The sequence below is a fragment of the Diplocloster modestus genome (genome assembly GCF_019042245.1).
Lineage (GTDB): Bacteria > Bacillota > Clostridia > Lachnospirales > Lachnospiraceae > Diplocloster > Diplocloster modestus.
This window is the reverse complement of sequence record NZ_JAHQCX010000006.1, coordinates 1-115,343: the sequence shown is the minus strand read 5'-3', so window position 1 is coordinate 115,343 and position 115,343 is coordinate 1. Positions and strand designations below refer to the sequence as shown.

At 48.6% G+C, this 115,343-nt stretch carries 98 protein-coding genes, 2 tRNA genes and 1 riboswitch (1 of these 101 running past the window's edge); of the genes, 87 read left to right on the top strand and 13 right to left on the bottom strand.

The genetic code is table 11. The features are described 5' to 3' along the window. Nucleotides 1-116: the 5' end (the start) of a 2-hydroxyacid dehydrogenase gene (locus tag KTH90_RS10855; RefSeq protein WP_238726789.1), read on the bottom strand. The gene continues 826 nt to the left of window position 1, outside the view; the window shows 116 of its 942 coding nt (coding positions 1-116); it begins with the start codon at nt 114-116; the stop codon falls past the left edge of the window. 648 nt (nt 117-764) lie between these two features. Here KTH90_RS10855 and KTH90_RS10850 point away from each other — a divergent pair. Together KTH90_RS10850 and KTH90_RS10845 are read left to right on the top strand one after the other, a co-directional pair. Beyond that, nucleotides 765-1,817, top strand: a complete 1,053-nt coding sequence (locus KTH90_RS10850; protein WP_158352425.1) for a metallophosphoesterase family protein — start codon at nt 765-767, stop codon at nt 1,815-1,817. Beyond that, nucleotides 1,802-3,355: an ATP-binding protein gene (locus KTH90_RS10845; RefSeq protein WP_158352424.1), complete on the top strand. Its 1,554-nt coding sequence runs from the start codon at nt 1,802-1,804 to the stop codon at nt 3,353-3,355. The genes KTH90_RS10850 and KTH90_RS10845 overlap by 16 nt, the downstream gene beginning before the upstream one ends. 104 nt (nt 3,356-3,459) lie before the next feature. Here the strand turns inward: KTH90_RS10845 and KTH90_RS10840 are convergent, their stop codons facing one another. From KTH90_RS10840 to murC, 4 genes are all read right to left on the bottom strand, one after another. Next, nucleotides 3,460-4,632 carry a ribose-phosphate pyrophosphokinase gene (locus KTH90_RS10840; RefSeq protein ID WP_158352423.1) on the bottom strand — a complete coding sequence of 391 codons (1,173 nt, stop codon included), beginning with the start codon at nt 4,630-4,632 and terminating at the stop codon, nt 3,460-3,462. Further along, nucleotides 4,632-5,624 carry an ATP-binding protein gene (locus tag KTH90_RS10835; RefSeq protein ID WP_238726788.1) on the bottom strand — a complete coding sequence of 331 codons (993 nt, stop codon included), beginning with the start codon at nt 5,622-5,624 and terminating at the stop codon, nt 4,632-4,634. Before KTH90_RS10835 ends, KTH90_RS10840 begins: the two co-directional genes overlap by 1 nt. Before the next feature lie 24 nt (nt 5,625-5,648). Next, a complete protein-coding gene (locus tag KTH90_RS10830) occupies nt 5,649-6,755 on the bottom strand; it encodes a DnaD domain protein (RefSeq protein WP_238726787.1) in 1,107 nt (368 codons plus the stop codon). Between the two features lie 433 nt (nt 6,756-7,188). Further along, on the bottom strand, nt 7,189-8,568 hold the full coding sequence (gene murC / locus KTH90_RS10825; RefSeq protein WP_238726786.1) for a UDP-N-acetylmuramate--L-alanine ligase: 1,380 nt from the start codon (nt 8,566-8,568) through the stop codon (nt 7,189-7,191). Nucleotides 8,569-9,111: 543 nt separating this feature from the next. Between murC and KTH90_RS10820 the strand changes: the two genes are divergently transcribed. The 7 genes from KTH90_RS10820 to KTH90_RS10790 all read left to right on the top strand — a co-directional run bounded on the left by KTH90_RS10820 (nt 9,112) and on the right by KTH90_RS10790 (nt 20,241). Then, nucleotides 9,112-10,383 carry a glucose-1-phosphate adenylyltransferase gene (locus KTH90_RS10820; protein WP_158352419.1) on the top strand — a complete coding sequence of 424 codons (1,272 nt, stop codon included), beginning with the start codon at nt 9,112-9,114 and terminating at the stop codon, nt 10,381-10,383. Next, the gene (glgD, locus tag KTH90_RS10815) at nt 10,383-11,501 is read left to right on the top strand and encodes a glucose-1-phosphate adenylyltransferase subunit GlgD (RefSeq protein WP_158346096.1); all 1,119 of its coding nucleotides are present in this window, start codon (nt 10,383-10,385) and stop codon (nt 11,499-11,501) included. Before KTH90_RS10820 ends, glgD begins: the two co-directional genes overlap by 1 nt. A gap of 63 nt (nt 11,502-11,564) precedes the next feature. Beyond that, entirely contained in the window at nt 11,565-11,849 is a 285-nt protein-coding gene (gene spoVG / locus KTH90_RS10810; protein ID WP_158352418.1) for a septation regulator SpoVG, read from the top strand. 224 nt (nt 11,850-12,073) lie between these two features. Then, nucleotides 12,074-14,602 (top strand): vWA domain-containing protein, encoded by a 2,529-nt coding sequence (locus KTH90_RS10805; protein ID WP_238726785.1) that lies wholly within the window; start codon nt 12,074-12,076, stop codon nt 14,600-14,602. Between the two features lie 379 nt (nt 14,603-14,981). Next, nucleotides 14,982-15,554, top strand: coding sequence for an aminoacyl-tRNA hydrolase (pth, locus tag KTH90_RS10800; RefSeq protein WP_238726784.1), 573 nt, complete (start codon nt 14,982-14,984; stop codon nt 15,552-15,554). Between the two features lie 11 nt (nt 15,555-15,565). Continuing rightward, nucleotides 15,566-19,078, top strand: coding sequence for a transcription-repair coupling factor (mfd, locus tag KTH90_RS10795; protein WP_238726783.1), 3,513 nt, complete (start codon nt 15,566-15,568; stop codon nt 19,076-19,078). Between the two features lie 131 nt (nt 19,079-19,209). Then, nucleotides 19,210-20,241, top strand: a complete 1,032-nt coding sequence (locus KTH90_RS10790; protein ID WP_158352414.1) for a peptidylprolyl isomerase — start codon at nt 19,210-19,212, stop codon at nt 20,239-20,241. 179 nt (nt 20,242-20,420) lie between these two features. Here KTH90_RS10790 and KTH90_RS10785 read toward each other — a convergent pair whose 3' ends face one another. Then, complete coding sequence (locus KTH90_RS10785) at nt 20,421-20,825, bottom strand: PH domain-containing protein (RefSeq protein WP_158352413.1); 405 nt, start codon at nt 20,823-20,825, stop codon at nt 20,421-20,423. A 230-nt stretch (nt 20,826-21,055) separates the two neighbouring features. Between KTH90_RS10785 and spoVT the strand changes: the two genes are divergently transcribed. After that, nucleotides 21,056-21,604: a stage V sporulation protein T gene (gene spoVT, locus KTH90_RS10780; RefSeq protein ID WP_158352412.1), complete on the top strand. Its 549-nt coding sequence runs from the start codon at nt 21,056-21,058 to the stop codon at nt 21,602-21,604. A 10-nt stretch (nt 21,605-21,614) separates the two neighbouring features. Beyond that, a complete protein-coding gene (locus KTH90_RS10775; protein ID WP_158352411.1) occupies nt 21,615-21,824 on the top strand; it encodes a hypothetical protein in 210 nt (69 codons plus the stop codon). Here KTH90_RS10775 and KTH90_RS10770 read toward each other — a convergent pair. Together KTH90_RS10770 and KTH90_RS10765 are read right to left on the bottom strand one after the other, a co-directional pair. Next, a complete protein-coding gene (locus KTH90_RS10770) occupies nt 21,781-22,398 on the bottom strand; it encodes a M15 family metallopeptidase (RefSeq protein WP_238726782.1) in 618 nt (205 codons plus the stop codon). The genes KTH90_RS10775 and KTH90_RS10770 overlap by 44 nt on opposite strands. 144 nt (nt 22,399-22,542) lie before the next feature. Next, nucleotides 22,543-23,994, bottom strand: coding sequence for a nicotinate phosphoribosyltransferase (locus KTH90_RS10765; RefSeq protein ID WP_158352409.1), 1,452 nt, complete (start codon nt 23,992-23,994; stop codon nt 22,543-22,545). Nucleotides 23,995-24,468: 474 nt separating this feature from the next. Here KTH90_RS10765 and KTH90_RS10760 point away from each other — a divergent pair, with 474 nt between their 5' ends. The 20 genes from KTH90_RS10760 to KTH90_RS10665 all read left to right on the top strand — a co-directional run bounded on the left by KTH90_RS10760 (nt 24,469) and on the right by KTH90_RS10665 (nt 47,182). After that, entirely contained in the window at nt 24,469-25,302 is an 834-nt protein-coding gene (locus tag KTH90_RS10760) for a cation diffusion facilitator family transporter (RefSeq protein WP_238726781.1), read from the top strand. Nucleotides 25,303-26,116: 814 nt separating this feature from the next. After that, nucleotides 26,117-26,899, top strand: coding sequence for an SDR family NAD(P)-dependent oxidoreductase (locus tag KTH90_RS10755; RefSeq protein WP_238726780.1), 783 nt, complete (start codon nt 26,117-26,119; stop codon nt 26,897-26,899). Between the two features lie 43 nt (nt 26,900-26,942). Beyond that, nucleotides 26,943-28,439 (top strand): sugar ABC transporter ATP-binding protein, encoded by a 1,497-nt coding sequence (locus KTH90_RS10750; RefSeq protein WP_238726779.1) that lies wholly within the window; start codon nt 26,943-26,945, stop codon nt 28,437-28,439. Nucleotides 28,440-28,465: 26 nt separating this feature from the next. Next, complete coding sequence (locus KTH90_RS10745; protein ID WP_158352404.1) at nt 28,466-29,452, top strand: ABC transporter permease; 987 nt, start codon at nt 28,466-28,468, stop codon at nt 29,450-29,452. Beyond that, nucleotides 29,449-30,450 (top strand): ABC transporter permease, encoded by a 1,002-nt coding sequence (locus KTH90_RS10740; RefSeq protein WP_158352403.1) that lies wholly within the window; start codon nt 29,449-29,451, stop codon nt 30,448-30,450. Before KTH90_RS10745 ends, KTH90_RS10740 begins: the two co-directional genes overlap by 4 nt. Before the next feature lie 152 nt (nt 30,451-30,602). Further along, a complete protein-coding gene (locus KTH90_RS10735) occupies nt 30,603-31,703 on the top strand; it encodes an autoinducer 2 ABC transporter substrate-binding protein (protein ID WP_238726778.1) in 1,101 nt (366 codons plus the stop codon). 51 nt (nt 31,704-31,754) lie between these two features. Then, the gene (locus KTH90_RS10730) at nt 31,755-32,780 is read left to right on the top strand and encodes a Gfo/Idh/MocA family protein (RefSeq protein WP_158352401.1); all 1,026 of its coding nucleotides are present in this window, start codon (nt 31,755-31,757) and stop codon (nt 32,778-32,780) included. A gap of 27 nt (nt 32,781-32,807) precedes the next feature. Further along, nucleotides 32,808-33,584 carry an SDR family NAD(P)-dependent oxidoreductase gene (locus KTH90_RS10725; protein WP_158352400.1) on the top strand — a complete coding sequence of 259 codons (777 nt, stop codon included), beginning with the start codon at nt 32,808-32,810 and terminating at the stop codon, nt 33,582-33,584. 17 nt (nt 33,585-33,601) lie between these two features. After that, nucleotides 33,602-34,369, top strand: coding sequence for an SDR family NAD(P)-dependent oxidoreductase (locus tag KTH90_RS10720; RefSeq protein WP_158352399.1), 768 nt, complete (start codon nt 33,602-33,604; stop codon nt 34,367-34,369). Between the two features lie 265 nt (nt 34,370-34,634). Further along, entirely contained in the window at nt 34,635-35,507 is an 873-nt protein-coding gene (ispE, locus tag KTH90_RS10715; protein ID WP_158352398.1) for a 4-(cytidine 5'-diphospho)-2-C-methyl-D-erythritol kinase, read from the top strand. 3 nt (nt 35,508-35,510) lie between these two features. Further along, nucleotides 35,511-36,179, top strand: a complete 669-nt coding sequence (locus KTH90_RS10710; protein WP_158352397.1) for a GntR family transcriptional regulator — start codon at nt 35,511-35,513, stop codon at nt 36,177-36,179. 142 nt (nt 36,180-36,321) lie between these two features. Next, nucleotides 36,322-37,839: a spore germination protein gene (locus KTH90_RS10705; RefSeq protein ID WP_158352396.1), complete on the top strand. Its 1,518-nt coding sequence runs from the start codon at nt 36,322-36,324 to the stop codon at nt 37,837-37,839. 8 nt (nt 37,840-37,847) lie between these two features. Next, nucleotides 37,848-38,948, top strand: coding sequence for a GerAB/ArcD/ProY family transporter (locus KTH90_RS10700; protein ID WP_158352395.1), 1,101 nt, complete (start codon nt 37,848-37,850; stop codon nt 38,946-38,948). Next, nucleotides 38,945-40,015 carry a Ger(x)C family spore germination protein gene (locus KTH90_RS10695; protein WP_158352394.1) on the top strand — a complete coding sequence of 357 codons (1,071 nt, stop codon included), beginning with the start codon at nt 38,945-38,947 and terminating at the stop codon, nt 40,013-40,015. Before KTH90_RS10700 ends, KTH90_RS10695 begins: the two co-directional genes overlap by 4 nt. A 225-nt stretch (nt 40,016-40,240) precedes the next feature. Next, a complete protein-coding gene (gene spoIIR / locus KTH90_RS10690) occupies nt 40,241-40,864 on the top strand; it encodes a stage II sporulation protein R (RefSeq protein ID WP_238726777.1) in 624 nt (207 codons plus the stop codon). 348 nt (nt 40,865-41,212) lie between these two features. Beyond that, the gene (locus KTH90_RS10685; RefSeq protein ID WP_158352392.1) at nt 41,213-42,217 is read left to right on the top strand and encodes a PD-(D/E)XK nuclease family transposase; all 1,005 of its coding nucleotides are present in this window, start codon (nt 41,213-41,215) and stop codon (nt 42,215-42,217) included. Between the two features lie 256 nt (nt 42,218-42,473). Then, nucleotides 42,474-43,685, top strand: a complete 1,212-nt coding sequence (locus tag KTH90_RS10680; RefSeq protein WP_158352391.1) for an ABC transporter ATP-binding protein — start codon at nt 42,474-42,476, stop codon at nt 43,683-43,685. Nucleotide 43,686: 1 nt separating this feature from the next. After that, entirely contained in the window at nt 43,687-44,550 is an 864-nt protein-coding gene (locus KTH90_RS10675) for an ABC transporter permease (protein WP_158352390.1), read from the top strand. A 14-nt stretch (nt 44,551-44,564) separates the two neighbouring features. After that, entirely contained in the window at nt 44,565-46,133 is a 1,569-nt protein-coding gene (locus KTH90_RS10670) for a GldG family protein (protein WP_158352389.1), read from the top strand. Then, the gene (locus KTH90_RS10665) at nt 46,130-47,182 is read left to right on the top strand and encodes a DUF4340 domain-containing protein (RefSeq protein ID WP_238726776.1); all 1,053 of its coding nucleotides are present in this window, start codon (nt 46,130-46,132) and stop codon (nt 47,180-47,182) included. Before KTH90_RS10670 ends, KTH90_RS10665 begins: the two co-directional genes overlap by 4 nt. Before the next feature lie 114 nt (nt 47,183-47,296). Here the strand turns inward: KTH90_RS10665 and KTH90_RS10660 are convergent, their stop codons facing one another. After that, nucleotides 47,297-48,187 carry a helix-turn-helix domain-containing protein gene (locus KTH90_RS10660; RefSeq protein ID WP_158352387.1) on the bottom strand — a complete coding sequence of 297 codons (891 nt, stop codon included), beginning with the start codon at nt 48,185-48,187 and terminating at the stop codon, nt 47,297-47,299. 199 nt (nt 48,188-48,386) lie between these two features. Between KTH90_RS10660 and KTH90_RS10655 the strand changes: the two genes are divergently transcribed. The 3 genes from KTH90_RS10655 (at nt 48,387) to galE (ending at nt 51,539) form a co-directional block, all read left to right on the top strand. Next, a complete protein-coding gene (locus KTH90_RS10655; RefSeq protein WP_158352386.1) occupies nt 48,387-49,310 on the top strand; it encodes a nucleotidyltransferase family protein in 924 nt (307 codons plus the stop codon). 3 nt (nt 49,311-49,313) lie between these two features. Continuing rightward, entirely contained in the window at nt 49,314-50,429 is a 1,116-nt protein-coding gene (locus KTH90_RS10650) for a phosphotransferase enzyme family protein (RefSeq protein WP_158352385.1), read from the top strand. A gap of 99 nt (nt 50,430-50,528) precedes the next feature. Continuing rightward, a complete protein-coding gene (gene galE / locus KTH90_RS10645; RefSeq protein WP_158352384.1) occupies nt 50,529-51,539 on the top strand; it encodes a UDP-glucose 4-epimerase GalE in 1,011 nt (336 codons plus the stop codon). A gap of 682 nt (nt 51,540-52,221) precedes the next feature. On the opposite strand, the gene KTH90_RS10640 is transcribed toward galE, so the two are convergent. Beyond that, nucleotides 52,222-53,055 carry a helix-turn-helix transcriptional regulator gene (locus KTH90_RS10640; protein ID WP_158352383.1) on the bottom strand — a complete coding sequence of 278 codons (834 nt, stop codon included), beginning with the start codon at nt 53,053-53,055 and terminating at the stop codon, nt 52,222-52,224. Nucleotides 53,056-53,146: 91 nt separating this feature from the next. On the opposite strand from KTH90_RS10640, the gene KTH90_RS25100 reads away from it, so the two are divergent. From KTH90_RS25100 to KTH90_RS10595, 9 genes are all read left to right on the top strand, one after another. Next, a complete protein-coding gene (locus KTH90_RS25100; protein WP_158352382.1) occupies nt 53,147-54,700 on the top strand; it encodes an LPXTG cell wall anchor domain-containing protein in 1,554 nt (517 codons plus the stop codon). Nucleotides 54,701-55,390: 690 nt separating this feature from the next. Then, nucleotides 55,391-56,893: a sugar ABC transporter ATP-binding protein gene (locus tag KTH90_RS10630; RefSeq protein ID WP_158352381.1), complete on the top strand. Its 1,503-nt coding sequence runs from the start codon at nt 55,391-55,393 to the stop codon at nt 56,891-56,893. 20 nt (nt 56,894-56,913) lie between these two features. Beyond that, nucleotides 56,914-57,879, top strand: a complete 966-nt coding sequence (locus KTH90_RS10625; protein WP_158352380.1) for an ABC transporter permease — start codon at nt 56,914-56,916, stop codon at nt 57,877-57,879. Nucleotides 57,880-57,949: 70 nt separating this feature from the next. Further along, nucleotides 57,950-58,990: an ABC transporter substrate-binding protein gene (locus KTH90_RS10620; RefSeq protein WP_158352379.1), complete on the top strand. Its 1,041-nt coding sequence runs from the start codon at nt 57,950-57,952 to the stop codon at nt 58,988-58,990. Nucleotides 58,991-59,268: 278 nt separating this feature from the next. Next, nucleotides 59,269-60,279 (top strand): LacI family DNA-binding transcriptional regulator, encoded by a 1,011-nt coding sequence (locus KTH90_RS10615; RefSeq protein WP_158352378.1) that lies wholly within the window; start codon nt 59,269-59,271, stop codon nt 60,277-60,279. Between the two features lie 167 nt (nt 60,280-60,446). Continuing rightward, nucleotides 60,447-60,821, top strand: coding sequence for a sensory rhodopsin transducer (locus KTH90_RS10610; protein ID WP_158352377.1), 375 nt, complete (start codon nt 60,447-60,449; stop codon nt 60,819-60,821). Nucleotides 60,822-60,852: 31 nt separating this feature from the next. Further along, nucleotides 60,853-62,022 carry a M24 family metallopeptidase gene (locus KTH90_RS10605; protein WP_158352376.1) on the top strand — a complete coding sequence of 390 codons (1,170 nt, stop codon included), beginning with the start codon at nt 60,853-60,855 and terminating at the stop codon, nt 62,020-62,022. A 282-nt stretch (nt 62,023-62,304) separates the two neighbouring features. Then, nucleotides 62,305-63,318, top strand: a complete 1,014-nt coding sequence (locus KTH90_RS10600; RefSeq protein WP_158352375.1) for a LacI family DNA-binding transcriptional regulator — start codon at nt 62,305-62,307, stop codon at nt 63,316-63,318. Between the two features lie 204 nt (nt 63,319-63,522). Next, nucleotides 63,523-63,909, top strand: coding sequence for a hypothetical protein (locus tag KTH90_RS10595; protein WP_158352374.1), 387 nt, complete (start codon nt 63,523-63,525; stop codon nt 63,907-63,909). An 80-nt stretch (nt 63,910-63,989) separates the two neighbouring features. On the opposite strand, the gene KTH90_RS10590 is transcribed toward KTH90_RS10595, so the two are convergent. Then, on the bottom strand, nt 63,990-65,135 hold the full coding sequence (locus KTH90_RS10590) for an ROK family transcriptional regulator (RefSeq protein ID WP_158352373.1): 1,146 nt from the start codon (nt 65,133-65,135) through the stop codon (nt 63,990-63,992). 335 nt (nt 65,136-65,470) lie between these two features. Between KTH90_RS10590 and KTH90_RS10585 the strand changes: the two genes are divergently transcribed. The 15 genes from KTH90_RS10585 to KTH90_RS10515 all read left to right on the top strand — a co-directional run bounded on the left by KTH90_RS10585 (nt 65,471) and on the right by KTH90_RS10515 (nt 84,745). Continuing rightward, nucleotides 65,471-66,307: an alpha/beta hydrolase gene (locus KTH90_RS10585; RefSeq protein WP_238726775.1), complete on the top strand. Its 837-nt coding sequence runs from the start codon at nt 65,471-65,473 to the stop codon at nt 66,305-66,307. Further along, nucleotides 66,304-67,329 carry a zinc-dependent alcohol dehydrogenase family protein gene (locus tag KTH90_RS10580; protein ID WP_238726774.1) on the top strand — a complete coding sequence of 342 codons (1,026 nt, stop codon included), beginning with the start codon at nt 66,304-66,306 and terminating at the stop codon, nt 67,327-67,329. Before KTH90_RS10585 ends, KTH90_RS10580 begins: the two co-directional genes overlap by 4 nt. A gap of 62 nt (nt 67,330-67,391) precedes the next feature. Next, nucleotides 67,392-68,438, top strand: coding sequence for a sugar ABC transporter substrate-binding protein (locus KTH90_RS10575; protein WP_238726773.1), 1,047 nt, complete (start codon nt 67,392-67,394; stop codon nt 68,436-68,438). Between the two features lie 92 nt (nt 68,439-68,530). Then, nucleotides 68,531-70,015, top strand: coding sequence for a sugar ABC transporter ATP-binding protein (locus KTH90_RS10570; RefSeq protein WP_238726772.1), 1,485 nt, complete (start codon nt 68,531-68,533; stop codon nt 70,013-70,015). Between the two features lie 16 nt (nt 70,016-70,031). Then, nucleotides 70,032-70,985: an ABC transporter permease gene (locus KTH90_RS10565; RefSeq protein WP_158352368.1), complete on the top strand. Its 954-nt coding sequence runs from the start codon at nt 70,032-70,034 to the stop codon at nt 70,983-70,985. 161 nt (nt 70,986-71,146) lie between these two features. Next, nucleotides 71,147-71,932: a phosphoribosylformimino-5-aminoimidazole carboxamide ribotide isomerase gene (gene hisA / locus KTH90_RS10560; protein ID WP_158352367.1), complete on the top strand. Its 786-nt coding sequence runs from the start codon at nt 71,147-71,149 to the stop codon at nt 71,930-71,932. A 214-nt stretch (nt 71,933-72,146) separates the two neighbouring features. Continuing rightward, nucleotides 72,147-73,478 carry a D-alanyl-D-alanine carboxypeptidase family protein gene (locus KTH90_RS10555; RefSeq protein ID WP_158352366.1) on the top strand — a complete coding sequence of 444 codons (1,332 nt, stop codon included), beginning with the start codon at nt 72,147-72,149 and terminating at the stop codon, nt 73,476-73,478. A gap of 172 nt (nt 73,479-73,650) precedes the next feature. Next, the gene (hpf, locus tag KTH90_RS10550; RefSeq protein WP_158346295.1) at nt 73,651-74,181 is read left to right on the top strand and encodes a ribosome hibernation-promoting factor, HPF/YfiA family; all 531 of its coding nucleotides are present in this window, start codon (nt 73,651-73,653) and stop codon (nt 74,179-74,181) included. 196 nt (nt 74,182-74,377) lie between these two features. Next, entirely contained in the window at nt 74,378-76,117 is a 1,740-nt protein-coding gene (locus KTH90_RS10545) for a thioester domain-containing protein (RefSeq protein WP_238726771.1), read from the top strand. Between the two features lie 287 nt (nt 76,118-76,404). Further along, a complete protein-coding gene (gene secA, locus KTH90_RS10540) occupies nt 76,405-78,972 on the top strand; it encodes a preprotein translocase subunit SecA (RefSeq protein ID WP_158352364.1) in 2,568 nt (855 codons plus the stop codon). Between the two features lie 45 nt (nt 78,973-79,017). Beyond that, a protein-coding gene (gene prfB / locus KTH90_RS10535; RefSeq protein WP_408626287.1) for a peptide chain release factor 2 occupies nt 79,018-80,143 on the top strand; the annotation gives its coding sequence in 2 pieces (ribosomal slippage) (nt 79,018-79,080 and nt 79,082-80,143; 1,125 coding nt in all). Nucleotides 80,144-80,577: 434 nt separating this feature from the next. Then, nucleotides 80,578-81,021 (top strand): ACT domain-containing protein, encoded by a 444-nt coding sequence (locus tag KTH90_RS10530; RefSeq protein WP_158352362.1) that lies wholly within the window; start codon nt 80,578-80,580, stop codon nt 81,019-81,021. A 4-nt stretch (nt 81,022-81,025) separates the two neighbouring features. Continuing rightward, on the top strand, nt 81,026-82,249 hold the full coding sequence (locus KTH90_RS10525; RefSeq protein ID WP_238726770.1) for a homoserine dehydrogenase: 1,224 nt from the start codon (nt 81,026-81,028) through the stop codon (nt 82,247-82,249). 45 nt (nt 82,250-82,294) lie between these two features. After that, nucleotides 82,295-83,500: a cofactor-independent phosphoglycerate mutase gene (locus KTH90_RS10520; protein WP_238726769.1), complete on the top strand. Its 1,206-nt coding sequence runs from the start codon at nt 82,295-82,297 to the stop codon at nt 83,498-83,500. A 36-nt stretch (nt 83,501-83,536) separates the two neighbouring features. Beyond that, a complete protein-coding gene (locus KTH90_RS10515) occupies nt 83,537-84,745 on the top strand; it encodes an aspartate kinase (RefSeq protein ID WP_158352359.1) in 1,209 nt (402 codons plus the stop codon). Between the two features lie 149 nt (nt 84,746-84,894). On the opposite strand, the gene KTH90_RS10510 is transcribed toward KTH90_RS10515, so the two are convergent. After that, complete coding sequence (locus KTH90_RS10510; RefSeq protein WP_238726768.1) at nt 84,895-85,680, bottom strand: DUF975 family protein; 786 nt, start codon at nt 85,678-85,680, stop codon at nt 84,895-84,897. A 56-nt stretch (nt 85,681-85,736) separates the two neighbouring features. Next, entirely contained in the window at nt 85,737-86,234 is a 498-nt protein-coding gene (locus KTH90_RS10505; RefSeq protein WP_158352357.1) for a hypothetical protein, read from the bottom strand. Between the two features lie 145 nt (nt 86,235-86,379). Between KTH90_RS10505 and KTH90_RS10500 the strand changes: the two genes are divergently transcribed. From KTH90_RS10500 to KTH90_RS10360, 29 genes are all read left to right on the top strand, one after another. Then, nucleotides 86,380-88,524 (top strand): Tex family protein, encoded by a 2,145-nt coding sequence (locus tag KTH90_RS10500; RefSeq protein WP_238726767.1) that lies wholly within the window; start codon nt 86,380-86,382, stop codon nt 88,522-88,524. Between the two features lie 156 nt (nt 88,525-88,680). After that, a riboswitch (FMN riboswitch) is annotated at nt 88,681-88,841 on the top strand. 284 nt (nt 88,842-89,125) lie between these two features. Beyond that, entirely contained in the window at nt 89,126-89,755 is a 630-nt protein-coding gene (locus tag KTH90_RS10495; RefSeq protein WP_158352355.1) for an ECF transporter S component, read from the top strand. 94 nt (nt 89,756-89,849) lie between these two features. Next, nucleotides 89,850-90,320, top strand: a complete 471-nt coding sequence (locus KTH90_RS10490) for an acyl-CoA thioesterase (protein ID WP_158352354.1) — start codon at nt 89,850-89,852, stop codon at nt 90,318-90,320. 216 nt (nt 90,321-90,536) lie between these two features. Then, nucleotides 90,537-91,256 (top strand): ABC transporter ATP-binding protein, encoded by a 720-nt coding sequence (locus KTH90_RS10485; protein WP_158352353.1) that lies wholly within the window; start codon nt 90,537-90,539, stop codon nt 91,254-91,256. Then, entirely contained in the window at nt 91,240-92,814 is a 1,575-nt protein-coding gene (locus tag KTH90_RS10480; protein WP_238726766.1) for an efflux RND transporter periplasmic adaptor subunit, read from the top strand. The genes KTH90_RS10485 and KTH90_RS10480 overlap by 17 nt, the downstream gene beginning before the upstream one ends. A gap of 19 nt (nt 92,815-92,833) precedes the next feature. Next, entirely contained in the window at nt 92,834-94,060 is a 1,227-nt protein-coding gene (locus tag KTH90_RS10475) for an ABC transporter permease (protein WP_158352351.1), read from the top strand. A gap of 624 nt (nt 94,061-94,684) precedes the next feature. Continuing rightward, entirely contained in the window at nt 94,685-95,836 is a 1,152-nt protein-coding gene (locus KTH90_RS10470) for a CdaR family transcriptional regulator (RefSeq protein WP_158352350.1), read from the top strand. Between the two features lie 98 nt (nt 95,837-95,934). Then, nucleotides 95,935-96,846 (top strand): Fic family protein, encoded by a 912-nt coding sequence (locus tag KTH90_RS10465; protein ID WP_158352349.1) that lies wholly within the window; start codon nt 95,935-95,937, stop codon nt 96,844-96,846. Nucleotides 96,847-96,985: 139 nt separating this feature from the next. Further along, nucleotides 96,986-98,125, top strand: coding sequence for a glycerate kinase family protein (locus tag KTH90_RS10460; protein ID WP_158352348.1), 1,140 nt, complete (start codon nt 96,986-96,988; stop codon nt 98,123-98,125). Between the two features lie 198 nt (nt 98,126-98,323). Continuing rightward, nucleotides 98,324-99,217 (top strand): NAD(P)-dependent oxidoreductase, encoded by an 894-nt coding sequence (locus KTH90_RS10455; RefSeq protein ID WP_158352347.1) that lies wholly within the window; start codon nt 98,324-98,326, stop codon nt 99,215-99,217. A gap of 25 nt (nt 99,218-99,242) precedes the next feature. Continuing rightward, nucleotides 99,243-100,208, top strand: coding sequence for a D-2-hydroxyacid dehydrogenase (locus KTH90_RS10450; RefSeq protein ID WP_158352346.1), 966 nt, complete (start codon nt 99,243-99,245; stop codon nt 100,206-100,208). A gap of 37 nt (nt 100,209-100,245) precedes the next feature. Then, a complete protein-coding gene (locus KTH90_RS10445; RefSeq protein ID WP_158352345.1) occupies nt 100,246-101,292 on the top strand; it encodes an Ldh family oxidoreductase in 1,047 nt (348 codons plus the stop codon). Between the two features lie 56 nt (nt 101,293-101,348). After that, nucleotides 101,349-102,350 carry a beta/alpha barrel domain-containing protein gene (locus KTH90_RS10440; RefSeq protein ID WP_158352344.1) on the top strand — a complete coding sequence of 334 codons (1,002 nt, stop codon included), beginning with the start codon at nt 101,349-101,351 and terminating at the stop codon, nt 102,348-102,350. A gap of 175 nt (nt 102,351-102,525) precedes the next feature. Further along, nucleotides 102,526-104,166, top strand: a complete 1,641-nt coding sequence (locus KTH90_RS10435; RefSeq protein ID WP_158352343.1) for an extracellular solute-binding protein — start codon at nt 102,526-102,528, stop codon at nt 104,164-104,166. Between the two features lie 106 nt (nt 104,167-104,272). Next, nucleotides 104,273-105,394, top strand: coding sequence for an ADP-ribosylglycohydrolase family protein (locus KTH90_RS10430; protein WP_158352342.1), 1,122 nt, complete (start codon nt 104,273-104,275; stop codon nt 105,392-105,394). Nucleotides 105,395-105,459: 65 nt separating this feature from the next. Next, nucleotides 105,460-106,401, top strand: a complete 942-nt coding sequence (locus tag KTH90_RS10425) for an ABC transporter permease (protein ID WP_158352341.1) — start codon at nt 105,460-105,462, stop codon at nt 106,399-106,401. A 24-nt stretch (nt 106,402-106,425) separates the two neighbouring features. Continuing rightward, a complete protein-coding gene (locus tag KTH90_RS10420; protein ID WP_158352340.1) occupies nt 106,426-107,316 on the top strand; it encodes a carbohydrate ABC transporter permease in 891 nt (296 codons plus the stop codon). Further along, nucleotides 107,313-108,227 (top strand): sugar phosphate isomerase/epimerase family protein, encoded by a 915-nt coding sequence (locus tag KTH90_RS10415; protein ID WP_158352339.1) that lies wholly within the window; start codon nt 107,313-107,315, stop codon nt 108,225-108,227. The genes KTH90_RS10420 and KTH90_RS10415 overlap by 4 nt, the downstream gene beginning before the upstream one ends. 141 nt (nt 108,228-108,368) lie before the next feature. Next, the gene (locus KTH90_RS10410) at nt 108,369-109,055 is read left to right on the top strand and encodes a GntR family transcriptional regulator (protein WP_238726765.1); all 687 of its coding nucleotides are present in this window, start codon (nt 108,369-108,371) and stop codon (nt 109,053-109,055) included. Nucleotides 109,056-109,400: 345 nt separating this feature from the next. Continuing rightward, nucleotides 109,401-109,919, top strand: coding sequence for a YcxB family protein (locus tag KTH90_RS10405; protein WP_158352337.1), 519 nt, complete (start codon nt 109,401-109,403; stop codon nt 109,917-109,919). A 2-nt stretch (nt 109,920-109,921) separates the two neighbouring features. Next, nucleotides 109,922-110,356 carry a tRNA (adenosine(37)-N6)-threonylcarbamoyltransferase complex ATPase subunit type 1 TsaE gene (gene tsaE / locus KTH90_RS10400; protein WP_158352336.1) on the top strand — a complete coding sequence of 145 codons (435 nt, stop codon included), beginning with the start codon at nt 109,922-109,924 and terminating at the stop codon, nt 110,354-110,356. Further along, nucleotides 110,353-111,066, top strand: a complete 714-nt coding sequence (gene tsaB, locus KTH90_RS10395) for a tRNA (adenosine(37)-N6)-threonylcarbamoyltransferase complex dimerization subunit type 1 TsaB (protein WP_158352335.1) — start codon at nt 110,353-110,355, stop codon at nt 111,064-111,066. Before tsaE ends, tsaB begins: the two co-directional genes overlap by 4 nt. Continuing rightward, nucleotides 111,060-111,497: a ribosomal protein S18-alanine N-acetyltransferase gene (rimI, locus tag KTH90_RS10390; RefSeq protein ID WP_158352334.1), complete on the top strand. Its 438-nt coding sequence runs from the start codon at nt 111,060-111,062 to the stop codon at nt 111,495-111,497. The genes tsaB and rimI overlap by 7 nt, the downstream gene beginning before the upstream one ends. 93 nt (nt 111,498-111,590) lie before the next feature. Beyond that, nucleotides 111,591-111,839: a hypothetical protein gene (locus tag KTH90_RS10385; protein ID WP_158352333.1), complete on the top strand. Its 249-nt coding sequence runs from the start codon at nt 111,591-111,593 to the stop codon at nt 111,837-111,839. A gap of 60 nt (nt 111,840-111,899) precedes the next feature. Next, nucleotides 111,900-112,814, top strand: a complete 915-nt coding sequence (locus KTH90_RS10380; RefSeq protein ID WP_158352332.1) for a ribonuclease Z — start codon at nt 111,900-111,902, stop codon at nt 112,812-112,814. Beyond that, complete coding sequence (gene tsaD / locus KTH90_RS10375; protein WP_158352331.1) at nt 112,811-113,842, top strand: tRNA (adenosine(37)-N6)-threonylcarbamoyltransferase complex transferase subunit TsaD; 1,032 nt, start codon at nt 112,811-112,813, stop codon at nt 113,840-113,842. Before KTH90_RS10380 ends, tsaD begins: the two co-directional genes overlap by 4 nt. Then, nucleotides 113,839-114,540 carry a 2-C-methyl-D-erythritol 4-phosphate cytidylyltransferase gene (gene ispD, locus KTH90_RS10370; RefSeq protein ID WP_238726764.1) on the top strand — a complete coding sequence of 234 codons (702 nt, stop codon included), beginning with the start codon at nt 113,839-113,841 and terminating at the stop codon, nt 114,538-114,540. Before tsaD ends, ispD begins: the two co-directional genes overlap by 4 nt. A 352-nt stretch (nt 114,541-114,892) precedes the next feature. Further along, nucleotides 114,893-114,978: transfer RNA gene (locus tag KTH90_RS10365), tRNA-Ser, on the top strand. Between the two features lie 66 nt (nt 114,979-115,044). After that, nucleotides 115,045-115,134 (top strand) — tRNA-Ser (locus tag KTH90_RS10360). The last annotated feature ends 209 nt before the right edge of the window (nt 115,135-115,343 follow it).

Sequence of the window (115,343 nt, the reverse complement as noted above, 5' to 3'; positions counted from 1 at the left end):
TCCGTAATTCTTGTATCATAATAAATAATTTCAGCCTGATCGCCCAAAGCCTCCTGCGCCATATGCAACAACAAATCCTGATCCACTCCCAATGGTTCTGCAATAACAATCTTCATAATCTGTGTCCTTTCTACTACAATATATTTATGGTTAATATCCCTTACAGCCAGTAATGGACGTAAGGGGACATGTCCATTTGATTATCTGTTTTTTACCATTTCAATTGGCTGCATGTATATTGATACATCCTGAAGCTGGCACTTTTTATTTTATCACTGAAGTTAGTAAATGGATAGACCAGTCTGTATATTTTCTAGGGTGGTATTCAGGGACAATTGATTTATACGGAAGTTGCGGGGATTTTTAAATAATTTTACTGGGTAGGGACATAGAGGGCAAATGCGGAAGGAACCAAGTATAGAAGGAGGCTTTACAGAAGGGATAATAGTGAAAAGACAATACAAAACGAGAAAGGTGGAATGAAGAAAACACAAAAGAACAAATGTTTGAAAGAAAAGTGCTGGATGTGCTATAATAGTGAAACATAATAGAGCATATAATCCTATTATTAAAAGGGGAGTGTAATTTGATATTCACGTTCCCCACGGTCCTAAATGCGTAATACACACACGAATGGAGAACGGTTGAGCAATAAAGTAGTTCCTCCTTTCCGTGTGTGCGGAAATGAGCACTTAAGGGACACTTGAACAAAAAAAGTCACCCATAGCTGAATGAGCGGAAGATATTCAGAATTGGAGGAAATTATGAAATTTATCCATATAGCAGATGTGCATCTCGGTGCGGAACCGGATAGCGGACATCCCTGGGCAGCGCGCAGAGGCAGAGAGATCTGGGACAGTTTCCGGTCGGTGATCCGTCGGGCCAGGGTAGAGCAGACCGATCTGTTGCTGATCGCCGGAGACCTGTTCCACCGCCAGCCGTTGAAGCGGGAGTTAAAAGAAGTGGATTCCCTGATGGCAGGTCTGGCCAGAACAAAAGTAGTTATGATTGCCGGAAATCATGACTACATCCGAAACGATTCTTATTATCGAAATTTTGAGTGGAGTCCGAACGTGACCTTTCTCAGGCATGAAGAAATGGAAAGCGTTTACTTTCCGGAGCTGCACACGGAAGTTTATGGATTCAGCTATCACAGCCAGGAGATCCGGGAAAACCGTTATGATGAAATCAAACCACAAAAAACGGATCGAATCAATATTCTTCTGGCACATGGCGGGGATGACAATCATATACCGATCCGCAAGGATCTTCCTTCGGTCAGCGGATTTGATTATATAGCGCTGGGGCATATCCACAAGCCAGGGATGCTGGCATCAGGCCGGATGGCTTATGCCGGGGCGCTGGAGCCGATCGATATGAATGATACCGGGCCGCATGGTTATATTTCAGGAGAGATTACAAACGGACAGCCGCAGATAACCTTCGTCCGCGCAGCGAGCCGGGAATATATACATAAGGAATGCCGGATAACTCCGGAGGATACCTTTGAAACCGTACGCGCCGGAATCGAACATTATATAGATGAAAACAGCAGAAATAATATTTATAAAATCATAATCCGGGGACAAAGGGATCCGGACATCTTCCTGGATCCGGAAGAGCTTCAGTCGCTGGGGAATATTATCCGGGTAGAAGATGAGACAGAGCCCAATCTGGACTATGAGAAGCTTGAGCGGGAACATGGAGATGACCTGGTGGGCCGCTATATCCGGCGATTCCGGAAACTGCCGGATTCCCAGGTGAACAGGGATGCGCTCTATTACGGTATACAGGCACTGTTATGCGGACAGAGGTAGAGGATATTATGGTCATACAGGAACTGGAATTAAAAAATTTTGGAAAATTTCATGACAGACAGATACAGCTGTCCGAGGGCTTGAATCTGATCTATGGGGAAAATGAGGCGGGTAAAACGACGGTCCACACTTTTATCCGCGGAATGCTGTTTGGTATGGAGAAGCAGCGGGGAAGAGCTAGTGCAGCGGACACTTATCGAATCTATGAGCCGTGGGAAAATCCCGTTTATTATGCGGGCAGGATGCGGTTCGTCTGTGGGGGCAAGGTGTTCCGGCTGACACGCAGTTTTGCCAGAATTGGTAAAAAAACAGAGCTTGTCTGTGAAACCGATGGAGAAGAGCTGTCGGTGGAGCAGGGGGACCTGCAGATGCTGCTGGATGGAGTGACGGAAAGTATCTACCGCAATACCCTGTATATCGGACAGCAAAGAGCGGGCACGGAGGAATCCCTGGCCCAGGCGTTGGGAAATTATATGGCCAGCTATGAGGAGACCGGCGATACCGCACTGGATGTCTCTGGGGCGGCAAAATGTCTGAAAGAAAACAGAAAAGAACTGAACGCACGAAAAAAGACACTTCAGCTGGAATGGGAAAAACAGAGGCAGAGCCTGGAACTGAAAGGGGAACTTCTGGAAGAAGAAATTCGGCAGAAGGAAGAGAAACAAAAACAACTGTCTGAAGAAATCGAGCGGGCCGCAGCAGCCATTGACACGAATCACGTTTGCGCTCCTGCCGAAGAGACCACTTCCGACGCAGAACATCAAATAAGCAGGATAGTTCCAATCCTGATCCTGGGCGGGCTGCTGGGAGTCCTATTTTTCCCCTGGATGATTGCCAGAATCGGATCAGCCCTGATAATCGCGGGGGCCATTACACTGCGGTTGACAGCCAGGAGTAAAAATATAAATGATCCGAATAAAGCGGAAACGGTAGATGAGTCCCTCCGATGGAAGAAAAAAGAGTGGTCCTGCCAGCAGCTTTCGGAAGAGATCCACGAACTGGAACTGAAGAGGGAAGCCTTTGTCCTGGAACAGGCAGAAGAAAACCAGACACTAGCCCAGATCAGGCGCCTGGATGACCAGCTGGCTGCGGTCGATCTGGCCGAGACCACGATCCGTCAAATCGCGGAAGAGATCCATGCGGGAATGGGCAGTAAACTGGAACGCACGGTTTCCATGATTTTCTCCCAGATGACCGGCCATAAATACAACCGTATCCACCTGGACGAAAAACTAAAGCTGAGAATCCATACATCTGAACAGGTACTGACACCGGAACAGGTCAGCCGCGGCACCATGGAACAGCTGTATTTCGCGCTGCGGATGGCGGTAGGCGGGCTGTTCTGCAAAGATTCCCCGATGCCGGTCCTGCTGGATGACGCGTTTGCCTATTATGACCAAACAAGACTGGAGCAGACACTGCGATGGCTCTCCACCTGTCCGAATCAGGTACTTTTATTTACCTGCCATACGAGAGAACAGGAGATTCTGGATAGATGGGGAATTCCCTACCATAAGGTTCTGCTGACGGACAGTTAGGTTTCTATTCACAGATATCTAATGGAAATTTGGTCTGCCAGGGGCCGGAGAAGGCCGGAGCCTAACCGCTTCCGGCCTTTCTCCGGCCCCTTAAAATCCAATATCTATTTATTTCTATATCTCGCCAGTAGTTTCTGTATCCTGTCATTCGGATTCAACAGTCCGCTGATCGAGGAATCATGATTCAGCGTATCAATAATCAGAGCAATATACTTGCTCATATCGCAGCTGATATAGTAAGGTCTGGACAGCAGTTCCGGCGGCTGATAGACGACATTGGTAGTCAGAACCCGGTCGAAGACACCCTGTTCATAGGCTTTGTCGAATTTTGCCATGCCGTTGGTAAACAGGCCGAAGGTAGAGCACATAAAGATTCTTCTGGCTTTTCTGGCCTTTAATTCCGCGGCTACCTCCAGCATACTTTCTCCGGAGGAGATCATATCGTCGATGATGATCATGTCCTTTCCTTCCACATCCGCGCCCAGGAATTCGTGGGCTACGATAGGGTTCCGGCCGTCCACCACCTTTGTATAATCACGTCGCTTATAGAACATACCCATATCCAGGCCGAGTACGTTGGCCATATAAACAGCGCGGCTCATTCCGCCTTCGTCCGGGCTGATCACCATCATGTGGGAAGCGTCGATATTCAGGTCCGGTTCATTGCGAAGCAGAGCTTTGATGAACTGGTATACGGGCTGGACCGTATCAAAGCCGTGAAGCGGGATGGCGTTCTGCACCCTGGGGTCATGGGCATCAAAGGTAATGATGTTATCTACACCCATGGAAACCAGTTCCTGCAGGCCCAGCGCGCAGTCCAGGGACTCCCGGCCGGTACGGCGGTGCTGCCGGCTTTCGTACAAGAACGGCATGATTACGGTGATTCTTCTGGCTTTCCCGCCTACCGCGGAGATCACCCGCTTCAGGTCCTGATAGTGGTCATCCGGGGACATCCGGTTCTGGTGTCCGCACAGGGAATAGGAAAGGCTGTAGTTGCATACGTCAACCATAATGTACAAGTCATAACCGCGGACGGATTCCATAAGGGCTCCCTTGGCCTCACCGGTTCCAAAACGAGGTACTCTGGCACCTACGATATAGCTGTCCTTTTCATAATTGCGGAAATAGATCGTTTCCTTGTGTTCGTGTTCTCTTTCACGGCGCCACTTGACCAGGTAGTCGTTGATTTTCTCCCCCAGAGCCTTACAACTGTCCAGAGGGATAATACCAAGGGTTCCTACCGGAACGGTCTCGAAAATTTGATCGTCGCTTGTCATTACAGATTTCCTCCTAATTTCTTTTTTATTCTTATATCTTCACCAACCAGCTTCAGCATGGTGTAGTTGCTAGTAATTCTGGAAAATGTCCGCTCACTGTAAGTATGGACGAAAATTTCCAATGGCAGATTCGTCGATATGATGACGGATTTCTTCCTGGCAATGCGCTCCTGGACACATAAAAACAACTGGGAGGAGGTAAAGGAATTGGTAAGCTCCGTACCCAGATCGTCGATGATCAGAAGATCGCAGTCAAAGATGTACTGATACATATTCTCTTCCGAACTATTATTGCCGGAAAAGGTATTTTTAGCAAAGATGTCAAATAATTGAAATGCGGTCAGATAGATGACGGAATGTGCGGTATCGATCAGTTCTTTTGCGATACAGTTAGACAAAAAAGTCTTCCCGACTCCGGTATCGCCGTAGAAGAAAAGATTGCGATGTTTTGTATCAAATGTTTTTACAAAATCCAGGCATTCCATGGCGGCGCTTTTTGCGGTCTCCAGAGCCGTTCTGCCGGTAGCCGGATCTTTCATCCGGTTATCATAGAATTCATAGGTAAAATGGGAAAAATTTTCTGACTGCAATATTTCTTTCAGATTGGATTGAGTATAAAGCATATCAATGACTGCCTGTTTAAAGCAATGACACTTGGCATTACCGATATAACCAGTGTCCTGACAGTCGGGGCAGTCATAGGAAGGCTCCATATAATCGGCAGGAAATCCAGCTTGGGTCATGAGAGCCAGCCGCTTTTTTGACAATGCGGCTATTTTGACTTTCAGGGTATCCAGCGCATTCGGGTCTCCAGAGAGCATCTTACGCGCCTGCTCCACACTTAAGTTTGATATGGACGCATCCAGTTCTTTTACCTGGGGAAGCGTCTCGTACACCTCTTTGATGCGGGCATCCTGCAGGTGACGGTTGTGCAGCTGTTTTCGGTTGTATTCCCGGATAATGGTATCGTACTGTGAATTTGTCAGTGCCAAAACGGCGCCTCCTTTGTTGGAATTCTATCTGGTATGTAATAGCTGTTTTTCCAACTGCTCATAGTCATAACTGCGCTGGTGAAAGTTGTTGAACTTGTTTGTTTCCGGCGTTGTTTTCGCCCGGGTGGTCTTACGGGTATCCTTTGTTTTCTCGTGTTCCTCATCAAGAGTACGGAGATCGGACAGATGACGGATGTTGTTGGATTTCCATTTCTTCAGAATGGAGTCCGCGTATTCAAAACTGGGCTGATGGATCGAACTGATCGTCCGGTTGCAGGCTTCCAGAATAATATCCAGAGAAAAGGCATACTCTTCCAGCCACTTGCGGATATAGACAGCTTCCGGCTCAGCAGGGGCACGCCCCTTGATACCGAAGGCTTTCATCACGGTATAATAGTTCCGGTTATATGCCGCGGAAGCTTCCTTGGCCTGCTGAATCGTGGAAATATGCGCATCCGACCACGCCAGCGCTACGGTTTTCATATAACGGAAACTTTTACTTCCCTTGGAAATACAGTACTCGATCAGATACTCGATCAATTCCGCGGAAAAATGCAGTTCATCCTGGAAAAACAGGATATATGTCACTTCGGAAGGGCTTAAGGGTTTGCCCAGATATTGTTCCGCAATAAAAATCAACTGGCGGATCTCTTCTTTCTGAAGGAAGGCTTCCAGCTGTCCGGTTGAATAGGAAGGCAGTTCCGTGTTTTCCTGTCTGGGCGCATCCTGCCGTGGTGCTGCCTGCGCGGCCATAACAGGTGCCTGCCCTTTGGATTCAGCAGACGTCGTGACGCTCACCTGTTCCCTGGCAAGCTCTACTTCTTGCAGATCCTTGGTGATACAGATACTTTTGAGGGACTTGTCCTCCCCGTATTCCAATTGTAGTAAATTCAGCTTTTCCCAGTATTTCAACGCACGTTTGACATCTTTTTCCGTATGATTGAACTTGTCCGCAATGGAGGAAATCGATACTTCCGGAGTCTTCGCGGCAGAGGTGGAAAGACAACGCAGCAGGTAAAGGTATACCTTCACAAACTCACCGTTTGCTTCCGGCATATATTTGTCGATAAAATGGTTGGAGACCATCGTGGAGTCGGGATTGTTCTTGGAGTATAGATGGATACTTCCCATGTAGTTCACCTGCGCCTTTCATGAAATATGCAACGCAGATCGTAAGCTGCGTTACATTCTTACAATTGCATTATAGCATAATCGCTTGCAATCATGCCGCCCAAAAAGGCAGTCACGCGATCCGCACATTGGAAGCGCTGCGGCACGGCTATAATGTCTGACGCCATTATAGCATAGGTTTCAAATCTTGCAAACAGCAATTTTCTTAAGTTCAATGGGGTTAAAGTTAAGGCAATTTAATGTGGATAATGTGGATAATGTGGATAAATAAGCACGTAAATTGTTTGACAATTCTGTACAACCGCTGTCAGTGAGCAGTAAGACGACTTTTGTCGAATTTCATAATTTGTTTATGTTAACAGAGTAATCCACAAAAAAATCCACACATCTATCGGGGTCTTTCTGTTGATAAATGTGTGGATAATGTGGATAACTATTGTCCAAGCAGATGTTCCCCAATGCGGAACACGTCTCCGGCGCCCATAGTTATCAACAAATCTCCGTGCATACAATTTTCTAATAAAAAATTTTCAATTTCATCAAAGGATGGGAAATACTGGGCATTGACATTCAGCATTCTTAACTCTGATAATAAATCTGAGGAGCTTACACCAATCGTGTTTTTTTCTCTGGCTGCGTAGATATCAGCCAGCACCACATAATCAGCTGCGGACAGGGCCTGGGCGAATTCCTTTAAGAAGGCCTGGGTTCTGGTATAAGTGTGGGGCTGGAACACACACCAGATACGATTATGCGGATAATTTCCGGCAGCCGACAAAGTGGCGGCGATCTCCGTGGGATGATGGGCATAGTCATCCAGAATGGTAACCCCGGCGACTTCTCCTTTATACTCGAAACGGCGGTCCGTGCCGGAGAAGGACAATAGCCCCTGCTGCACGATATTAGGCGGTATCTGAAGGCTTTCGGCCAGCGCTATGGCGGCCAGCGCGTTGGAAATATTGTGGATGCCGGGAACCATCAGCTGTATGCGGCTTTTGAAAACGCCGTCTTTATACAGGTCAAAGGAACCGTGTGCCAATTCATCAAAAGCGGCATTGCGATAGGAATAAGTACAATCAGAAGAGGAACCATAAGTAATGACCTGACAGGCAAGCCCATCTGTGATCTCCCTGAAGCGTTCGATCTCCCCATTGATGATCAGGGTACCGTCGTTCGGAAGCCGTCTGGCAAATTCCCGGAAAGAGCTGCGGATATCTTCCAGATCTTTAAAGAAATCCAGATGATCTGCTTCTATATTTAATATTAGGCTGATAGTAGGATAGAAATGCAGAAAACTGTTGGTATATTCACAGGCCTCCGTAATAAAAGTGTCCGAGTTCCCTACCCGGATATTTCCGCCGATGGATCTTAAGATCCCCCCGACAGAGATGGTTGGGTCCTTTTCTGCTGCCAGCAGAATCTGGCTGATCATGGATGTGGTGGTAGTCTTGCCGTGTGTACCGGATACCGCGATGGCTGTGCGGTAATTCCGCATCATCTGCCCCAGCAGTTCGGCCCGGCTCAACATGGGAAGCTGAAGCTCTAACGCCCGGTTATATTCCGGATTGTCGGAATGGATCGCCGCGGTATAAACAACCAGATCCGGAATGTCATCCAGATTGGAGGCTCTCTGTCCGTAATAGATCCTGGCGCCCAGGGAATCCAGTTTTTCTGTAAGTTCGGATTTCTTTGCGTCGGACCCTGAGATGGGAAAGCCTTCTTTTAATAATATCTCAGCCAGACCGCTCATGCTGATACCGCCGATTCCAATGAAATGTACATGGATCGGACTTTCAAAATTAATTTTATACATAATTACACTTCCTATTAAATATAATGTATTGTTTAAAACCAAATCTATACACTTTATTCCCCGCGGGATCCACACTCCACGCCGGGGAAGGCGCCTTGGCGCCGGGATGATGATGGATTTTGCCGTAAACAAATATCTATGGCCATTATATCTCATAAGTATATAAAAATACAAACAATTTTAAAAAAGAGAGGACAAGCTGTAATAATGTATACCCAAAGGGCCATCCCAACAATACATGCCCTGCGGGCGGGCAGTTGACACTGCACGATAATGTATACCCAAAGGGCATCCCATTAATACATGCCCTACGGGCGGGCGTGCAGTTGACACTGCACGATAATGTATAAAAATATGACAAAATTTTACAAAATTTGTGCAAAATGATGTCAAAAAAATTATGGAGTCATTTATTATATGCAAAAATATCGGCTGTTGTGTTAAAAAGCAATGAAAATAATATATGTTTTTTGTAAATTTTGTTCACGGTTTAATGATTTTATGATATAATGTATAAAATAAATTACAGCGAGGAGTGATTGCATGATAAAAAAAGAAATGATTGCGATGCTGCTGGCCGGAGGACAGGGGAGCCGTCTGGGAGTTCTAACTCAGAAAGTGGCCAAGCCGGCGGTAGCTTTCGGAGGAAAATATAGAATTATTGATTTTCCACTAAGCAACTGTATCAATTCCGGAATTGATACGGTTGGTGTCCTGACTCAGTATCAGCCGCTGCGTTTGAATACGCACATCGGTATCGGAATTCCCTGGGATCTAGACCGAAATATCGGTGGAGTGACCGTCCTGCCTCCTTATGAAAAGAGTACAAGCAGTGAATGGTATACTGGGACAGCCAACGCGATTTATCAGAATCTGGATTACATGGAAACCTATAATCCGGAGTATGTACTGATTCTTTCCGGTGATCACATTTACAAGATGGACTACGAGGTGATGCTGGACTTCCACAAAGAAAACAATGCGGATATAACGATCGCAGCTATGCCGGTTCCGATGGAAGAAGCCAGCCGTTTCGGCATCGTTATCACCGATGAGAACAGCAAGATCCAGGAATTTGAGGAAAAGCCGGAGAAACCCAGAAGTAATCTGGCCAGCATGGGTATCTACATATTCAGCTGGAAGATTTTGAAAAATGCGCTGCTGGCCATGTCCGACCAGCCGAGCTGTGATTTTGGAAAGCATATCATTCCTTACTGCCATGAGAACGGCAACCGTCTGTTTGCCTATGAGTATAACGGTTACTGGAAGGATGTCGGGACACTGGGCTCCTATTGGGAAGCCAACATGGAACTGATCGACATTATTCCGGAATTTAACCTTTACGAAGAATTCTGGAAGATTTACACAAAGAGTGATGTGATCCCTCCGCAGTATGTGTCGTCAGATGCCAGAATCGAGCGCAGCATTATCGGCAACGGCGCGGATATCTATGGAGAGGTGATTAATTCTGTTATAAGTCCGGGTGTTATCATTGGAAAGGGAAGCGTGGTCAGGGATTCTATTATCATGAAGAATACCAGGATCGGTGAAAATGTTATGATTGACAAAGCGATCATTGCCGAAAATGTGGAAATCGATCATGATGTTCAGCTGGGGATCGGTGAGGATGTGCCGAACAAGACGGAGCCCAAGATCTACTCTTTCGGTCTTGTGACCATTGGAGAGAATACTTATATTCCTTCCGGAGTGAAGGTTGGAAAGAATACCGCGATCGCAGGAATCACCAAACCGGACGACTATCCGGATGGTGTGCTGGAAAGCGGCGAGACGTTGACGAAGGCAGGTGATATGTGATGAGGGCGATAGGAATCATTTTAGCAGGTGGAAATAATAACCGGATGAGAGAACTGTCCAAAAAACGGGCGATCGCAGCCATGCCTGTGGCCGGAAGCTTCCGAAGCATTGATTTTGCGCTGAGCAACATGTCCAATTCCCATATCCAGAAAGTGGCTGTGCTGACCCAGTATAACGCCAAATCTTTGAACGAGCATTTAAGTTCTTCCAAATGGTGGGATTTCGGAAGAAAGCAGGGAGGCTTGTTTGTATTTACCCCTACCATCACGGCGGACAACAGCTGGTGGTATCGTGGAACCGCGGACGCTATCTATCAGAATCTGGATTTCCTGAAGAAGAGCCATGAACCCTATGTGGTAATCGCTTCCGGAGACGGTATCTATAAACTGGACTACAATGAGGTGCTGGAATACCATATAGCAAAGAAAGCCGATATCACAGTGGTATGCAAAGAAGTGCCCAGTTACGAGGACACCACCCGGTTTGGCGTAGTGAAGATGAATGAAGATTACCGGATCGAAGAGTTTGAGGAGAAACCCATGGTTTCCCAGTCAAATACCATCTCCACCGGTGTCTATGTGATACGCAGGCGCCAGCTGATCGAACTGATCGAGAAATGTGCCCAGGAAGACCGTCATGACTTTGTCAAAGACATTCTGATCCGGTATAAGAATCTGAAGCGGATCTACGGATTCAAGATCAAAGAATACTGGAGCAATATATCCACAGTGGAGGCCTATTATAAGACCAACATGGATTTCCTGAAACCGGAAGTCAGAGATTATTTCTTCCATCAGTATCCGGACATTTATTCCAGGGTGGAGGATCTGCCGCCCGCCAAATACAACGCAGGAGCCAACGTACGAAACAGCCTGGTGTCCAGCGGGTCGATCATCAACGGGACAGTGGAGAATTCAGTTCTGTTTAAGAAAGTATTTGTCGGCAACAACTGTGTGGTAAAGAACTCGATCATACTGAACGATGTCTATCTTGGAGATAACACCCACATTGAAAACTGCATTGTAGAGAGCCGGGATACCATCCGTGCCAATTCCTATTATTGCGGAGAAGACGGGGTCAAGGTAGTTGTCGAAAAGAATGAAAGATATGTAATTTGATAAGGAGTATAAATTAGCTAACTTAAACACAAAAGAGAAGACGTAGGAAAGGGGCAAACGTACATGGAAATTACGGATGTAAGGGTAAGAAAAGTAGCGAAAGAAGGTAAAATGAAGGCAGTTGTATCAATCACGATCGATGAGGAATTTGTAGTACACGACATCAAAGTAATCGAAGGTGATAAAGGGCTGTTTATCGCGATGCCAAGCAGAAAGTCCGCGGACGGCGAGTACCGGGACATCGCCCATCCGATCAATTCCCAGACAAGAGAGCGGATCCAGCAGATGATTCTCGAAAAATATGAGGATGCGCTGTTGAACGCACCCGAGGAGGTTTCAGAGCTGTAGCGGGGAGCCGTAAGCTCTGGTGATGTGAAGAGCCACTAAAAAAGAACATTCCCGAAGGCGTCAGGAGTTTTTACACCTGACTGTCTCGGGGGAATGTTCTTTTTTATAGCTATGAATTCTTTCGCCAATACCCTCAAAGAATAATCATCACAAGTGGGAAAACCTTTGAATATAATATGGTGTATCATATTCTTGATATGATTTATATGAAAGGAGTTTTCTAAATGCCGATAAAATTCGACAGTATACCCTGTCCATTCCAGGGACCAGGCAAAGAAAATCCCGCTTTTATCGGCGGATATGATCTGATCCGTCCCACCGATAACCCGACAGACCCGGATTACTGGATTACGTCAGGTACAACAGAGGTATACGATGCGGCATATGACAATGGTGCAGGCGGTATGATCCGATTTGAAGACCGCCTTCAAATATCAAAAGGAGCCGTGGGAGGATGCGAAGCTGCAGTGACGCTTGATGTAAAAGCAAAACCTCTCGTGTTTTCCTATTATCCGCCGCATTCTTTGGATGTAATATTCGTTCTTGACGTTACGTCCAGTATGATGAGCGGAAGCAGCCGCAAGATGGTTCTGGCGAAAAGAGCGTTGATACAGACAATCAATATGCTTTGGCAATCAAATAAAGACACTGCTGTAACCATTGTCCCCTATGCGCGCGATGCGTTTGTACCGCTTCCAGGGGGAGGCTTGGCCTATAATTATCTGGGGACCTTTTTCACATGGAGAAGGAGTACCACGACCGGCCATATGATAGGACAAATTCTGGGATACCGTAATAATGCGTATGTAAACACAACAGATATCCCCACGTATATGGAACAGTCCGCTCCTATGGCTGAAAATATACAGCAAAGCCTGTATAATTTCTATAACTATTACAAAATCCAATATTCCGATATTTACAATTCCGACGGTTCTGCAAAGCCAGATACTATTTTGCAGAACTATCTGAATACGATATACGCATCAGATCCGTCAAAATACACCGGAAACTTTATAGAAGCAGTAGCATCAGGCACACCGCTGACATCCGCACAGCTTCCGTATAGCATGAATGATACGGGATATGAAAATAACACCATTCTGGACAATTTGATCTGGGCGATCCCCTATGGCGAAGATACCAACACGGAAGCAGGATTGAAAGAATCGTACACCCTTCTGCACACACCGGGTTTTGCGCAGTCGGATGATATTTATCGCCGGGCAGTGATTCTCATTACAGACGGCCAGGCTAACCGCTCCATCAATCCGGAGTATGCGGGCACCTACGCCGTGCAAACGAGTGTGAACGATGATTTTGTGCCGGATATACCGGGCGGTCTGTGGAAATATTTCCTGTACCTTCAACAGACGGTGCCAACACTGATCGGGGAAATTAACAACCGGTCAGCGACAAATGAGGAACTGATTATAGCAATGCAGCGCGCGTATGAAATAGGCCGGCGCATTAAAGATCCTTCCGACGGTAACGCTTCCCTGTTTGTACTGGGAATTGAGATAGATGCCCAAACACCAGGCCCATACACCCGGCAGGATGTGATTGATATCATGAGTACCATTGCCTCTACCGGAACGTATTTACGGCAGGCTGTTGAGCAGGGGGCGCCAAGCCCCATTATTGAGGAACTGGAACGGATTATACAATTTATGCTGGTAGTTTCCGGAGGAATAAGCGCTACCATACACGATGTTATCAACACCGCGCTGTTTGAATATGTCCCCGATTCTATTCGGATAACAGGAGAACAGGACGGCATAAAACTGAAATCCGTCAATGAACCGGAGATTACCGACCCCGCTGATCCAGGCTACACTGCTTATGTAAAACCCGCGCTCTTGCCGGATGTAGGGAATGCCAATGTATCAAACGGTGTTATTACGGTGGTTCTCGGACAAATCCCTTTTCCGCCAATGTCCCCGGAGAGCGAGATAATCCTGCACCTTAGTTATCAGATTAGAAATAAAGGGGCAGCTCACGGCGATCATCTGCATACCGACAACGATGGGGAAACCTATGTAAGCTTTATCGAGCCGAATCACCTGACTGCTTCCACACCGGATTTAAGCTATGACAACGAGCCGCGCACACTGTTCTTCCCCACGCCGATCGTGGCCTGTGATTCTGATTTTACCGTGGAAAAATTTGTGGGTGCTTCGCCTGACAATATTATTTTTAAGACAACACAGATTTCGGTGTGCCAGCAGGCGTATTATCGTGTGGTGGTTACTAATTATACAGATGCCCCGCTTGTATTCCCGTTGCTGTATGATTCCCATGGAGCGCGGACGATAGAACAGGCCGTGGCGGATGCCGGACGCCGGATACTGGCACAAAACTTTACCGTAGCCGCCAGGGATTCGCTGGAATTCACATTCCAATACCCGATCACCTGTGAAGATACCTCAATCAGTGATTTTGCTGTTCTGGAGACAGAAGGCAGAAGGCTGTATGATCAAGCAGGCGTTCTTGTGCAGGAGGGGTTTGGGTCTTATACTGTACAGTATCTGGATCATTGTACCGGGTGCAGGATTCATCCGGATAAACTAGTAGAACCTGTTTCCCTTTGTGCAGATATTTCCGTGATATCCGAAATCATACAGATTCCATGTTACTGTTTTTTATGTGCCCGTCCTGAGCGTTTGTCCTTATGCGACGGACAAAATATAATCAAGATTTATTACACGCCTTGTCAGCCCAAAGGCTGTAAAAAATGCTGCTGTATGAAATGATGCCATACCAGGTGCGGTGATCTTTGCGGAGCTGATGCCTGTAAGGTATCCAGCCAGGAAACAGCCGGGATAGTCCCGGCTGTTTTTTGTTTCATAGGAAAGTGCTCCTATGAAATAAAAAACGCTCCGCGGGATCGCACTGCGGCGGAAAGGAAGATGCCGCTTACGCGGCCCGCCGCAGGCGGAGAGTTTCGCAAGCGAAACTCTTTTTTAAGCTCTGGTGTCCGGACTGCCGGAAGCGCCTGCCCTACAGACAGCTGTCTCCTTCGGGGATGGCGCCTCTCTTTGGAAAAAGCGCGTGACAAATGAAGCCTGGTTCGGTAGAATAAGGGTTAGGATTTCCGTGTAAGATAAGTATAAAGATAAGGAAGTGTACAGAATGTATGTGATAGTAGGCTTGGGTAACCCTACGTTAAAATACGCAAAGACCAGACACAATGTGGGGTTTGATGCGGTGGATCTGTTGGGAAAGAGGAACCATATTGCCATAAATAAGAGGAAGTTTAAGGGGCTGATCGGTCAGGGGAAGATCTGCGGGGAGCAGGTGGTGCTGGTGAAGCCCCAGACCTTTATGAACTTAAGCGGGGAATGTGTGCGGGAGGTTATGGATTTTTATAAGGGGAAGCCGGAGAACGGGCTGGTGGTGCTGTATGATGATATTTATATACAGCCGGGGGAACTGCGGATCAGGCAGAAAGGAAGCGCGGGCGGGCATAATGGGATGAAGAATATTATTGCGCATCTGAAAACCCAGGATTTTGTGAGAATCAGGATCGGGGTCGGGGAGAAGCCGGAAGGTATGGATTTGGCGGATTATGTGCTGCAGAGGTTTCCAAAAGCCGAGCGGGCGGAGGTGGATGACGCGCTGCTGCGCTCGGTAAAGGCGATTGAGGAAATTCTTTCGAATAATGTAGAAGCAGCCATGAATAAATATAACCAGAGGAAAAATTAGAGGTGTAGGTCGTGCAGACTTTTTTGGATCCCTTCCTTCAATTGAAGGAGTTTGAGGACATTAAATATAAACTGAAGAAGAATCGGGGGATTTTGCAGATTTCGGGCTGTATCGATTCCCAGAAGGAACATCTGATCTATGGATTGTCCCGGGATCTGGCAAACCGGGTGATTATCACCTACAGTGATCAGAAGGCGAAGGAAATCTACGAGGATTACCGGTTCTTTGATCGGAATGTCCTGCTGTATCCGGCCAGGGATTTGATGTTCTATCAGGCGGATATCCACAGTAATCTGCTGGTCAAGCAGCGGATGGAAGTGATCCAGGCGCTGCTGACCCAGCCGGATGTGACGGTGGTTACGACGGTGGATGCCTGTATGGAACATGTGCTGCCTCTGAAGGCGTTCGAGGAGCAGGTGATTCGTATTCAGGATACGGGGAAGCTTGACCTGGATGAACTGAAAGTCCGTCTGGTGAGTCTGGGATATGAGCGGACGGCGCAGGTGGAGGGCAGCGGACAGTTTGCCGTACGGGGTGGGATTATTGATATATTTCCGCTGACAGAGGAAACACCGCTCAGAATCGAGTTGTGGGACGATGAAGTGGATTCGATCCGCAGTTTTGACGTAGAAAGCCAGAGGTCCATTGAGAATTTGCCAGAGGTGCGGATTTATCCGGCTACCGAGCTGATTCTGACGGAGGAACGAAAAGCCGGAGGGCTTAGGGCTATCGAGAAGGACAGTAAAAAGTATGAGGCTGCCCTTCGCAAGCAGATGAAGACCGAGGAGGCGCACCGTATTCATACTGCGCTTCAGACACTGCGGGAAGAGCTGGATAATGTAAATGGAAATACGGGGGTGGACAGTTATATCCGATATTTTTATGAGGATACGGTCTGCTTCCTGGAATATTTTGACGCCTCGAAGACGCTGTTCTGCCTGGATGAGCCGGCCCGGCTGGCGGAGAAGGGCGGCGCGGTGGAATTCGAATTCCAGGAGAGCATGATGACCCGCCTGGAAAAGGGCTATGTGCTGCCGGGACAGGTTCATGTACTGCTGCGTTTTGAGGAATTTCTGGCAAAGATTCATGGACGGAACAGCGTGGCTTTCTGTATGCTGGATCAGAAAGTGGAGCAGTTTAAATTCAGTCAGAAATCTTATTTTGAGGTCAAGTCGGTCAATCCTTACAATAACAGCTTCGAACTGCTGATCAAAGATCTGAAGCAGTGGAAGAAGAGCGGCTATCGGGTGTGCCTGATGGCTGCGTCCAGAACGAGGGCCAGAAGGCTGGCCGAGGATTTCCGGGAGTATGATATCAACAGTTTTTATACGGAAGACCTGGACCGTCCGATCGCTCCGGGCGAAGTTATGGTGGTCTATGGACAGGTGCACCGGGGATATGAGTATCCGCTGATCAAGTTTGTGGTGATCTCGGAAACTGACATTTTTGGAAAAGAAAAGCGGAAAAAGAAAAAGCATACGACCTATGAGGGACAGAAGATCCAGAGCTTCTCTGATCTGAGTGTCGGGGATTATGTCGTACATGAAAATCACGGGCTGGGCATCTACCGGGGAATCGAAAAGGTAGAAGTGGACCGGGTGGAAAAGGATTATATCAAGATCGAGTATGCATCCGGGGGGAACCTGTACATCCTGGCCACGCAGCTGGATCTGATCCAGAAATATGCCGGCGCCGATGCGAAGAAGCCGAAGCTAAATAAGCTGGGAACCCAGGAGTGGAGCAAGACCAAAACCCGGGTACGGGGGGCGGTACGGGAGATCGCGAAGGATCTGGTGGAGCTCTATGCAGCCCGCCAGGAAAAGGAAGGTTACTGCTATGGACAGGATACGGTCTGGCAGAAGGAATTCGAGGAAATGTTTCCGTTTGAGGAGACGGAGGACCAGCTGCTGGCTATCGAGTCGACCAAGCGGGATATGGAAAGCAAAAAGATCATGGACCGTCTGATCTGCGGGGATGTGGGCTACGGAAAAACGGAGATCGCCTTAAGGGCGGCATTTAAAGCGGTACAGGAAGGAAAACAGGTGGTATATCTGGTGCCCACCACGATTCTGGCACAGCAGCACTACGCTACTTTTACCCAGCGGATGAAGGATTTCCCAGTTAGGGTGGATCTCATGTCCCGGTTTCGGACGCCTGCCCAGCAGAAGAATACGATTCAGGATCTGAAAAAGGGATTTGTGGACATCGTGATCGGCACCCACCGGGTATTGTCCGCAGATCTTGAGTTTAAAGATCTGGGGCTTCTGATCGTGGATGAAGAGCAGCGCTTCGGTGTGGCTCACAAGGAAAAGATTAAGAAACTGAAGGAAAATATCGACGTGCTGACCCTGACTGCCACGCCTATCCCTCGAACACTTCATATGAGCCTGATCGGGATACGTGATATGAGCGTGCTGGAAGAGCCTCCCATGGACCGGATACCGATCCAGACCTATGTAATGGAGTATAACGAGGAGATGGTCCGGGAGGCGATCAATCGGGAGCTGGCCAGAGGCGGCCAGGTATATTATGTATATAACCGGGTAAACACCATCGATGAGATTACCAACCAGGTGGCCGGTCTGGTGCCGGAGGCCAATGTAGCCTTTGCCCATGGCCAGATGAAGGAACACGAGCTGGAACGGATCATGTTTGATTTTATCAATGGGGAGATCGATGTCTTAGTGTCCACCACGATCATAGAAACCGGTCTGGACATTCCCAATGTAAATACGATGATCATTCACGATGCCGATAATATGGGGCTCTCCCAGCTCTATCAGCTGCGGGGACGGGTGGGGCGTTCTAACCGGACCGCCTACGCGTTCCTCATGTACCGGCGCAATAAGATGTTAAAAGAAGTGGCGGAGAAACGTCTCCACGCTATCCGTGAGTTCACGGAGCTGGGAAGCGGATTCAAGATCGCCATGCGGGACCTGGAGATCCGCGGCGCCGGCAACCTGCTGGGCGCAGAACAGCATGGTCACATGGAGGCTGTCGGATACGACCTTTACTGTAAAATGTTAAATGAGGCAGTGAAGCAGGTCAAAGGTACGCAGCCCGAGGAGAGTTATGACACAGCCATTGATTTGGATGTAGACGCATTCATTCCGCCGACCTACATCCGAAGTGAATTCCAGAAACTGGACATCTACAAACGGATCGCCGGCATCGAAAACAGCGAGGAATGTGAAGATATTCTGGAAGAGCTGATCGACCGTTTCGGCGAGCCGCCGAAGTCCGTACAGAATCTGCTGGAGATCGCCAGGCTGAAAGCCCTGGCCCGCAGTGTCTATGTGATAGATATCGCCCAGCGCGGAGACGAGATCCGATTTACCATGTACGAAAAGGCGCATGTGGATCCGGCCAGAATACCGGCGCTTCTGGAAAAAGAAAAGCAGTCATTAACGTTTAAGGTGGAGACGAATCCTTACTTCACCTACCGCAAAGTAAATTCCAGAAACGAGGACGTCTTTACGATCGTGAAAAAACTGTTAAATGAGATAAAGTCGTTGCTAAATTGAGAAAAACGGGCTATAATTAAAAACGGTTGTATGGATTTTTGCGGTGCCCTTAGCATCGCATAAACAAAGCAGTATCCCGTTTCCTGTAGGGGCGGGTGATAAGAGAAACTAATAGGTACTAGGAGGATATCATGAAATCTGGAAACAAAAGACTGGTTACGGTGATCTGCACATTCTGCGTTCTGGCGCTGGCACTGACCGGCTGCTCTGCAGGTGTGAAAGCGGACGCGACAGTAGCGACATTAAACGGACAGGAAATCAAACTGGGGGTTGCTAATTTTTATCTGAAATACCAGCAGGCCCAGATGGAGACCTATTATAAACAGTATATCGGTGAAGACATGTGGAATCAGTCCACCGGAGAAGAAGGTAAGACTTACGCATCTTCCACAAAAGAGGGTGCCATCGATACCATAGAAACAATGTATCTGCTCCAGGAGCATATGGGAGATTACAATGTTTCGTTAAGTGACGAGGAAATGAAGAAGATCAGTGACTCCTCTGCCGCTTTTCTGGAAGCCAATGACAAAAAGACGCTGAAAGCCATGAGTGCAACCCAGGAAACTGTGGAAGAGTTCATGAAGCTATATACGATTCAGAAGAAGATGTACGATCCCATGACCGCTGATGTGGATACGAATGTCAGTGATGAGGAAGCGGCCCAGAAGAAGATCAGCTACGTATTCTTCAATAAGACCAAAACCCAGGACGCGGAAGGCAATTCCGTTGACACTACAGATGAGCAGAAGGCACAGATTAAGAAGCAGGCAGAAGATGTTCTGGCGCAGGCCAAGGAATCCGGCGACTTTGATGCTGCTGCACAAGCAGTAGAGAAAACGGTCAATACCGGTACCTATGGTTCTGACGATACGCTCTATGACGATCTGATAAAAGAGGCGGCTGATAAGCTTGGCGAAGGTCAGTTCGCGGATTTGATCGAGACGGACACAGGATATTATCTGGTGCGTCTGGACAGCAAGTTCGACCAGGAAGCTACGGATACAAAAAAGGATTCCATCGTCAGCCAGAGAAAATCGGAAGCTTACAGCGCGAAGATACAGGAGTGGAAAGATGCTGCTGATTTCCAGGTGGATGATAAGGTTTGGGGTAAAGTGAATTTTGACCAGCCGCTGGAAGTGAAGATGGCTGATGCACAGCAGTAATCGAATTATATTGATCGTAATATCTGTTATATCTAATTTGAAAATAGAAAAACTATAAATCAGACCTCTGGACAGGAAGGGACAAACTTCCGGTTCAGAGGTTTTTTAAAACGCTACTTATTTAAAATAAAAGAATCAGAAGCATATACTCCTGATCCCTTTTAGCGATCGATTCATTCTCAAATGGATACTACAATATACGGATTTCTCCTTTTTAACTCCTGAATCAGCAATTCCTTATCCACCACAGCGATCATCATCTCCTGCCGGGTTCCGCGGATAACCAGCCTGTCCAGAGAAGCCGCGCTGGAAGCGATCGGATTATGTGTTTTCCTCACTTCTTTGATGGACGATATTTCCATACTGTCTTTAGAAAAACCGAAATACAGATAAATTTTATCGTCCCGGATTTCAACGCGGTTCCGGATCAGGATCGGCAAAAATATGAGATTCATAATAATAAGAACCAGCACAAGAACCAGCACGCTGTCCGGATCAACCAGCAGCTCATATAGTGTAAACGCATTGGCCGCGATCACAATGAGCCAAAACCAGATCGCTGTCTTTCCTTTTATCTTAATCATAGTCTACCTCATTTGAAGATCCCGTCTACGTCGTTCTTCTTCTCCATTATATACGAAAAACAGAATCTGTTCCACACCTTTTTTACTTTGAGCGATGTAAAAATATTCGATTTCATTCAACTAAAAGAAGAGTCGATTCGGAGAATAATTTCCCTCATTTTACAGATAATAGCATCATTGAAGATACAAGTTGAATAAATGATAAAAGTAAAATGGAGGAAAATGGCATTATGAAAGCGACCGGAATAGTAAGAAGAATAGATGAATTAGGGCGCGTGGTAATCCCTAAGGAAATTCGAAGAACACTCCGGATCCGTGAAGGTGACCCACTGGAAATCTTTACGGATCGTGAAGGTGAAATCATATTAAAGAAATATTCTCCCATAGGCGAGCTGAGCCTGTTCGCGAAACAGTATGCGGAGTCGCTGGCTCACACGACAGGACACACCGTATGCATCACGGACCGGGACATGATTATCGCGGTGGCCGGTGGTTCCAAAAAAGGTTTTATGGAACAGCCCATCAGTAAACAGCTGGAAAGTATGATTGACGAACGTGAAACCCTGCTGGCCAGCAAAGACAACCGGAAATGCATCAAGATCCTGGCGGAAGATCCTGAAGAGTATACGGCCCAGGTGGTCAGCCCCATAATCTGTGAGGGGGACGCCATAGGAGCCGTCATACTGTTCAGCAAGGATGCCAAAGTAAAAATGGGAGAAGTAGAACAAAAAGTAGCCATGTCGGCAGCAGGTTTCCTGGGCCGGCAGATGGAACAATAGGAGGTGCCACATGCTAAAAGGAGAACTGCCGATCGGATTTACCATGTCACTGGCCATGGATCTGGAAGCCATGAACTGCTATGCGTCGCTTCCGGAACAGAAGCAGGAAGAATTGATCAGTTACGTGAGTCAGCCTGGTGAAGGAGATGAACCAAAAAGGCGGATTGATCAGGTTATCAGCCAACTCCATCAGCATCAGCTGCCTGACAGTTTTCGCTGATAGAGGTTTTCAGATCATGATATTCTTCCAGGGTCAGATCAGTCTTGGTCAGATACATGGAAAGCGGCTTAGTCACATACCGGATATGCCACGGTTCCCAGGCGTATCCGGTTATTTTTTCTTTATGCCGCGGATAGCGCAGTATAAATCCATAGAGGGGAGCATAGCGTTTCAGCCATTTTCCCTCCTGGGTATCGGCAAAACCGTCCACAAGGTCAAGCCCGGACGCTTCACAGGATATATCCAAAGAGAGCCCGGTCTGGTGTTCGCTGCCCCCGGCCGGAGCGATATATTTACCAACATGCACCGGACCGGCTTCCCTCAGCCGATCCGCGACGATCTGCGCCTGTCTTTCATAGGAGCGGTAACCGGAGATGCCGTACAGCGTAATTCCGGCAGCAGCAGCCCGCCCAAACAAAGCTTCTGCGGCCTTCGCCGCCTCCTCGCGCATCCATCTTTTCGGATCGCCGGGGGGAGCATCAAAGGGAATGCGGACCTCTCTCAAATCCAGGGGAACATAATCTTCCGGAAGGCGGTTCGTCTTATTGACCAGGATATCGTAATTCTTATACAAAGGAATACCTCCTTCATGAGGATTTAAATTCATTATATGCGGAGGAAACCAGGAAAATACACGACGAAGGGACGGAGCAGTCTGCTGCGGTGCTGCCCGGGAAGAAGGGTATAAAAACGGGATGCTCACCGCATCCCGTTATTCTTAAGACTGGCTCATCTGCTCCAGAAGCTGGCTTTTTATTTCATACAGCCGGTTACTGAGATCCACATACACCTCGTGGGGGTTGATCAGACGCCGGGCTTCATCCCACAGGGTATCCAGCTCCCGCTGGCAATAGGTGCGGATGTCCATGACCTTCGGGGATTCGTAGATACACCGGCCGTCTTTGAATACCTGGGTCATCATCTCGCGCATTACATAGGTTCCGCCCTTTAATGTGGTTTTCTTCCAGGTTTCGATGGGATCGAAGATCTTCAGGTCCTGGGCGGGATCAAACTTGTCGTCCACCAGGGCGATCAGATCTGCTTTGATCTTGCCGCTGTCTTTCTCGTAGATCCGGTAGATGGTTTTGTTTCCGGGATTGGTAATCTTTTCTGTATTTTCAGATAATTTGATTTTTGGTATAAAGGTTCCGTCCTCCGCCTGAATGGCAGCCAGCTTATAGACGCCGCCGAAGGCTGGACAATCCTTGGAAGTGATCATGTTGGTACCGACACCCCAGGAGGTGATCTGGGCGCCCTGGGTTTTCAGGCTGTCGATCAGATACTCGTCCAGATCGCTGGATGCTGAGATTACGGCATCGGTGAACCCAGCGTCATCCAGCAGCTTACGGGCCTTCTTGGACATATAGGCCAGGTCGCCGCTGTCCAGGCGGATTCCGTAATTCTTTAACGGAATTCCGGCTTCGCGCATTTCCGTAAATACCCGGATCGCGTTGGGAACCCCGGATTTGATAGTGTCGTAGGTATCCACCAGAAGGGTGCAGGCATCCGGGTACATCTGGGCATATTTTTTGAATGCGGTATATTCATCGGGGAAACTCATGATCCAGCTGTGGGCATGGGTGCCCTTCACCGGCACATCAAACAGCTGGCCGGCCAGTACGTTGGAAGTACCGATGCAGCCGCCGATCATGGCAGCTCTGGCGCCGTAGATACCGGCATCCGGGCCCTGGGCGCGCCGCAGCCCGAATTCCATGATCCCATTTCCCTTGGCTGCATAGCAGACCCGGGAAGCCTTTGTGGCGATCAGGCTCTGATGATTGATAATCGTAAGGATCGCGGTCTCCACCAGCTGGGCTTCCATAATGGGGGCCACAACCTTGATCAGAGGCTCTCTGGGAAATACGACGGAACCCTCCGGAATGGCATAGATATCGCCGCTGAAACGGAAGGTACTCAGGTAGTCCAGAAAGTCCTCTTCGAAACTGCCCACGGAACGCAGATAATCGATATCTTCGGCGGAAAACGTCAGATTCCTGATATAATCGATCACTTGTTCCAGGCCTGCCGCAATGGCGTATCCGCCATTGGAAGGGTTTGTCCGATAAAAAGCGTCAAAGATTACTTTTTCATTGGCCTTGTTTTTGAAATACCCTTGCATCATTGTCAGTTCATAAAAATCTGTCAACAATGTCAAATTCATTGTACTCATATTTTCCTCCATGCGTGCGTTTTTCAGCACATACAGGTATGGGTGAACGCCTTTGGTTCAACCGTTCCTCCATGCGTGCGTTTTTCAGCACATACAGGTATGGGTGAACGCCTTTGGTTCCACCTTTTCCCCTTTTTTAGAACCTGTTTATTTTTGCTTTAGAGTACCACAGTTACCTGGAAATATCAAGTTTTGGGTTTTTATTTACAGCCAGCTTGGAGGGGACAGGCCCCTTTCTCCACATAGTTGCTTGAAACTTTAGCGTTACTGCCGAAAGATGCCAGTCCCCTCCCAGAGATATCTTAACAGTTATGGATGTATAGGAGTGCCTGTATGCCTTCAAACTGTTACTATTTCAGGCTGAAATTGTTATACTGTATAGTAATTTATTGGGGTGTGGATAAGGAATAAGCGGCACAGTCAGATTTATATTTTAGAATGAAGCCCATGAGTAGGAAAGGAGGCGCAAAATCGATGATAGAAGAATCACACGCGAAGAGCCGTGATCTTGCTGGCAAAAAGTCCGGGGTCATAGGAATCTTTGTAAATCTGATACTGGTAATGATAAAGGTGGTGGTCGGTGTGCTGAGTAACAGTGTGGCGATTACTGCAGGTGCTCTGAATAATCTTGCGGATTGCGCCTCGTCTTTTGTGGCATTTTTGGGCTTTTCGCTTTCGGCGAGGGAAAAAGATAAGAGACATCCATATGGACATGGACGGATGGAATATATATGTGGATTTGTCGTATCGCTGCTGATTTTATTTACCGGAATATCTGTCTTGATAGACGCGGTAAAACGGATGCGTAACCCGCAGCAAATTACGGTTACGGTTTTGACTGCCGTAGCGTTATGTATCGGTATCCTGGCCAAAATATGTATGGCATTGTATATGAAACGGCTGAATTGCAAAATCGATTCATCTGTCCTGAAAGCCATACGGATCGATAACCTGGCCGATGCTGTTGTGACTGCGGTCACATTGGCAGGTATTCTGGCGGCGCCCTATACTGACTTACCGGTTGACGGGATTTTAGGAATCGTCGTATCGGCTGCGATTCTGAAATCGGGAGCCGGATCTTTTGGGGATAATCTGGTTCTGCTGTTGGGTGAAGGCGCAGATCCGGCCACTGAGGAAGAAATTATGCAGATAGTTACAGAGTATATTCCGGCCAGATCTGTGGAGGAGATTTCCCTGCACGACTATGGTCCGGAAAACAGATTGGTCTATATTAAACTGAATTATTCCCAGACAGAGGAGAGCAGATGCGGTACCCAGACCCTGTCCAGCATTAAGCAGAAAATATAGCAGGAGCTGCAGATGGATGCTACCTTGTACTGGGATCTGTCTGAATTGGTAAGCGGATGAAGTGAGGGAAAACGGGAAGCCGGTAACTAAGCGGTGGGATGGTTTCTGTCTTGATTAAATTTTGACAGTTTATTTCGTATCGTTTGATTTTTGATCGTTTAGATAGTTTATTTCTAGTAGTTCAAATCTAACAGTCTATTTCTGATAGTCTATTTCTCACAGCTGATTTTCCAACAGCTAATATCATTAAGATATATTATCTTGCATAAAAAATAGTCAGCGTGGTTTTTTCTAGCGCTATATTTTTTAATAGAAACTGTGACTGGATAAAGTGCAATCTTATTTTAATTCATAAAAAGTTTGATACAAGACAGTCTGTGGAGACGATATTGATGGTTAAGATGAACAGAAGGGCGATTCTCTATTAGCTGACAAAATCTATTGTAAAAAGAATTTATATATATAAGTGAAATTGGGAAAATGGTTAAAACATCCCCTGTTTTTTGAAAATTTTGGAGTTAATGTATAATATAATTTACAAAATTTGTATATTTTGTACGTAAAAATAAAAAATAAATTACCAAAATTATACAGAAATAATTTATAAAATAATTTTAAAAAATGATTGACATGGTAAAAGTGATGGTATATCATTATTCTTGTAACAACAAGGGTTGGGAGCTAAATAAAACTATTTTATTAAGCGGCGGGAAAGCAGCCATGAAATGGATCAAAAGGCGGGCGCCTTATGATAAATGCAAGGAATGAAACAAAAGAAACCAGGAAAAGAAGTATTTACGAGGAGGTTGAAAAGATGACGATAGTAAATGAGTTATTCGATCTGACTGGAGAAGTAGCTCTGGTTACCGGTGCCAGCAAGGGCCTTGGGAAAATGTTCGCCAACACACTGGCCAAAGCAGGAGCAAAAGTATGTCTGTTTTCTTTCGAGAAAGACGACCTGCTGAGAACGGAACAGGAGATGAAGGAAGCCGGATATGACTGCATGAGCTTTTTGGGGGATATCACCCACGAGGATGAAGTACAGCAGTGCGTGGATGAGATTATCGCCCGTTACGGAAAGTTAGATATTCTGGTGAACAATGCCGGCATCGGCCGCTGTAATAAGACACCGGATAATACTTCCTTACAGGAATGGGAGCGGGTCATCGATATCAATGTGAACGGCAGCTTCATCTGCGCGAAAATCGCAGGGAAAGAAATGCTGAAGCGGAAAAAAGGGAAAATCATCAACATGTCTTCCATATCAGGAAAAGTAATCAACAAAGGGGTACACGGCGGTTCCTACGATGTCTCCAAGGCAGCCATCGACGGCCTGACCAAAGCGCTGGCCAGTGAATGGGCGCAATACAACATCAATGTGAATGCCATCGCTCCCGGCTACTTTATGACAGATCCCAACAAAGAATTCTTTAAGGCGGATCCCGGTTTTTATGATCTGGCGAAAGATCTGATCCCCGCAGGCCATATGGCGGAACCGGAGGAATTGGCCGGAACCCTTCTCTATCTGGCATCTAAGGCCTCTGCTTATGTACATGGCACGATTATTCAGGTGGACGGCGGTTATATGGTTTGGTAGGAGGAAACAGACCGGAATCTAAGGAAAGCAAGAGGTGAAGCGTGTGGCCGAAACGTTGTTAAAATTAACCGGCATTACGAAAGAATTCCCCGGTGTACTCGCTCTGAATAAAGTACAGCTGGACATAAAAGAGGCGGAGGTTCTGGCGCTGGTAGGCGAAAACGGGGCCGGGAAGTCCACTCTGATCAAAATATTGACAGGAGCCCTGGGGGGCTGGTCGGGTGAGATTCTGTGGAAAGGAAAACCGCTGAAAGTGAATCATCCGTGGGAAGCGCAGCAGGCGGGGATATCCACGATCTACCAGGAACTCACGCTGTGTCCGGATATCACGGTGGCGGAAAATGTGTTTCTGGGACGGGAACCGAAGAAACACGGCGCGATCGATTGGGCGAAGATGAACGCCATGACCGCAGAAGTGCTGGAAAAACTGGATGTCCATGTGGCACCCACGGAGAAAGTCGGCAGACTTACGGTGGCGACCCAGCAGCTGATTGAGATAGCGAGAGCTCTGACCATGAATGCGCAGCTGATCATCATGGATGAACCGACCTCTTCTCTCTCAGAGCATGAGGTTTCGACCCTGATGAGAATCGTCAAGGACCTGAAAGCAAACGGAATTTCAGTTTTGTACATATCACACAAGTTTAATGAGATATTTGAGATATCGGACCGGATCAGTGTGCTGCGTGACGGGGAATATATCGGATCGGTAAATACAGAGGATGCGAAGCTGGACGATGTTCTGGTGATGATGGTGGGACGTACCGTGAATATCCGTTTCAAAGAACGGACAAATAAGATCGGAGATGTTATCTTCGCGGTAGAGAATCTAACGACTGCCGGAGCGTTTGAAGACTTAAGCTTTGAACTCCATGAAGGAGAGATCCTGGGCGTGTCGGGGCTGGTCGGAGCCGGACGGACCGAGATGGCCAGGGCGATCTTCGGGATCGATAAATCAGATTCCGGAGCGATCACCATAGGCGGAAAGAAACTGCCCATGCCCCGTAGCCCGAAAGAGGCGCTGAAGCTGGGAATCGGCTTTTTGCCGGAGGACCGCAAGGAGGAAGGGCTTGTCCTTCTTATGAGTGTCCAGGAGAACAGTACTCTGACCGCATTGGCAAAGAACAGGCATAATACGGTGATCCACTCAAAACAGGAACGCAGCCTGGTGGAAGAGTATGTAAAGAAGCTGACGATCAAGACGCCGTCCATCGAACAGCTGACGAGGAACTTAAGCGGCGGCAACCAGCAGAAGGTGGTAATCGCGAAATGGCTGGCCAGCGAATCCAAAATCCTGATTTTCGACGAGCCCACCCGTGGAATTGACGTGGGGGCCAAGGCGGAGATCTATGATCTGATGAATGAGCTGGTAGCCCAGGGATACGGCATCATCATGATATCCTCCGAACTGCCGGAGGTGATCGGTATGAGTGACCGGATTCTGGTGATGCATGAGGGCAGGTCAGCAGGTATTTTCGAGAAAGATGCCGTGACGCCGGAAGAAATTATGAGTTATGCAACTGGGGCGGACAGAAATTAGGATGATGTGAAGGAGGCGTTGGTGTTGTGAAAAAAGAAGTTGCGGCCAAAACTCAAAGAAGTGCGGGGCAGTCGTTTAAGCGTGCGCTGATCAATACCCCGGAATTGACAATAGTGATCTTTATTTTTCTTATCTCCATATTTATTGGGATACAGTCGGATTCCTTTTTCAGTGGAACCAATTTATTAAATATATCCAAACAGATCGCGGTAAACGGGATTATCTCCGTAGGTATGATGTTAGCAATCATCGCGAAAGGCGTGGATCTGTCCGTAGGATCCATGGTGGGCCTGATCTGTGTCATAGCAGGGTCTTTTATCAAGATGGGCCTTCCGGCCTGGGCGGTATTGCTGATCTGTCTGGCGGCCGGAGCCGTCTGCGGCGGGATCAACGGGATCCTGATTGTCAGGCTGAAGGTCAAACCGATCATCGTGACCCTGGCTACCATGAACATTTTCCGCGGGATTACTTATGTCTATTCCGGTGGAAAATGGACAACCAACCTGCCGAAGGACTTTTTGTTCTTTGGAAACGGGGTGGTGCCGGCCTGTATCCTGGTGCTGGTGCTCATTTTGTTCACCATGATCATGAAATATACCCAGTTCGGCCGGCATGTCTACGCGATCGGCAGCAATGAGGATTCCGCGAAGCTGGCCGGTATCCGGGTGGACAAGACGAAAGTGATGGTTTTCATGGCTTCCGGGATCCTGACCGGACTGGCGGCAATGATATTTATCGGCCGTACCGGGGCGATCCAGCCCACAGCAGGTGCCGGGTATGAGATGGACGCCATCGGGGCCGCGGTATTGGGCGGGGTAAGCTTTCTGGGAGGAAAGGGTACTGTCTACGGTACAATTCTTGGCGCCATCCTGATGGGCCTGATCCTGAACGGCATGACACTGCTGAAAATTTCCGCCAATTATCAGGGACTGATTACCGGATTGATTATTATACTGGCGCTGTTGCTGGATACTGCGAGAGCGATCTATCAGGAAAGGGGAAAGGGACAATGAAAGCGTCGAAGAATACAAAAAAGGCCGGCATATTGAGCCGGATGGGATACGAGCTGGCTCTGGTCGCCTTTCTGCTGGTCTGGTTTCTCTTCATGGGAATCATGAAACCCAGCTTTCTCACTTTGAATAATATCGTGACGGTATTGACCCGGATCAGTGAGGTGGCGATTATAGCCGTGGGAATGACGGTGGTTATTATAGCCGGTGGATTCGACCTGTCTGTTGGGACGGTGATGGCCATCGTCCCGGTGGTGATCGGCATCTGTTATGGAAATGGGATCCCCTTCGGGCTTGCGGTGGTACTTGGCGTCCTGGCGGCAGTGGTCATCGGGATTATCAATGGGATTCTGATTGCGAAAGCCAGGTTTCAACCGATTATCGGGACGCTGGCGACCATGACGGCGTTGCGCAGCATTATATACGTGCTGACGGAAGGGAAACCGGTCAGTACATTTCCAAAAGGCTATGACCAGCTGGCCCATGGCAGTTTCCTGGGAATTCCGATCCCGATCCTGATCCTGATCGCGGTCATCGTTCTGTTCCAATGGATCATGAAATCAACCAAATACGGCAGATTCATCTACTCCACCGGCGGGAATCCGAAAGCGACGAACATCGCCGGAATCAGCGTGGACCGGATCACGATTCTTGTGTATGTGGTCAGCGCGGTGCTTTCAGCCCTGGCCGGCATCATTTTTTCATCCAGGCTGATTTCCGCCTCACCGGACGCGGGTACGAATACGGCGTTTGACGTGGTGACAGCGGTACTCATGGGCGGCACCAGCATCAACGGCGGGCAGGGAAATATTTTGGGAACCATGCTGGGTATCCTGATCCTTAATTTTATCATCAATGGTTTCAACCTGCTTGGTATCAATGCTTACTGGCAGATGATCTTTATGGGGGTAGTTCTGCTGCTGGCCATAGGATATGACGCGAAACGCAGAAGCGGTTTTGCAATTTCCAGCCTGTTCAGGCGAAAAAACAGTGACGCATGACAGATGCGGCTGGTTATGGGAGGTGGTTGCCTGAAGCTTGGATCGTCACTCGTTCACAACCAATCATAAGGATTAAAGGAGGAACGGTTGAACAAAATAATGTTCACCCATACCTATATGTGCTGAAAAACGCACAGAATGGAGGAAATTTAATGAAAAGAACAAAGTTAGTTACGATGATGGCCCTGGTATTAACACTGATTATGATGATTACAGGATGCGGCAGCAAAGCGGAAGAACCGGCTGCACAGCCTGCGGCAACCCCGGCTGCAGAGGACAAAGATACCTCTTCTGAAGAACCGAAAGCTTCCGATGATGCGCAGAAAAGCGCAGCCGACCGGGAACCCTATAAGATCGGTATCGTAGTAAAACAGATGGGAGCACCCTATTTTGATTATGCCGCAGAAGGAGCTAAAAAAGCGGCGAAAGATTACAACGCGGAGATTATCTCCTACACCGGGCCGTCCTCAGAGGATGTGAACCAGGAGATTACATTTATCGAAGACCTGATTACACAGGGCGCGGACGCGATCCTTGTATCCACAGCGGACAGCACCGCTATTATACCTACAATCAACAAAGCGATGGAGGCCGGTGTCGCCGTGTTTACCTTTGACATCGACTCGCCGGACAGCGACAGATTATTCTGCGTGACCGCCGGTAATTCGGAAGAGAGCGGCGCGGCTATCGGCGAGAGCCTGGTCAAACTGGTGGAAGAAAAAGGACAGGTGGCGCTGCTGACAGGCGGGCTGGGATCTGAGACATTGAACCGCCGGCTGGATGCGATCAAGGGTGTGCTGAGCAAGTATCCGGATATTGAGGTAGTGGCGACAGAAGCATGTGATGACAATTTTGAAAAATGCGTTTCCCAGGTGGAAAACCTGATTCAGACTTATCCCGACTTAAAAGCAGTAGCAGGCGTATCCTCTGTAAATCCTCCGGCAGCAGCCATGGCAATTCAATCCGCCAATAAGACAGGTCAGATCATGTCCATCGGTATCGGAATGCCTTCTCAGTGCTCAGAATATATTGATGCGGGCGTGATTCCGGAACTTACCCTTTGGGATCCCGGCGTTATGGGATACGACGCGGTAGCGGCAGCTGTGAATTATATGGATACCGGGAAACTCCCTCAGAATAATGAGGACTATGGTGAGTACGGCGGCAAACTGATTGTGGAGGATAACGGCACCGTGGGATACATCCCCAGCATTATCTTTACAAAAGAGAATGTACATGACTACGATTTCTGATTTAATTGGCTAATTTATATGTGCGGAAAAAACGTACAGAAGGAGGAAAATATGAACGAATTGAGAATGGGGATTGTGGGAGCCGGTATCTGGGGCGAGACACATGCCAGTATCTATAATGAACATCCATTTGCCAGGACGGTGGCGATCTGCGATAAGGACCGCTCCAGGGCAGAGGCTTTGGCGGCGAAATTCGGTGTGGAAGAAGTGTATACGGACTACAGAGAGATGGCGGCAAAATCCAGTTGCGACGCGATTGCCATCGTGACGCCGGATTTCCTGCACGCGGATATCGCGATCGCCTGTGCGGAGGCGAAAAAGGATCTGCTGATCGAAAAACCGCTGGCGACCACCCGGGACGATGTTTATCGTATGATGGACGCTTTTGACAAAAACAAAGTACGGGTGATGGTGGATCTGCATAACCGCTGGAACCCTACGGTCAATACGGCAAAACAGCTGATCGAGGCGGGAGATTTAGGCACCCCTTACAGTGCCTACGGAAGGCTGAATGACATCAAATGGGTGGCTACGGATATGCTTTCCTGGTCCGCACAGTCCTCGATCCTCTGGTTCCTGGGCAGCCATTGCCTGGATACCTTAAGATTCCTGATGAACTCTGAAGTGGAGCGTGTCTATTCCGTATCCCGGGAGGGTGTGTTAAAAGACCTGGGCGTGGATGTACCGGATATGTATCTGACTACCCTGGAATTCAAGAGCGGAGCCATCGCGCAGATGGAGAGCGGCTGGATTACTCCCAACGCCAATACCTGTATTAACGATATCAAGTTTACCGTATTGGGAACGGAAGGCATGGTAAATATCGATTGTTCCAGCCATAACATGATCCAGGCGGTAACGGATAAGAAAGTGGTGACCCCGGATATCATTGTCCGCAATAAGGTAGACGGTAAGGTAAAAGGGTTCGCCTATGAGAGCATACGCTCCTTCGTAGACCGCATTCTGGACGGCAAAGAATTCCTGGTAACGAAAGAGGACGCAGCCAACACTTCCCTGGCGCTGCTGGCTGTGATGGAATCCGCTAAGACGAGAGAACCCGTCGTAGTGAAATACTGATAGATCCAGGGATCTAAGGAAAATCAGATGAAAAGTAAATTTGATCTAAAGGGAAAAGTGGCTGTAGTGACAGGAGCGGGGCAGGGGCTGGGGGAATCCTTTGCCCGGTCCCTGTCCCAAGCGGGGGCGGAAGTCTTTCTGATGGCGAGAAACCGGGAAAGACTGGAGAAAACGGCCCAAAAGATCAGCCAGGAGACCGGAAGCCGGACCTATACCTGTGCCCTGGATATCACCAATGAACAGAGTGTGGCCGAGGCCTGCAGTTATGTAATGCAGACGGCAGGGCACCTGGATATACTGGTCAACAACGCCGCTGTGGGCAGGAGTGACAAACCTCTTGTGGAGGAAAGCCTGGAAGAGTGGAATGCGATACTGGGAACAAACCTGACGGGAACCTTTTTGATGATGAAACACGTCGGGAAAATCATGATCGGACAAAAAGCGGGTAAAGTGATCAACTTGGCTTCCATGACCGGTAAAGTGGCAATGCGTAATCCGGTAATCGGCGCCTATGATGTGTCAAAGGCCGGAATCGAATGCCTGACACGGATGATGGCGGGGGTATGGGCAGAACACCACATCACGGTAAATGCGATCTGTCCGGGCTATTATATGACGGATATCAATAAGGAATATGTGAAGGAACATCCTGAATTTTATCAGGATTCCCTGGAGCAGATCCCGCTTAAGACCTGGGGGAAACCGGATGATATCGGCGATATCGCCGTATTTCTGGCCTCCGAAGCGTCGGATTATATGACCGGAGCCACGCTGGTAACGGACGGAGGCTATACGGTTTGGTAGAGGAGGAGTACGTTAATATGCGGCTGAAAAACAAAATAACCGCTGTGACCGGAGCCGGAAGCGGAATTGGAAAAGCGGCGGCACAGACATTTGCCAGAGAAGGGGCGGTGGTCCTGCTTCTGGAAAAGGATGAAAAGGCGGGCCGGGAGGCGGAACAGGAGATTCTGTCCGCGGGAGGACAGGCCGTATTTTACGGATTGGATATCTCAGACTGGAATGCGGTCCAGTCGGTATTTGCCCAGATCGATAAGCAATACGGAGGAATCGACGTCCTTTATAATAATGCCTCGGTATTCTGGGGAGAACTGGATAACACGATCGACAAACTGGATGTGGATATTTTTGAGAAAATCATCCGGATTAACCTGTTCGGTATGATGTATTGTTCCAAAGCTTCACTGCCATTATTGCGCAAACGGGGAGGCGGTTCCATTATCAACACCTCATCCAGCTGCGGACTGATCGGTATACCAGGCTGTGATTCCTACAGCGCTTCCAAGGGGGCCACGATCTCCCTGACAAGATCCATGGCGGTAGAGTTCGGGCCTGAAAAGATAAGAACCAACTGTATCGCGCCGGCGGCGATTCATACGCCCATGATCTATGAAAGCGATCTGAATAAATCCACCTTTGACGAACAGCATTTTTTGAACGAGGGTACCCCGCTCAGACGCTGGGGAACGGCCCAGGATATCGCCAATATCGCTCTGTTCCTGGCCAGCGAGGAAGGCAGCTATATGAATGGGGCTGTTCTGGTTGCAGACGGAGGGATCACGGTATCCTGACATCGGGATTCGCAGGACCCGGGACAAACGCGTTATCCGGCGCAGGTATGTCCCGGGTCCTTTCCTGTCTATCTAGATGGATCAACCGCCCAATCGCAGGCGGAGAGTCTCGAAAGCGAAAATTGATTTTACCAATTTACCAGCAATTTCCATCCAGGGAGGTTGCTTTTTTATTGGAACTTGATTATAATATCTTGTATACATAATACAAAAGTAAAGAATGGTATACCAATATGTGCGGGAAAACGCGCGTATGGAGGAAAACATGAAGCGGATCGAATTAAAAGCAATGGGTAAAATTAATCTGGGATTGGATGTGCTGGGTATCCGTCCGGACGGTTATCATGAAGTTCGTATGATTATGCAGACCGTGCGTCTGTTTGACCGGATCGCGCTGGTGAAGAAAGACAAGCCGGGGATAACGGTGAAGACGAATTTGTATTATCTGCCGACCAACGAAAATAATCTGGTGTATAAGGCGGCACGGATGTTGATGGATGAGTTTGCGATTGGGACCGGTGTTGAGATCCGGCTGGAGAAGCACATACCGGTATCGGCGGGGATGGCGGGAGGAAGCACCGACGCGGCCAGTGTGCTGTTTGGGATGAACCAGATGTTCCGGCTTGGGCTGTCGAAAGAGCAGCTGATGAAGCGGGGAGTCAGGATCGGAGCGGATGTTCCTTATTGCGTGATGAGGGGGACGGCCCTGGCGGAAGGAATCGGAGAAGAGCTGACCGCCCTGCCTCCCATGCCGGAGTGCCAGGTGCTGATTGCGAAGCCGGGAGTCAGCGTATCGACAAAGTTCGTCTATCAGCGGCTGGATTCCAAACCGATCGAAAAACATCCGAATATTGACCGGATACTGGAAGGAATTCGAAAGCAGGATCTGGATACGGTGGCGGGGAACCTGGGGAATGTGTTGGAAGCGGTAACGGTTCCGGAATATCCGGTGATAGCACAGATCAAAAAAGTGATGATGGAGTATCAGGCGCTGAACGCCATGATGAGCGGAAGCGGTCCCACCGTGTTCGGACTGTTTGATGATCCGGGGAGAGCAAGAGCCGCTTATCAGAAGTTAAAGAACGGGCCGTTGGCAAAACAGGTTTATCTGACAGGCGTATTTAACACGAGGAGGTAGACGATGGACGATTTTTTGAAAGTAACGATGAATGAATATCTTCCGCTGCGGGATGTGGTATTTAACACGCTGCGCCAGGCGATCCTGAAAGGAGAGCTAAAGCCCGGGGAACGTCTGATGGAAATACAGCTGGCAGACCGGCTGGGGGTCAGCCGCACGCCGGTGAGGGAAGCGATCCGTAAGCTGGAGCTGGAAGGCCTGGTGGTGATGATTCCCAGAAAAGGGGCGGAAGTGGCCAGCATCACGGAAACCGATCTGCAGGATGTGCTGGAAGTGCGGCGGGCTCTGGAAGAGCTGGCGGGCAGTAAAGCCTGTGAGCGGATTACGAAGGAAGAGCTGGCAAAATTAAAAGAGGCCTCGTCTGAGTTTGAGAAGATTATCGATACCGGAGACCTGACCATGATCGCGGACGCGGATATGCATTTTCATGACATCATCTATCAGGCCACCGGCAATGCCCGTCTGAATCAGATATTGAACAATATCAGGGAACAGATGTACCGTTACCGTATGGAGTATTTGAAGGATTATAAACGACATGCAAAACTGGTAAAAGAACATGAAAAGATTATCTCCGCGTTAAAGGCCGGCAATCAGGAAAAAGTACGTGACGCTATTATCGTTCATATCGACAACCAGAAAAAGGCGATTGAGAAGTCGCTGAAGGATTAGGAATAATATTTCAGAAATTACATAAGATACCAGTAAATGAGGATAAGACTTGTCTTATCCTTTTTTCTTTCCAAAAATAGATAGTATTCCCAAATTTACTCAAAAAATTTGACTGCAATGGGGCAGGAAAGGGGGAAAGCTGATGGGACAGAACCAAAAGGAACAGGAACAGAATTTATCAAAAGACCTGCAAAAAAATCTGGAGCTTTTTAACCGCCTGTTTCAGGACTGTGACGATGTGATTCGCAGGCCTATGCGGCTTGGCCGGGATCAGAAGGTAGACTGCTTCGTAGCCTATGTGGAGGTAGCAGTCAGTAATATGATGCTGCAGGATTCGGTGATCGGCAAGCTGATCAACCGGATGTGGGACATGACCAGAGATGAAATCTATGAATATATCCGGTGCAATGGCCTTGGAATCTCCGATGTAAAAGAACTGCCAACCATGGAGACGACAGTTGCCGCGCTGATGGCCGGCAATGCGATCATGTTTATCGACGGTTATGACAAAGCCATCAAGATCAGCAGCAAGGGGTACCCCAATATGGGTGTGCCGAAGGCGGAGTCGGAAAAAGTGCTGCGGGGATCCAAGGAAGGCTTCGCGGAGGCGGAAAAGGTGAATACGGCCCTGATCCGGAAGCGGATCCGGGATCCGAGGCTAAAGGTAAAAGAACAGCCCATTGGACAAAGGTCGAATACCATGGTGGCGCTGGTCTATATGGATGACCTGGTTTATCCAAGCCTTCTGGAAAATATAACGGCGCGTCTGTCGGAATTTGAAATAGACGGGGTACTGGACAGCGGTGTGATCGAGCAGCTGACCGAAGAGAACTGGCGGTCCCCGTTTCCGCAGTTCCAGACGACGGAACGCCCAGACCGGGCGGCCATGGCTGTTTTGGAGGGAAGGGTGGTGCTGATCTCCGATAATTCCCCGGTGGCATTGATCCTGCCTACCAACTATAACAGCTTTTTTCAGGCCAGCGATGATTATTATAACCGGTTTGAAATCGTATCATTTATCCGTGTTCTCAGGTATGTGGCAGCGGTTCTGGCTATGGGCCTTCCGGGCCTTTATCTGGCAGTTACCGGTTTCCATACACAGATCCTGCCCACGGAACTGATCCTGTCCTTTGCAGAAGCCAGGAGCGGGGTACCGTTCCCGGGGGTTGTGGAAATCCTGCTGATGGAACTGGCGTTTGAGCTGCTCCGGGAAGCGGGAGTCCGACTGCCGGGAGCGATCGGCAACACCATTGGTATCGTGGGAGGTCTGATTATCGGCCAGGCGGCGGTCACCGCCAACCTGGTCAGTCCTATCGTAGTGATCGTGGTGGCGCTTACCGCCCTGTGCTCCTTTTCCATTCCCAATGAAGAATTCTCAACTGCGTTCCGGCTGTTGAAATTCTTCCTGATCTTCATGAGCGCCTGGCTTGGAATCTACGGATGGATGGCGGGATTGCTGGCGATACTGATTCATTTATCCCAGCTGAAAAGCTTTGGAATCCCTTATCTGATGCCGTTTGTCGCGTCGGATATGAATTCTTATCACGATGAACGGGATTCGATCGTGCGTGCGCCGGTATTCCGTATGATCAGACGGCCTATATTTGCACGGAGGGATGCCCGGGTCCGGTTCCGGGGAAAGCACGGGGATAAGGAGTGAGTAAGCAGATGTTTTCTAATAACCGCCGGATCTCGCTCCGGCAATTAAAAAGAATGATGGTGATGGAGCTTATCGGGATTACCGGGCTGGTAATCCCGGGAATCACGGTTGGGGCGGCCGGCCGTGACGGTGTGGTAGCCATGGCGGCAGGATTGGTTTTCGTAACCCTCTATGTTTTGCTGCTATGCCAGCTGGGGCGTAAGATCGACGGGGAGTATATGCAGTATGCCAGAAAGCGCTGCGGGCTGATCGGCATGGATATCATCGGCGCGTTTTATCTGGTACAGCTCTTATTTTCCGGGGCCTTCGCGGCCAGGCTGTTAGGGGAAGTGGTCCGGCAGGTGCTTCTGCCGGATACATCCGTACAGATTATCATGATCGTGCTGCTGGTGCTGGCGGTATATGCGGCCGCCGGCGGTATGGAGGGCAGGGCCAGAATGACGGAGATTTTGTACTGGCTGGTTCTGGGGCCGGTCATTATAATGCTGCTGTTTACGGCCAAGGATCTGGACTTCGATAACCTGGCCCCGATTTTTGTCAGCACGGTTCCAAAGGTGTTGGCGGGAGGATACGGTGTTTTGATATTTTTCAGCATTCTCGGTATGATGCTGTTCATCATTCCATTTATGAAGCGGGATGCCAGGATATACAGGACCACCATGCATGGAGCGGTGATCGTGGGACTGTTTAACCTGGTATTCATCCTGCTGGTAGTCAGCGCCTTCGGCGTGGGCGGCACATATGCCAAGAACTGGCCGATCATTTCCCTGATGACCATCGTGCGGACACCCCTGAATGTGCTGGGCCGATTTGATACCATACTGATAGTGATATGGCTCGTGAGTATTTTTACATTTGTAAATTCCTGTATTTTCTATAGCAGTCTGGTTACCCGGCAGCTCATCGGGAATGAAAAAATGCATATTTACCTGATCCCGTTCGCGGCAGTCATTTTGCTGCTGGCCAGCTGGGCTGATAACTATCAGTCTATCTATCAGACCTATATGAGTTATATGAATTACATTGGGATGCCGGCAGCCATTGCCATTCCTCTGCTTCTGCTTTTTTTGGAGTGGATTCAGGGCAGACGAAAGGGGGCGAAGAGATGAGACGGATCGGCGTTATCCTCTGCATGGGAATGATACTGATGCTGACGGGATGTGGCAGAAAAGATGAGCTGGAAGACAAAGCTTTTGTGCTGGCCCTGGGAGTGGATCATACCCGGGAAGGTCTGTATGTGACCTATGGATTTCCCAAAACTTCAGACAAAGGCAGTGATTCCGGGGACTCTTCCGACAAGACCTCCGGCGACCTGCCGGAAACCGGGATAACCGCGGCCAGCCTGTATGAAGCGGAGAAAATATATGATCTTCGTTCGGATAAACACCTGGATTATTCGCATTTGAAAGCCATCGTACTGAACCGGGAGATTTTTTCTGATACCAAGCAACTGCTGGAACTGCTGGAGTATTTTGAGAAACAGGAGGCATTCGCCCGGAGCACGAAAATATTTCTGGGAGATGAAACAGCCACGAAGATCGTAGCCGGGCATGACGATGCCGGCGGTTTTCTGAACAATATGTACGAAAACGGAGACTATCTGACGGAGGAAAAGGCCGTCACCCTGCAGGATTTACTGAATCACTGGCACAATCAGGACCGTGTCCTCATGATCCCGGTAGTGGATGTGGACGGGAAACAGATCGCGGTGGCCGCCTACGGAATCTGCTCCCGTCTCGCCTATATCGGAGAACTCAGTGTGGGGGAAAGCGACATGATTTTTTTTGCACGGGGGGTGAAGGCTCCCTTCAGCTTTCAGACCCAGGAAGGAAATATGATCGAAGTGCGGAACAACCGCATAGAATCCGTCTTTGACCAGGAAGACACGCAGGTAGTGTATAAACTGAAGCTAAGCGGAAAAGCGAGAGTCGTCATCGGTGATACAAACAGTCATGATACGGTAGGACAGATCGAGCAATCCGCTATAAAGCAGATGGAAAACAGGATTCGAGAGATCTATGGCCTGTGGCAGCAGGAATACCAGGTGGATTTGCTGGACAGCTACCGGATCGTGGGCAGCAGAAGCCGTAAGATCGCGCTGGATTATCGGGACCGGCAGCAGGAATATGAACAGGCGATCCGCTTGCTTCCTACAGTTTCGCTGAAGTTTGAATAAGGAACCCGGTGCCGGAACCGCTCGAAAAAGCCTCGCTGACTATTTTTCATGCATCGCACGTAAGCGGCCAAAAAACGGCCGCTAAGTGCTCATAGCTAAAAAAAACAGACACTGAGTGCTTACGGGGATAAAAAAATCATAAAATATCTGTATAGAAAACAACCGATAGGGCAATTCTCCTGATAGAACATGAAACAATTATATTTCCATCGGGAGGTTTACATAATGAAACTAAAAAATAATATATTCGTAGTTATCTTATCTCTTTTTCTGGGTTTCACCGTTGCGTTTCTGACCGCTGAAAAAACAGAAGGAGCGCAGCAGATCCAGCAGGGGATCGCCGGTCAGATCATCCGCTTTCACGTCATTGCCAACAGTGATACTGAACAGGATCAGGCCCTTAAATTAAAAGTAAAAAGTGAAATCATCGGCTATATGCAGACGATTCTGGCCGATGCAGATGACATCAATCAGACCCGCAAAATGATTCAGGCCCATCTGAATGATATTGAGTTACTGGCCGAAACCATCATCCAGGCAGAAGGATACCAATATCCTGTAACGGCCAAACTGGAACAGGCCTATTTTCCCATCAAGACATACGGAGACTGTACATTCCCGGAAGGAAATTATGAAGCACTGCGTGTGGAAATCGGAAAAGCCCAGGGGAAAAACTGGTGGTGTGTCCTCTATCCGAATCTATGCTTTGTAGATGCTACCCATGCGGTCGTACCGGAGGAAGAAAAGCAGATGTTGAAGAATGTCCTGACTGAGCAGGAGTATGAATCTGTCACAGGCGAACCGGAGGTTAGGGTACGGTTTAAATATCTGACATTTCTAAATAAATAAAATTATTTCATATAGGGATATTAAAAGCAGCCGCAATCATTTAGTTTAATCATGATGGAGGCTGCTTTTCAGTATATATAATTATTTTCTAATTCAAAGTTAATCTGGGATGTATATGATATTTTAGATTTCCTGGCTCCCTAAGTTGCGATAAATTCCATTCCAATCATCATGGAATCTAAAAATTTAAATTTATATACAAAGTCTGGTTTTTATGTTATCATAAATTAATATTCAGCAGCTTATACTGCTGCTTTCTTTATCTTATCAGAGTTTTATTTCTTAACCGCATAGCGTTCGCTATTGCCAATTTCCAGTAATTTTACTATACTTAAAGGAGGAAAATGAATGAAGAAAACACGGACAATTTCAGAGAATTACGAGGCCCTTAAGGCTGTAATGCCGCAGAGGATCCGGGAGGAATTCGACCAGATAGAGGCTGGGAAGAGGCTGCCGGAGCTATACTATGATCTGCCATTTAAAAAGGCCTTTCACCCGGATCTCCACCCGGACCGGGTGACGAAGATCTTTCAATTGATTTTTCATCAGGAACGGATTGTACTGGGATCCTTGAATGCCGCGCCCCCGAAAGTATCTATTTATTCAAAAAATACGATATTGGATCAATTGGCCCGAATGTCGGATGATGGTATCTTCGATATGGAGATGCAGAGGAAAGCCCAGGAATTTATTACTGAGAGAATGGATGTATATGTATCAGACCTGATTATGCTGCAATATTCGGTGGAAAAGGAGCATAAGAAATCAGAGATGAATTTTCTGGATATCCCGATGACGTACGCAGTAGTATTTATGAAAGAGAGTCCAGGCCAGTTCCAGAATAATCCCAGATTTATCCATTATCGGAAAAACGTAACAGACACAGGGGTGCAGCTGGCTGATCTGTCCAGGGTGGTATATATTGAGCTGGATAAATGTTTAAAACAGGTACTGGAGCAAAGATGTCCGCCGGAACTGGAGGAGTTGGGCTGCTTTCTGGCATTTATGGCGGATGTGAATGGGGATCGGTTCAGTGTAAAGGGTGATACGCCCAATGGAAATATGTATCAGGAAATCCGAGAAGAACTTCGCATAATGGCGAAGAATAAGAAGGAGCTGATGTCGATGCTGACAGAGAAGTATGAAGCCGATATCCGTTTTTCTGAGCTGTGTCAGGCCAGAAAAGAAGGAATGCAGGAAGGTATGCAGAAGGGAATCCAGAAAGGAATAAGGGCATTTGTTTCACTGTGCAGGAAATTGGATAAATCACAGGAAGAGACGATTCTGGAAATCAATAGGGAATTCTTATTAACCCCGGATGAGGCCAAAGAGGCAGTCCGTAATTACTGGTAGAGTCTCAAAAAAGATTGTCTGGGTGTATAAGAAGAAAACTGCCGCACTATGGTTTTGAAATCCGGTGCGGCAGTTTTTCATTTCATAGGACACCGGCAGGGATGCAGACAAATACCACGAATGCAGGCATGAAAATCTCACAGTCAGATCCACCGCTCAAACTTACCAGAATTTTCTTACTATTTTCACAAAATGAACACAAAGGTGGTTTATAATGAAGCAGATTTATGACACGTAAGTCTAAGGAGGGAACAGCTTGATAGAAGTTAAAAACCTAGTGAAGAGATACGGCGGCCACACGGCGGTAAACGATCTGAGCTTCGAGGTGGAAGAGGGCCAGATCTACGGCTTCCTGGGGCCAAACGGCGCGGGTAAATCCACAACGATGAATATTATCACCGGCTACCTGGCGCCCAGCGAAGGCCAGGTTCTGATCAACGGCCGTGATATTTTTGAGGAACCTGAGGAAGCAAAAAAGTGCATCGGCTATCTGCCGGAGCAGCCACCTCTGTATATGGATATGACGCCCCTGGAGTACCTGAATTTTTGTGCGGAGCTAAAAGGGGTGGAAAAGGAAAAACGCCAGGATATGATCCGTGAAATCATGGGAAGGACTAAAATACTGGATGTAAAAGACCGGTTGATCCGCAATCTTTCCAAAGGATATCGTCAGCGTGTGGGTTTGGCGCAGGCACTGATCGGCTATCCGCCCGTTATTATACTGGATGAACCAACCGTAGGGCTTGACCCCAAACAGATTATCGAGATCCGGGATCTGATCAAAGATCTGGGAAAACATCACACGGTAATTTTAAGTTCCCATATTCTCTCCGAGGTCAGCGCAGTCTGTGATTATGTTATGATCATTTCCCGCGGGGAGCTGGTGGCCAGCGACACCCCGGATAATCTAAGCAAGCTGGTTCTGGGTTCCAATGTGCTGGAATTGACGGTCAAAGGGACGAAAGAGAAAGTAGAGCAGATTTTAAAGAGAATGAAGCAGGTCCGGGAATTCGAAATCCATTCCTCCAACACACCGGACTGCGTCGCAGTAACCATCAAGTCGAACGAGAAGGTTGATCTGCGGGAAGATCTGTCTTATGAGTTCGCCGGTGAGAGATGTCCGATTCTTGAAATGAAGCAGTCGAATATGTCGCTGGAGGATGTATTCCTTGAATTGACCGCGGAACGGCCAAAGGCGGAAGAGGAAAAAGAAAAGCGTTCCCTTTTCAGACGGCGGAAGAAAAAAGAGGAGCTGACGATCGCGGAGGAAGTGGAACGGGAAGTCAGCCTGAACGAGTATACAGGAACAGGATCCCAGTCCGGAACTATGGAGAACGTATCCGATGAGGCGCAGGGTAATAAAACCCGGGAAGACAACGAAATCGGGGAAGGTGACGAAACCCGGGAAGACAATAAAAACGAGTCAGGTGGCGTTGAATCCGAACAGAAACAGGAGGTAGAGAAATAAGATGTCGGCAATTTACAAGAAAGAACTAAAATCCTATTATACCTCTATGATCGGCTATATTGTGGCGGCATTGACGCTGGTGGCGGTAGGAATCTACTTTTATGCATATAATCTGCTTTCGCTTTCTCCATTTATCGGTTATGCGCTGTCAGGAGCCAGCATTACGCTTCTGATTGTGGTTCCGATCCTCACAATGCGCTCCCTGGCAGAAGAACAGCGCAGCAAGACAGATCAGCTTCTGCTGACTGCGCCTGTGTCCATCGGAAAGATCGTAATGGGCAAATTTTTGGCTATGGTATCGGTCATCCTGTTCCCAGTCGTGATTATCTGCTTTTATCCGCTGGCACTGGCCTTGTTTGGAAAAGTACCGTTTCTGAGTTCTTACTCGGTAATCTTTGGATTCCTTCTTCTCTATGCAGCGGCCATTGCAGTTGGAATGTTCATCTCATCCATTACGGAAAGCCAGATTATCGCGGCTGTTGTAAGCTTTGGCGTACTCTTCCTGAGTTTTCTGATGGGCGGGATCAGCGGTATGGTGTCTGACACTGCGAAAACTTCACTGATCGCCTTTACGGTCCTGATCATTGCCCTGGTATTCATGATCTATGGAATGACGAAAAACGTAGTGGTACCGGTGGTGGTGGGACTGGCAGGCGAAGGAGTGCTGATCGCTGTTTACGTGTTGAAATCCGCCTGGCTGGCTGGAGCAATCAACAAGGTACTGAATTCGCTGGATATCATGTCCCGTTTTAATACCTTTGTCAATGGAACACTGGATCTGGGCGCGGTACTTTATTATCTGTCCGTGATCGGATTGTTCTGCTTCCTGACATATCAGTCCATTGAAAAAAGACGCTGGAGCTAGGAGGGAGGACGAGAATGAAGAAATTTAATATTAAAGAGAGCTTCCGTAAGGGAGTAAAAAATAAAAGATTAAGGCATGGATCCTACAGCATGGGTCTGGCGCTGATCGTTCTGGCTATTATTGTAGTGATTAATATGGCGGTGAACGCACTGCCCTCCAAGTTCCGGGAGTTTGATCTGACCGGCCAGAATCTGACCCAGATCAGCAGCCAGACCACCGAGGTGTTAGACGCGCTGACAAAAGATGTTCAGATCTATCTGGTGGCCCAGAGCGGCCAGGAAGACGAGACCACGAAAAAGCTGCTGGATAACTATGCCCAGGCCAGCGACCATATAAAATTCGAAGTGAGGGATCCTGTCAAAAACCCAGCGTTCCTAAACAGCTATCAGGACATGGATCTATATAATAACAGTGTGATCGTGGAATGCGGAGACCGGAAAAAAGCTTTGAGTCCGGATCAGATATATGAATATCAGATGGATTATACGAATTACAGCAGTACCGTAACCGGATTCGACGGAGAGGGCCAGATTACCAGTGCGATTTCCTATGTCACCAGTGAAAATCTGGGTAAGGCCTATACTCTGACAGGCCATGATGAGGCGGCCATGACCGACAGCCTGAAAAGCCTGATACAAAAACAGAATCTCGAGACCGAGGATCTGAACCTAATAACGGCAGATCAGGTGCCGGAGGACGCGGACTTCCTGCTTATCTTTTCTCCCATGGCCGATATCTCTGCAGAGGAATCGGTCAAGATACAGAATTACCTGACGGCCGGAGGCCATGCTTTTATCGTTGCCGGCTATACTGGTGGAACACCTCAGCCGAATCTGGATGCGCTGCTGGCAGGCTATGGCCTGGAGCGGGTAGAAGGAGTTGTAGTGGAGGGGGATCCGAACCATTATACCGGTTCCGGTCAGGCTTATATCGTACCGGATAAGGAATCTCATGAGATCACCAGCGGGCTGGAGAAATATATACTGATGCCTATGGCACAGGGGCTGCAGGAAAGCCAGGACCATCGCGACACCGTTCAGGTCAGCTCCCTCTTAAAGACCAGCGACGCAGCCTACTCAAAACCGGATCCGGCCAATGTCACCACGATGGAAAAAGAAGACGGTGATATCGACGGTCCCTTTATGATAGGCGCCGCAATCACCGAAACAGTCTCCGCTGGTGAAGGTAATACCGGTATGGAAGATACCGGGACAGAAGGCGCTGATACAGCGGACACAGATACAGAAGGCGCAGATACAGACAGTACGGATACAGGCAATGCAGAAGACCAGTCAGCTTCAAAGGAAACAAGGATCGTATGCCTGACCTCCGAGCTGATGTTTGACCAGGGTATCGATTCCCAGGTGATCGGCGGTAACATGGAACTGGTGGGCAAAGCGGTTTCCTGGCTGACCGACGGGGAAGAAGTAACGGTTTCGATACCCAGCAAGAGCATAGATAACACATCACTGTCCATGACGGCTATGGGGACCCTGTTAGGCTTCCTGGGCTGTATCGTAGTGATTCCCCTGGCGGTATTAGTAACCGGTCTGGTAATCTGGCTGGGGAGGAAGAATAGATGACAGGAAAGAAAAAACACAGAACCAGAAATCTGGTCCTTGCGGTAATCATTTTGGCTGTGTTGATCGGTATCTACCTGGCCGTGGTAAGCTTTGCCAAAAAGGAAGAAGAAAAAGAACAGGCAGCTTCCCAGGCCGATACCGTACAGATTGTCAGCATGGATTCAGATAAAGTTAACCATATATCCTACGTCCATGACGGCCAGACGTTATCCTTCCATAAGAAAACCGAGGACGACACCGAAAACTGGTATTACGATGAAGACGAAAGCATTCCAATTAATAAGAATACGCTGGACAGCATGGTATCAGGAATGACCTCTCTGGAAGGAACCTCTACCGTAGTAAAGGACGACCGGAACTACGAAGAATATGGACTGGACCAGCCGTCCAACCAGATCACCCTGCAGGACACGGACGAAACTAAAATTACGGTTCTGATCGGGGACACCAACAGCATCACCGGTGAATATTATGCAGCGGTACAGGGAGAAGCCGGAGTATACACGGTAGCATCCACAGCGGTGAGCGGATTCGGATCTGACCTGATGTCCCTTATAGAGGCCGATACCTATCCAGCTATATCCATGGACACCATTTCCAACCTGACCTTAACAGGCGGTGATGGATCGGTAAGCATCCAAAAAGCCGGAGACACGGATGCCTATAACTGGAAGCTGATCAGGGCAGACGGCTCCGAGGATGGCATCCGCACCGAATACGCAGAAGAACTCCTGCAAAATATCACCGAAGCCTCATACACGGGCCTGAAAGAATATAACAGCAAAGACCTCTCTGCCTACGGTCTCTTGGAACCTGCATTTACGCTGACTGTAGACTACACCATCGAGGCCAACGAAGAAGGGAACGGAGGCGGTACCGAGACGGTCACCACTCCCCAGCAGTTTGTTCTCATGATCGGCAGCCAGGATGAAGCCGGCAACTACTATGTGAAACACGCCGACTACTCCAATGTCTATCTGATCAGTACAGACCGGATTCTTCCTCTTCTGGAAGCAGAGCAGAAGGCAGAAGAAAATATTCTGCAATAGAGAATAAGATGCTAAAAGAGGTAGTGTAACGGGTGCCGGAATCAATTTCAAATGGTTCTGGCGCCCTTTTCCATATAAAGGATTTCGCTCAGAGCCGGTGTCCTCCGCGCGCCACTACCTCTCCGTCAATGCCTTAATCGATCCCGAATACTCGGAAGGAGTCATTCCGGTTATTTTCTTGAACTGCCGGGAAAAATAGTGGATGGAGGAATACCCCAGTTCATCCGCGATCTGTGAGAAATTGTGGCTCCTGTTGCGGATCAGCTGCTTCGCGGCACTGATCTTAAGTTTGGAGAAATAGTCGATAATCCCGCAGCCGGCCCGCTCTTGGAACAGCTTTTGAAGGACCGAGCGGCTGACCAGGTTATCCCGGCAGATCTGATCGATGGTCAGATGCTCTTTTAAATTGGTATTCATATATTCCAACAGATGGTAAAACAGTTCATCCTCACTGTTTTTCGAAAGTGTTTTGGGATGAGACGGGCTGTCTAAAGAAGTCTGACAGCGCCGGACCAGCAGGATCAGCAGCTGCTGCAGGTACATCTGGATTAATTGTTCCGCACCAAACGGCCCGTCCGCCCGGCGGGTCAGCTTTTCACTATAAGGATCATCCAGCCGGCTTATGTAGACTGATCCGGCCTCCGCAATGATGCGGGCCAGAATTTCCCGTTCTACGCTGTCCACCTTCAAGATTTTATTTTCAAAAAAAACCATGGCGGGTGACTTGCAGACAAAAGAAATCACGACCAGATTCGGCGCGATCACTCCGTTGGCTTTTACATTGTGGAACTCACGGGGCTTATGAAAGATCAGATCCCCGGCCTTCAGGGTATGGGTCCGGGCATCCGCCTGGACGTTGACGACACCCTTGTCCACACAGAGAAGTTCCCAGAAGTCATGGGATTCCCCAGGATAGGAGAAATCACTCATATATTCAAAGTAATGTATCGTAACGATCTGATCAATGACAAATTCTTTTTTTAACCGTATACTTTCGTAAGCCATAATACCTCCTTTCCAGCTGATTGCCACATAACATGCAAATTGTGCAAAATAAAATGGCAGGGATTCCCTTAATAATACGATACAATACTGTTGGTTTCAAGATTATAATGACGATTGTGCAAAATTTCCATAAAATATGCTAAAGCATGCTTTCTGGTTCTGTATTACACTTAACTCATAAAGATTGGAGGGAATCAATATGAATAAACCAGTATTAGTAGTGATGGCGGCAGGAATGGGGAGCCGTTTTGGCGGACTCAAGCAGATGGAGCCAATGGACGACCAGGGACATATTATCATGGACTTTTCCTTGTATGACGCGCGAAAAGCCGGATTTGAGAAAGTAATATTTATTATAAAAAAAGAGATCGAAGAGGCATTCCGGGAAGTGATCGGCAACCGTTTGGAGCGATACATGGAGGTAGCCTACGCGTTTCAGGAAGTCACCGATATCCCGGAGGGTTTCCAGGTGCCTGAAGGCAGAACGAAACCCTGGGGGACGGCACACGCGGTATTGAGCTGCCGGGATCTGATCGACGGTCCTTTCGCTGTTATCAACGCGGACGATTACTATGGAGCGCACGCTTTTTCACAGATCTACGATTATCTGTCCAACCATGAGGACGACGGCAAATACCGCTACGCGATGGTGGGATATGTGCTGGAGAACACACTGACGGAAAACGGGCATGTGGCCCGTGGAATCTGTAAAACTGACGATCAGGGATATCTGACCGATATCCAGGAGCGGACCCGGATAGAGAAAAGAGGAGAGCAGGCCGCGTACACAGAAGATGACGGAGCTACCTGGATCGCGATACCGGAGCACAGTACCGTATCCATGAATCTCTGGGGATTCCAAAAAAGCTTCCTCACAGAGGTAAAGAACGGCCTGGCAGAATTTTTGGAAAAAGGGCTTCGGGAAAATCCTATGAAATGTGAGTACTTCCTGCCCTTCGTAGTGGACCGTCTGATCCGTGAGGGCAAAGCTACGGTACAGGTTCTTCAGTCCCCGGACCGCTGGTACGGCGTTACCTACCGGGAAGATAAGGAAACCGTAGTCAAAGCAATAAAAGAAATGAAAGAAGCGGGCCTATATCCGCAGAAACTTTGGGAGGAATAGAGAATGGACAGAACAACCGCCTGCTCCAGAAAACAGGAAGCGATTCAGCAGTTTAAACTTAAAGGAACCGTGATCAGTTCCGATCTATACGGGAGCGGACACATCAATGACACATTTCTGCTGGTATGCCGGACTGCAGGGGAAAAAGAAATGCACTATATTCTTCAGCGGATGAATCATGAGATTTTCACCCGTCCCGAAGAACTGATGGAAAACATCGTAGGCGTGACCACCTATCTGCGCAAGATCATCATAGAGAACGGAGGGGATCCGGACCGGGAAACTCTGAACCTGGTGCCCGTCAAAGACGGAAAAATGTACTATAAAGACTCCATCGGCTGTTACTGGAGAGTCTATCAGTTCATCGAGAACAGCGTCAGCTACGATCTGGTAGAAAAACCTGATGACTTCTATCAGAGTGCCCTTGCCTTTGGAAATTTCCAGCGTCTGCTGGCAAAGTATCCGGCACAGACCCTGCACGAAACCATCGAGGGATTCCACGACACAGCCGCCAGATTCGAGATATTCAAAAAAGCCGTGGCGGAAGATGTGTTCAACCGCGCAGAAAGCGTCCGCAGGGAAATCCAATTCGTTATGGAGCGTGAGGCCGACACCCGTATTCTGGGAGACCTCTTACAGAGCGGTGCCCTTCCTCTGCGGGTAACCCATAACGACACAAAGCTGAACAACATCATGATCGACAAGAAGACCGGAAAAGGGATCTGCGTCATCGATCTGGACACGGTTATGCCCGGACTGGCCGTCAACGACTTCGGAGACTCCATCCGTTTTGGAGCCAGCACGGGAGCGGAGGATGAGACAGACCTCTCCAAGATCTCCTGCGACCTGCGCCTGTTTGAATTATACACCAAAGGTTTCATCGAAGGCTGCCAGGGCAGCCTGACGCAAAAGGAACTGGAGATGCTGCCGATGGGTGCCAAAATGATGACTTATGAATGCGGCATGCGTTTTCTGACTGATTATCTCCAGGGAGACGTATACTTCAAGATTCACCGGGAACAGCACAATCTGGACCGTGCCAGAACCCAGTTCAAACTGGTGGCCGACATGGAAGCGAAAATGGACCAGATGGCTGGAATCGTGCGCAAGTACAGCTGAAACGGTACCCGCCTTCCCGATGCATGGAAACCGGAACCCCGTTTACCATTTCAGTGAAACCATTCCTGGTAAGCGTAAAAAGAAAAGGAGCAAACCACTATGTCAATATTAGTAACCGGCGGCGCCGGCTATATCGGCAGCCATACCTGTGTGGAGCTGTTAAACGAAGGCCATGAAGTCGTCGTTGTAGATAACCTGTGCAATTCCAGTGTAATATCCCTGGAACGCGTACAAAAGATCACCAACAAAACCGTAAAATTCTACGAAGCAGATCTTTTAGACCGGGACGGCCTGGAGACTATATTCGAGCAGGAATCCATCGATTCCGTCATCCATTTCGCAGGTCTTAAAGCGGTAGGCGAGTCGGTCGCCAAACCCCTGGAATACTACTGGAACAACATCACCGGCACCTTGATCCTCTGTGATGTCATGCGGAAATACGGAGTAAAAGACATTGTATTCAGTTCTTCCGCCACCGTCTACGGGGATCCGGCCACTGTCCCCATCACCGAGGACTTTCCGCTGCACGTAACCAACCCTTACGGCAGAACCAAACTGATGCTGGAAGAAATCCTGCAGGATCTGCACACAGCCGATCCCGAGTGGAATATCGTCCTTCTGCGTTACTTCAATCCCATCGGCGCCCACAAAAGCGGCCTGATTGGAGAAGACCCCAAAGGAATCCCCAATAACCTGGTACCTTACATCACCCAGGTAGCCTCCGGCAAATTAAAATCCCTGGGAGTCTTCGGCAACGACTACAACACCCCCGACGGTTCCGGAGTCCGTGACTACATCCACGTAACCGACCTGGCCCAGGGCCACGTCAAAGCCGTAGAGCACCTCGGGAAAAAAGAAGGTGTCAGCATTTACAACCTGGGCACCGGCAACGGCTACAGCGTCCTGGAAATGGTACACGCCTTCGAAAAAGTATGCCAAACCCCGATCCCCTACGAAATCAAACCCCGCCGCCCCGGTGACATCGCCGCCTGCTATGCCAACGCCTCCAAAGCGTACAGAGAACTGGGCTGGAAAGCCCTGCGCCAGCTGGACGAGATGTGCGAAGACGCCTGGCGCTGGCAGGCTGGAAACCCGAATGGGTATGAATAAGATAAGTTTTCGCTGAGGGGCCGGAGCGGACAGGGGCAAGAACGGCCTCCGGGGGAAAGGAACAACAAGGAACGGGATCGACATCGCATCGACCGTGCCTAAGAACGGATAACTACGATGATGGGAGAACCTCTTATTAGCAGAGCCCGGAACAAACTTGCCAAAAGGCGGCTCGGACAGTGTTCCAGGCTCTGCGAGGTTCTCCCATCATCTCCGTAATCCGTTCTAAGGCCCGGTCTCAAGCGATGTCGATCCCGTTCCTTGTTGTTCCTTTCCCCCGGAGGCTGTTCTTGCCCCAGCCCGCTCCTGTTTTTGGGATAACTGAGTTTCGTATGCAGCATTTCGTATACAGCAATTACCGGTATTGTATTAGAATTGAGATAGTGGAACATATATACAAAGCCGGTACCAAAGCAGGCGTGAAAACGGGCTGAAGTCCGGGGCGGGGGACAACGCTTCTGCGGTGAAAAACATTGAGGGATGGACTTAGAGCTATGGGCGGGGGCGGGAAAGAATCCCCGTTTTTCGGAGCATGTCTGAGCGCAGCGAGTTTGCGTAGAAAAATGTAATGAGGGGTTCTTTCCCGCCCCCGCCCATAGCTCTTAGTCCGTCCCGAAGTTTTTCACCGCAGAAGCGTTGTCCCCCGCCCCGGACTTCAGCCCGTTTTCACGCCGGACCTATATCAGCCTTTACTCCTCACCCATTCGCTGGGCGTAGTTCCCACCTCATTTTTGAAGACACGGCTGAAATATCTGGCATCCTCGTAGCCGATGGTGGAGGCGATGGTCTTGATATCGATGTCCGCCTGGGTGTTTAGGAGTTCTTTTGCTTTTGTGATGCGCAGACTGGTCTGGTATTGGAGGGGGGATATGCCGCATTCTTTTTTGAAGAGGCGGTTTATGTAGGACGGGGTGTATCCGTAGCGGTCGGATAGGTCGTCCAGTGATATTTTCTGGTTGTAATTAACTTCAATATAGTGCTTGAGCTGATAATAGAGATGCTCACTTCCGGCGGCGGAGGATTGGGTCTGCAGCATGTTTTCGATGGAAATGCGGATCTGCTGATTCATCTGTCCGCCGGAATAACAGGAGTGCAGATGGGATAACGTGTCCGACATGGCGGCCAGGACGGTTTTGTCCTCGACTTTAAACAGTACGGGCAGGGAGTGGTATACTTCGCGGATAAAGTCGTCGGTGATACTTTGGGCATATCCGGCTTCGGCATAGGAGTCCAGGGTGGATGTTACATACTGCAGATAAGAAGTGTCATTCTGCAGCTGGTATAGGAAATTGATCTGGTCTCTTTTCTGCTGCTGATCGGGAACCGGACACTTGGGCCCTTCCGGATACAGCGAATAGTTCTGTGAGTACAACGATACATATTGAGGCAGTGCGGTGCGCATATCCCTCGCGGTTTCCCAGATCTGAGGATAGCCTATGGTGACGGTATGGAACAGGATGTGATAAGGCATGGCGATACCGGATTCCAGCACAAAGTTGTTCAGCTGCATAGCCATCAGTGCCGGACGGACTTCCTGATCCGTAGAAGAGGTAACGACAGCGATTAGCAATCTGGATACAGCGGCACTGGGATTACTTTATAAAGAAGTGAATACAGACGCCCTGACAGAAAAGATAGCTGACGGCAGACAGGTTCTGGAAGAAAATCAGATCACCGTTGACTGTGCGCAGAAATTGCAGGCAGCCATCGAAGCGTCAGAAACCCTGTTGACCCAGGAACCCGGTACGGTCAGTCCGGAGGATATACAGAACGCGATGAATACACTGGCGGATATCCTTAAGAACCTGGAATACAAAGCAGCGGACATGGAGGCTTTACGCGTCCTTTGTGATGTCGTACAGGAGCAAAAAAAACAGGAAAATAACTGGGCTGATTATGAAGATTCTTCCGTGAAAAATGTGGAGGAAGCCCTAAGTGTGGCACTGGAAGTCGTAGATCGTACAGATCTGACCGTGCTGGAGCAGGGGATTGTAGATCTCACTCTTAAAAATCTTAAGTGGGCCAGAGAGCATATGAGCCTGAAACCGGCAAGTACAGCTCTTCTGGGCGAGATGATCCGCCGGGCCGAAGCAGTTCAGACGGATAGTTACACTGAAAATACAGCAGCGGAATTAAAAATCCAACTGGATGCAGCCAGAGAATTATGGAATACCGCAGGTCTGACGATTCGGGATCAGGCCGCAGTCGATGCGATGGTGAGCGCCCTGGAAGGAGTGTTAAACGCCTTAAAGAAGAGAGCGGATATGGCGCCGCTGAAGGACAAGATCGCAGCGGCAGATAAGTGCAAACCTACCGATTACACAGCAGACAGCTGGGAGGTTTTTGCACAGACTCTCACCGAGGCGAAAGCATTGGCTCAGAATGCGGATCTGTCCGAAGATGACCAGCAAACTGTGGTTGAAATGGCGGAGAAGTTAGGAACAGCTATGGATCAATTGGAAAAACTCCCCGGAGAAGATGGGAAAACTATTGTGGAGATTACGCAGGATCCAAATACACCGCAGGTACAGATTTCCAACAGCCAGGAACTCATAGACTCCGTATTTACGGCGGAGGAAAAGCAGCTGATTGCAGACGGCGTCTACAGCAGAATACTGCTTACGGTCAGAAGAGTGCAGATGGAAGAAGATCATCCGGATATGGCTCAGTTCCAGGGAGCGCTGGATGGCAGAAAGATGGGAATGGTACTGGATATAACGATCCAGAAACAGGTAGGAGAAGGAAACCTTGAGCTCGTACGGTACCTGGATAGAAAACTACGCCTGATCGTGCCGGTGCCGGAGGATTTAAAACCCGGTGAGGGAGTGAAGAGGACCTTTACGTTCCTGCGTCTGCATGACGGAACGATTCTTGAACTGGAAGATTTGGATCAGGATGAGGCTTCGATTACGATAGAGTCTGATTCCTATTCCCTGTACGCGCTCGCTTTCCGGGATGAGGTGTCCCAAAACGACAACCATGAGGAGCAGGATTCCCGAAATGAATCCGGACAGTCGGACTCTGGTGACGCTTCCGCGACCCGGGCCGGCGGCGCTCAGACGGGCGACACTTCACCGGTGATACCACTAGCGGTCATTATGCTTATAGCGGCAGCGGCCGGTACGGTTATATTTTACAAAAGAAAAAATATAAATCAGTAAGATGATTACTACTATGACCGGAGCTGCTACCCCGAATTTGTGGGGAGCGGCTCCGGTCATTCATTTTAAGTGTAGAAGCGCCATACGGATCAGGAGGTAATGAAGCAAGTATAGGAGCAAAAAATTATAGAGTATAATAATCATAAATTTGAAGTTAAAGTGCGCATAAAAGACAAACAAAATCATCAATCATTGGGATTAATGACGAAAAAGAAAAAACAAAATCCAAAAAAATATGAAAAAATAGATAGAAACATGCGCAAAATGCGCAAACTCAAAGGGATATATGCACAAATATATATTAAAAAATATAATAAAAAGAGTAATTAATTTCAAACTGTATTTGAAAAAAGTTCCTTTCAGAACCTTGAATGAATCAAGATTCTTTTTGTTTATCCTCATATTTTGATTTATAAGTACAGCTTAATAGTCGGAATTGCGCATCAATTTTGCGCAAAAAATGTCGTTGACAGATAATTTCAGGTGTAATAAGCTAGAGTTATCCAGAGGGAAAACTTCATAGGCATCAGATAGTAGCACTTATAGTATTTTCGCTACTATTTTTTATTCCTGATTGCGCAATCGATTGCTCACCCCTGAAATTTGGGACTGCGCGGTCTGAGCAAATTATGAAGTATATGAAAAAGGTAACCGGAGGAAGGAACAGCAAGGAGAAAGAGGTGATAGGAAATGGCTGGAGAACTAATCAAAATGGAGCATATCTGCAAAGAGTTTCCGGGAGTTAAAGCACTGGATGATGTGACCTTTGAACTCAAAGCAGGAGAAGTACATGCTCTGGTCGGCGAAAACGGTGCGGGGAAATCCACATTGATGAAGGTGCTGACCGGCGTCTACACGAAGGATTCCGGCAGGATCCTGCTGAACGGGGAGGAAATCAGCATTAACAATGTAAGGGATGCACAGCGCAAAGGCATCATCATGATTCATCAGGAGCTAAATTTGATGAACCATCTGACAGCTGCGCAGAACATTTTCATTGGACGGGAGTACAAGACAAAAGCCAAGGTTTTCCTGGATGCCAAGACACAGAACCAGGAGGCAAAAAAGTTATTCGAGAGACTGAATCAGGATATTGATCCCACGGTAAAGGTTGGAGACCTGACCGTAGCCAAACAACAGATGGTAGAGATAGCCAAAGCGCTTTCATATGATTCCAAGATCCTGATTATGGATGAGCCTACAGCGGCGTTAACGGACAACGAGATCGAAGATCTGTTCCGGGTCATTCGTATGCTGCGTGAAGAGGGCCGGGCGATTATACATATTTCCCACAGGCTGGAAGAGCTGAAACAGATCTCGGACCGGATCACAGTAATGCGGGACGGCGGCTATGTGGATACCGTGAATACGCAGGACACCACGATCGACCAGATTATCAAGATGATGGTCGGCCGGGAAATATTTGTTACAAAGCAGGATGAATTTACGCAAAAAGACAATAAAGTTACACTGGAGGTCCGGAATCTGAATGCCGGCCGTATGGTCCGGGATGTGACTTTCCAGGCCAGAGAGGGAGAGATCCTGGGACTGGCAGGCCTGGTGGGAGCGGGAAGAACAGAGACGGCCCGTGCCATATTCGGTGCCGATCCCCACGAGAGCGGAGAGATCCTGGTACACGGCAAGCCTGTGAAGATCAGCTCTCCCAGTGACGCAGTAAACGCAGGGATTGCTTATTTGTCCGAGGACCGTAAGCGGTATGGACTGGCGCTGGGGCTTTCGGTAGATGAAAATGTCTGTATGGCGGATATGGCAGATTTCCTGAAAACGCTGGTATTTATCAACTTTAAAAAGTCTCGTGACAATACGACAAAGCAAAAAGAATCGCTGAGTATCAAAACTCCTTCGATTAAACAGAAGGTAAAACTTCTATCAGGTGGAAATCAGCAAAAGGTCGTACTTGCCAAATGGCTGACCCGGAATTCGGATATTCTGATCTTTGATGAACCGACCAGAGGAATCGATATCGGAGCAAAGAATGAAATCTACAAGCTGATGAATCAGCTGGCGGCTGAGGGCAAAACGATCATCGTGATCTCATCGGAATTACCGGAGATTATAAGGACCTGCCACAGAGTTCTGGTTATGTGCGAGGGCAGAATCACCGGAGAGGTGATGGGAGATGAAATTGATCAAAATGTCATCATGGGATATGCCACCAAACGAGAGGCATAAGGGAGAAGGAGGAAAGAACAATGAAAGTAAAAAGTTTATTGAAAAATAAAGATGTATCCCACAAACTTATTATACTGGCTACTTTTTTTCTGCTGGTTATCTTCTTCAGCATTATGAAACCCAGCTACGCCAGTTATGACAACATCATGACGATCCTGCTGGCCACCTGTGTAAACGGGCTGCTGGCTCTGGGATGTTCCTTCGTTATTATTACAGGAGGAATCGATATATCCGTTGGTACGGTTATGACATTTTCCTGCGTTATGAGCGGCACGGCGTTTACTGTCTGGCATTTTCCGATCTGGCTTGCGATCCTGTTCGGTTTCCTGGTGGGTACCCTGTGTGGCGCCATTAACGGATTCGCAGTAGCAAAGATGATGCTGCCGCCGTTTATTGCCACCATGGCCATGCAGATGATTACAAAAGGCCTTTCCCTGGTAGTCTCCGGCATCAAACCCGTCTATTTCACAGGAGCGGACGGATACCAGAACATCGCGATAGGCGAATTCTTAGGGATACCCGGTTTCTACAATGCGATTATTATTCTGGTGATCGCGGCGATAGTCGCGCACATATTGTTCTCCAGAACCCTGATCGGACGGTATGATCTGGCAATCGGCTCCAACGAGGAGGCGGCCAGGCTCTCCGGTATCAAGGTAAATCAGTGGAAGATCGGCATTTACGCTCTCTGCGGCTTTTTCTGCGGCGTAGCGGGACTGGTTATGTCCTCCCGTTTGAACTCGGCACAGCCTCAGCTGGGACCCGGATATGAACTGGAAGCCATCGCAGCAGCCGTAATCGGAGGCAACTCCCTGACCGGCGGCGAGGGAAGTATAGTGGGAACCCTGATCGGCGCATTGATTATCAGCTCTTTGACTAATGGGCTTCGGATCATGGCAGTATCCACCGAGATCCAGTCGGCTATCGTGGGTCTGGTATTGGCTCTGGCCGTATTCTTCGACCAGATGAGAAGAAAAAAAGGCTGATCAAACGGCTATCAGCCCATAAGGGCTTAGCATATACCATTACTTATCAAAATAAAAGGAGGTAAAAGTAATGAAAAAGTTATTAGCAGTTCTCTTAACCTTAACGATGGTGGCAGGCGCTGCCGTAGGATGCGGTTCCAAAAGTGAGGAACCGGCAAAAAGTGAACCCGCGCAGAACGAAGATACATCGGCCCAGGCTCCCGCAGATGCAGACACTTCCGCCCCCGCAGCCGATGGTGAAGAACCCTATATAGCTATGGTCGCGCTGGGATTCTCACATCAGTTCTGGCAGGCGGTAAAATCCGGCGCCGATCAGGCTGCTGCTGATTTGGGCGTGAGAATTACTTTTGAAGGGCCGGAGCAGGAGACTATGGTAGACAAACAGGTCGACATGCTGAAAACCGCGCTGGGTAACAATCCGGCAGCTGTGTGTATGGCAGCCATTGACAATGAAGCTGTAGCCGGTATTCTTCAGGAAGCAAAAGGAAAAGGAATCAAAGTGGTAGGTTTTGATGCTGGTGTCGGAGAAGCGGAATCTGAGGCGAAATGTTCCACCGACAGTTTAGCAGCCGGCGCGCTGGCTGCAGAACATGCGGCTGAGCTTTTGGGAGGAAAAGGAAAAATAGGTATTGTCGGACATTCCCAGACAGTTGTTGACGCAGTGGAAAGAGTTGTTGGTTTCAAAGATAAAATAGCGGCGGACTATCCGGATATCGAGATCGTCGATGAGCAGTATGGGGAAGGTGACCACTTAAAATCAGCAGAAGTTGCTAAAAGTATGATGCAGGCTAATCCGGATATTCAGTTGATTTATACATCCAACGAAGGAGCTTGCGTAGGCGCTTATAATGGGCTGAAAGAAGCAAATAAGTTAAAAGATGTTAAACTGGTAGGTTTTGACTCTTCCGCAGCTATGAAAGAAGCGATCAGAAGCGGAGAAATCGCAGGAGCTATTACCCAGGATCCGGTTGGAATGGGTTATAAGACAATAGAAACCGCAGTCAAGCTGATGAATGGAGAGAGTGTCGAATCCTTCATCGATACCGGCTGTTACTGGTATGACGCCAGCAATATGGACGATCCGAAAATAGCGCCGTTGCTGTACGATTAAGAAGCAAGAACCTGTAAAGAATGTCATAGTTAGAAAAACGCTCAGGAGAAAGGGTCCGTACCGCTGGACTGCGCAAAGAAGCTGGTAAAATCAGCGCAAAAAGCTGGTTATGCGCAAGCGGTTAGGATTGCGCATAAAATGGAATAATGTTACAATTTAGTCAACCATATCCATACATACCAGAACATAGCATCACGCGCAAAGGATCCTTTTTAAACCTCTTCTTTACAAAAGCGGCAGAAAGATCGATATGGAAATTCTAAAATACAGGAGAAACTATGAGCGCAACACTAAAAGATATCGCCGAATATCTGGGATTATCTACCTCAAGCGTATCCAGAGTATTGAATAACAAAGGGCGGATCAGTGAGGAGACCCGGAAAAAAGTTTTTGAAGCTGCAGAGAAATTTCATTATCGTCCGAATGAGACAGCCCGGGAATTAAAGATGCAGAGGAGTTCCACCGTTGGAGTGATCATCCCGGATGTGGCCAATACTTTTTATGTGAAAATGCTGAAAAGTATGGATCAGATGTTGTGGGACGCCGGCTACAGTATTATATTCTGCGACACGAATGAGAATATTGAACGGGAAAAGGCTTATTTTGAACTGCTGAAGTCCAAGAAAGTAAGCGGAATGATCATCGCGACAACGTGTAAAAGCGATATCTATGAAAAGGAAAGCAAGCTTGGAAACTATGTATTTGTGGATAATGCGCCGTATATTACGAATAAACCATATTCCTTTGTAAGCGTGGACAATGAGCGGGCTTCCTATGAATTGACACAGAAAATTATCGAATACGGTCACCGTGATATCGCTATGATCAGCGGGAACCTGGATGAATCTTCCAGCAATGATCGTGTGGCAGGATTCAAAAACTGCCTGTCGGATTATGGAATACCTTTCAATCCAAGACGGCATTACATAGGAGACTGCCATTATAACAGCGGGTATGAAATTACAAAGAAACTAATCGAACACGATAATCTTCCTTCTATAATATATGCCCATAATAACGTAGAGGGCTTCGGTGCAATGTATGCGCTGAAAGAGGAGAACATCCGGATACCGGAAGATGTTTCCCTTGTCTGCTTCGACGGACAGGACGACGCAAAGCTGATTGAACCGGTATTCACAGGCGTAAGCCAGCCGATCGAGCGGATTGGAGAGACCGCTGTACAGATGATCATTGACAATCTGAAAAACGATGGAAATCATTTCAAAACCGTTACGAATTTTCTGGATTATACATTTATTGAGGGAAGATCACTGAAAAAGGTCAATTAATCTGGTGCTTCGACAGAGGCGAAAAGCAAAAAAGATTACAGTGGTGGTTTAACGGGTGAGCAATCGTTTGCTCACCCGTTGTGCAAAAAAGCACTGCATAAAACAGTATGTGCATTCTGGAATTTCCATAATTTCAGGAAAATGCATTTTAAGACAGGAGACGAAACGTGAAAGATTATGGGAAAAGAGTCTGGTTCTTTCCGGACGGGGACAGGCCGCCATTTGGCGACAGTGAATTAAAGGGACATGAGTCCGTGGTTGTTTTAAATCCCAATGACCGGGATGCGCATATCCGAGTTGTATTTTACTATGAGGATGCAGATCCGGATACTGCAGAAGGAATTACGATAGGGGCGAACAGAGTGCGTTGTATGAAAACCCATGAAGAGCAATATTTCGGAGCTCACACCCAATCCCTTGGCAGGCAGTATGCGATGAAAGTGGAAAGTGACGTACCGGTTATCGTACAGTACGGCAGACTGGACGCGAGGCAGACGAACCTGGCTTATTATACAGTGATGGGTTACGGCTTTGAAGATTAATAAAATAAAAAAGATAATGGAGGAACAGTAAATGAAAAGAGTAATGATTCCGGACGAAGAATATAAACAGAGAATAGCCAGGGCAGCGAAACTGGCCGGCGAGCGGGGCCTGGATATATTAGTGGTAAACGGCTCGGAAGCGGACTATGCGAACACCAGATATCTATCCGGGTTTTGGCCGGTATTCGAGCGGGCCGGCGTGGCGATCACACCGTCCGGTGACTGCGCGCTGATGGTTGGTCCTGAGAGTCAGATTTTTGCTTCCGATTTCGGCCACATTGACAAGGTGCGCGTACTCCGCGAATACCGCGAGTCTGCCAATCCCCAGTATCCGGAGCTGCATCCCACGAATTTTCGGGAGGTTTTCAAAGAATTAGGCGTTACCGGAGACCACATTAAGATCGGAATGGCAGCCTGGCTGGATACGAACCTGGTGATCTATGAAGGCATTAAAGAGTGTTATCCGGAAGCGGAACTGATCCGCTGTGATGATATTATGACCACGTTGAGAAGTGTGAAATCCGTCAATGAAATCGCCTGCCTAAGGGAAGCCGCTCGAATTACGGAGATCGCCACAAAGGAAGTTATCAAAGCCCTGCGTCCCGGAGTGACTGAGCTGCAGATGGTGGGAATCGCCCAGAAAGCAATCTATGAAAACGGCGGCGAATATGAAGGGCTTCCGCTCTATGTATTCTCTGAAAAATCCACCCAGCATGCGATCTCCCGCTCCTCTTACCGGGAAATCCAGAAAGGTGATATCGTTCAGATCAACCTGGCTGCCAAGATCGACGGATACTCTCCCTCCATCGGTATGCCCGTATCCATGGGCCCGCTGGCCGGGCTCAAAAAAGAGCTGGTGGAATTCTGCCTGAAAGCCCATATGTGGACTGAGAAACAGCTAAAAGCCGGAGTGACCGCAGCGGATGTAGCAAAGGATTTCATCAAATACTTCCAGGAGAATGGCTACGGAGAGAACCTTCTGTATGGACCCTGCCATGGTTTGGGCTTGATTGAAGTGGAGGCTCCGTGGATGGAGACCATTTCCGATTATCCCCTTTTACCCAACATGACATTCCAGATCGACACCTTTGCTATGGGACCGAATTTCGGACTGCGCTGGGAGAAACCCATTGTCATCACAGAGAACGGCTGTGACCTGCTCAGCCCTCAGATCGGCACCATCCACGAGATAGAGTGCTAATCAATTTGGGACATGTCCAAACCAATATGGACATGTCCCAAACTGAAATGGACATGTCCCCAAGCTAAAAAATACTGTCCTGTGCCCGCATTAGATGATACAGCTGCGCCGGGGCAGAAAATTTTAGGCTAAGTGCAAACGTTTGCCCAAGCCTAAGATATTGAGGAAAGGATGAATCCATATGAATCAAATACCAGAATTAACCGTCATGCCGCCCTGCTATGACGTCTCCTTTGGAGAGCAGATCCGCGCCATCTGCTGTTACATAAACAGGTAGCCGGTATGAGTTCGAATCTGAAGGATCTCTCCGAATACCTGGGGCTTTCTATATCAACCGTAAGCAGGGCGTTGAACGGAAAAGGGCGGATTTCAGAGGTGACCAGGCAGCGGGTAATGGACGCGGCCAATAAATTGTCCTATGTGCCAAATAATATGGCCAGATCGTTAAAGCTCAGCAGCAGTTCCATCGTGGGCGTGATCCTGCCGGATATCACAAATGTGTTCTATCCCCGGATGCTGCAGGCGATAGACCGAGAGCTCAGCTATCACGGCTATAATATGATCTTCTGCAATACAGACGAAGATATTACGAGAGAGCAGATGTACTACGATCTTTTAAAAGTCAAAAATGTCATGGGTATTATTATCTCACAAGCATGTCAGAACGACATCTATGAGCGGGAAAATGAACTTGGAAATGTGGTGTTCGTGGACAATATACCTCGGGTAACTAAGAACAGCTATTCTTTTGTAGGAATTGATAACCACAAAGCAGGTTATGAGTTAACAGAAAAACTGATTTCATATGGACATAAGGATATCGTGGCCATCTCCGGAATCGTAGAGGAGACGACAGCCATCGACAGGCTCAGGGGCTTTCGCGATTGCATGCGGGATCATGAGCTGCCCTGTGGCGAAGAAGATATATATTATGGCAAATATAACTCAGAGAGCGTATCACAGTTAGTCAGCCAGATCCTGAGCCGTCGGACGCTTCCCACAGCGATCTATGTACCTAATAACATGCAGGCTTGCGGCACGATCCTCGCTCTGGAGAGAGCGGGACTGTATGTACCGGAGGATATTTCTGTGGTATGCTTTGACGCTATTGATTTTACGGGGCTGGTGCGACCAAGTCTAACCTGTATTTTACAGCCGGTGGAGAAGATGGCCCGGACGGCGGTGGAACATATCATTCGTAATGCCGAGTCCAAGACAAAATGCCAGATTACCAATTACATACTGAATTATGAATTTTATGAGGGAGGTTCTCTAAAGAAAAGATCACAGAGATAGAGGATCCGTATTCATGTGATTCTGATCGGTGAAGAACTAGGCTTTTCATTTATAAAATAGCATCTCCAAAAAGTCCTTATAATATAGAATAAGCTTTGTGATATTCATAAAGAATTCATGTATAAAATATGGAAAACTGCCCATATTAAAAACAGAAAAGCAAGAACATTGCTGTCTATAGAATATGGAAAAGGAGATACTATTATGAAACAGTTTAAGAAATTATTCTTAAGTGTGACAGTATTACTTATGATTTGCCTGGCTACGGCCTGCAGCAACGACAAGAAAAATAATGACAACACCACAGGTAACGGTACAGGTACCACCACAGAATCCGGAACCAATGCCACAGCGACACCTGCCGCTACAGCAACGCCCGGAACCACCAACAACAGCGCCACGGAAGGAACCGATGCCACGGATAATAATGACGGTACAGCAGGAAATGCTGCCGGGGATATTATCGACGGAGCTGCCGGCGCAGTTGATGAAGCAGTAGACGGCGTAAAGGACGCAGCGGATGATCTGACCGGAAACGGAACCAACGATGGTGTAGAAACGACTGCAACCCCTAACGGCGCAGCACAATAATATAATACGGTAATCCAAAAAAGGACACTGCCACACATGGCGGTGTCCTTTTTAGCTTTTCTTAAGAGGAGTGTACAAATTCATATACCCTTCAAAAATTTGTCTATATAGTAAAGAGCGCAGCCGATGGTGGCAGACCGTTCCCCGCATATTCCCGGCTTAATAGAGAAATTGTGAAGCGGAAATGGATAATATTCCTGGACAAAGCTATATAGAACCGTAATGTCTTCCGCACAGATATAGGTTTGAACCAGCCCGCCCAGGATTACATCATTATCCAGAACCGTATGTATATTGCTGATTGCCAGTGCGAGATTGCGCAGATAGGAGGTCCAGATGTCCTGCCGTATCTTGTCGCCATGCCGCAGATAGTTAAAAAAGCTGTTGAAATCTTCTTCTATCCCAGATTCTTTTATCAATTCTTTCAGACTGTTGGCGGAGCAATACGCTTCCACACAGCCCTTTTTCCCACAGTAACAAGGCTTTCCGTCCGGCACCATACACATATGTTCAAAAACGCCGCTTCGGGCTTCCTGGCCGTGATAGATATGTTTGTTGAGTATAACCGCTCCTCCCAGATTCCGGTTCAGTGAGACATAGACACCGTCTGTGATCTCTTTTTGGTGCCAGAGCTCGGCGAAGGCAGCGGCTTCAGAATCGTGGATTAAGATACAGGGGAGAGAAATATACCTGGAAAAACTGTCCAGAGACATATCAGTGGCACCCAGGATCTCCGCATAAGTTGCCAGTTTGCCGTCCTGTGAGGTAAGTCCCTGAATTCCGATGCCAACTCCCAGAATATGTTCTGCGGGATATGGAATTTCCCGTATGAACTGGTTGATCCAGTCCGCTAATTTCTGGAAGCAATCTTCTGTGTTATCGAACTGGAGCATGAGCGAGGATTCTTCCAGCGAGTGGCCATAGAGATCGATAGCAGCGATATAGGAGATAGATTTCAGAACTTCTACTCCGATACCGATTCGGGCTGTGTGGACACAGGAGATCATCTGCGCTTTCCGGCCGCCGGTAGACTGATACAGGCCATTCTTTTCGATGAGGCCCAGCTCCTCCAGTTCTTTCAGATTCTGGTTTACGGTGGGCAGACTGAGATTGAGATCGGTGGCAATGGTCTGTCGGGAGGTGATTTTATTATTATAGATGTTTTCAAATACTTTACTTCTGTTGATTTTCTTTAAATCTGTGGATGTTAGGGTTGTTGCATTCAATTGTTTTCACCTCATAAGACTTTTACAAAAGTTGTATATAAAACAATATAACAGTAAGAAAGGAAAAAGTCAATCATTCCTTTAGTAAAGTGGAAATCACATACCTGTCTCAATAATATTCGGTTATTTATATTTTCATCAATCTCGATTTTCTACCTTTACGAGAGTGTTTTTATTAATATTTTACATTAATTTTTTGAATTTATAACAAATGTACAAAAAATAATCTCAAAATTTAGCAAAATTAGAAATTGTTATATGGAATCAATTCTGATAATATAATAATTAGTTTAATAAAACACATTTACATAAGTAAATTACAAAAGGGGGAAGAAATGTTACGACATATGTCAATCCCAAAAGAAAAGCGAGTCGTCACTTTAGCGTCGGAAATTGTCTACGGACAGCGCAGCGAATGGTGCGGCGCTACCTACCGGCCATTGAAATTGAGCTTGATGCGCAGCAGACAGTTTTTTGAATACGACAGGAAAGAAAAGCTGCCGTTGATAGTCTGGTTATGCGGAGGAGGTTTTACTACAATGGACCGGAATGTCTGGATTCCGGAACTTGCCTGGTTCGCGAAGAGGGGATACGCTGTGGCAAGCGTGGAATACGGTACTACCTGCCGTACCAGGTTCCCGGAACAACTGGAGGATATCAAATCAGCGGTCCGATTCCTGAGGGCCCATGCCAAAGAATACAATTTAGACCCGGAACGCTTTGCACTGGCCGGAGAATCAGCCGGCGGATATCTGAGTCTGCTGGCCGGTGTGACCGGTGATGATCAAGAGTATAAGACCGGCGGATATGAGGAATATCCGGTAAATGTGCAGGCGGTTGTGGCTTTCTATCCTGTGACAAAACCCTCGGAGATGGATTTTTGTCCGGAAGTTGTGCCGGTACCTCCTGATTTTAAGCAGTATCCCGACATCATGAACTTATTGAAGGATGAGTGCCCTCCGACCATGCTGCTGCATGGAGACGCGGATACACAAGTTCCGCCCGGGCAGAGCGAAGAACTGTACAGAGCGCTGACTGACCGGGGAATCCCGGCAGAGTGCTGTATATTGGAGGGGGCGGGACACGCCGATGAGCCATTTGTACAGGAAGAGACAAAACTGATCGTTTTGGAATTTCTGAACAAACATTTAAAGAAAGAAGGCAGACAATGAAAGCAGCAGTATTTTATGGAAAACATGACATCAAGGTGGAAGAGGTGCCGATGCCGCAGGTAGGCGAAAGAGATGTGCTGATCAAAGTAGAGGCCTGCGGCATATGCGGAACGGATGTACATATTTATGAGGGAGACAAGGGGGCGGCGGCCTGTACGCCTCCTACGATCCTGGGGCACGAGTTTTCAGGTGTTGTGGAAGCGGCAGGTAAACTAGTCACAGGGATCAGGGCTGGCGAGAGAGTGAGTGTGGACCCGAATCATTACTGCGGAAACTGTGCGTATTGCCGGGATGGAATCGCGCATTTCTGCGAACACATGACCGGCTATGGAACCACTGTGAACGGTGGATTTGCCCAATACTGCAGCGTGGATGAAAGACAGGTATACCGGTTGGGGAAACATACCAGTTTTGAACAGGGGGCGATGACGGAACCTCTGGCCTGCTGCCTACACGGCATTGACATGTGCGGGGTTCAGCCGGGCAGCCATGTGGCGGTGATCGGCGGCGGAATGATCGGCCTGCTTATGGTTCAGCTGTCCAAGCTTTCAGGTGCGGCCTCGGTTGTGCTGCTGGAACCCGTAGAAGGCAAACGCGATATGGGCCGCAGAATGGGAGCGGATCTGTGCATAAACCCGATTGGGACAGACGTCGGGAAGTTGCTGGCAGAACAGGGAATCAGCAGACTGGACACGGTGATTGAATGTGTAGGTAATGTAAATACAATCCGGCAGGCCATTGATCTGGCTGGTAAGAAATCGGTTGTGATGATGTTCGGTCTCACGAAACCGGATGATGAGCTTAAGATAAGACCTTTTGAAATATTTGAAAAAGAAATAGAACTGAAATCTTCCTATATTAATCCCTATACCCAGAAAAGAGCGCTGGACCTGATCGATTCCGGTCAGGTGGATGTTAAGTCCATGATCTGTGAAACCGCAGGGCTCGGTGAATTAGCTGGCATACTCAGCAGCCCGGAACGAAGATCCAAGGGAAAATATGTCATATCACCCTGGATCTAGTTTTACGATAAATCGATACAGGTAGTTTTTATTTAAATTTCAAAGAATAAAGGAGAAGAAAAATGAAGAGAAAGATTATGAAAAGTGTGTTAGCGGCTATGCTGGCGGGAATCATGCTGATGACAGGATGTACCTCAAATGCGGAGGAACCTGCAAAATCAGATGCTCTTGCAACTCCCCAGGGAACCGGGACAGATAAGGACACGGCAGCCCCTGCTGCGGGGCAGGAGAATCAGAATGGTGAGAAAGGCAGTTATAAGATCGGCTATACGATACAGGATCTGGCAAATCCTACCTGGGCGGCAAAGATCCAGTATATCACGGAAATGTGCGAAGAACTGGGATGGGAAGTAGCTGCGGTCGACAATGGCGCGGACTCCGGAAAACAGATTACCCAGGTTGAGAATTTTGTGACCAGCGGCGTGGATGTGGTAGTTGTCCAGCCGGCCGATGCGAATTCTCTGACGGACGTATCGAAGAAAGCGCATGACAAAGGGATCTATATGATGGCGGACGGAGTCTCTTTCCCGGAAGCAGATCTTTCCTATATTAATGATAACTTTACTGTAGGGAAAATGGTGGGAACCGCCTGCGGCGAATGGCTGAATAAAACGTTCGGAGAGGATGCCAAGACAGAGGTCGCGATCTATGAATGGCCCTCGATCAAAGAATGTATCGACCGTGTGGACGGCATGAAGGAAGGCTTAAAAGAGACCGCTCCCAATGCGCAGGTTGTGGCATCCGCTTCCGCAGCGAATGTAACCGATGGAATGTCAAATGCGGAAAATATCCTGCAGGCCCATCCGGAAGTGAAGGCATTTATGTGTTTTGGTGACGGAGGTGCTCTGGGTGCAAGCGAAGTACTGGAAGCAAAAGGAACAGGCGCCGATGAAGTGGGCATCTTCTCTATTGACGGAACCGACGAAGCGCTGACAAAGATCAAAAATAACACTCCTTTTAAAATGTCGGTAAGCCTTGGCAGCCCGAAGGGACAGGCGGATGGAATCATGGAAGCGCTGAAAGCACTTTTGGGTGGCAGCTATGAAGAAGTATACTATACCCCGAATGAGGTCGTGGACAGTTCCAATGTGGATGAATACCTGAAATAGCAGGGATACTGCGGGGCCTGCCTCATATGGGGCAGGCTTCGAAGCTTGGAAGAACAGGGCAAATCCGAATTTCAGGAGCAAAGGGTGAAGAGATGGAAAATAACAACATACTATCGGTTCAGGAAATCGTGAAAGAATATCCCGGGGTAAAGGCTCTGGACAAAGTCAGCCTGGATTTTAGAAAAGGGGAAATCCATGCACTTATGGGAGAAAACGGTGCGGGAAAATCAACACTGATCAAAGTGATCGCCGGGGCAATCCAGCCGGACGGCGGCGTGATCTACATGGATGGGAAAAAAGTAGAAGCCATGGATACGAAGATATCCAAAGATCTCGGCATTGCGATTATTTACCAGGAATTAATGATGGTACCTGCCCTTTCCGTTTCGGAAAATGTATTCCTGGGTTCTGCGGTTCGAAAAGGCGTGATGATCGAGCGCAAAGAAATGGATAGGCGTTCCCGAAAGATATTTGAAGATCTGGGAATCAAAATAGATGTCAGAAAACCGGTCGGTAAGCTGACCGTCGCCTATCAGCAGATGGTTGAAATTGCCAGAGCCCTTTCGAAGGATGCCAGAATCCTGATTATGGACGAACCCTCCGCCGCTTTGACGGAGGAAGAAGTCCAGACCATGCTGCAGCTGGTTCTGAAGCTGAAAGAAGCAGGCGTGACGATCATCTACGTCTCCCACAGACTGGATGAAGTATTCCAGATTACAGACCGGATCTCCGTGTTACGGGACGGACAGTACATTACCACACTGAACACAAAGGATACAGATAAAACGGAACTGATTCATTATATGGTGGGCAGGGATCTGAACGAGACATTTCCGGCCCGGAACTGCAGGATCGGGGAGGTAGGGCTGGAGATCAGGAATTTTTCCGGAAACGGGGTGAAGGACATCAGCCTGTCCGTCCGGCATGGCGAGATACTGGGGCTTGGAGGGCTTGTAGGGGCAGGCAGGACGGAGCTGGCGCAATTAATCTACGGCCTGAGAAAACCGGAGACCGGTGCGCTTTATCTGGACGGAAAACAAATCACAATCCGTTCGCCGAAGCAGGCCGTGCGCTGCGGGATGGGCCTGATCCCGGAAGACAGAAAGCAGCTGGGACTTCTGCTGGATTTCGACCTGCAGGAAAATATATCCCTGCCGTCACTGCCGCGGATATCCAAGGGGATCATGATCAGCAAAAAACGGGAAGGGAAGATGGCACAAGACCAGCAGACCGCGCTGAATATAAAGACTCCTTCCATGAAACAGAAAGCCAAGAACTTAAGCGGCGGTAATCAACAGAAGGTCGTGCTGGCCAAATGGCTGGGGGCCAATTGTGAGTATCTGATTTTCGATGAACCGACGAGAGGAATCGATGTCGGCGCAAAGCAGGAGATTTATAAGCTCCTGAATCAGCTTGCGGAAGAAGGAAAATGTATTCTCATGATTTCATCGGAGATGGAAGAACTGATCGGTGTCTCAGACCGGATTATCGTATTGTGTGAGGGCTGTAAGACCGGAGAACTTACGAAAGAGGAGTTCAGCCAGGATCGTATCCTGTCCATGGCATCCGGCACATAATGAAGGAGGATAGAAGATGAAAGGAATTGCGTTAAAAATAGGAAAATCGAGTAAACTGCCGATTGTATTGCTGCTGATTGGCATTATCATATTCTTTACGGTGTTGTCTCCGGCATTCTTAAGTCTTGATAATTTTCTGAATGTATTCCGTCAGATTTCCATGATTGGAATTGCGGGAATTGGTATGATCTGCGTGATGCTGACCGGCGGAATCGATCTGTCCATCAGCGCACAGGTTACTCTGGTAAATATCGTCTGCGCATTTATGATGGTAAATATGGGGATGCATCCGGTCCCCGCAAGTCTTGTGGCGATTCTGATCACAACGCTGCTGGGAACCTTTAACGGCATTCTGGTTGCCTATGGAAAATTAATTCCGCTGATCGCAACCCTGTGTATGCAAAATATGCTGAAAGGATTGAGCTATATTATTTCCAAAGGCCAGCCGATCTTTGGATTTCCCGAGTCCTTTAAGACACTGGGACAAGGATATGTGGGAGCGATTCCCATTCCGGTAATCGTATTAATTATTGTGGCGGTCCTGGGGGCAGTCTTTCTCAACAAAACTTATATAGGAAGATATTTCTACTGCATCGGCGGAAACGAGGAAGCCACCAACCTCTCCGGAGTCAATACCACAAAGGTAAAAGTACTGGCCTACAGTGTCTGCGGCTTCTTCTCCGGTCTGGCCGGCATCGTTTGGCTTTCCAGAGTCAACTCGGGGCAGCCGACTACCGGAAACGGCTTTGAATTTGACGTGATCAGCGGGATTGTATTGGGAGGCGTCAGCATTCTGGGAGGCGAGGGCGATGTGCTCGGTGCCATCCTGGGAGTGATTGTCATCGGTCTGCTGAACAACGGCCTGACACTTCTTAACGTGGGCGAGTATTACCAGCTTCTGGTGAAAGGGGTAGTACTGCTGCTGGCAATCGGTATGGATAGTTTTAAAAGGAATTTCAAGAAGAACTAACGTTTAGCAGAAAGGGATTAGCAGAAAAAGACTAGCAGAAAAAAATTAGCAGAAAGATAAAAAAGTATATATTTACAAGACCTTCACCTTATAGGATAATAAATGAAGAACGTATTCTCTTTACGAGAAAGGATCATTTATGAGAAAGGCAGGGCTTGCAAATGAAATTTCGTCCATGCATTGATATACATAACGGACAGGTAAAACAAATCGTCGGAGGAAGCCTGCAGGACCAGGGAGACCAGGCTTTAGAGAACTTCGTGGCCGAGCAGGATGCGGCCTATTATGCCCGGTTCTATCAAAAAGACGGGCTTAGCGGCGGACATATTATTCTGCTGAATCACAGGGAATCCCCTTATTATGAGGCGACAAGGCAACAGGCGGAGCTGGCGTTAAAAGCCTGTCCGGGAGAATTTCAAATCGGCGGGGGAATCGCTTTAGACAACGCGTTGGAATACCTGCGGATGGGAGCTTCCCATGTGATCGTAACCTCCTATGTATTCCGGGAAGGGAATATTCAGGAGGAAAATCTGAAGGCCATCAGCCGCCTTGTGGGAAGAGAGCACCTGGTTCTGGACCTGAGCTGCCGGCGCAAGGAGGACGGTTATTATATCGTAACGGACCGATGGCAGAACTTCACGGAAGTCAGAGTGAATCCGGATACACTGGATGAGCTGGCCGCCTATTGCGGCGAATTTCTGATCCATGCCGCAGACGTGGAGGGCAGAGCGCAGGGAATCGAATTTGATCTGGTGGAGATGCTGGGAGACTGGGAGGGGATCCCGGTCACCTATGCCGGCGGTGTTGGTAATTTTGACCATCTGGAGCAATTATACATTCTGGGACAGAACCGTCTGGATGTGACGATCGGCAGCGCTCTGGATCTTTTTGGCGGCTCTATGGATTATAATAGAGTGCTGGATTTCTGCGAAGCGTCCAGAGAATAATAGAAAATACGGATCACGGAATAGGAGAATTCTGACAGAATTCTCCATTTTTCGTGTTTAAACAAAAGATTTCACAAAAAGTTAAGAATTTCAGACAAAATTCTCTGCTATAATAGATACGGAAATTTTAGCTTATGGATAATTTGGCATATGGATAAAATCCGGTTATGGCCATACCCGGATTCTTAATACAGGCAGGTTTAAAGGAGAACTTATGTTTCGTAAGAAATTTAAATATATCATAGTTTCCGTTATCTTATGTATACTTCTCATAGAAAACACAAAGACTGCGCTGGCGGCCGTTCCAACTGCCCAGTTTCCGGAAGGATGGCCCCAGGGGCCCAGTGTGGAGGCGGAGTCCGCCATTGTCATGGAGGCCGGCACTGGAGCTATTTTATATGAAAAGAATAGTCATGAAGAATTATATCCGGCCAGTATCACCAAAATCATGACAACTTTACTGGCTCTTAACAACAGTTCTTTAAATGAGTCCGTGACTTTTTCCCATGATGCCGTATTCAGCGTAGGGGCCTCGGATGCCAAACTGGGAGGTATCGACGAGGGGGATAAGCTGACTATGGAGCAGTGTCTCTATGGGATTATGCTGGCGTCGGCTAATGATGTGTCCTACGCGGTAGCGGAACATATAGGGGGAAGCCTTTCCAAATTCGTGGACATGATGAATGAAGAGGCAAAAAAGCTGGGCTGTGAAAACACACACTTTATGAACGCCAGCGGCCTGCCGGATCCGGAACACTATACGACAGCCTATGATATGGCGCTGATCTCCCAGGAAGCCCTCAAAAACCCGGTGTTTTGCCAGATCGCGCAAACCATGGTTTACACGATACCGGCGGACGAGTACTGCCCGGAACCCAGGGCCAGGGCCAATCATCACGAGATGAAATCCAATGGGAAATATCCATATGATGGCTGGACAGGAGGAAAGACCGGCTGGACAGCATCCGCTGGATACACCCTGGTCACCTTTGCACATAAAAATAATATGGATCTGATCTGTGTGATTATGAAATCCTCCCAGACCGGTCAATATACCGACACCAAGGCGCTGTTGGATTACGGCTTTCAGAATTTTAAACGCATGAATCTGTCAGAGGCGGACACCGGGACGGCAGAACAGGAATCAGATGACAATCCGCTGGGGCTGGGTGATTTTATGAAAGAGCAGCCCCTGTTAGGCATCAACTCCGAGGATTACATCGTGATTCCCGGACCGGCGGGCTGGGACCAGATAGAGGCAGAGTTCATACCCGAAGCCCAAGACGATGAGACGGCCGGAAGCATGCGTTATACCTATAACGGTTACTATGTCGGTACCGGACGAGTCGTATTAAACGCGGAGAATGCGTACAAGTTCCAGGCGTCTACAAATCTAAGCCGAAAGAATTCCGCGCAAGGGATCCTGAAGATTAATCCCTGGGTCATCGTAGCCGCGGCAGTCCTGGCCGTCATACTGATCGTTGTTCTGGTCCTGATATTCAGACGCCCGCGCCGCAGGCGCCGGGGGCGGAAGCTGAGGTTCTGATCCCGGGGGAGGTTTGATCAATGCAAAGATCCAATCAATGCAAAGATCCAATCAATGCAAAGATCCGGTAAAATGATTGTAAAAAACTGTTAATATGGTATAATAATAATACCATATGTGAATGCGGTAAAACGCTCCAATGTGGGAATAATTCATAAAGGAGTTGAGCATCATGCGTTTTATAATCAGCGGAAAAAATATCGATGTGACAGAAGGTTTAAGGGCAGCAATTACGGACAAGCTAGGAAAGTTAGAAAAGTACTTCACTCCTGAAACAGAAGTCATCGTAACTTTGAGTGTTGAGAAAGAAAGACAGAAAATAGAAGTAACCATTCCGGTAAAAGGAAACATTATCCGTTCGGAGCAGGTCAGCAACGATATGTATGTCTCCATCGATCTGGTGGAAGAAGTGATCGAACGGCAGTTAAAGAAATACAAGAATAAAATCGTAGATAAAAAGCAACAGGCCGCGGGTAACTTTCAGCAGGCCTATATTGACAAGGATTATGAGGAAGACGACGAAATCAGGATTATTCGTACCAAGCGTTTCGGCATGAAACCTATGTATCCGGAAGATGCCTGTATTCAAATGGAACTGTTAGGACACAGCTTTTTTGTTTTCCGCAATGCGGAAACAGACGAAGTAAATGTTGTCTATAAACGAAAAGGAAATACCTACGGACTGATCGAGCCGGAATTCTAAAGATATAGAATAAAGATGCGCTGCCGTTATCAGAGTAAAATCTGAACGGCAGCGCTTTTCATTTATTGGGAAAACATGATCTGGGATATGTCCTGCCGCATAAAAACTCCGTTCTGCCGGAACTCATTAATTTAACCGGCATAATCTATTATAGGTAAGAACTATTTACCAATGGATTATAGAAGGAGTAATTGAAATGATAGAATTAAATAATGCGCTGCAGGTATCACTGTCGCGTCCTTTCCTTATATATGAGGGTTCGGATATTACAGGAACCGTTGATGGAAATGCAGGACCGGAAAGCTATTGCAGCCTGTCCTATACGGGAGCCTCCCGGTATCGCCTGAACAGAGAAGATCACAATCAGATCTTCCAGTTTTTCCTTACCGCTCAGGGGAGCGAGAGACTGGCCTACTGCCTGGATAAATTCGCCGATGGCCCTTACGGTGACGTCCCTTATCAAAGTACAACATTCGAAAGCCTGTTTCCAAACGCAGCTGCCAGGCAAAAAACTATGCTGGCATGGATTTTGGCGAACGCATTCCCGACAGTAAGCGCTTCCGATACCTTTGCGCTGGTCGGTGTCGATGACAAAGCCTCCCCGGTTCTGGATAACAACGATGCCTATGCGGTGGTACAGATAGCACTGTGGGTGCTGCTGGGCCAGATCGCCCCGGACGAAGTCTACTTTCTGGACTGTACAACCGGAGCGCCCCATCCCAAATCCGACCGGCTAAGAGCCGCAGTACTAAAACTTCTGGAACTGGCCGGCAGTTACGCAGATGCCGGCACGACCGGTAATTCCAGCATTCCGGCGGCATCTTCCTGTACCTGCCGCAATGAACTCATTAACTGCTGCAACAAAGGCAGTATACCCGGTAATTCAGCTACGCCATATCTTATATTTCGTGGCTGTCCCGATGAAATACGCACGGTCTGCGACCGGGTTATGATGGGGCCTTTCCGGCTTATATCCAACTTCAACGGCCAGCCAGCGATTACGATAGAGCCTCTGTGTGTATGTGATGATGACTTCACAGCTACCTTCATGGACTTTTGCGGTAACCCGATAACCTATCCGACGTTGAATCAAGAGTTCTATATCGCACTGCGCATGAGTTCCAACAGCCTGTGTTTTCGCGTAAAAGCAACCCTAACCGGTACGATCACCCGTGTAATCACAATGAAACCAAACAGTACAGCGCTCAACTATCAGCCGATCGGCTCCGCCTTTGAGGACCAGACTGTAACGCAGAACGCTGATATCTGCGTATGCCTGATCAATCCTCAATTAGTAGGAGGCAAGGGGAAATTCCATGGCAATGGTATTCAAATACTGAATAACAACAATAACAATAATAACAACAATAACAACAATAATACGAGTAATAATAACAATAACAGTAGCAACAATGGAAATGCCGGCGGTCTGATATGCGGTTCATATCCACCCTTTTTAGGATGGCCGTGTTGTATTCCATGGTGGATGTATCCGCAGGATCCCGACCGGCCCCCATATCCGCCTAAACCTCCGTACCCTCCGGAGCCGCCATACCCGCCGTATCCGCCTAAACCCCCGTATCCTCCGGAGCCGCCGTGCCCACCGTATCCACCTAAACCCCCGTACCCTCCGGAGCCGCCGTGCCCACCGTATCCACCTAAACCCCCGTATCCTCCGGAGCCGCCGTGTCCTCCAGAGCCGCCATGCCCGCCCAAGCCGCCGTGCCCTCCAGAGCCGCCGTGCCCGCCCAAACCGCCGTGCCCTCCAGAGCCGCCGTGTCCGCCCAAACCGTCGTGCCCCCCGGAGCCGCCGTGCCCGCCCAAGCCGCCCTGCCATCCAGAACCACCTTGTCCGCCCAAACCACCCTGTATTTGTGAACCATGTTGTAAAATACCCTATTGCCCTATAAAGTCGCCCTCTCCCAAGGTTCACTGAAAATACGATCCTAAAATACTGATCACTGCACAGGAGATTTTTCTTAAGCGGGATACAGCTTAATATCAGCTCATAAAAAGTGGCCGTAACAATAATAGTGAAGTGTTACGGCCACATTTTATAAGTGGATGGGGAGAGGACTGCGTAAGATCCCGTCAATTCAAATCACAGAAGTTCCGCAGTATTTCAGCAGAAGTTCACCAGAAGTTTGTTGAATTCGCCCTCCGATGGTGTTACAATGTGGTATATGTGACCATATAGAAAGATAAAATAGGAGCGAACAAGGTATGAAATTAATAGAAAAAGTATTTGGTACCCACAGCGACCATGAGCTGAAGCGCATCTATCCGATCGTAGACAAGATCGAGGCTATGAGAGATACGATGATGTCCCTGTCCGATGAAGAATTGCGGGACAAGACCAGAGAGTTTAAGCAGCGTCTGGGAAGCGGCGAGACACTGGATGATATTCTGCCGGAAGCATTTGCAACGGTCAGAGAAGCGGCCAGACGTGTACTGAATATGGAACATTACAGGGTACAGCTGATCGGAGGAATCATCCTTCATCAGGGCCGTATCGCTGAGATGAAGACTGGTGAAGGTAAGACGCTGGTATCCACGCTGCCGGCCTATCTGAACGCACTGGAAGGGAAAGGCGTACACATCGTAACCGTCAATGATTACCTGGCGCACCGTGACGCGGAGTGGATGGGAAAGGTACACGAGTTCCTGGGCCTGAAAGTCGGTGTTGTATTAAATTCCATGACCAACGACGAGAGACGCGTTGCCTATAACTGCGATATCACCTATGTAACCAATAACGAACTGGGGTTTGATTACCTGAGGGACAACATGGTAATCTATAAGGCCCAGCTGGTACAGCGGGAGCTGCACTATGCGATCATCGATGAGGTCGACTCCGTCCTGATTGATGAAGCCAGAACCCCGTTGATTATCTCCGGCCAGAGCGGTAAGTCCACCAAACTATATGAAGTGTGCGACATGCTGGCCAGACGTTTAAAGCGTGGTGAGGAGAGCAAAGAATTCTCCAAGATGGACGCCATTATGGGAGAGGACATCGAGGAGACCGGAGACTTTATTGTAAATGAAAAAGATAAGCAGGTGAACCTGACCGCGGAAGGCGTGCGCAGAGTAGAGGAATTCTTCAAGATTGAAAACCTGGCGGATGCGGAAAACATCGAGATCCAGCACAATATAATCCTGGCGCTGCGGGCCCACTATCTGATGTTCCGGGATCAGGATTATGTGGTTCAGGAAGATAAAGTCATCATCGTTGATGAATTTACCGGCCGTCTGATGCCCGGAAGACGTTATTCCGACGGCCTGCATCAGGCTATCGAAGCAAAAGAACACGTGCAGGTAAAAAGAGAGAGTAAGACCCTGGCAACGATTACGTTCCAGAATTTCTTCAATAAATATACGAAAAAATCCGGTATGACCGGTACCGCACTGACGGAAGAAAAGGAATTCCGTGAGATATACGGAATGGACGTTGTAGAGATTCCCACCAACCGTCCTGTGATCCGAAAAGACAATCAGGACGCGGTATATAAGACCAAGAAAGAAAAATACAAAGCAGTAATCGACGAGATTGTGGAGTCCCATGCCAAAGGGCAGCCCGTACTGGTGGGTACAATTACCATCGAGACTTCAGAACTCTTAAGCAGCATGCTGAAGAAAAAAGGAATTCAGCACAATGTGCTGAATGCGAAATTCCATGAGCTGGAGGCTGAGATCGTCGCTCAGGCCGGTGTCCACGGCGCGGTGACCATCGCTACCAATATGGCCGGCCGTGGTACGGATATTAAGCTGGACGACGCGGCCAGAGAAGCGGGCGGACTGAAGATCATCGGTACGGAACGTCATGAATCCAGACGTATCGATAACCAGCTGCGGGGACGTTCCGGACGTCAGGGAGATCCTGGAGAATCCCGCTTCTATATTTCACTGGAAGACGACCTGATGCGTCTGTTCGGTTCCGAGCGGATGCTGACCATGTTCAATACCCTGGGTGTTCCCGAGGGTGAGCAGATCGAGCACAAGATGCTGTCCAACGCCATCGAAACCGCCCAGAAGAAGATTGAAAATAATAACTTTGGAATCCGTAAAAATCTGCTGCAATACGACCAGGTAATGAACGAGCAGCGGGAAATCATCTACGAAGAGAGACGCCGGGTGCTGGATGGAGAGAGCATGCGGGATTCCATCTACAAGATGATTACTGATATTACGGAAAGTTGTGTAGATACTGTTATAGGAGACGACCAGGATCCGGAGGAATGGAATCTGGAAGAATTAAACCTGATGCTGCGCCAGATCATTCCGGTAGCGCCCATCACCGAAGAGAAAGTAGCCGGTCTGAAGAAGAACCAGTTAAAACACAAACTGAAGGAAGAAGGCGTAAAGCTCTACGAGACCAAAGAAGCGGAATTCCCCGAAGCTGAGACGCTGCGTGAACTGGAGCGTGTATTCCTGTTAAAGGTAATCGATCGGAAATGGATGGACCACATCGACGATATGGATCAGCTCCGCCAGGGAATCGGCCTCCAGGCCTACGGCCAGAGAGATCCGCTGGTAGAATATAAGATGGCAGGTTACGAGATGTTCGACGTCATGACTGCCAGCATCCAGGAGGATACGGTCCGTATTCTGATGCACATCCGTGTGGAAGAGAAAGCGGAACGTGAACAGGTGGCCAAAGTAACCGGAACGAACAAAGATGACAGCGCCGTGAAAGCGCCAAAGCGCCGTGAGTCCGAAAAAGTCTATCCCAACGATCCCTGCCCCTGCGGCAGCGGAAAGAAATACAAACAATGCTGTGGCCGCCGCGCATAACACATTAAATGCAGCGATGTTAAATACAGGAAAGAAGGTGAAGCAATGGTAGAATTAGATCAATTTAAAGTAACACTCAGCTCATATGAGACTCCATTAGCGGAAGTGAGGGATTCACTTTGACTTAGCAGTCAAAGAGAAGAGAATCGAAGAGCTGGAGCGGGAAATGGAAGCTCCCGGGTTCTGGGATGACACCGATCGTTCCCAGAAGCTGATGAAAGAACTAAAAGGCCTGAAGTCAGATGTAGAGACCTGCCGCCATCTGGAGCAGACCTACGACGATATTCAGACTATGATCGAGATGGGATACGAGGAAAATGACGAGTCCCTGATCCCGGAGATTCAGGAGATGATGGACGATTTCAGCTCCAATTTGGATAAGATCCGCATCAAGACCCTGCTCTCCGATGAGTTTGACGGATACGACGCGATCGTCACACTCCATGCCGGAGCAGGCGGCACAGAATCCTGCGACTGGACCGGAATGCTCTACCGGATGTACTGCCGTTGGGCCGAGTCCAAAGGCTACTCTTTAGAAGTGCTGGACTATCTGGACGGAGACGAAGCGGGCATTAAGTCCGTTACCTTCCAGGTATCCGGAGAAAATGCTTTCGGTTATCTGAAATCCGAGAAGGGAGTCCATCGTCTGGTCCGTATCTCGCCTTTTAACGCCGCGGGAAAACGGCAGACCTCCTTTGCCTCCTGCGATGTAATGCCCGATATCGAAGAAGACCTGGACGTAGAAATCAACGACGACGATATCCGGATCGATACCTATCGAAGCAGCGGAGCCGGCGGCCAGCATATTAACAAGACCTCATCCGCCATCCGGATCACCCACATTCCCACCGGGGTCGTGGTCCAGTGCCAGAACGAGCGTTCCCAGCACAGCAACAAAGACAAAGCTATGCAGATGTTAAAATCAAAACTCTATATGCTGAAAAAGCAGGAAAACGCAGATAAAATCTCCGACATCCGCGGTGAGGTCAAAGAAATCGGATGGGGCAACCAGATCCGATCCTATGTCATGCAGCCCTACACCATGGTCAAAGACCACCGCACCGGCGAGGAAACCGGCAATGTAGACAGCGTGATGGACGGAAATCTGGATCCCTTTATCAGCGCTTATCTAAAATGGCAGAGCCTTTCCAATAAAATGACAGCGGAGTGATCCGGAGGGCTAGCGTAGGAGCTGGGGGCCGGAGCGGGCTGTCGTAAGGACTGGCCCGGAGGGCGGCGGCCCAAAAGTGACGGGGCCAAATCGCATCGGCCGTACCTAAGAACGGGTAACTCCGAAGAGTACGAAACCTCTGATTAGCAGGACCCGGGGCAAACTCGCCAAAGGACGGCTCAAACAGTGCCCCGGGTCCTGCGAGGTTTCGCCCTCTTCTGCGTAACCCGTTCTAAGGTACGGCCTCAAGCGATTTGGCCCCGTCACTTTTGGGCCGTCTCCCTCTCATCCCGGTCCCAGTTCCAGTTCCCTCCCCGCCAGCCCCAAAACATTCCCTACATACCGAAAAAAAGGTTGCATGAAGCAGGTAAGTGTGATAACATCTTTGATGTGAACACAAATGTATTTCCTGCACACACACGAAAGGTGATCATATGGCAGAAGAAAGTAAATACTATCTGGTGAAACGAAAAGCAGTGCCGGAGGTACTGTTGAAAGTGATCGAAGCCAAGCGCCTGCTGGAGTCGGGGAAGGTCGAAACCGTACAGGAGGCAACGGAAATGCTGGGGATCAGCAGGAGTTCTTTCTATAAGTACAAGGATGACATATTTCCGTTTCATGATAATGTCCGGGGAAAGACCATAACTTTTGTGATGCAGATGGATGATGAACCAGGATTATTGTCTGAGGTGGTGAAGACAGTTGCGGATTTTCATGCAAATATTTTGACGATACACCAGAGTATTCCTGTTAACGGGATCGCGTCGCTGACCCTCAGCGTGGATATTTTACCGACAACCGGGGATGTGACACAGATGCTGGATACGATTGAGCGTAATGATGGAATTCATTATATTAAAATATTAGCTAGGGAGTGACGAGATGATTAAAATCGCGGTATTGGGATACGGAACGGTAGGGTCCGGAGTTGTGGAAGTGTTAGATACAAATCAGAGCAGCATTGACCAGAAAGCCGGACAGGAAATCCGGGTGAAATATGCCCTGGATCTGAGAGATTTCCCGGGAGATCCGGTGGAACCGGTTCTGGTACATGACTTTGAGACGATTGTAAATGATCCGGAGGTTAAGATTGTTGTGGAGGCAATGGGCGGTGTGGAACCGGCTTATACATTCTCGAAACGCTGCCTGTTGGCTGGAAAAAGCGTTTGTACCTCCAACAAAGAGCTGGTTGCGAAGCATGGAGCCGAACTTCTGGCGATTGCCAAGGAGAAGAATATCAACTATCTGTTTGAAGCCAGCGTAGGTGGCGGAATACCCATCATCCGGCCGTTGAACTCCTCCCTGACTGCGGATGAATTTGATGAGATTACCGGTATCTTAAACGGTACGACGAACTATATCATGACGAAGATGTCAGAAGAGGGGCTGGAATTCGACACGGTTTTGAAGGAAGCCCAGGACCGCGGTTATGCGGAGCGGAATCCGGAAGCGGATGTGGAAGGCTACGATGCCTGCAGGAAAATCGCGATTTTGACCTCCCTGGCTGCGGGACAGCAGGTGGATTATCAGGATATATACACGGAAGGAATTACGAAGATCTCCGTACACGACATCGCCTATGCGAAGCAGATGGGAATGGTCATCAAGCTTCTGGCGACCAGCCGGAAGGAGAATGGGCGGTTTTATTCGATGGTTGCTCCTTTCCTGTTAAATGAAGATCATCCGCTCTACAGTGTGAGCGGCGTGTTTAACGCTATTTTCCTGCATGGGAATGTGCTGGGCGATGTGATGTTCTATGGAAGCGGAGCAGGCAAACTGCCGACTGCCAGCGCAGTGGTTTCAGATGTGATCGATGCGGCGAAGCATCAGGAGCGCAACATTATGGTGTCCTGGAGCAGTCAGAAGCTGGAATTGGGCGACATCGCGGATTCCAGAAGCAAATTTTTTGTTCGGGTTTCAGGAAGCCCGGACACGGATTTGGGGAAAATAAAAGAAGTATTCGGCGATGTGAAGCTGGTACGGGTTCCGGAATACAAAGACGAGTTCGGATTTGTCAGCGGGCTGATGAGCGAGGCGGATTATAAGAAAAAAGCGGCAGAAGTGCCTGGTATACTAAAAAGAATCCGTGTGGAAGAGCGAATTTAAAAATGCGAATGTAAATAGACGCAAATTGCGGTACTGGAGGATATCATGAAGTATGTTGTGGTACTAGGGGACGGTATGGCAGACCGGCCTATTGATGAGCTGGGGGGGTTGACGCCCCTGGAGTATGCAAAGACACCGGTGATGGATGAGCTCGCGGCTGTTTCTGAGATCGGTCTGGTGCAGACGATCCCGGAAGGGATGAAACCCGGAAGCGATACGGCTAATCTGGCGGTGCTGGGTTATAATCCCAGAGACTACTATACCGGCCGTTCCCCATTGGAAGCGCTGAGCATCGGAGTGGATATGAAACCGACCGACATCGCCATGCGCTGTAATATTGTCACCCTGTCGGAGGATGTCGTGCCGTACGAGGAGAAAGTGATTTTGGATCACAGCTCCGGAGAGATCAGTACGCAGGAAGCGGCCCAGCTTCTGGAAGCGGTGAGAGCGGAACTTGAGACCGATATGTACAAATTTTACGTGGGAACCAGCTACCGGCATCTGTTGATCTGGGATCAGGGCCAGGTGATCGATCTGGCGCAGCCCCATGATGTGCTGGGACAGAAGATCGGTAAATATCTTCCCACGGATCCGGTTCTCAATGATATGATGAAGAGAAGCTACGGTATACTGGTCAATCATCCTGTGAATCAGGCCCGGAGGGAAAAGGGCTTGAGTCCAGCCAATTCCCTGTGGTTCTGGGGAGCCGGAACCCGGCCGGCCCTGTCCTCCTTTGAGGAGAAAAATCATAAAAAGGGAGCCATGATTTCCGCGGTAGATCTGTTGAAAGGAATCGCGGTAGGCGCCGGTATGAAAAATATTATTGTGGAAGGCGCGGACGGCACGCTGCATACCAACTACGAAGGCAAGGCCCAGGCTGCGGCCGACGTGCTTTTAAATGAGGGATATGATTTTGTCTATGTTCATGTGGAGGCTCCGGATGAGATGGGGCACCAGGGAAGTGTGGAGCGGAAAGTACAGTCCATCGAATACCTGGACGGCCGTGTGATCGGGCCGTTAAAAGAGAAGTTAAGTGCGTCTGGGGAGCCGTTCCGTATGCTTATCATGCCGGACCATCCCACGCCGATCTGTGTCAGGACGCACACATCAGATCCGGTCCCCTATCTGCTGTATGACAGCAGCGCTCCCGGCTCATATAGCTGGAAATACAATGAGAGGGAAGCGCAGAAGAGTGGGAAGCGTGTGGACAAAGGCTATGAGATGATAGATTATCTGTTTTCAGGACAGTAGAATATACGCCGTGATTATGCGGCACAGGAGGTAAATATGCTGATTGTTAAGAAATTTGGCGGCTCATCAGTGGCTGATAAAGAGAGAATCATGAATGTGGCCAAACGATGCATCGAGGACTATAAGCGCGGTCACGATATCGTGGTGGTGCTCTCGGCAATGGGAAAAACCACGGACCAGCTGCTGGCGAAGGCTTATGATATCAACCCCCTTGCGTCTAAGCGGGAACTGGACATGCTGCTGACTACCGGTGAGCAGACCAGTGTGGCGCTGATGGCCATGGCGATGGACTATCTGGGAGTACCGGCCGTCTCCCTGAACGCGTTTCAGGTAGCCATGCACACCACTTCCAAATACGGGAATTCCAGGCTGAAAAGAATTGATTCCGAGCGGATCCGGCACGAGCTGGACAGCAGAAAAATCGTAATCATCACAGGTTTCCAGGGTGTCAATAAATACGATGACTTAACGACGCTGGGCCGCGGAGGTTCCGATACCACGGCGGTAGCGCTGGCAGCTGCGCTTCGCGCAGACGCCTGCGAGATCTATACAGATGTGGAAGGGGTGTACACCGCCGATCCAAGAGTTGTGCCCAATGCTAAGAAGTTAAAGGAGATCACCTACGACGAAATGCTGGAGATGGCTACACTGGGGGCCAAAGTGCTCCACAACCGCTCTGTGGAAATGGCAAAGAAGTATGGAGTGCCGTTAGTCGTGCGTTCAAGTTTAAATACCGCTGAAGGAACAGTTGTGAAGGAGGAAGTTAAAGTGGAAGGAATGTTATTAAGCGGGGTTGCCGCGGATAAGAATACGGCCAGAATTTCTGTGATCGGATTGAAAGATGAACCAGGTATCGCGTTCAAATTATTTAATGTGCTGGCGCGTAAAAACATTAATGTAGATATTATCCTGCAGTCTGTCGGCCGGGACGGGACCAAAGATATCTCCTTCACGGTGGACCGTACGGACTTAAGGGAGGCGTTAGACACCCTGGAAGAGAACAAGAGCAGGATCACCGCCCAGAAGATTACTTATGAAGATAATGTGGCGAAGGTATCCGTGATCGGAGCCGGTATGATGTCGAATCCGGGTGTGGCTGCCAAGATGTTCGAGGCTTTGTACAACGCGGGGGTTAATATTAAGATGATTTCGACCTCGGAGATCAGGGTAACGGTTCTCATCAATGAGAGCGAAGCGGAAAAAGCCATGGTGGCAGTTCATGATTACTTTGGACTGGAAGATTAAAGTGATAGAAGGGTTGACAGCTAACGTACGCTTGTCAAATATTACAGGAGGCCTGGGTAAAATACCAGGCCTCCTGTAATATAAGGTATGCCATTTCCGGAACCCCGTAATGCATGCCTTCCTTCTAAAAATCGTATATTGATATGTTATTAGTATATATATTGCTGCGGTTCCGGCCGGACATCCACAACAGGACTGGCAGGACGGTCAAGCTCACCGGTGATATCCATGTAGAAATATACCTGGGTGGCGGACAGATAAGCGCTGACCCAGAGCATGCCGATCCCAAAGGAAAGAGCGCCCAAAAGCATCCAGCCGATGAAGCTTAAGAGGATATAGAAATAACGTCCCTTATTTCCTCTCATAAGCTGTGCGCTTTCTTTCATGGACTGGATCACGCCCTTTGTGGGATCATCCAGCAGGATATAAAAGGGCTGGGAAAACATCAGCATCAGGATATAATCGATCACTACACCGACGATCAGCAGCACAATGACTAAAAATGCCATCAGAAGGTCAGAACCGGTACGTGTGAAAAGCCAGATGAACATAATGGCGTAACCGGGGACCAGGCATAGGAAGGTTAATAAAAAAAGAAGCAGCGAAACCAGAATGAATTTGTCCGGGTGGTGTTTGAATGCAAACAGCAGATTCCCGATATCCGCTTTGCGGCCGCGGCACAGATTCATATAATAATAGGTGAGACCGGCGCTGAAAACAGAGATTAACAGCGACAGGATGATCACCAGGACAAAATACATGATATATGGGGTGGCTGTCATCGGATAGCGGTAAATGCCGGTAGCGAATTCGCAGACGAACATCACTGCGGAAGAGATTACGCTTACGATGATAGACAGGGCGATACACATTCCATAATTACCAATCAGCCTGTCTTTTGCCATTTGTTTCAATTGGGCAGAAGTTCGTTTCATAATGGTATACACTCCAATTTCTATAGATTTCATAAATATGGTCAAGGGCGGCAGGTTCAGACATCTTTCGGATCGTTTACATCCAGGCCGTTAAAATCAAACTGGCCGTTGTAGTCAAAATCATTGTAGTAACCGCCATTGGGAAGATTGTTGTAGTAATTTTCGTAAATATTCTCGAAATCTGAGGAGCTGAAGATGAAGATCAGATAAACGAGGAAGATGACAACCCCCATAACCATACTGATAATACCCGTGATCATACCAGCCAGCGCCTGAGAGCTTCTGGGTTCCGAAGAACGCCTGGATAATAGACTTAAGATCAGGGCAAGGGAACCCAGCATAAGTCCGCCCAGTCCGCCGCAGCAAAGGCCGGCAATCGACAGAATACCGATTACCATCGAGGCTGTGGCCATTCCATTAGGCCGTGTCTGCCGGTAGTTAGGATTATAGGGCGGTGGGGTCTTTGATCCGTAAGGATCAGGATTTTGTCCAGAATCCGAATTGTCATAAGGACTCGGATTATAGTTTGAATTCGGATCGTTATTATATTCCATAAAGGTTTCCTCTCCTTTTATCATTGTTATGGATACTGCCCCTATTGTAACACCAAGAACACTGAAAAACAATTCTTTCTTGAATCACGGTTTTGGATGATTTATAATTAATGTTTAGATAACTTGTATACAAAAGGAGCATTCTATGAATATTAACGAGGTACTGGCAAAAGAATTAGGGGTGCGGATCGAACAGGTGGACGCCGCTGTGAAACTGTTGGACGAGGGCAATACGATTCCGTTTATTTCCCGTTATCGTAAGGAAGTGACCGGATCTTTAAATGACGAAGTGCTGCGTAACTTAGGGGAGCGGCTGACTTACCTTCGGAATCTGGAGGAGAAGAAGCAGCAGGTACTGTCCAGCATTGAAGAGCAGGGGAAACTGACAGAGGAACTCAAAGCACAGATCCTGGCTGCCCAGACGCTGGTCGTGGTCGATGACCTGTATCGCCCCTACCGGCCCAAACGCCGCACGCGGGCCACGATCGCAAAAGAAAAAGGATTAGAAGGCCTGGCCGCGGTGATCCAGCTGCAGATGACGGACAAGCCTGTGGAGGAGGAGGCCAAAAACTACCTTTCCGCGGAGAAGGAAGTCAATACGGTGGAAGAGGCCATTGCCGGTGCAAAAGATATCCTGGCAGAGCTGATTTCAGATGAAGCTGATTACCGCAGTTATATACGAAAAGCTACGGTGCAGTCCGGCAAACTGATCTCCAGGGCCAAGGATCAGAAAGCACAGTCTGTCTATGAGATGTACTATGACTTCGAAGAACCGATCGCCAAAGCCGTAGGCCACCGGATTCTGGCACTGAACCGCGGGGAAAAGGAAAAATTCCTGACGGTTAAAATAGAGGCTCCCGCAGAGCAGATCCTTCGATATCTGGAAAAACAGGTCATTACCCGGGACAATCCTTACACGACACCTGTACTTAGAGAAGTGGCGGCAGACAGCTACGAGCGCCTGATCGCGCCGGCTATCGAGCGGGAAATCCGCAGTGACCTGACTGAGAAAGCCGAAGACGGAGCCATCAAAGTATTCGGCAAAAATTTAGAGCAGCTGCTCATGCAGCCACCTATCGTGAATCAGGTGGTGCTGGGCTGGGACCCCGCATTCCGGACCGGCTGCAAGCTGGCGGTGGTGGACGCTACAGGCAAGGTGCTGGACACCACTGTCATCTATCCCACAGCGCCTCAGAACAAAGTCGAAGAATCCAAGAAAATATTAAAGAAACTGATAGAAAAATATAATATCACCCTGATTTCCGTTGGCAACGGAACCGCGTCCCGGGAATCCGAGATGATCATCGTGGAACTCTTAAAAGAGATTCCCCAGCGGGTACAGTACGTGATCGTCAACGAAGCCGGAGCCTCCGTCTACTCTGCCAGCAAGCTGGCCACGGAAGAGTTCCCCAACTTCGATGTAGGACAAAGAAGTGCCGCTTCCATAGCCAGAAGGCTGCAGGACCCATTAGCTGAACTGGTCAAGATCGACCCCAAATCCATCGGCGTGGGCCAGTACCAGCATGATATGAACCAGAAAAAGCTGGGCGAGCAGTTAAGCGGTGTAGTGGAAGATGCGGTAAATAAAGTGGGAGTGGACCTGAACACTGCCTCCGCTTCCCTGCTGGGCTATATCTCCGGTATCTCCAAAGTCATTGCCCAGAACATCGTAACTTACCGGGAGGAAAACGGCAGATTCCGGGGACGCAGAGGCCTGCTGAAAGTGGCTAAGCTGGGTCCGAAAGCCTACGAACAATGTGCCGGTTTCTTAAGAATCCTGGACGGTGACAATCCCCTCGACGCCACCAGCGTACACCCTGAGAGCTATACAGCCACGGAGAAGCTGCTGGAAAAATTAGGCTATACCAAGGAAGACATCAAAGAACGCCGGCTTAACGGCATTACCAAACAAGTGCGGGATTATAAGAAACTGTCCCAGGAATTGGAGATCGGAGAGATTACCCTGCGGGATATCGTAAAGGAACTGGAAAAGCCGGCCCGTGATCCCAGAGAGGAGATGCCCAAGCCGATCCTGCGCACCGACGTGCTGGAAATGAAGGATCTGACAGCTGGAATGGTGCTTAAAGGCACGGTACGAAACGTCATCGATTTCGGGGTATTCGTGGATATTGGCGTCCATCAGGACGGCCTGGTGCACATTTCCCAGCTGACCAATAAGAAATTCGTGAAGCATCCGCTGGAAGTAGTCAGCGTCGGTGACATTGTAGAAGTAAAGGTTATGAGTGTGGATCTGGCGAAAAAGAGAATTCAGCTGACTATGATCCTATAACCTCACTCATTCGGAGGGGACTGGCATCTTTTGGCAGGAAAGTCGGTCTCTCAAGCAACTGCGTAGAGAAAGGGGCCTGTCCCCTGATACTGGACGATTCAAGTGAATCTTGACAAGTGCTTCCAGCCGCAGTATGATAACAGTGAACTGCATAAGGAGATTCTTCGGGGCAGGGTGACTTCCATGGATGGAAGAATTCCCGACCGGCGGTAAAGTCCGCGACCCGCTGCAAGGCGGCTGATCTGGTGAGTGTAATTTCCAAAAGAAATGCATCAATTCCAGGACCGACAGTAAAGTCTGGATGAAAGAAGAGAGATACGGAAACCGTTGCTGATTCGTGATGGGACCAGCACAGATCCGTACATAAGTCTAATTACAATGCCCTGAATATCACATTCAGGGCTATTTTTTTATTTCATAGGAAAGTGCTCCTATGAAATAAAAAACGCTCCGCGGGGATCGCACTGCGGTGGAAAGGAAGATGCCGCTTGCGCGGCCCGCCGCAGGCGGAGAGTTTCGCAAGCGAAACTCTTTTTCATTCATGGGAAGAGCTCCTTATACACCCAAACCATCATCAAAACATTATAAGGAGAGTGCAAACATGAGCACAAACGTAGGCGTCATCAAAAAAAGTAAAGTAAACATCCGCACCATCGTCCAGATCGGCATGCTGTCAGCCATCGCCACCGTACTAATGCTATTTGAAATTCCACTGCCCTTTATGGCCCCCAGCTTCTATGAACTGGACTTCAGCGAGGTCCCGGTCCTCATCGGCTGTTTCGCTATGGGCCCTATAGCGGGAGTCCTCATCGAATTGGTCAAGATACTCTTGAATCTGGTCATAAACGGAACCATAACAGCCGGAGTCGGCGAAGCCGCCAACTTCCTGATCGGCTGTGCCTTCATCCTGCCCGCCGGTATGATCTACAAGCACCGCAAATCCAGAAAGACGGCCATTATCGGTATGGCAGCAGGCACTGTGACCATGACGATACTGGGCTGTTTCCTCAATGCCTACGTCCTGCTCCCTGCTTATGCTTCCGCATTTGGCTGGCCATTAACCTCCATCATTGAGATGGGATCTGCGATCAACCCGGTCGTCAAAAGCCTGCCCACCTTCGTAATCCTGATGGTAGCCCCCTTTAACATCCTGAAAGGAGTCGTGGTCTCCCTGATTACCTTCCTTCTCTACAAATATATCAGTCCTATCCTTCATAGAGGAAGCCGCTGAGCCAGGAACGTTCCTTTCAATCCCAATCAATTACATATTTACAACCCTGCCCGGCAAGTCTATAATCAGAAGATAGAAAGCGAGGGCAAACACCATGATTACGAAGAGAGTAGATGATTCCAAGACAGAACAGGCATATGTATTATTGCCGAAACATATCAATGGTTATGGAAGGCTGTTTGGTGGAATGCTCATGCAGTGGATTGATGAGATGGCGGGTATCGTGTCCAGGAGACACTGTGGAATGGAGATCACGACGGCGGCGATTGATCATTTGACATTCAAACACGCTGCATATAAAAACCAGACGATCGTATTGATAGGAAAAGTTACCTATGTAGGACGGACCTCCATGGAGATCCGTGTAGATACTTATGTGGAAGCGCTGGATGGCACCAGACGTCTGATCAATACTGCGTATGTGGTGATGGTAGCCATCGACGAACAGGGAAATGCGCAGGAAGTGCCCGGTCTCAGACTGGAAACCGAAATGGACAGAATAGAGTGGGAAAGTGGAAAACGCAGATATGAGCTGCGCAGATTACGCCATCAGGAAGGATTCTGATGGCGTTTCTTATTCCAGTTACGCGGCTCGCCGCAGGCGGATGGCTGCGCACGCCAAACGCCCTAGTCTTCTTAAGAAAAACTTTTGAATTTCCACCACAAAAAATGAAGAAACCCCTGCTATACTCACAGATGGAAAAAATATGTTGACAAAATAAGTGGTTCGTATTATTGTATTAATCAAGTAATACAAAAACTAGAAAGAAGTGAAGGGAACATGGATATGCTCATTCAAGTGCAGGATCTTAGCAAGATTTATAATCCGGGCGAAAATGAAGTGCGAGCTCTGGACCATGTCAGCCTGGAGATTGATCGGGGAGAATTCGTGGCGATTATCGGACACTCCGGTTCCGGTAAATCCACCTTGATGAATATGCTGGGATGTCTGGATGTACCGTCATCCGGCCTATATTATCTGAATGGCCAGGATGTTTCGGGACTGTCGGATAATGAATTATCGGATATCCGAAACCGTGAGATCGGTTTCATTTTCCAGGGATTCAATTTGATTGCTAATCTGACTGCCATTGAAAATGTGGAGCTGCCTTTAATATACCGGGGGATTGGAAAAAGACAGCGGCATGAACTGGCGGTGGAAGCATTGAACCTGGTGGGGCTGACCCATCGGATGGATCACAAGCCATCCCAGATGTCCGGCGGGCAGCAGCAGAGAGTGGCCATCGCCCGGGCAGTGGCGGCGAAACCCCCAGTGATACTGGCCGATGAACCGACCGGTAATCTGGACTCCAAGTCCAGCGCCGACATTTTGAAAATGTTAAAGGAGCTGCACCGGACGGGCAGAACGGTTATATTGATTACACATGATAACGACATTGCCGCGCAGGTAAAGCGGGTAATCCGGATCAAAGACGGTTATGTCGAAGCTGATTATTTCAACAAGAGTGAGGAGTGTGTGGAAAATGAAAAAGCAGAATAAAGCAGAAGGGGCACCTGCACAGAACGCGGCAGCGCCGATAGCACAGAAACCCCGTAAAAAACATAAACATCTGGTAAGGATACTCATCGCACTGGGGGTAGTTCTCGCCTTATTGGTGCTGTTTGTTGTGCCGAAGTTATTTCAGAAACCAGTTTATCCATCGGTAAATGTAGCGGCCGCGATAAAGGGAAATGTTCAGACAGCACTGGATACCAGCGGCATCGTTAAGAGCGAGGAGGTCAAGACCTATTTCTCGCCGGTAAACGCCACAATTCAGGAGTTAAATGTAAGAGAAGGAGATCCCGTATCAGAAGGCGATAAGCTGGTCGTATTCGATCTGACGGATCTGGAAGACAAAAATAAAGAGGCAGAACTTCAGCAGGCCGCCAGCCAGTACGGTTATCAGGATTCCGTGCAGAAGAGCCGGGAAGGCAGCGCCGACTTAAACGACGCGAAATCAAACCTGGATACTCTGAATCAGCAGATCCGGGAAAAGAAAGATGAGATCACCCGTATTCAGGATGCGATGAACGCGGATGCGATTGAATTCCAGCAGGAGCTGGAGGATTGGAAAAATGAACAGCAGCAGGCGCCTCAGAGCACACCGGTACCGACAGCTACGCCGGATCCTGCTGATCCGAATGCAACACCGGTTCCGGCCACCCCGACGCCTACGCAGTCTCCGGCCAGCGATATGCCTACATACACCGCTGATGCAAAACTGCAGGCACGTCTGGAAAGCGCGAATTCTGAACTGGCTGAATTACAGGCGAAAAAATCCGAGTACGAGGCTCAGAAATCTCAAGCTGAGGCTTCCATCCTGACCGGGAACGCGTCGGCCCAGTTAAAAGCAAATAATGAATTGACCAAGTTAAGCGGTCTGAGTGTGGAAGAATTACTGGAAAAAGGGCGTGAGGGAATCTCCGCAGACTTCTCAGGTGTGGTGACCAAGGTCAGCGCACAACAGGGCGGACCGACTACACAGGGCGGTGAACTGTTCACGGTATCCAGTAACAAGGATGTGGTTTTGGAAATCAAAGTATCCAAATACGATCTGGAAAAGATCGCGGTAGGCCAGAAAGCGATCATCACTATGGTGGGAAAAGAATACACCGGAGAAGTGACCAGAATCAACCGGATGGCTTCCGTCAATGAAAAGGGAACCCCGGTAGTGGCAGCGGAAGTTAAATTTGACAATCCGGATGAAAATATTTATTTAGGTGTAGAGGCCAAGGTGTCCATTCAGGGCGATCGTGCAGAAAATGTTGTACTGGTTCCCTCTGAAGCGATCAACACAGGGACGGACGGAACTTTCTGCTACGTGGTAGTGGATGGGAAAATAGCCAAGAGAATGGTGACCACCGGCATTTCTTCCGATGAATATATCGAAGTAAAAGAAGGAATCAACGAGGGAGACCAGGTCATCACCAGTGTGACTGTCAACATGCAGGAAGGCATGCAGGTAAATCCGGTAGATGTGAACGCGGGTGCGGCAGGCGCAGCCGGAGCAGAGACGGATGCGGCTCAGGATGATGCAGCAGGAGCCGTACAGGAGTAACAGGAAGGAGCAGTAAGATATGGCACAACTATTAGAATATCTCAAGATGGCCATAGATAATATCCGATCCAATAAGGGACGTTCCTTTCTGACCATGCTGGGAATCATTATCGGTATCGCCTCGGTTATCGCGATCATGTCGATCGGTACCGGCGTGAAGAGCCAGTTCAGCGATGAACTGAACGCCATCGCCGGAGGCCAGGTATATATCTATGTAAATGAAAACGCGGAGGGCGGAAGCAGTTATATCACGCAGGAGGATATCGACGCGATCAAAAGCAAGATTGCCCATGTAAAAGGGGTGTCCCCTACGGAAGGTTTCTACGGAAGCGTTCTGACTGGAAAAGGAAATTTCGACTTACAGATTACAGCAGGGACCGCGGATTATCAATATGTCATGAATCAGGAACTTGCCCGGGGGCATTATTTTACCGAGGAAGACTTTGAAGACGGCAGACTGGTAGGCGTCATCAGCCAGACAGATGCCATCGCTATGTACGGTACCGATGACGTAATCGGCATGACGATGGAAGTTACGCTTTGGAATATTACCAAAGAAGTGACTATCGTAGGTGTGAAAAAAGTGGAAAACGGAACATTTGTAACCTATACCTATGATGGAATGCCCATGAGTATAGAGATGCCGTACACAGCCATGTCGGCATTTGATTACTATCCGGAGGATACCGGATTCTACAGCATCTACATCGTAACAGAGGGGAACAAATACTCGTCCGCTGTTGCCGATGAAGCCATCCGGATGCTGGAGGCCAGACATCAGAACGCGGGAAAAGGCGCGTACATGATGCAGGATTTTAACGACCAGATGGCACAGATCAACAGTATGCTGGATATGATCACGACCTTTATCGCTCTGGTCGCCGCCATATCACTGCTGGTGGGCGGTATCGGAGTAATGAATATCATGCTGGTATCCGTAACCGAGCGTACCAGGGAGATTGGTATCCGAAAGGCGCTGGGCGCCAGAACGGGATCGATCATGCTTCAGTTCCTGGCCGAATCCTCGATTATCACGGTGATCGGCGGTATTATAGGAATCCTGGTCGGAATAGGCGGGGCGGCGCTGATCGGAATGCTTTCCGGCGGGACGATTGCTCCGAAGACCAGCTTTGGAACGGTTATTGTGGCGACGCTGTTCTCTACTGCGGTCGGATTGTTCTTTGGGATTTATCCGGCTAAGAAGGCGGCGAAGTTGAGCCCGATTGAGGCTCTGCGCAGGGAATAAGGGGATGTTTTCCCAAAAGTATGGAGGGAGCCGGCTGTTATGGGGCTGGGGTGCAAGCGGCGCCCGGCTCTGACAGACGCCCCCCGGCCATGTGGGCGGAGTGCATCCACCTGTTCCGGCACTTAGGGCTTGATCCCGAGTGAAATCTAAATGAAATCTGCCCCGGCTGTTATGGGTGCGTGGCTTATTCGCTCCGATTGCTTGATGCAATCGCAGCTCAGAAGCCACCGGAATTCTGTTTGGAAAACAGAATTCCGCCCATAACAGCCGGGGCAGATTTCATTAAGATTTCTCTCGGGCGCCCTATGTGCCGGAACAGGTGGATGCACTCCGCCCACATGGCCAGGGGGCGTCTGTCAGAGCCGGGCGCCGCTTGCACCCCAGCCCCATAACAGCCGGCTCCCTCCATACTTTTGGGAAAACCTTTTTATGGCTAGGTGTATCTGCATAGACATAGATTGATGATGGGGGAGATTGGATGTGGGAGATGGTATGAGTATTGTTGTAGGAGGATGATTCGGTTATAATAGAAATAATAGCGTTCAAAAAAGCTTCGCTGACTATTTTTTATGCATTGCTTAGTTTGCGTGATAGAGTTCTGTATTGGGATACGGAGGTTATGACATGTTGGATAAGGTTCTGGCCGGGAAGTTTATGGAGCGGGTGCAGAATTATACGGATTATAATGTGAATATTATGGATGAAAAGGGGATTATCATCGCCAGTAAGGATGAGAAGAGAGTGGGGAGCTTCCATGAGGTCGCTTATCGGATCCTTCAGGGGGAGGGGGATGAGATCAGCGTCAGTGAAAAGGACGGGTTCCTGGGAGTGAAGGAAGGGGTAAATATCGCGATCGTTGAGAACCGGAAGCGGATCGGGGTGATCGGGATTACAGGGAAGGCCCGGGAGATTAAGCCGATCGCGCTGGTGATGAAGATGGCGGTGGAGACTATGCTGGAATATGAGCATTATAAGGATGATATGGCCAGGCGCAGGAATGAGAAAGAGAAGTTTATGGGATTTCTGCTGTATGGCGGCTACCGGGACCGGGATGAGCTGTATCAGCTGGCTAAGAGACTGAATTATAAGAGGCATGTTGTGAGGATACCCATTCTTGCGGGCGTACAGGGTGGTAATGAGGCGGAGCTGTATAGCATAGAGGAACAGCTGCTGGCGGGGATCAAACAGAGCCCTTATCATGGAAGCCAGGATATATCGTTTATTCCCGGGGAAGGGATGGTTTTGATTTTTAAGACAGTTGGGGGCGATGCGAAGAATGTCCCCGGCAGATACAGGGATGAGATCAGGACGTATGTGGAGTCTTTTTCAGATGATGTGAAAAAGAAGGGGATTTTCTGCCGGTATTTTGTCGGTTCCATTCAAAACAGTCTGGATCAATATCAGGTGGGTTTCCGGCATTGCCAATGGTTGAAGGACCGGCCGGCAGATAACGGTGAGACTTTGTTTTTTTACGATTTTGTGGATGATTATTTCAGCAGCCTGGTGCCGGCGACGGAATTGCATGGAATGTTTCAGGCCTTTTGTACGGCATTGGATGGGGAGACAAAGGAGACGCTGGTCGAGCTTATCCGGGCGCTGGACCGGAATGACTATAATCTGGTAAAGAGCAGCCAGGATTTGTTTATACATAAAAATACATTGGTGTTCCGGCTGAATAAGATCAGGGAGCTGCTGAACGTGAATCCGGTGCAGAAAACCAGGGAGAGGGAATTCCTGAAGTATCTGTGCCGTTATCTGGAGAGCAGTAGTTTGTGATTTATGCCTATATCGGCAAAAACACTAGAATTTAAGGTGAATGAAGAATTGAAATATTGCCGATAATAGTATATAATTATTTAATGGAGGGAAAGCATGTGAAATTTATATCGGTTTCGGAAATGGCAAAGAGATGGAACATATCGGAACGTACAGTACGCAACTATTGTTTTCAGGGACAAATTCCAGATGCTTTTTTGTCGGGTAAAACATGGAATATTCCAGATACTGCGGTGCGGCCGAAACGTCTCAAAAAACATCAGAATATCCCAACGACATTATTGGAGGTTTTGAAGCAAGAGAAGTCAGGAAAAGTATCTGGCGGAATTTATCATAAAATACAAATTGAATTAACATACAACTCTAATCATATAGAGGGCAGCAGACTGACTCATGATCAGACCCGTTATATTTATGAAACCAATACAATCGGTGTAGAAAATGAGATATTGAATGTTGATGACATTGTGGAAACGGCGAATCATTTTCGATGTATTGATATGGTAATAGACCAGGCTGCTTATTTGTTGACAGAGAGATTTATAAAAGAACTTCACGCTGTGTTGAAAAATGGAACAAGTGACAGCCGTAAAGACTGGTTTGTAGTAGGTGGCTATAAAAAGTTGCCTAATGAAGTTGGAGGATTAGAAACAGTACAACCGGAACGAGTGCACGGCGAAATTCAAAAATTATTAAAAAGTTATAATTCTTCGAAAAAAAAATCAATGGACGAAATTTTAGATTTTCATGTAAAATTTGAACGTATACATCCTTTTCAAGACGGTAATGGCCGTGTTGGAAGACTGATATTATTAAAAGAATGTCTTAGAAATGACGTTGTTCCATTTATTATTGATGAGAATTTGAAAATGTTTTACTATCGCGGACTCCGTGAATGGAATACAGAGCAAGGCTATCTTAAAGACACATGTCTGACTGCACAGGATCAGTTTAAAAAGTATTTAAACTACTTCAGAATTCCTTTTTGTGAATATGCTGAGAACGGATAAGATGCTGTAATTTGTGCCCAGGGTACAAATTTATGGCATTTTTTTGTGTGGATGCCGGTTGGAATTCCGGAGCAGATCTTTTACAATAGTTTTAAAAGGATGGCGTGTAAGCAAAAAGGGCGCCTTTGGAGGAAAATGTATGAAATTTGTTTTTGCACCGGATTCTTTTAAAGGGACTCTGACTTCTTTGCAGGTCGCGGAGATATTGACAAAAGAGGCCCGGAAGATTTTTGATGATGTGACGACGGTCTCTGTGCAGATCGCGGATGGCGGAGAAGGAACACTGGAAACCCTGGTAGACCAGACGAAGGGGGAATATATCCGGCAGTGCGTGTTGGACCCTTTAGGGCGGGAGATTGAGAGCGGATTTGGAAAGCTGTATGAGAGCACTGCGATTATCGAGATGGCGAAAGCTTCTGGCCTGCCTTTGTTAAAAAAAGAGGAACGCAACCCGCTTCGGACGTCAACGTATGGAACCGGACAGCTGATCCGCGCGGCGCTTGATCAGAATTTTAGGCATATCTATATCGCATTGGGCGGAAGTGCCACCAATGATGGCGGAATGGGCGCTTTGGCCGCACTGGGGGTCCGCTTCCTGGACGATGATGGAGCAGAACTGGAACCGGCGGGTGAAAATCTGATCCGCATCCGGGATCTGGATACAACAGGTCTGCATCCAGGGGTTGCCGGCTGTAAGTTTACCCTGATCTGTGATGTCAAAAATCCGTTGGTGGGAGCCGATGGGGCCACCTATGTATTCGGCAGGCAAAAAGGTGCTACCGATGTTATGCTGGATGAGCTGGAGAGAGGGATGCTGCAGTATGCCTCTGTTGTGGAATCCAAATATAAAGTAAAGATCCGGGAGATTCCGGGCGGTGGAGCGGCCGGTGGAATTGGAGCGGCTTTACACTTTTTCCTGAACGCGCAGATAAAACCGGGTATCGAGACAATCCTGGATATGCTGCATTTTGATGAGCTTCTGGAAGGAGCGGATCTGGTGGTTACCGGCGAAGGGAAGCTGGATTGGCAATCTGCTTTTGGCAAGGTTCCCAGTGGTGTGGGATTGCGGTGCAAACAAAAGAATATACCGGCTGTGGCCCTGGTGGGAGCTGTCGGCAGAAATGCATCGGATATTTATGACTATGGCATAGACACTGTTTTTACATCTGTATCTTCTGTTACCAGTGAAGAAGAGGTGATGGCCCATGCACAGGAAATGCTGGAGGATGCCGCAAACAGGATGTTCCGCTGCATTCAAGTGGGAATGAAGATTCGCTGAGGGAGGACGATATTCGGCACATTTTGCCGAATATCGTTTACAAAGACATACTTTGTAAATAAATAGATTGACATTATACAATCTATATGGTATTTTAACGGTGAAAAAAACAATGCATGATGCATTATATGGCAAATTAGACAAAATAGTATAAAAAGAATGTTAAAAATATAGCAATTAAACAAAGAGGAGGATTATATGGTGTTAAAAATTGGATTTATCGGACTGGGACATATGGGTCTGCCTATGGCGTTGAATCTATGCAAAGCCGGTTATCCGGTATTTGTGCATTCCTCGAACAGGCAGAGCAGCAGCCGCATCCAGGAGGCCGGAGGACATGAGATTGCTTCTTTTGCAAAGATGGCTCGTACCCTGGATGTGATCATCACTATCGTACCCGCCGATCAGGAAATCATGGACATTTATCTGGGGGAAGACGGAATTCTGGAGCATGCCCGCGAAGGATTGATCTGCATTGATATGACATCGGCTATGGGAGACACCAAACGGCAGGTGTTCCGGCATATCAGCCGGCTCGAAAGACAGATCGGGTTCGCGGATGCGCCGGTGAGCGGGGGAGTAACGGGAGCTGAGAACGGAACCCTGACCATTATGGCGGGCTGCCAAAGAGAACTGCTGGAGGTCATAAGACCGGTACTTGCGGCCATGGGAAAGAAGATCGTCTACTGTGGGGACATCGGCAGCGGATCTGATATCAAGATGATCAATCAGATGCTGAATGCCGCCAATACTGCGATCGCCGCGGAGACCGTCTGCCTGGCGGAAAAGTTGGATTTGGACCTTCAGACACTCTGCGATGTGGTCAACGACAGCAGCGGCGGAAGCTTTATCTTTAAAAATAATGTACCGAAGTTTTTCCTCACCGGAGACCATACGCCGGGATTCCGGCTGGATCTTATGAAGAAGGATATCGGCCTGTACAGGGAGACGGCTGAGCGGGAGAAGGCGTTTTCACCGCTGTCCGCCATGGTATATGAGCTGTACAAAGCGGTTTCGAATCAGGGGGGAGGAGATAGGAACTATACGTATATTATGAAATGGATGGAAGAAAACCAGAGAAGAGATATCTAAAGCAGAAAAAGGAGGCGGAATCAATATGAAAATCGTAGTATTGGACGGATATACCGAAAATCCCGGGGATCTGTCCTGGGAGGGACTGGAAAGGCTGGGAGAGCTGACCGTTTATGATCGTACACCCCATGACGACTCGGTGATTCAAAGCAGGATCGGGGATGCGTCGCTTATTTTTACCAACAAGACACCTCTGAGCGCGGCTGTCATACAGGCATCGGGAAACCTGCGCTACATAGGGGTTTTGGCCACCGGTTATAATGTGGTGGATACCCGGGCGGCAAAAGAGCAAAAGATCGTGGTCAGTAACATACAAAGCTACGGTACGGCTGCTGTTGCCCAGTTTGCTATAGGGCTGCTTCTGGAGATCTGCCATCATATCGGCTATCACAGCGATGTGGTTCATCAGGGAAAATGGGAAGCCTGCCCGGACTGGTGTTTCTGGGATTACCCGCTGATCGAGCTGGACGGGAAAACCATGGGGATTATCGGTTTCGGACGGATCGGACAGCAGACAGCCAGACTGGCTGCAGCTCTCGGTATGAAGATTCTGGCATATGATTCCTATCAGGATCCCGGTCTTGCCGGGAGAGATGTACGTTATGTGACTCTGGAGGAATTACTAGGTGAGTCGGATGTCATAACGCTGCACTGTCCGTTGTTCCCGGATACCGAGGGGATCATCAATCGGGACACGATCGCGAAGATGAAGGATGGAGTGATCATCCTGAATAATTCCCGGGGCCAGCTGGTGGTGGAGGAAGATCTGGCAGCGGGGCTGATCAGCGGGAAAGTCGGGGCGGCCGGCCTGGATGTGGTTTCCACGGAACCCATCCGCGGTGAGAATCCGCTGCTGAAAGCGCCGAACTGTATTATTACACCGCATATTTCCTGGGCTTCCCGGGAGTCCAGACAGCGCCTGATGGATCTGGCTGTGGAAAACGCGGCAGCTTTTTTAGACGGGCATCCACAGAATGTGGTGAACGCATAGATGGACGGAACAGAAAGGGAAAGAGGGATAAGGAAAAATGGATGTACAAATAGTAGCATGGCAGGATCTGAGAGAATATTGTAAAAATCTGCTGATGTCCCAGGGACTTTTGGAAGAGCAGGCCTTCGTGGCGGCGGACAATCTGGTAGACGCGGATCTGTGTGGAGTGGAATCTCATGGAGTAAGCAGGATGACCATCTATATGAAACGGCTGGAAACCAAAGTGGTCTCCTCAGACTTCAAGGTAAAGACGGAACAGGAATATGCGGGCAGCCTGGAGATCGATGCCTGTAATTCTATGGGGATCTGTGTGGGGGCATATGCGATGAACCGCTGCATAGAAAAGGCGAAGGATGCGGGATCCTGTTTTGCGGCGGTAAAGCATTCGAATCATTACGGAATGGCATCCTATTATGTCAGAATGGCGGCGGAACAGGGGATGATCGGGATCACCGGGACCAACGCACCGCCCAACATCGCACCTTGGGGCAGCAGGCAGTCTTATGTTGGAACGAATCCCATCGCTTTGTCCGCACCTACCAATGGGATGCCCATGATCCTGGACATGGCGCCCAGCACCGTGGCTATGGGGAAAGTGATCCTGGCCGCTAAACTGGGGAACAGCATTCCGGAAGGCTGGGCACTCACGAAGGAAGGAGAGCCGACCACGGATCCGAACCTGGGGATGAAAGGGACGGTAGTGCCGATCGGCGGACCCAAGGGTTACGGTTTGTCCCTGTTTATGGATGTGTTCAGCGGTATCTTAAGCGGCGCCCAGTTCGGACCGCATTTGAATAATATGTGGAATGATTTTGAACATCCTCAGGATGTGGGACATTTTTTCATTGCGGTTGATATCTCTAAGTTTACGGACCCGGACTTATTTCGGGATAGGATGGACACGATGACCGCGGAGATTAAAAGCCTTCCGAAGAAAGACGGAGTCAGGGAAATTATGGTGCCGGGTGAGCTTGAGTATCGCAGAAAAGAAGAGCGGAAGAAAAATGGAATTCCTTTATCTGCAGTAGTTTATGAAGAATTACGGGCTTTGTCAAAGAGATATCAGGTACCTTTTACTATATAAAATAGTCGCGGCAAGTGCGGCATTGGAGAAACGGCGGCACAAAATTGGAGGAAAAGATGAACGAGTTAAGAATTATGGATTGTACCCTGCGGGACGGGGCGAACGTAGTGGGAAAAGGCTTTGACGCAGATCTGACCAGGATGATGCTGAAGGGTCTGATTGAAAGTAATATTAAAACAATAGAATTTGGAAACTGTCTGGGACTGGGTGCCTACGAGGCGGATCACTCCATCGCGCCGCTTAGCGATACCGAGTATCTGGAATTAGCGCAGCCCTATTTGAATCAGGCGGAAATCGGAATGTTCATGGGAGCGAAAAACGCCTCGGACGGGAATATCGCGCTGGCCGCCCGCTATGGACTGAATTTCCTCAGAATCGGAGCGAACGCGGGAGATGGGGAGTGTGCCAGAGAAGGAATCCGGCTGGTGAAGAAATATGGGATGGTCTGCCGCTATTCCCTGATGAAAGCATACATTCTGTCTCCTGATGAACTGGCGCAGGAAGCGAAGATGTTAGAGGCATGCGGACTGGATGAGATCACGATCATGGATTCCGCGGGTACGATGGTACCGGATGAGGTCAGTGAATATGTGGAAAAGATGTCGGCAGCCGTACAGATCCCCATCGCCTTTCATGGGCATAATAACCTGGGGCTGTCCGTAGCCAATGCGCTGGCGGCACAAAAGGCGGGGGCAACAGTCTTTGATACCGGCTTGATGGGAATGGCACGGAGCGCGGGGAACTGCGCCACCGAATTAGCGGTAGCCGCTTTTCAACGGAAAAATATGATGCATGATGTAAGATTATACCAATTACTGGAGTTTATTGAAAAAGAACTGGCCCCGGCCATGGATAAATACCATTATCGCGCTTCTGTCTCGCCATTGGATTTGATCTATGGTATGGCAGGATGCCATTCCAGCTTTGCGGCGAGGTTTGAGCAGATAGCAAAAGAAAAGGGAGTGCCCCTTTATCCGTTGATCGTCAAGGTTTCCGCAATTGACCGGAAAAACCCATCACAAGAATTAATTAAGAAAGCTGCGGATGAATTGAAATAGCTTACGCTTTAAACATACATAAGATTATAGAATTCGATAACGGAAATCAATCAAGTTGCCATAAGAGGTAAAAATGAGACAGGGGGTGGAGCATCCGGACGAGATGGACGATACATAGTAAAATGAAGAAATTTTAGAATTGGGTGCAGGGTAAATTAAAAAAAGGAGGATTCATATGATGAAAAAAATGAGCAGAAGAATGGCGGCAGTCATTTTGGCGGGAACGATGATTTTAACACTTATGGGATGTGAAAGTGCGAAAGAAGACGAGCAGGCGTCGTCGAAATCGGCGGAAACACCGAAGGCGGATGCAGGAGAAGAACAGCCGGGGGCGGCAGAACTGTCCATGTTTGTGCAGCTGGACCCTAAGACAGCCGCGTCCAGGAAATCACTTTCAGAAGTACCGGCAGTCCAGGAGATCGAGAAACGTACCGGGATTACCATCGAGTTTCTGCATCCGGCCGGAAATGATCTGGCGGAACAGTTAAGCTTGATTCTGGCGGCCAATGATCTGCCGGATCTGTTCTCCGTAATCTGGAACACAATTCCCGGCGGCGTGGATAAATTGTATAACAGCGGCCAGATCATAGATTTGAGCGGTTATATCGACACAGACATGCCGAACTTCAAAAAACTGATGGATGCCCATCCGGAAATCAAGACGCAGATGGTGACCGATGACGGGAAGGTACTGATGCTTCCGGAACTGCGGCTGGAAGAATCCACGCAGTACTTTGAATGCTTCTTTATCCGCAATGACTGGCTGGAAGCGGTAGGGAAAGAGACACCAACCACCATAGACGAACTTCATGACGTATTACTGGCATTCAAGACCCAGGACCCGAATGGAAACGGGAAACAGGATGAAATACCGTTCGTCTCCGGTTCCGACCAGCCGGGCGTGGAACGCTTGGGATATCTGTATGGAATCAACACCGCATGGGCAGCCAGTAATTGTATGTATGTGGACGACGGCAAAGTAAAGTTCGGGCCGGCAGAGGATACGTACCGCGATTATGTGACGACCATGAATCAGTGGTATAAAGAAGGGCTCATTGATCCGGATTATCTAAGCAGTGATGCATCCGGCAGGGACGCTAAGATCACGAGTGAGGCCGGCGGAATGTTCTATGGAAAGATGAATGGACAGCAGGCGGTGTACCTGGGCGCCATGGCGGATCAGAACCCGGACTTTGATCTGGTTGCGCTGCCCTATGTAAATGCACCGGATGGTAATGCTTATGACTTTAATTCCACATACTGTGTTGGAGTATCCGGAATCGCCGTCTCCGCCCAGTGCGAAGATGTAAAAACAGCGCTGAAATTTGTGGATTATCTGTATTCGGACGAAGGAAATCTGATCTCCAATTTCGGCATTGAGGGGGATACTTATGAGATCGTGGACGGGATTCCGAAATACACGGAAAAAGTGACTAAGAATGAGGAAGGCTTGTCTCTGGTACAGTCGATTGCCAAATATACCATCGGCGGCATCCAGCCCAGAATGATCAACGACATCAACTACTGGGACGCGGTCATGACCTACCCGCAGCAGAAAACCGTATATGAGTCCTGTTCTAAAGCAACCAGAGACCGGATGCTTCCGCTGGTCAGCATGACAATGGATGAATCTACTGAGGTAAACGGAATCTTTGCGGACTTAAAGCCCTATATACAGGAAATGACCAATAAATTCATTATGGGGGATATCGGCCTGTCGGAATTCGATACCTATATCGAAAATGTAAAATCCATGAATATAGACACGGCAATCGCGGATTATCAGGCGGCTTACGACCGATTTAGCAAGAGATAAGTTGATCCGTGTATCAATAAGATCCTGTCAGAAGGACCCTGATACAAGCATTTTTTAAACACGCTCTGGGACTGGAACAGATATAGGAGGAAGGAGAGCAACACAGATGATCAGTTTGTTTGATAAAATATACGGCTGCGAAGCAGCAGGCTCCATCGGAAACTCCATGGGGGAGATCATGGAGGGATGGACCATAGCACAGAGAAAGGAACGGCTGGGTTATGTGACGGAACTTTTGCCGGTGGAGAAGCCGGAGATGGATGGGCGGCTCAACCGGACGAATCCGGCCGATGTGAACCTTGGGAAGCCGCTGATCTACCACGGGCACAGGAGAGCCGCCGGGACCACGGAGGACGGGGAGGAGCGGCACCGGCTGTGTGCCACTGCCATTATCGAGAAGCAGGGCAGAATCGATGTGATGGACCTGGCCAGGATCTGGATCCGGGATTTAAAACCGGAGAATTTCGGTTATCTGCTGGGTCCGCAGGATCAGATTATCTTTTACGCGCTTCAGGCCGGAGTACCGCCCCAGGAAGTGGGCCGCTACGCTTCGTGGCCGGGATTCTACGGAACCAGCAAGATGATGTCACCCATCGGGGAGGTCAACGCCTGCTGCCCGAAGATGGCTGCCATGGATGCGGCCAACGTGGGACGGATTAAGGATGTGCAGGGGATGTCCGGAAATTACGCCATCGAAGTGTGCAGTGCCTACGCGGCCGCGGTGGCGGAAGCGCTCAAACCGGATGCCACTGTTTCCAGCGTGATCGATACGGCTCTTGGCTGTCTGAGCTGGTCTGCGCGCTCGGACTGTATGGAGGCGCTGAAATGGGCGGATGGGTGCGATGACATAGAAGAATACGGCCGCCAGTTTGAGAAAAAGTACGAGGGACGCCCGGTATCCAATGCGGTGGAAATTTTCTCGGCAGCTCTTGGGATTTTTCAGATGGTGGACGGGCATCCAAAAGATGCGGTTATCTACGGGGTCAATTCCGGCAGGGACACGGACTGCCGCGCCCATACGGCCGGCTCACTGGCCGGCGCATTGAGGGGAGTCTTTGAAATCCCGGAAAACTGGATTCGTCAGGTGGATGAAGCCATGAAGGTCAACGAGTACACGGTATCCAGAAGGACGATCCGGGAATCGGCGGAAGGGCTCTATCAGGCGGCTCTGTGTAATATGGAAGAAATGAAACAGACGGTGGCATGGCTGGAAGAACAGATCCATTAAAGGAATCGTGTCTCCCTGAACGAAGGGGACAGATCAGAGATAAGAATAAGACATGGAGATTGCTTATGGTAAATAAAAAGACGATAAAGCCACGTAAAAGCTTTGGACAACGGGTAAAAGTAGAATTGTCCAGACACAAATATTTATATCTGATGCTGATTCCGGTGGCGCTTTATTACATTATATTTTTGTACGTTCCGATGTATGGATCAATCATCGCGTTCAAAGATTACCGGCCGGACCTCGGAATCCTGGGCAGCCCCTGGGTGGGACTCAAGCATTTTAAAGATTTCTTTACTTCCATATACGCATGGAGAGTCATCCGTAATACGCTGCAGATCAGTCTGGGAACCCTGTTGTTCGGGTTCCCGGCACCGATCATACTGGCTCTGCTGCTCAATGAGATACGTTCGAAGATATTTAAAAAGTCAGTTCAGACGCTGACCTACCTGCCGCACTTCATTTCCACGGTCGTTATTTGTTCGATTATTCTGAACTTTACCGCCACGGATGGGGTGGTAAACAGTATTATTACGGCGCTTGGCTTTGAACCGATCCAGTTTATGATCCGCGAGGAATGGTTCCAGCCGATCTATATCGGCACGACGATCTGGCAGCAGGTGGGCTGGGACTCCATCATCTATATCGCCGCATTGGCCGGGATCGACCAGCAGCTGTATGAGGCGTGCAGAATCGATGGCGGCGGGCGTCTGCGGCAGCTGCTTACGGTAACGCTGCCGGGAATCCTGCCGACGATTGTGGTCATGCTGGTTATGAACGCGGGGAAAATCATGAGCATTGGTTATGAAAAAATACTGCTTTTGTATAATTCCAATACCTATGAGACCGCAGATATTATATCAAGTTTCGTATACCGCAGGGGAATCGTGGATATGAATTACAGTTTTGCTTCCGCAGTAGGACTGTTCAATTCCGTTATCAATCTGATCCTGCTGGTATCCGTGAACCGTATCTGCCGCAAAATGACGGATAACAGCCTGTGGTAGGGCAGATACCGTGGAGGAAAAGGTATGTTTAGAAATTTTGCAAAAAAGTCCAGAGGCGAAAAGGTTTTTACCGTCCTGAATTACCTGTTTTTATCTCTGCTGACGATAATCATTATATATCCATTTGTGTATGTGGTGTTTGCTTCCTTCAGCGATCCCTTCGAAATCATGAGCTCCAGGGGCCTGCTGTTAAAGCCGAAGGGGTTTTCCCTGGAATCCTATAAGGTTGTGTTCCATAATCCGAATATCTGGAAGGGATATCTGAATACCCTTTTTATCCTGGTTTTCGGAACCGGCATCAACATCCTGCTTACGTCCTTCGCGGCCTATGCGCTTTCCAGGCCTGATTTTAAGGCGGGCAGCAAGATTATGGTACTGATCGTATTTACCATGATGTTCAATGGTGGAATTATTCCGACCTATATCCTGATCCGAAACATAGGTTTATTTAACAACCTGTTTGCGCTGATCCTGCCCACAGCGATTAATACCACAAATCTGATCATTATGCGGACGGCTTTCCGGGAAATACCGGATTCTTTGCTGGAAGCGGCGAAAATGGACGGAGCCAACGATTTCCAGCTGTTATTTAAGATCGTCATGCCGCTTTCAAAGGCGACAGTAGCGGTTATGGTTTTATTTTACGCAGTTTACCACTGGAATGCCTGGTTTAACGCTTCCCTCTACCTGATGAAACGGGAGTTGTATCCGCTGCAGCTGATCCTGCGGGATATCCTGATTCAGAATGATACGGCCAGCATGACCGTGGGAACTTCCACAACCGATACGGCAGCGGTCGGACAGACGATCAAATATGCGACCATCATGGTGTCCACTCTGCCGATCTTATGTGCCTACCCGTTTTTGCAGAGATTTTTTGTAAAAGGGGTTATGATTGGAGCTGTGAAAGAATGACAAGAGAATCCCTTCATCAATATTTTCATATCGGGACTTTACAGTGGATGTCCTATCCTGGTATGGCGGCCGTGGACGCTGTTCGGAAAATTGCCGCAGACGACTATTTTGACGCTGTGGAAATAAGCCCCGTATCGGAGGCGGAGAGGGAAGAAGTGAAAAAACTTCTGGAGCAGTCCCATCTGGCAGTCTCGTACGGCGCCCACTTTGCGCAGCTGCAGGCCGGGTGGAACCCGAATTCCCTGGCGGAGGAGGAACGGCAGTATGCGCAGCAGCAGCTGCTGCGGTGCATCGACGAAGCCGCATGGCTGGGGGCTGGGACCATGTCTTTCCTGGCCGGGAAATGGGAGCCGGGAAAGCAAAAGGAACACCTCCGACAGCTGGTGAAAACTACGGTAGAGCTTTGCAGGTATGCGGAACAAAGAAAGATGAATATTGAGCTGGAAGTGTTTGACTACGATGTGGATAAATGTGTATTCATCGGTCCGGCTTCCCTGGCGGCAGAATTTGCCACCGCAGTCAGGACGGACTGCCAGAACTTTGGGTTGATCGTGGATTTGTCACACATACCGCTGACGCATGAAAGCATGGAGCATGTGGTACATGTTTTGAGACCGTATATCACGCATTTTCACATAGGAAATGCGGTTCTGGACCGGGAAAGCCCGGCCTATGGTGATCAGCATCCCAGGTTTGGCTATCCAGCCGGCCGGAATGACGAGACGGAGCTGGCAGCGTTTTTGCGTATCCTGCGGGCTGAAGGATTTATGGACAAGAGGCGGCTGCTGCCTTTGTCTTTCGAGGTGAAGCCAAGGGTGGAGGAATCTCCTGATATTATTATATGTAATTGTAAAAGGACTCTGAATGCCGCTTGGCGAAGATTAGTCGGCAATGATTTAGAAGCGCTATGATAAGAACGATAATAATTTGATTGCCAAAGAATCAGAATAAAGAGTAGGCTTGCACATCCTATATAAAAAATGATATTGTTATACTAGAATGAATAATTTACCATAACCTGGTAATTGAATAAGGCAGTGAGAGGAATGAGTATGGAACTGACAAATGCGAACAGCAGACTGGATATCTGCCGATCCACAAGTGAGAGGGTATGTGAAATATTAAGACAGGCTGTCTGGGATCATACGCTGACAGCGGGGGAACGGCTCGTAGAAGCCAAGCTCGCAAAAACCTTGAATATTAGTATTACACCGTTGCGGCAGGCCTTTATTTTACTGACGAAAGAGGGGCTATTGACCTCCTTTCCCTATAAGGGTACCTATGTGACCTATATTACAAAGGAATATTGTCAGGACGTGCTCTTTGTACGCAAGCAGCTGGAGCCGGCTGTCTGTCAGGCAGCGTTTCCCAGGATAACGGTCCAGGATATCAAATACCTGAAAGGGCTGTGCAGACAATCCGACTATTATTATGAAAAAGGGGACAAGCTGGAAGCGATCCATTTTGATATCCTTTTTCATGAATTTTTCTTCGACCGGGCGGGGAGCGCCCTGATGCTGGAAATGTGGAATATCCTGAAAAACAGGGTGATTGCGGTGCAGTCTTACACCAAGATTCGTGAAGTGGAAAAGGGATATGTGACCGCAAGACACGGCAGTATCATAGAAGCCCTGGAAAAACAAGACCAGGAAGAGGCGATCCGATGCCTGATCAAGCACCTGGAAACCTCCACGCTGAACTACAACTTCCCCAGCGAGGACGAAGTAGAGTATAAGTAGAGGGAAACCGCGGAAGATTGTCATAGAGGGGACTGGCTTCTTCCGTCGGTAAAGCCAGCCTGCCAGTAACAGATGGCGGAAGGTGCCTGTCCCCGGATGTTGGTCTCTGGTGAGATACCGAATTCGAGCCGGCCTCCGGGGACAGGCACCTTCCGCCTTTCGTTACTGACATACAGACTTTACTGACGGAAGAAGCCAGTCCCCTAACGCGCGGGCGGATCTGGACTTGTTCCAGCCAGTATCTATTATGGTTGTCATGCGTTTTTCGGTATGCTATAATACTTTGTATTGTAGCATACCTTTTTCTATTTAATTAGGAGATTTATAACCGGAGGCGGATTGATTTTGGAAATAAAATTTGATGTAAAAATGACAGCGCAGACCATGTACGATTTTATGCTGTACCATTCCTACCGTAATTTTCAGGGAGTATTCGGAACTTTCCTGGGAGCTGCCGTTCTGATCCTGGCCATAATGACATTCGGTGATGTATCAACCGGCTATACCATCCTGTATCTTGCCTTTGCCGTAATCTTTCTGGTATACACGCCTTTAGGACTGTACACCAAGGCAAAAAGACAGGTGGCCATGACCCCGGCATTCAAAAAACCCATCACCTATATCTTAAACCCGGAAGGAATCGCGACAGAACAGGACGGCAACAAAGCGCAGGCGAAATGGTCGGATATTTACAAAGTGCGCAAGACGAAAAAGTCCCTGCTGCTCTATCTGAATAAAGTAAACGCGGTGATACTGCCGATCGAGAGCATGGGCGTCCAGTATGATGAAGTGGCCGCGTGCATCAGGGAGCATATCCCGGAGAACCGTGTCCGGATAAAAGCAAGCAGAAAGACAGGAATATAACTATGGTAATCGAAACAAACCGGGCAGAGGATACCTTTGCGCTGGGCAGAAAGGTCGGAGAACAGGCCAGGGCCGGCCAGGTCTATACCCTGGTGGGGGATCTGGGCGTCGGAAAAACCGTTTTTACACAGGGGGTTGCGCGGGGACTCGGAATAACGGAACCCATCAGCAGCCCTACCTTTACGATTATACAGGAATATGAGGAAGGGCGTCTGCCTTTCTTTCATTTTGACGTGTACCGGATCGGGGACATAGAGGAAATGGAAGAGATCGGCTATGAAGATTATTTCTACGGGGAGGGCATCTGCCTGGTTGAATGGGCCAATCTGATCGAAGAACTGATCCCTGCGGACGCAGTACATGTGGCGATTGAAAAAGATCTGGAGAGAGGCTTTGACTATCGCCGGATCACGATCACAGGAGGAATAAACCTATGAAAATTCTGGCACTTGACAGCTCCGGGCTGGTAGCGACGGTGGCTGTGGTAGAGGATGACAACCTTCTGGCAGAATATACGGTAAATTATAAAAAAACACATTCCCAGACGCTGCTGCCCATGCTGGACACCATCGCATCCATGATTGAGCTGGATCTCGACAGCATCGATGCGATCGCGGTGGCCAAAGGCCCCGGCTCCTTTACAGGTCTGCGGATCGGCTCCGCCACAGCCAAAGGACTGGGCCTGGCGCTTGACAAGCCATTAATCGGGATCCCCACGGTAGACGGACTGGCTTATAATCTGTATGGAACGGACAAGCTGATCTGCCCGCTGATGGATGCCAGACGTAACCAGGTCTATACGGGAATCTACGAATTTGTAAAAGAAGAATTTCACGTACTCGATGCCCAGATGGCGGTGCCAATTGATGAAATCGCGCGCCGGCTGAATAGCTATGGCCGGGAAGTAATCTTCCTGGGCGACGGGGTACCTGTATTTTCCGAAAGGCTGGCAGAGCTTATGCAGGTGCCGTACTCCTTCGCACCGGCTCATATGAACAAACAGCGGGCATCCGCGGTGGCCGTACTGGCGCTATCCTATGCGAAAGCCGGAAAAACGGAGACCGCAGAACAACACATGCCGGATTATCTTCGGCCTTCCCAGGCAGAACGGGAACGTGAGGAAAGGGAGAATGCCGGAAAATGCTGACAGTGCGCCCAATGGAAGCAAAAGACTTATGCCGGGTAACTGCGATCGAGAAGGAAACCTTTTCGATCCCATGGTCGGAGAAAGCTTTTTCGGATAGTATGAACCTTCCCTATACGATATATCTGGTGGCGGAAACGCCGGATGCGCAGATCGCCGGATATTGCGGGCTGTATCAGGTATTCAGCGAGGGGGAGATCACCAACGTGGCGGTGGCACCTGCATATCGCAGGCAGGGGGTAGCCGGGACTATGCTCACACAGCTGCTGGAACAGGGGAAACACAGGGGAATCGAAAGCTTTTTTCTGGAAGTGCGCCGGAGTAATCTGTCGGCCCGAAGACTTTACGAAAAGCTTGGGTTCTGCGGAGATGGCATCCGCAAAAATTTTTATGAAAAGCCCAGGGAAGATGCAGTTATTATGTGGAAGCGCTGATAATAATTCCCACTAGGAACAAAAGCAAAAAGCCGATATAATGAAGACAGATAGAAAACATGACAGCAGGTTTGAAATCAGGGAGGAATCGGCATGCGTAAATACAAAGAGAAACGAACATTTTCCGTGGAGAAGATCTACTGCAATATGTGCGGAAAAGAAATGACCGTCGTGAACGGAGTGATCCGGGAGGGGGTACTTTCCGTGGACAAGTCCTGGGGGTATTTTTCCGACAAGGATGGGCAGGTGCATTCCTTCGATCTGTGTGAGGAGTGCTATGACAAGTTCATTGGGAAATTTCAGATTCCGGTTGAAATTGTAAAGGAAAAAGAATTAATATAGAAGAAAAATGTAAAGCCCTTGAGCCGGAAAGTAAAGTTTAAGAGCGATAATGGAGGAACCATGCTGGATGTTTGTTTGTTAGGAACAGGAGGAATGATGCCGCTGCCCCGCCGGGCGCTGACGGCGTTAATGACCCGGTACAACGGGAGCAGTATACTGATCGACTGCGGGGAAGGAACCCAGGTCGCTATAAAAGAAAAAGGTTGGAGCTTCAAGCCCATTGATGTGATTTGCTTTACGCACTACCATGCGGATCATATTAGTGGGCTTCCGGGCTTATTGCTGACCATTGGAAATGCCGAACGCACGGAGCCCATCACCATGATCGGGCCGAAAGGGCTGGAACGTGTGGTCTCTGCCCTTCGGGTGATCGCGCCGGAGCTGCCGTTTTCGATCGAGTATATCGAGCTGAACGGTCCGGAACAGGAGATCGAACGAGGCGGCTGCCGGATTCGGGCGTTCCGGGTCAATCATAATGTGGTCTGCTATGGCTATACCATTGAAATCGACCGGGCCGGCAGGTTTCAGGTGGAGCAGGCACAGAAGTATATGATTCCCCAGAAGTTCTGGAACAAACTGCAAAAAGGCGAGACTATAGAGGATAGCGGACAGGTGTATACACCGGATATGGTTCTGGGCCCGCCGCGAAAAGGGATAAAACTGGCCTACTGTACGGACAGCCGGCCGGTGGCCGCCATTGCGGAGCATGCTCAGGATTCCGATCTGTTTATCTGTGAAGGTATGTATGGAGAAAAAGGAAAAGAATCCAAGGCTGCCGAATATAAGCACATGACTCTCTATGATGCGGCAGAACTGGCTAAAAGCGCGCAGGTGAAAGAGCTTTGGCTGACGCATTACAGTCCGTCTCTGATCCATCCGGAAGAGTTCGCGGCTGATGTGCAGCAAATATTTCCGAACAGCGTGATCAGCAGGGACCGGAGAAGTACGACATTGGAATTTGAAGAGGGGAAATAAACGTGGAAAAAGATGTATTACTTTTGGCAATCGAAAGTTCCTGTGATGAGACAGCCGCTTCTGTAGTAAAAAACGGAAGAACCGTGCTGTCAAATGTAATCTCTTCCCAGATCGAACTGCACAAGCTCTATGGCGGTGTGGTTCCGGAGATCGCATCCAGAAAACATATTGAGAAAATTAATCAGGTAATCCAGGAGGCCCTGGATACGGCAGGGGTTACCCTGGATGACTTAAGTGCCATCGGGGTTACCTATGGACCTGGGCTTGTGGGGGCTTTGCTGGTGGGCGTGGCGGAGGCGAAAGCCATTGCTTATGCCAAAAAGCTGCCGTTGGTGGGGGTTCATCATATTGAAGGACATATCAGCGCCAACTATATTGAGAATCCGGATCTGGAACCGCCGTTTTTGTGTCTGGTGGTGTCGGGAGGACATACCCACCTGGTTCGGGTTAAGGATTATGGTGTGTATGAGATATTGGGAAGGACCAGAGATGATGCGGCGGGAGAAGCCTTTGACAAGGTAGCCAGAGCGATCGGCCTGGGGTATCCCGGGGGGCCTAAGATAGAAAAACTGGCAAAGGAAGGCGATCCCCATGCCATCGCATTTCCACGGGCGAAGATCGAAGAATGCGCCTATGATTTCAGCTTCAGCGGGCTGAAATCCGCGGTGTTGAACTATATGAACGGCTGTAAAATGAAAGGTGAGGCGGTGAACGAAGCGGATATCGCAGCTTCTTTCCAACAGGCGGTCATCGACGTGCTGATACGAAACGCCATGCAGGCGGTAGATGACTATCAGGCGGACACCCTGGCCATCGCCGGGGGAGTCGCCTCCAACGGGACTCTAAGGGAAGCGGTTCAAAAAGCCTGTCAGGAGAAGGGTGTGCGATTCTGCCATCCGTCGCCGATTCTGTGTACGGATAACGCCGCCATGATCGGAACGGCCGCTTACTATGAATATCGAAGAGGAGTGCGGCATGGCTTCGATCTGAATGCCGTGCCCAACTTAAAGCTGGGTGAACGTGTATGAAAAAAGACCGGTGTATCGCCATTGTGCTGGCCGCGGGTAAAGGAAAACGGATGGGAAGTGAGACACAGAAGCAATATCTGCTTCTGAAAGGCAAGCCCATGATTTATTATTCATTGGACACATTTCAGAAATGTGAACTCATCGATGAAATAATCCTGGTGGCCGGAGCAGGGGACGAGGAATACTGTCAACGGGAAATCGTAGAAAAATACCGGTTTTCAAAGGTGGTATCTGTGATACCAGGCGGCAGGGAAAGATATCATTCCGTCGCCAACGGCCTGCATGCCATAACGGCCTGCGATTATGTGTTTATCCATGACGGGGCCAGGCCCTTTTTAACCCGGGATATCATAGAACGGTCATATGTGTCGGTAAAAAAGTATCAGGCCTGCGTCGTGGGAATGCGGGTAAAAGATACGATCAAAGTGGTGGACAGCCAAAGTTTTGCTGTGGATACGCCGGATCGGAGCGCTTTGTGGCTGATTCAGACACCGCAGGTATTTTCTTATGATTTGATTCGGAAAGCCTATGACTTACTGTTGGAACAGGGGGATGAGGCTTGTGTGACGGATGACGCCATGGTGGCGGAGCTTCTGCTGGGGACGAAGGTAAGGTTGGTTGAGGGCTCCTATCAGAACATTAAAGTAACGACTCCAGAGGATTTGAAGATCGCAGAGGTATTCTGCCCCCAGGCTTAGAAATCGTCTGCAGGACACCATACAGCTGGAAGGAATCTTTCATAAAAAATATATAGTTGATGTATAGAATCGGGATTTCGTGTTAAACTTCTAAATACTGGTGCCCGGACAGGGCAGTCCCGCTGTGACAGCATCCTCTGTTATCAGGCAGCACAGAACGGATTCTCAAGCTGCATGCAAGTAGAAAATGCGACAGAAATCATAAAATATGGCAGTAATATTGGCTTCAAACCGCATGTTTTCAGGCATGAAATCACTTGCTGGAAAAAAATGAAAAACTAAGTAGAAAAGTAGTTGACAGGCTGAAAATGTGATGGTAGAATATTAGTTGCCGCTGAACAGCGGACAACTTGGAGAGGTGTCCGAGTGGTTTAAGGAGCTGGTCTTGAAAACCAGTGACTCCGCAAGGGGCCGTGGGTTCGAATCCCACCTTCTCCGCTCATAAACAGCTGCTTTTGTTGTTCTGAAGGCGGTCTCATATATTTATTTGATTTGGCTATATTTGGAGAAGTACCCAAGCTGGCCGAAGGGGCTCCCCTGGAAAGGGAGTAGGTCGTTAATAGCGGCGCGTGGGTTCAAATCCCACCTTCTCCGTTGTTTGGAAAAGCTTTGAAAAAATGAATATAAAAAAATGGAAAAAAGTAGTTGACAAAACACATCAGACCATGGTAATATATTCGAGCTGACCCAAACAAGGAAAGCAAGGTTCTCGCAGAGAACTGCTGATGAACATTGATAACTAAACAGTGAAACAACCCTGAAAATTCTAAAAAAGAATTTCAGAAACGAACGCTTTCTTATAT

What these genes read in the sequence shown, in the direction of transcription:
- KTH90_RS10850 (WP_158352425.1), top strand. Translation starts at nt 765, where the DNA reads ATGAAATTTATCCATATAGCAGATGTGCATCTCGGTGCGGAACCGGAT.
- KTH90_RS10845 (WP_158352424.1), top strand. Translation starts at nt 1,802, where the DNA reads ATGCGGACAGAGGTAGAGGATATTATGGTCATACAGGAACTGGAATTA.
- KTH90_RS10840 (WP_158352423.1), bottom strand. Translation starts at nt 4,632, where the DNA reads ATGACAAGCGACGATCAAATTTTCGAGACCGTTCCGGTAGGAACCCTT.
- KTH90_RS10830 (WP_238726787.1), bottom strand. Translation starts at nt 6,755, where the DNA reads ATGGGAAGTATCCATCTATACTCCAAGAACAATCCCGACTCCACGATG.
- murC (WP_238726786.1), bottom strand. Translation starts at nt 8,568, where the DNA reads ATGTATAAAATTAATTTTGAAAGTCCGATCCATGTACATTTCATTGGA.
- KTH90_RS10820 (WP_158352419.1), top strand. Translation starts at nt 9,112, where the DNA reads ATGATAAAAAAAGAAATGATTGCGATGCTGCTGGCCGGAGGACAGGGG.
- glgD (WP_158346096.1), top strand. Translation starts at nt 10,383, where the DNA reads ATGAGGGCGATAGGAATCATTTTAGCAGGTGGAAATAATAACCGGATG.
- spoVG (WP_158352418.1), top strand. Translation starts at nt 11,565, where the DNA reads ATGGAAATTACGGATGTAAGGGTAAGAAAAGTAGCGAAAGAAGGTAAA.
- KTH90_RS10805 (WP_238726785.1), top strand. Translation starts at nt 12,074, where the DNA reads ATGCCGATAAAATTCGACAGTATACCCTGTCCATTCCAGGGACCAGGC.
- pth (WP_238726784.1), top strand. Translation starts at nt 14,982, where the DNA reads ATGTATGTGATAGTAGGCTTGGGTAACCCTACGTTAAAATACGCAAAG.
- KTH90_RS10790 (WP_158352414.1), top strand. Translation starts at nt 19,210, where the DNA reads ATGAAATCTGGAAACAAAAGACTGGTTACGGTGATCTGCACATTCTGC.
- KTH90_RS10785 (WP_158352413.1), bottom strand. Translation starts at nt 20,825, where the DNA reads ATGATTAAGATAAAAGGAAAGACAGCGATCTGGTTTTGGCTCATTGTG.
- spoVT (WP_158352412.1), top strand. Translation starts at nt 21,056, where the DNA reads ATGAAAGCGACCGGAATAGTAAGAAGAATAGATGAATTAGGGCGCGTG.
- KTH90_RS10775 (WP_158352411.1), top strand. Translation starts at nt 21,615, where the DNA reads ATGCTAAAAGGAGAACTGCCGATCGGATTTACCATGTCACTGGCCATG.
- KTH90_RS10765 (WP_158352409.1), bottom strand. Translation starts at nt 23,994, where the DNA reads ATGAGTACAATGAATTTGACATTGTTGACAGATTTTTATGAACTGACA.
- KTH90_RS10760 (WP_238726781.1), top strand. Translation starts at nt 24,469, where the DNA reads ATGATAGAAGAATCACACGCGAAGAGCCGTGATCTTGCTGGCAAAAAG.
- KTH90_RS10755 (WP_238726780.1), top strand. Translation starts at nt 26,117, where the DNA reads ATGACGATAGTAAATGAGTTATTCGATCTGACTGGAGAAGTAGCTCTG.
- KTH90_RS10740 (WP_158352403.1), top strand. Translation starts at nt 29,449, where the DNA reads ATGAAAGCGTCGAAGAATACAAAAAAGGCCGGCATATTGAGCCGGATG.
- KTH90_RS10735 (WP_238726778.1), top strand. Translation starts at nt 30,603, where the DNA reads ATGAAAAGAACAAAGTTAGTTACGATGATGGCCCTGGTATTAACACTG.
- KTH90_RS10730 (WP_158352401.1), top strand. Translation starts at nt 31,755, where the DNA reads ATGAACGAATTGAGAATGGGGATTGTGGGAGCCGGTATCTGGGGCGAG.
- KTH90_RS10725 (WP_158352400.1), top strand. Translation starts at nt 32,808, where the DNA reads ATGAAAAGTAAATTTGATCTAAAGGGAAAAGTGGCTGTAGTGACAGGA.
- KTH90_RS10720 (WP_158352399.1), top strand. Translation starts at nt 33,602, where the DNA reads ATGCGGCTGAAAAACAAAATAACCGCTGTGACCGGAGCCGGAAGCGGA.
- ispE (WP_158352398.1), top strand. Translation starts at nt 34,635, where the DNA reads ATGAAGCGGATCGAATTAAAAGCAATGGGTAAAATTAATCTGGGATTG.
- KTH90_RS10710 (WP_158352397.1), top strand. Translation starts at nt 35,511, where the DNA reads ATGGACGATTTTTTGAAAGTAACGATGAATGAATATCTTCCGCTGCGG.
- KTH90_RS10705 (WP_158352396.1), top strand. Translation starts at nt 36,322, where the DNA reads ATGGGACAGAACCAAAAGGAACAGGAACAGAATTTATCAAAAGACCTG.
- KTH90_RS10700 (WP_158352395.1), top strand. Translation starts at nt 37,848, where the DNA reads ATGTTTTCTAATAACCGCCGGATCTCGCTCCGGCAATTAAAAAGAATG.
- KTH90_RS10695 (WP_158352394.1), top strand. Translation starts at nt 38,945, where the DNA reads ATGAGACGGATCGGCGTTATCCTCTGCATGGGAATGATACTGATGCTG.
- spoIIR (WP_238726777.1), top strand. Translation starts at nt 40,241, where the DNA reads ATGAAACTAAAAAATAATATATTCGTAGTTATCTTATCTCTTTTTCTG.
- KTH90_RS10685 (WP_158352392.1), top strand. Translation starts at nt 41,213, where the DNA reads ATGAAGAAAACACGGACAATTTCAGAGAATTACGAGGCCCTTAAGGCT.
- KTH90_RS10675 (WP_158352390.1), top strand. Translation starts at nt 43,687, where the DNA reads ATGTCGGCAATTTACAAGAAAGAACTAAAATCCTATTATACCTCTATG.
- KTH90_RS10670 (WP_158352389.1), top strand. Translation starts at nt 44,565, where the DNA reads ATGAAGAAATTTAATATTAAAGAGAGCTTCCGTAAGGGAGTAAAAAAT.
- KTH90_RS10665 (WP_238726776.1), top strand. Translation starts at nt 46,130, where the DNA reads ATGACAGGAAAGAAAAAACACAGAACCAGAAATCTGGTCCTTGCGGTA.
- KTH90_RS10660 (WP_158352387.1), bottom strand. Translation starts at nt 48,187, where the DNA reads ATGGCTTACGAAAGTATACGGTTAAAAAAAGAATTTGTCATTGATCAG.
- KTH90_RS10655 (WP_158352386.1), top strand. Translation starts at nt 48,387, where the DNA reads ATGAATAAACCAGTATTAGTAGTGATGGCGGCAGGAATGGGGAGCCGT.
- KTH90_RS10650 (WP_158352385.1), top strand. Translation starts at nt 49,314, where the DNA reads ATGGACAGAACAACCGCCTGCTCCAGAAAACAGGAAGCGATTCAGCAG.
- galE (WP_158352384.1), top strand. Translation starts at nt 50,529, where the DNA reads ATGTCAATATTAGTAACCGGCGGCGCCGGCTATATCGGCAGCCATACC.
- KTH90_RS10640 (WP_158352383.1), bottom strand. Translation starts at nt 53,055, where the DNA reads ATGGCTATGCAGCTGAACAACTTTGTGCTGGAATCCGGTATCGCCATG.
- KTH90_RS10630 (WP_158352381.1), top strand. Translation starts at nt 55,391, where the DNA reads ATGGCTGGAGAACTAATCAAAATGGAGCATATCTGCAAAGAGTTTCCG.
- KTH90_RS10625 (WP_158352380.1), top strand. Translation starts at nt 56,914, where the DNA reads ATGAAAGTAAAAAGTTTATTGAAAAATAAAGATGTATCCCACAAACTT.
- KTH90_RS10620 (WP_158352379.1), top strand. Translation starts at nt 57,950, where the DNA reads ATGAAAAAGTTATTAGCAGTTCTCTTAACCTTAACGATGGTGGCAGGC.
- KTH90_RS10615 (WP_158352378.1), top strand. Translation starts at nt 59,269, where the DNA reads ATGAGCGCAACACTAAAAGATATCGCCGAATATCTGGGATTATCTACC.
- KTH90_RS10605 (WP_158352376.1), top strand. Translation starts at nt 60,853, where the DNA reads ATGAAAAGAGTAATGATTCCGGACGAAGAATATAAACAGAGAATAGCC.
- KTH90_RS10600 (WP_158352375.1), top strand. Translation starts at nt 62,305, where the DNA reads ATGAGTTCGAATCTGAAGGATCTCTCCGAATACCTGGGGCTTTCTATA.
- KTH90_RS10595 (WP_158352374.1), top strand. Translation starts at nt 63,523, where the DNA reads ATGAAACAGTTTAAGAAATTATTCTTAAGTGTGACAGTATTACTTATG.
- KTH90_RS10585 (WP_238726775.1), top strand. Translation starts at nt 65,471, where the DNA reads ATGTTACGACATATGTCAATCCCAAAAGAAAAGCGAGTCGTCACTTTA.
- KTH90_RS10580 (WP_238726774.1), top strand. Translation starts at nt 66,304, where the DNA reads ATGAAAGCAGCAGTATTTTATGGAAAACATGACATCAAGGTGGAAGAG.
- KTH90_RS10575 (WP_238726773.1), top strand. Translation starts at nt 67,392, where the DNA reads ATGAAGAGAAAGATTATGAAAAGTGTGTTAGCGGCTATGCTGGCGGGA.
- KTH90_RS10570 (WP_238726772.1), top strand. Translation starts at nt 68,531, where the DNA reads ATGGAAAATAACAACATACTATCGGTTCAGGAAATCGTGAAAGAATAT.
- KTH90_RS10565 (WP_158352368.1), top strand. Translation starts at nt 70,032, where the DNA reads ATGAAAGGAATTGCGTTAAAAATAGGAAAATCGAGTAAACTGCCGATT.
- hisA (WP_158352367.1), top strand. Translation starts at nt 71,147, where the DNA reads ATGAAATTTCGTCCATGCATTGATATACATAACGGACAGGTAAAACAA.
- KTH90_RS10555 (WP_158352366.1), top strand. Translation starts at nt 72,147, where the DNA reads ATGTTTCGTAAGAAATTTAAATATATCATAGTTTCCGTTATCTTATGT.
- hpf (WP_158346295.1), top strand. Translation starts at nt 73,651, where the DNA reads ATGCGTTTTATAATCAGCGGAAAAAATATCGATGTGACAGAAGGTTTA.
- KTH90_RS10545 (WP_238726771.1), top strand. Translation starts at nt 74,378, where the DNA reads ATGATAGAATTAAATAATGCGCTGCAGGTATCACTGTCGCGTCCTTTC.
- secA (WP_158352364.1), top strand. Translation starts at nt 76,405, where the DNA reads ATGAAATTAATAGAAAAAGTATTTGGTACCCACAGCGACCATGAGCTG.
- KTH90_RS10530 (WP_158352362.1), top strand. Translation starts at nt 80,578, where the DNA reads ATGGCAGAAGAAAGTAAATACTATCTGGTGAAACGAAAAGCAGTGCCG.
- KTH90_RS10525 (WP_238726770.1), top strand. Translation starts at nt 81,026, where the DNA reads ATGATTAAAATCGCGGTATTGGGATACGGAACGGTAGGGTCCGGAGTT.
- KTH90_RS10520 (WP_238726769.1), top strand. Translation starts at nt 82,295, where the DNA reads ATGAAGTATGTTGTGGTACTAGGGGACGGTATGGCAGACCGGCCTATT.
- KTH90_RS10515 (WP_158352359.1), top strand. Translation starts at nt 83,537, where the DNA reads ATGCTGATTGTTAAGAAATTTGGCGGCTCATCAGTGGCTGATAAAGAG.
- KTH90_RS10510 (WP_238726768.1), bottom strand. Translation starts at nt 85,680, where the DNA reads ATGAAACGAACTTCTGCCCAATTGAAACAAATGGCAAAAGACAGGCTG.
- KTH90_RS10505 (WP_158352357.1), bottom strand. Translation starts at nt 86,234, where the DNA reads ATGGAATATAATAACGATCCGAATTCAAACTATAATCCGAGTCCTTAT.
- KTH90_RS10500 (WP_238726767.1), top strand. Translation starts at nt 86,380, where the DNA reads ATGAATATTAACGAGGTACTGGCAAAAGAATTAGGGGTGCGGATCGAA.
- KTH90_RS10495 (WP_158352355.1), top strand. Translation starts at nt 89,126, where the DNA reads ATGAGCACAAACGTAGGCGTCATCAAAAAAAGTAAAGTAAACATCCGC.
- KTH90_RS10490 (WP_158352354.1), top strand. Translation starts at nt 89,850, where the DNA reads ATGATTACGAAGAGAGTAGATGATTCCAAGACAGAACAGGCATATGTA.
- KTH90_RS10485 (WP_158352353.1), top strand. Translation starts at nt 90,537, where the DNA reads ATGGATATGCTCATTCAAGTGCAGGATCTTAGCAAGATTTATAATCCG.
- KTH90_RS10480 (WP_238726766.1), top strand. Translation starts at nt 91,240, where the DNA reads ATGAAAAAGCAGAATAAAGCAGAAGGGGCACCTGCACAGAACGCGGCA.
- KTH90_RS10475 (WP_158352351.1), top strand. Translation starts at nt 92,834, where the DNA reads ATGGCACAACTATTAGAATATCTCAAGATGGCCATAGATAATATCCGA.
- KTH90_RS10470 (WP_158352350.1), top strand. Translation starts at nt 94,685, where the DNA reads ATGTTGGATAAGGTTCTGGCCGGGAAGTTTATGGAGCGGGTGCAGAAT.
- KTH90_RS10460 (WP_158352348.1), top strand. Translation starts at nt 96,986, where the DNA reads ATGAAATTTGTTTTTGCACCGGATTCTTTTAAAGGGACTCTGACTTCT.
- KTH90_RS10455 (WP_158352347.1), top strand. Translation starts at nt 98,324, where the DNA reads ATGGTGTTAAAAATTGGATTTATCGGACTGGGACATATGGGTCTGCCT.
- KTH90_RS10450 (WP_158352346.1), top strand. Translation starts at nt 99,243, where the DNA reads ATGAAAATCGTAGTATTGGACGGATATACCGAAAATCCCGGGGATCTG.
- KTH90_RS10445 (WP_158352345.1), top strand. Translation starts at nt 100,246, where the DNA reads ATGGATGTACAAATAGTAGCATGGCAGGATCTGAGAGAATATTGTAAA.
- KTH90_RS10440 (WP_158352344.1), top strand. Translation starts at nt 101,349, where the DNA reads ATGAACGAGTTAAGAATTATGGATTGTACCCTGCGGGACGGGGCGAAC.
- KTH90_RS10435 (WP_158352343.1), top strand. Translation starts at nt 102,526, where the DNA reads ATGATGAAAAAAATGAGCAGAAGAATGGCGGCAGTCATTTTGGCGGGA.
- KTH90_RS10430 (WP_158352342.1), top strand. Translation starts at nt 104,273, where the DNA reads ATGATCAGTTTGTTTGATAAAATATACGGCTGCGAAGCAGCAGGCTCC.
- KTH90_RS10425 (WP_158352341.1), top strand. Translation starts at nt 105,460, where the DNA reads ATGGTAAATAAAAAGACGATAAAGCCACGTAAAAGCTTTGGACAACGG.
- KTH90_RS10420 (WP_158352340.1), top strand. Translation starts at nt 106,426, where the DNA reads ATGTTTAGAAATTTTGCAAAAAAGTCCAGAGGCGAAAAGGTTTTTACC.
- KTH90_RS10415 (WP_158352339.1), top strand. Translation starts at nt 107,313, where the DNA reads ATGACAAGAGAATCCCTTCATCAATATTTTCATATCGGGACTTTACAG.
- KTH90_RS10410 (WP_238726765.1), top strand. Translation starts at nt 108,369, where the DNA reads ATGGAACTGACAAATGCGAACAGCAGACTGGATATCTGCCGATCCACA.
- tsaE (WP_158352336.1), top strand. Translation starts at nt 109,922, where the DNA reads ATGGTAATCGAAACAAACCGGGCAGAGGATACCTTTGCGCTGGGCAGA.
- tsaB (WP_158352335.1), top strand. Translation starts at nt 110,353, where the DNA reads ATGAAAATTCTGGCACTTGACAGCTCCGGGCTGGTAGCGACGGTGGCT.
- rimI (WP_158352334.1), top strand. Translation starts at nt 111,060, where the DNA reads ATGCTGACAGTGCGCCCAATGGAAGCAAAAGACTTATGCCGGGTAACT.
- KTH90_RS10385 (WP_158352333.1), top strand. Translation starts at nt 111,591, where the DNA reads ATGCGTAAATACAAAGAGAAACGAACATTTTCCGTGGAGAAGATCTAC.
- KTH90_RS10380 (WP_158352332.1), top strand. Translation starts at nt 111,900, where the DNA reads ATGCTGGATGTTTGTTTGTTAGGAACAGGAGGAATGATGCCGCTGCCC.
- ispD (WP_238726764.1), top strand. Translation starts at nt 113,839, where the DNA reads ATGAAAAAAGACCGGTGTATCGCCATTGTGCTGGCCGCGGGTAAAGGA.